This window comes from Rhodoferax sp. P1_F3 (genome assembly GCF_056405715.1).
In genome coordinates, this window is record NZ_JBFUBO010000002.1 from 57672 (window position 1) to 172310 (window position 114639).

At 62.5% G+C, this 114639-nt stretch carries 102 protein-coding genes (2 of these 102 running past the window's edge); 39 read left to right on the forward strand and 63 right to left on the reverse strand.

The annotated features are described in order from the left end of the window. Positions 1-157 carry the beginning of a 5-(carboxyamino)imidazole ribonucleotide mutase gene (purE, locus tag AC1DZ5_RS02925; RefSeq protein WP_477885892.1) on the reverse strand. Its footprint begins 347 nt before the window's first position, so the window shows 157 of its 504 coding nt (coding positions 1-157); it begins with the start codon at positions 155-157; the stop codon falls past the left edge of the window. 102 nt (positions 158-259) lie between these two features. Here purE and trxA point away from each other — a divergent pair, with 102 nt between their 5' ends. Then, positions 260-1216, forward strand: a complete 957-nt coding sequence (gene trxA, locus AC1DZ5_RS02930) for a thioredoxin (RefSeq protein WP_477885894.1) — start codon at positions 260-262, stop codon at positions 1214-1216. Between the two features lie 102 nt (positions 1217-1318). After that, the gene (locus tag AC1DZ5_RS02935; RefSeq protein ID WP_477885896.1) at positions 1319-3448 is read left to right on the forward strand and encodes a substrate-binding domain-containing protein; all 2130 of its coding nucleotides are present in this window, start codon (positions 1319-1321) and stop codon (positions 3446-3448) included. Between the two features lie 5 nt (positions 3449-3453). Here the strand turns inward: AC1DZ5_RS02935 and copM are convergent, their stop codons facing one another. The 7 genes from copM to pyk form a co-directional block, all read right to left on the reverse strand. After that, positions 3454-3852 (reverse strand): CopM family metallochaperone, encoded by a 399-nt coding sequence (gene copM, locus AC1DZ5_RS02940; protein WP_477885898.1) that lies wholly within the window; start codon positions 3850-3852, stop codon positions 3454-3456. A gap of 92 nt (positions 3853-3944) precedes the next feature. After that, on the reverse strand, positions 3945-4322 hold the full coding sequence (locus AC1DZ5_RS02945) for a ribbon-helix-helix domain-containing protein (RefSeq protein WP_477885900.1): 378 nt from the start codon (positions 4320-4322) through the stop codon (positions 3945-3947). 54 nt (positions 4323-4376) lie between these two features. Further along, on the reverse strand, positions 4377-4958 hold the full coding sequence (locus tag AC1DZ5_RS02950) for a DJ-1/PfpI family protein (protein WP_477885902.1): 582 nt from the start codon (positions 4956-4958) through the stop codon (positions 4377-4379). A 59-nt stretch (positions 4959-5017) separates the two neighbouring features. Then, a complete protein-coding gene (locus AC1DZ5_RS02955; protein WP_477885904.1) occupies positions 5018-6226 on the reverse strand; it encodes a cytochrome P450 in 1209 nt (402 codons plus the stop codon). Between the two features lie 82 nt (positions 6227-6308). Continuing rightward, entirely contained in the window at positions 6309-7214 is a 906-nt protein-coding gene (locus AC1DZ5_RS02960; protein ID WP_477885906.1) for a phosphoribosylaminoimidazolesuccinocarboxamide synthase, read from the reverse strand. Positions 7215-7295: 81 nt separating this feature from the next. Beyond that, positions 7296-8360 carry a class II fructose-bisphosphate aldolase gene (gene fba / locus AC1DZ5_RS02965; protein ID WP_310343162.1) on the reverse strand — a complete coding sequence of 355 codons (1065 nt, stop codon included), beginning with the start codon at positions 8358-8360 and terminating at the stop codon, positions 7296-7298. Between the two features lie 152 nt (positions 8361-8512). Beyond that, positions 8513-9946, reverse strand: a complete 1434-nt coding sequence (gene pyk / locus AC1DZ5_RS02970) for a pyruvate kinase (protein ID WP_477885909.1) — start codon at positions 9944-9946, stop codon at positions 8513-8515. Between the two features lie 161 nt (positions 9947-10107). Between pyk and AC1DZ5_RS02975 the strand changes: the two genes are divergently transcribed. Beyond that, positions 10108-11076, forward strand: a complete 969-nt coding sequence (locus AC1DZ5_RS02975; RefSeq protein ID WP_477885911.1) for a response regulator — start codon at positions 10108-10110, stop codon at positions 11074-11076. Between the two features lie 43 nt (positions 11077-11119). Here the strand turns inward: AC1DZ5_RS02975 and AC1DZ5_RS02980 are convergent, their stop codons facing one another. From AC1DZ5_RS02980 to def, 5 genes are all read right to left on the reverse strand, one after another. Beyond that, entirely contained in the window at positions 11120-12313 is a 1194-nt protein-coding gene (locus tag AC1DZ5_RS02980; RefSeq protein ID WP_477885913.1) for a phosphoglycerate kinase, read from the reverse strand. A gap of 180 nt (positions 12314-12493) precedes the next feature. After that, the gene (locus AC1DZ5_RS02985) at positions 12494-12862 is read right to left on the reverse strand and encodes an AzlD domain-containing protein (protein ID WP_477885915.1); all 369 of its coding nucleotides are present in this window, start codon (positions 12860-12862) and stop codon (positions 12494-12496) included. After that, the gene (locus AC1DZ5_RS02990) at positions 12859-13611 is read right to left on the reverse strand and encodes an AzlC family ABC transporter permease (RefSeq protein ID WP_477885917.1); all 753 of its coding nucleotides are present in this window, start codon (positions 13609-13611) and stop codon (positions 12859-12861) included. Before AC1DZ5_RS02990 ends, AC1DZ5_RS02985 begins: the two co-directional genes overlap by 4 nt. Further along, complete coding sequence (fmt, locus tag AC1DZ5_RS02995; RefSeq protein WP_477887028.1) at positions 13611-14600, reverse strand: methionyl-tRNA formyltransferase; 990 nt, start codon at positions 14598-14600, stop codon at positions 13611-13613. The genes AC1DZ5_RS02990 and fmt overlap by 1 nt, the downstream gene beginning before the upstream one ends. A 33-nt stretch (positions 14601-14633) precedes the next feature. Then, positions 14634-15143, reverse strand: coding sequence for a peptide deformylase (gene def, locus AC1DZ5_RS03000; protein ID WP_477885920.1), 510 nt, complete (start codon positions 15141-15143; stop codon positions 14634-14636). Between the two features lie 141 nt (positions 15144-15284). Here def and AC1DZ5_RS03005 point away from each other — a divergent pair, with 141 nt between their 5' ends. The 3 genes from AC1DZ5_RS03005 to AC1DZ5_RS03015 all read left to right on the forward strand — a co-directional run bounded on the left by AC1DZ5_RS03005 (position 15285) and on the right by AC1DZ5_RS03015 (position 18277). After that, positions 15285-16496 carry a LysM peptidoglycan-binding domain-containing protein gene (locus AC1DZ5_RS03005; RefSeq protein WP_477885922.1) on the forward strand — a complete coding sequence of 404 codons (1212 nt, stop codon included), beginning with the start codon at positions 15285-15287 and terminating at the stop codon, positions 16494-16496. A 30-nt stretch (positions 16497-16526) separates the two neighbouring features. Further along, the gene (gene dprA / locus AC1DZ5_RS03010; protein ID WP_477885924.1) at positions 16527-17684 is read left to right on the forward strand and encodes a DNA-processing protein DprA; all 1158 of its coding nucleotides are present in this window, start codon (positions 16527-16529) and stop codon (positions 17682-17684) included. A gap of 95 nt (positions 17685-17779) precedes the next feature. Next, entirely contained in the window at positions 17780-18277 is a 498-nt protein-coding gene (locus tag AC1DZ5_RS03015; protein WP_310343181.1) for a Smg family protein, read from the forward strand. Positions 18278-18307: 30 nt separating this feature from the next. Here the strand turns inward: AC1DZ5_RS03015 and AC1DZ5_RS03020 are convergent, their stop codons facing one another. From AC1DZ5_RS03020 to AC1DZ5_RS03040, 5 genes are all read right to left on the reverse strand, one after another. Beyond that, positions 18308-20938 carry a DUF1631 family protein gene (locus AC1DZ5_RS03020; RefSeq protein ID WP_477885926.1) on the reverse strand — a complete coding sequence of 877 codons (2631 nt, stop codon included), beginning with the start codon at positions 20936-20938 and terminating at the stop codon, positions 18308-18310. 12 nt (positions 20939-20950) lie between these two features. Continuing rightward, positions 20951-21904, reverse strand: coding sequence for a protein translocase subunit SecF (gene secF / locus AC1DZ5_RS03025; RefSeq protein ID WP_477885928.1), 954 nt, complete (start codon positions 21902-21904; stop codon positions 20951-20953). A gap of 12 nt (positions 21905-21916) precedes the next feature. Next, positions 21917-23797 (reverse strand): protein translocase subunit SecD, encoded by a 1881-nt coding sequence (gene secD, locus AC1DZ5_RS03030; RefSeq protein ID WP_477885930.1) that lies wholly within the window; start codon positions 23795-23797, stop codon positions 21917-21919. A gap of 24 nt (positions 23798-23821) precedes the next feature. Next, positions 23822-24151: a preprotein translocase subunit YajC gene (gene yajC / locus AC1DZ5_RS03035; RefSeq protein WP_310343189.1), complete on the reverse strand. Its 330-nt coding sequence runs from the start codon at positions 24149-24151 to the stop codon at positions 23822-23824. Positions 24152-24291: 140 nt separating this feature from the next. Next, positions 24292-27927: an indolepyruvate ferredoxin oxidoreductase family protein gene (locus AC1DZ5_RS03040; protein WP_477885933.1), complete on the reverse strand. Its 3636-nt coding sequence runs from the start codon at positions 27925-27927 to the stop codon at positions 24292-24294. Between the two features lie 117 nt (positions 27928-28044). Between AC1DZ5_RS03040 and AC1DZ5_RS03045 the strand changes: the two genes are divergently transcribed. Both AC1DZ5_RS03045 and AC1DZ5_RS03050 read left to right on the forward strand, forming a co-directional pair. Beyond that, on the forward strand, positions 28045-28557 hold the full coding sequence (locus AC1DZ5_RS03045; RefSeq protein ID WP_477885935.1) for an Lrp/AsnC family transcriptional regulator: 513 nt from the start codon (positions 28045-28047) through the stop codon (positions 28555-28557). Beyond that, the gene (locus AC1DZ5_RS03050) at positions 28554-29186 is read left to right on the forward strand and encodes a hypothetical protein (RefSeq protein WP_477885937.1); all 633 of its coding nucleotides are present in this window, start codon (positions 28554-28556) and stop codon (positions 29184-29186) included. The genes AC1DZ5_RS03045 and AC1DZ5_RS03050 overlap by 4 nt, the downstream gene beginning before the upstream one ends. A 385-nt stretch (positions 29187-29571) precedes the next feature. On the opposite strand, the gene AC1DZ5_RS03055 is transcribed toward AC1DZ5_RS03050, so the two are convergent. From AC1DZ5_RS03055 to AC1DZ5_RS03090, 8 genes are all read right to left on the reverse strand, one after another. Next, complete coding sequence (locus AC1DZ5_RS03055) at positions 29572-30990, reverse strand: FGGY-family carbohydrate kinase (protein ID WP_477885939.1); 1419 nt, start codon at positions 30988-30990, stop codon at positions 29572-29574. An 11-nt stretch (positions 30991-31001) separates the two neighbouring features. After that, entirely contained in the window at positions 31002-31334 is a 333-nt protein-coding gene (rhaM, locus tag AC1DZ5_RS03060; RefSeq protein ID WP_477885941.1) for an L-rhamnose mutarotase, read from the reverse strand. Further along, complete coding sequence (locus AC1DZ5_RS03065) at positions 31331-32293, reverse strand: ABC transporter permease (RefSeq protein WP_477885943.1); 963 nt, start codon at positions 32291-32293, stop codon at positions 31331-31333. Before AC1DZ5_RS03065 ends, rhaM begins: the two co-directional genes overlap by 4 nt. Then, on the reverse strand, positions 32290-33297 hold the full coding sequence (locus tag AC1DZ5_RS03070; protein ID WP_477885945.1) for an ABC transporter permease: 1008 nt from the start codon (positions 33295-33297) through the stop codon (positions 32290-32292). Before AC1DZ5_RS03070 ends, AC1DZ5_RS03065 begins: the two co-directional genes overlap by 4 nt. Continuing rightward, positions 33294-34838, reverse strand: a complete 1545-nt coding sequence (locus AC1DZ5_RS03075; RefSeq protein WP_477885947.1) for a sugar ABC transporter ATP-binding protein — start codon at positions 34836-34838, stop codon at positions 33294-33296. The genes AC1DZ5_RS03070 and AC1DZ5_RS03075 overlap by 4 nt, the downstream gene beginning before the upstream one ends. 105 nt (positions 34839-34943) lie before the next feature. Beyond that, positions 34944-35936 (reverse strand): rhamnose ABC transporter substrate-binding protein, encoded by a 993-nt coding sequence (rhaS, locus tag AC1DZ5_RS03080; protein WP_477885949.1) that lies wholly within the window; start codon positions 35934-35936, stop codon positions 34944-34946. Positions 35937-36067: 131 nt separating this feature from the next. Continuing rightward, positions 36068-37357 (reverse strand): L-rhamnose catabolism isomerase, encoded by a 1290-nt coding sequence (gene rhaI / locus AC1DZ5_RS03085; protein WP_477885951.1) that lies wholly within the window; start codon positions 37355-37357, stop codon positions 36068-36070. Positions 37358-37385: 28 nt separating this feature from the next. Continuing rightward, positions 37386-39491 (reverse strand): bifunctional rhamnulose-1-phosphate aldolase/short-chain dehydrogenase, encoded by a 2106-nt coding sequence (locus tag AC1DZ5_RS03090; protein ID WP_477885953.1) that lies wholly within the window; start codon positions 39489-39491, stop codon positions 37386-37388. Positions 39492-39679: 188 nt separating this feature from the next. Between AC1DZ5_RS03090 and AC1DZ5_RS03095 the strand changes: the two genes are divergently transcribed. Beyond that, positions 39680-40708: a LysR family transcriptional regulator gene (locus AC1DZ5_RS03095; protein ID WP_477885955.1), complete on the forward strand. Its 1029-nt coding sequence runs from the start codon at positions 39680-39682 to the stop codon at positions 40706-40708. Between the two features lie 57 nt (positions 40709-40765). Here the strand turns inward: AC1DZ5_RS03095 and AC1DZ5_RS03100 are convergent, their stop codons facing one another. Both AC1DZ5_RS03100 and mltA read right to left on the reverse strand, forming a co-directional pair. Next, on the reverse strand, positions 40766-41719 hold the full coding sequence (locus AC1DZ5_RS03100; protein ID WP_477885957.1) for a chemotaxis protein: 954 nt from the start codon (positions 41717-41719) through the stop codon (positions 40766-40768). 59 nt (positions 41720-41778) lie between these two features. Then, on the reverse strand, positions 41779-42978 hold the full coding sequence (gene mltA, locus AC1DZ5_RS03105) for a murein transglycosylase A (RefSeq protein ID WP_477885959.1): 1200 nt from the start codon (positions 42976-42978) through the stop codon (positions 41779-41781). On the opposite strand from mltA, the gene AC1DZ5_RS03110 reads away from it, so the two are divergent. After that, on the forward strand, positions 42911-43066 hold the full coding sequence (locus AC1DZ5_RS03110) for a hypothetical protein (RefSeq protein ID WP_477885961.1): 156 nt from the start codon (positions 42911-42913) through the stop codon (positions 43064-43066). The two genes, mltA and AC1DZ5_RS03110, sit on opposite strands and share 68 nt — an antisense overlap. Positions 43067-43123: 57 nt before the next feature. Here the strand turns inward: AC1DZ5_RS03110 and AC1DZ5_RS03115 are convergent, their stop codons facing one another. Both AC1DZ5_RS03115 and AC1DZ5_RS03120 read right to left on the reverse strand, forming a co-directional pair. Then, positions 43124-43939 (reverse strand): carbon-nitrogen hydrolase family protein, encoded by an 816-nt coding sequence (locus tag AC1DZ5_RS03115; RefSeq protein ID WP_477885963.1) that lies wholly within the window; start codon positions 43937-43939, stop codon positions 43124-43126. Between the two features lie 35 nt (positions 43940-43974). Beyond that, complete coding sequence (locus AC1DZ5_RS03120; RefSeq protein WP_477885965.1) at positions 43975-47985, reverse strand: YhdP family protein; 4011 nt, start codon at positions 47983-47985, stop codon at positions 43975-43977. Positions 47986-48059: 74 nt separating this feature from the next. Here AC1DZ5_RS03120 and glnE point away from each other — a divergent pair, with 74 nt between their 5' ends. Further along, positions 48060-50774, forward strand: coding sequence for a bifunctional [glutamate--ammonia ligase]-adenylyl-L-tyrosine phosphorylase/[glutamate--ammonia-ligase] adenylyltransferase (gene glnE / locus AC1DZ5_RS03125; protein ID WP_477885967.1), 2715 nt, complete (start codon positions 48060-48062; stop codon positions 50772-50774). Positions 50775-50824: 50 nt separating this feature from the next. Here glnE and AC1DZ5_RS03130 read toward each other — a convergent pair whose 3' ends face one another. Further along, entirely contained in the window at positions 50825-52411 is a 1587-nt protein-coding gene (locus AC1DZ5_RS03130) for a phospholipase D-like domain-containing protein (RefSeq protein WP_477885969.1), read from the reverse strand. Positions 52412-52601: 190 nt separating this feature from the next. Here AC1DZ5_RS03130 and AC1DZ5_RS03135 point away from each other — a divergent pair, with 190 nt between their 5' ends. The 4 genes from AC1DZ5_RS03135 (at position 52602) to AC1DZ5_RS03150 (ending at position 56103) form a co-directional block, all read left to right on the forward strand. After that, positions 52602-53450: a DMT family transporter gene (locus AC1DZ5_RS03135; protein ID WP_477885971.1), complete on the forward strand. Its 849-nt coding sequence runs from the start codon at positions 52602-52604 to the stop codon at positions 53448-53450. Between the two features lie 628 nt (positions 53451-54078). Beyond that, a complete protein-coding gene (locus tag AC1DZ5_RS03140; RefSeq protein ID WP_477885972.1) occupies positions 54079-54681 on the forward strand; it encodes a hypothetical protein in 603 nt (200 codons plus the stop codon). Between the two features lie 144 nt (positions 54682-54825). Next, positions 54826-55119, forward strand: coding sequence for a hypothetical protein (locus AC1DZ5_RS03145; RefSeq protein ID WP_477885973.1), 294 nt, complete (start codon positions 54826-54828; stop codon positions 55117-55119). A 234-nt stretch (positions 55120-55353) separates the two neighbouring features. Next, positions 55354-56103 carry a hypothetical protein gene (locus AC1DZ5_RS03150; RefSeq protein WP_477885974.1) on the forward strand — a complete coding sequence of 250 codons (750 nt, stop codon included), beginning with the start codon at positions 55354-55356 and terminating at the stop codon, positions 56101-56103. Between the two features lie 26 nt (positions 56104-56129). Here the strand turns inward: AC1DZ5_RS03150 and AC1DZ5_RS03155 are convergent, their stop codons facing one another. Beyond that, complete coding sequence (locus tag AC1DZ5_RS03155) at positions 56130-56624, reverse strand: adenylyltransferase/cytidyltransferase family protein (RefSeq protein ID WP_310343243.1); 495 nt, start codon at positions 56622-56624, stop codon at positions 56130-56132. A gap of 82 nt (positions 56625-56706) precedes the next feature. Here AC1DZ5_RS03155 and AC1DZ5_RS03160 point away from each other — a divergent pair, with 82 nt between their 5' ends. Further along, positions 56707-57936: an HD-GYP domain-containing protein gene (locus tag AC1DZ5_RS03160; RefSeq protein WP_477885975.1), complete on the forward strand. Its 1230-nt coding sequence runs from the start codon at positions 56707-56709 to the stop codon at positions 57934-57936. Here AC1DZ5_RS03160 and AC1DZ5_RS03165 read toward each other — a convergent pair. After that, a complete protein-coding gene (locus AC1DZ5_RS03165) occupies positions 57919-58788 on the reverse strand; it encodes a ferritin family protein (RefSeq protein WP_477885976.1) in 870 nt (289 codons plus the stop codon). The genes AC1DZ5_RS03160 and AC1DZ5_RS03165 overlap by 18 nt on opposite strands. Positions 58789-58946: 158 nt before the next feature. Here AC1DZ5_RS03165 and AC1DZ5_RS03170 point away from each other — a divergent pair, with 158 nt between their 5' ends. The 8 genes from AC1DZ5_RS03170 (at position 58947) to AC1DZ5_RS03205 (ending at position 66016) form a co-directional block, all read left to right on the forward strand. After that, a complete protein-coding gene (locus tag AC1DZ5_RS03170) occupies positions 58947-60239 on the forward strand; it encodes an NAD(P)/FAD-dependent oxidoreductase (RefSeq protein ID WP_477885977.1) in 1293 nt (430 codons plus the stop codon). A 3-nt stretch (positions 60240-60242) separates the two neighbouring features. Next, a complete protein-coding gene (locus tag AC1DZ5_RS03175) occupies positions 60243-61034 on the forward strand; it encodes a DUF1365 domain-containing protein (protein ID WP_477885978.1) in 792 nt (263 codons plus the stop codon). Between the two features lie 36 nt (positions 61035-61070). Continuing rightward, on the forward strand, positions 61071-62306 hold the full coding sequence (locus AC1DZ5_RS03180) for a class I SAM-dependent methyltransferase (RefSeq protein ID WP_477885980.1): 1236 nt from the start codon (positions 61071-61073) through the stop codon (positions 62304-62306). Between the two features lie 14 nt (positions 62307-62320). After that, positions 62321-62890, forward strand: coding sequence for a chalcone isomerase family protein (locus AC1DZ5_RS03185; protein ID WP_477885982.1), 570 nt, complete (start codon positions 62321-62323; stop codon positions 62888-62890). Continuing rightward, a complete protein-coding gene (locus tag AC1DZ5_RS03190; RefSeq protein ID WP_477885984.1) occupies positions 62887-64179 on the forward strand; it encodes an MFS transporter in 1293 nt (430 codons plus the stop codon). Before AC1DZ5_RS03185 ends, AC1DZ5_RS03190 begins: the two co-directional genes overlap by 4 nt. Next, entirely contained in the window at positions 64176-64715 is a 540-nt protein-coding gene (locus AC1DZ5_RS03195; RefSeq protein ID WP_477885986.1) for a DUF3833 domain-containing protein, read from the forward strand. Before AC1DZ5_RS03190 ends, AC1DZ5_RS03195 begins: the two co-directional genes overlap by 4 nt. Before the next feature lie 75 nt (positions 64716-64790). Continuing rightward, positions 64791-65570, forward strand: coding sequence for an SDR family NAD(P)-dependent oxidoreductase (locus AC1DZ5_RS03200; protein ID WP_477885988.1), 780 nt, complete (start codon positions 64791-64793; stop codon positions 65568-65570). Then, positions 65567-66016 carry a nuclear transport factor 2 family protein gene (locus AC1DZ5_RS03205; protein WP_477885990.1) on the forward strand — a complete coding sequence of 150 codons (450 nt, stop codon included), beginning with the start codon at positions 65567-65569 and terminating at the stop codon, positions 66014-66016. The genes AC1DZ5_RS03200 and AC1DZ5_RS03205 overlap by 4 nt, the downstream gene beginning before the upstream one ends. Before the next feature lie 6 nt (positions 66017-66022). Here AC1DZ5_RS03205 and AC1DZ5_RS03210 read toward each other — a convergent pair whose 3' ends face one another. Both AC1DZ5_RS03210 and AC1DZ5_RS03215 read right to left on the reverse strand, forming a co-directional pair. Further along, positions 66023-66259, reverse strand: a complete 237-nt coding sequence (locus AC1DZ5_RS03210; protein ID WP_477885992.1) for a hypothetical protein — start codon at positions 66257-66259, stop codon at positions 66023-66025. Positions 66260-66366: 107 nt separating this feature from the next. Further along, entirely contained in the window at positions 66367-66981 is a 615-nt protein-coding gene (locus AC1DZ5_RS03215) for a glutathione S-transferase N-terminal domain-containing protein (RefSeq protein ID WP_477885993.1), read from the reverse strand. Between the two features lie 96 nt (positions 66982-67077). On the opposite strand from AC1DZ5_RS03215, the gene purB reads away from it, so the two are divergent. Both purB and AC1DZ5_RS03225 read left to right on the forward strand, forming a co-directional pair. Beyond that, positions 67078-68457 (forward strand): adenylosuccinate lyase, encoded by a 1380-nt coding sequence (purB, locus tag AC1DZ5_RS03220; RefSeq protein ID WP_477885995.1) that lies wholly within the window; start codon positions 67078-67080, stop codon positions 68455-68457. Further along, on the forward strand, positions 68457-69017 hold the full coding sequence (locus AC1DZ5_RS03225) for a YaeQ family protein (protein WP_477885997.1): 561 nt from the start codon (positions 68457-68459) through the stop codon (positions 69015-69017). Before purB ends, AC1DZ5_RS03225 begins: the two co-directional genes overlap by 1 nt. A gap of 77 nt (positions 69018-69094) precedes the next feature. Here the strand turns inward: AC1DZ5_RS03225 and AC1DZ5_RS03230 are convergent, their stop codons facing one another. Further along, positions 69095-69532, reverse strand: a complete 438-nt coding sequence (locus AC1DZ5_RS03230; protein WP_477885999.1) for a DUF3717 domain-containing protein — start codon at positions 69530-69532, stop codon at positions 69095-69097. Between the two features lie 319 nt (positions 69533-69851). On the opposite strand from AC1DZ5_RS03230, the gene AC1DZ5_RS03235 reads away from it, so the two are divergent. Both AC1DZ5_RS03235 and AC1DZ5_RS03240 read left to right on the forward strand, forming a co-directional pair. Beyond that, positions 69852-70562: a TerC family protein gene (locus tag AC1DZ5_RS03235; RefSeq protein WP_477886001.1), complete on the forward strand. Its 711-nt coding sequence runs from the start codon at positions 69852-69854 to the stop codon at positions 70560-70562. A 29-nt stretch (positions 70563-70591) separates the two neighbouring features. Further along, positions 70592-70942, forward strand: a complete 351-nt coding sequence (locus tag AC1DZ5_RS03240) for a phage holin family protein (RefSeq protein WP_477886003.1) — start codon at positions 70592-70594, stop codon at positions 70940-70942. Here AC1DZ5_RS03240 and AC1DZ5_RS03245 read toward each other — a convergent pair. The 13 genes from AC1DZ5_RS03245 to sucC form a co-directional block, all read right to left on the reverse strand. After that, the gene (locus AC1DZ5_RS03245; RefSeq protein WP_477887030.1) at positions 70913-72391 is read right to left on the reverse strand and encodes a M48 family metalloprotease; all 1479 of its coding nucleotides are present in this window, start codon (positions 72389-72391) and stop codon (positions 70913-70915) included. The two genes, AC1DZ5_RS03240 and AC1DZ5_RS03245, sit on opposite strands and share 30 nt — an antisense overlap. 68 nt (positions 72392-72459) lie before the next feature. Continuing rightward, on the reverse strand, positions 72460-73233 hold the full coding sequence (tfpZ, locus tag AC1DZ5_RS03250) for a TfpX/TfpZ family type IV pilin accessory protein (protein WP_477886005.1): 774 nt from the start codon (positions 73231-73233) through the stop codon (positions 72460-72462). A gap of 211 nt (positions 73234-73444) precedes the next feature. Then, positions 73445-75046 carry a PglL family O-oligosaccharyltransferase gene (locus AC1DZ5_RS03255; protein WP_477886007.1) on the reverse strand — a complete coding sequence of 534 codons (1602 nt, stop codon included), beginning with the start codon at positions 75044-75046 and terminating at the stop codon, positions 73445-73447. Positions 75047-75249: 203 nt separating this feature from the next. Next, positions 75250-75777 carry a pilin gene (locus AC1DZ5_RS03260; protein ID WP_477886009.1) on the reverse strand — a complete coding sequence of 176 codons (528 nt, stop codon included), beginning with the start codon at positions 75775-75777 and terminating at the stop codon, positions 75250-75252. A 144-nt stretch (positions 75778-75921) separates the two neighbouring features. Further along, positions 75922-78342 carry an ATPase, T2SS/T4P/T4SS family gene (locus tag AC1DZ5_RS03265; RefSeq protein ID WP_477886011.1) on the reverse strand — a complete coding sequence of 807 codons (2421 nt, stop codon included), beginning with the start codon at positions 78340-78342 and terminating at the stop codon, positions 75922-75924. Then, positions 78339-79130 carry a 3',5'-cyclic-nucleotide phosphodiesterase gene (locus tag AC1DZ5_RS03270; protein ID WP_477886013.1) on the reverse strand — a complete coding sequence of 264 codons (792 nt, stop codon included), beginning with the start codon at positions 79128-79130 and terminating at the stop codon, positions 78339-78341. The genes AC1DZ5_RS03265 and AC1DZ5_RS03270 overlap by 4 nt, the downstream gene beginning before the upstream one ends. 10 nt (positions 79131-79140) lie before the next feature. Further along, positions 79141-81390 (reverse strand): CHASE2 domain-containing protein, encoded by a 2250-nt coding sequence (locus AC1DZ5_RS03275; RefSeq protein ID WP_477886015.1) that lies wholly within the window; start codon positions 81388-81390, stop codon positions 79141-79143. A gap of 52 nt (positions 81391-81442) precedes the next feature. Continuing rightward, positions 81443-82108 (reverse strand): FHA domain-containing protein, encoded by a 666-nt coding sequence (locus AC1DZ5_RS03280; RefSeq protein WP_477886017.1) that lies wholly within the window; start codon positions 82106-82108, stop codon positions 81443-81445. A 46-nt stretch (positions 82109-82154) separates the two neighbouring features. Next, positions 82155-82940: a Stp1/IreP family PP2C-type Ser/Thr phosphatase gene (locus AC1DZ5_RS03285; protein WP_310343311.1), complete on the reverse strand. Its 786-nt coding sequence runs from the start codon at positions 82938-82940 to the stop codon at positions 82155-82157. A 7-nt stretch (positions 82941-82947) separates the two neighbouring features. Next, positions 82948-85641, reverse strand: coding sequence for a CHASE2 domain-containing serine/threonine-protein kinase (locus AC1DZ5_RS03290; RefSeq protein ID WP_477886019.1), 2694 nt, complete (start codon positions 85639-85641; stop codon positions 82948-82950). Between the two features lie 182 nt (positions 85642-85823). Further along, positions 85824-86507 carry a TerC family protein gene (locus AC1DZ5_RS03295; RefSeq protein WP_477886021.1) on the reverse strand — a complete coding sequence of 228 codons (684 nt, stop codon included), beginning with the start codon at positions 86505-86507 and terminating at the stop codon, positions 85824-85826. Between the two features lie 104 nt (positions 86508-86611). Next, on the reverse strand, positions 86612-87505 hold the full coding sequence (gene sucD / locus AC1DZ5_RS03300) for a succinate--CoA ligase subunit alpha (protein ID WP_094481373.1): 894 nt from the start codon (positions 87503-87505) through the stop codon (positions 86612-86614). A 9-nt stretch (positions 87506-87514) separates the two neighbouring features. Next, entirely contained in the window at positions 87515-88681 is a 1167-nt protein-coding gene (gene sucC, locus AC1DZ5_RS03305; protein ID WP_310343323.1) for an ADP-forming succinate--CoA ligase subunit beta, read from the reverse strand. A gap of 186 nt (positions 88682-88867) precedes the next feature. On the opposite strand from sucC, the gene argC reads away from it, so the two are divergent. Further along, positions 88868-89803, forward strand: a complete 936-nt coding sequence (argC, locus tag AC1DZ5_RS03310) for an N-acetyl-gamma-glutamyl-phosphate reductase (RefSeq protein ID WP_477886024.1) — start codon at positions 88868-88870, stop codon at positions 89801-89803. A gap of 4 nt (positions 89804-89807) precedes the next feature. Here the strand turns inward: argC and recX are convergent, their stop codons facing one another. Together recX and recA are read right to left on the reverse strand one after the other, a co-directional pair. After that, entirely contained in the window at positions 89808-90266 is a 459-nt protein-coding gene (recX, locus tag AC1DZ5_RS03315) for a recombination regulator RecX (protein WP_477886026.1), read from the reverse strand. 38 nt (positions 90267-90304) lie between these two features. After that, complete coding sequence (recA, locus tag AC1DZ5_RS03320; protein ID WP_477886028.1) at positions 90305-91414, reverse strand: recombinase RecA; 1110 nt, start codon at positions 91412-91414, stop codon at positions 90305-90307. Positions 91415-91557: 143 nt separating this feature from the next. Between recA and AC1DZ5_RS03325 the strand changes: the two genes are divergently transcribed. From AC1DZ5_RS03325 to AC1DZ5_RS03335, 3 genes are all read left to right on the forward strand, one after another. Further along, on the forward strand, positions 91558-92040 hold the full coding sequence (locus tag AC1DZ5_RS03325; protein ID WP_477886030.1) for a MarR family winged helix-turn-helix transcriptional regulator: 483 nt from the start codon (positions 91558-91560) through the stop codon (positions 92038-92040). Positions 92041-92137: 97 nt separating this feature from the next. After that, positions 92138-92812, forward strand: coding sequence for a response regulator (locus AC1DZ5_RS03330; protein WP_094481361.1), 675 nt, complete (start codon positions 92138-92140; stop codon positions 92810-92812). Between the two features lie 15 nt (positions 92813-92827). Beyond that, positions 92828-94273, forward strand: a complete 1446-nt coding sequence (locus tag AC1DZ5_RS03335) for a sensor histidine kinase N-terminal domain-containing protein (RefSeq protein WP_477886033.1) — start codon at positions 92828-92830, stop codon at positions 94271-94273. A gap of 19 nt (positions 94274-94292) precedes the next feature. On the opposite strand, the gene AC1DZ5_RS03340 is transcribed toward AC1DZ5_RS03335, so the two are convergent. From AC1DZ5_RS03340 to AC1DZ5_RS03350, 3 genes are read right to left on the reverse strand one after another with little or no spacing between them, the layout of a single operon-like run. Beyond that, a complete protein-coding gene (locus AC1DZ5_RS03340; protein ID WP_477886035.1) occupies positions 94293-94955 on the reverse strand; it encodes an SPOR domain-containing protein in 663 nt (220 codons plus the stop codon). Between the two features lie 9 nt (positions 94956-94964). Then, entirely contained in the window at positions 94965-95741 is a 777-nt protein-coding gene (locus AC1DZ5_RS03345) for a biotin--[acetyl-CoA-carboxylase] ligase (protein ID WP_477886037.1), read from the reverse strand. Continuing rightward, positions 95738-96214: an SET domain-containing protein gene (locus tag AC1DZ5_RS03350; RefSeq protein WP_477886039.1), complete on the reverse strand. Its 477-nt coding sequence runs from the start codon at positions 96212-96214 to the stop codon at positions 95738-95740. The genes AC1DZ5_RS03345 and AC1DZ5_RS03350 overlap by 4 nt, the downstream gene beginning before the upstream one ends. Before the next feature lie 117 nt (positions 96215-96331). Here AC1DZ5_RS03350 and AC1DZ5_RS03355 point away from each other — a divergent pair, with 117 nt between their 5' ends. The 4 genes from AC1DZ5_RS03355 (at position 96332) to AC1DZ5_RS03370 (ending at position 102508) form a co-directional block, all read left to right on the forward strand. Beyond that, positions 96332-99295, forward strand: a complete 2964-nt coding sequence (locus AC1DZ5_RS03355; protein ID WP_477886041.1) for a DNA topoisomerase III — start codon at positions 96332-96334, stop codon at positions 99293-99295. 88 nt (positions 99296-99383) lie between these two features. Then, the gene (locus AC1DZ5_RS03360) at positions 99384-100817 is read left to right on the forward strand and encodes a metal-dependent hydrolase (RefSeq protein WP_477886043.1); all 1434 of its coding nucleotides are present in this window, start codon (positions 99384-99386) and stop codon (positions 100815-100817) included. A gap of 339 nt (positions 100818-101156) precedes the next feature. Further along, entirely contained in the window at positions 101157-101528 is a 372-nt protein-coding gene (locus AC1DZ5_RS03365) for a fatty acid desaturase (RefSeq protein WP_477886045.1), read from the forward strand. Between the two features lie 29 nt (positions 101529-101557). Beyond that, positions 101558-102508, forward strand: coding sequence for a cation diffusion facilitator family transporter (locus AC1DZ5_RS03370; protein ID WP_477886047.1), 951 nt, complete (start codon positions 101558-101560; stop codon positions 102506-102508). Between the two features lie 6 nt (positions 102509-102514). Here AC1DZ5_RS03370 and AC1DZ5_RS03375 read toward each other — a convergent pair whose 3' ends face one another. The 8 genes from AC1DZ5_RS03375 to AC1DZ5_RS03410 all read right to left on the reverse strand — a co-directional run bounded on the left by AC1DZ5_RS03375 (position 102515) and on the right by AC1DZ5_RS03410 (position 110215). Beyond that, the gene (locus AC1DZ5_RS03375) at positions 102515-103126 is read right to left on the reverse strand and encodes a TIGR00645 family protein (RefSeq protein WP_477886049.1); all 612 of its coding nucleotides are present in this window, start codon (positions 103124-103126) and stop codon (positions 102515-102517) included. Between the two features lie 57 nt (positions 103127-103183). Then, entirely contained in the window at positions 103184-103978 is a 795-nt protein-coding gene (locus tag AC1DZ5_RS03380) for a D-hexose-6-phosphate mutarotase (RefSeq protein WP_477886051.1), read from the reverse strand. A gap of 10 nt (positions 103979-103988) precedes the next feature. Further along, complete coding sequence (locus tag AC1DZ5_RS03385) at positions 103989-105011, reverse strand: SIS domain-containing protein (RefSeq protein ID WP_477886053.1); 1023 nt, start codon at positions 105009-105011, stop codon at positions 103989-103991. Positions 105012-105021: 10 nt separating this feature from the next. Beyond that, positions 105022-105924 carry a glucosamine kinase nucleotide-binding domain-containing protein gene (locus tag AC1DZ5_RS03390; protein ID WP_477886054.1) on the reverse strand — a complete coding sequence of 301 codons (903 nt, stop codon included), beginning with the start codon at positions 105922-105924 and terminating at the stop codon, positions 105022-105024. Then, a complete protein-coding gene (locus AC1DZ5_RS03395; RefSeq protein ID WP_477886056.1) occupies positions 105921-107063 on the reverse strand; it encodes an ABC transporter ATP-binding protein in 1143 nt (380 codons plus the stop codon). The genes AC1DZ5_RS03390 and AC1DZ5_RS03395 overlap by 4 nt, the downstream gene beginning before the upstream one ends. Before the next feature lie 12 nt (positions 107064-107075). Continuing rightward, the gene (locus AC1DZ5_RS03400; RefSeq protein WP_477886058.1) at positions 107076-107942 is read right to left on the reverse strand and encodes a carbohydrate ABC transporter permease; all 867 of its coding nucleotides are present in this window, start codon (positions 107940-107942) and stop codon (positions 107076-107078) included. 8 nt (positions 107943-107950) lie between these two features. Next, positions 107951-108865, reverse strand: coding sequence for a carbohydrate ABC transporter permease (locus AC1DZ5_RS03405; protein WP_477886060.1), 915 nt, complete (start codon positions 108863-108865; stop codon positions 107951-107953). 102 nt (positions 108866-108967) lie between these two features. Next, positions 108968-110215: an ABC transporter substrate-binding protein gene (locus AC1DZ5_RS03410; RefSeq protein ID WP_477886062.1), complete on the reverse strand. Its 1248-nt coding sequence runs from the start codon at positions 110213-110215 to the stop codon at positions 108968-108970. Positions 110216-110488: 273 nt separating this feature from the next. On the opposite strand from AC1DZ5_RS03410, the gene AC1DZ5_RS03415 reads away from it, so the two are divergent. The 3 genes from AC1DZ5_RS03415 to AC1DZ5_RS03425 are packed head-to-tail and all read left to right on the forward strand — an operon-like array spanning position 110489 to position 113950. After that, a complete protein-coding gene (locus AC1DZ5_RS03415) occupies positions 110489-111754 on the forward strand; it encodes an ABC transporter substrate-binding protein (RefSeq protein ID WP_477886064.1) in 1266 nt (421 codons plus the stop codon). Between the two features lie 11 nt (positions 111755-111765). Beyond that, positions 111766-112485: a response regulator gene (locus AC1DZ5_RS03420; protein ID WP_477886066.1), complete on the forward strand. Its 720-nt coding sequence runs from the start codon at positions 111766-111768 to the stop codon at positions 112483-112485. Continuing rightward, positions 112472-113950, forward strand: coding sequence for an ATP-binding protein (locus AC1DZ5_RS03425; protein WP_477886068.1), 1479 nt, complete (start codon positions 112472-112474; stop codon positions 113948-113950). Before AC1DZ5_RS03420 ends, AC1DZ5_RS03425 begins: the two co-directional genes overlap by 14 nt. Positions 113951-113953: 3 nt before the next feature. On the opposite strand, the gene AC1DZ5_RS03430 is transcribed toward AC1DZ5_RS03425, so the two are convergent. Beyond that, positions 113954-114639 carry the 3' portion of an AraC family transcriptional regulator gene (locus AC1DZ5_RS03430; protein ID WP_477886070.1) on the reverse strand. 184 nt of this gene lie beyond the right edge of the window, so the window shows 686 of its 870 coding nt (coding positions 185-870); the start codon falls outside the window, past its right edge; its stop codon occupies positions 113954-113956.

The window sequence follows — 114639 nt, forward strand, 5'->3', positions numbered from 1 at the left end:
ATTCGGCATAGACAAACATGTCATCGGGCATGCGGTGGGCGGAAACCACCCGGGCTTCAAAGCCAATGCCAAACTGCTGGAGAATATCGACTGCGTGCTGCATGGTGTCCCAATCCGAGCTGGAACCCATGACGACGCCGATTTGAATGGTTTTCATAGTGCTGAAATGCGCTTTGCAGAGCGCCAGGTGGACTGGCGGCGCAGGGTTTGCGCACTTGGCCAGAATTGAATTTTACTTTTTCACCCCGAGCTACCCCAAATGATCAACGTCACCATCGAAAACTTTGACGCCGAAGTCGTCGCCGCCTCGCACCAGGTCCCGGTCTTGGTCGACTTCTGGGCGCCCTGGTGCGGCCCCTGCAAGGTCATTGGCCCGCTGCTCGAAAAGGTCGAAGAAGAGTACGCCGGCCGCTTCAAGCTGGTGAAGATTGATTCCGACCAGGAGCAGCAACTGGCCCAGGCCTTTGGCATCCGCAGCATCCCCACCTGCGTGCTGATGATCAACGGCAAACCAGCCGATGGCTTCATGGGCGCAATTCCCGAGAGCAAGATCAAGGAGTTTCTGGACAAACATGTGCCGACTGAGGCAGTGCTGGAAGCCGAGGCCGACGCCGAAGACGCCCAGGCCCTGGCGGCCGCTGGCGACCCGCAGGCCGCGCTGAACAAGCTGCTGGAAGCACTGACCATCAACCCCGGCAATGACGACGCACGCTACGACTACGTGCGCCTGCTGATCGAAAACGACCTGCTGGAAGACGCCGAGGCCGCGCTGGCGCCCAAGCTCACCGAGATTCCGCGCCAGCTGCGCTTCGAGGCGCTGGGCCAGTTTCTGGACGCCATCAAATTCGTGGTGACCGACGACCGTGGCCTGTGGACGCCGGACCAGTTCGACGCCCTCATTGCCACCAACAAGCGCGACTTCGACGCCCGCCTGGCCAAGGCCCGTGTACTGATGGTGGGCGGTGACTGGACTGGCGCCATGGACGAGCTACTGGAAATCATCATGCGCGACAAGGCCTGGGGCGACGCCGTGCCACGCAAGACCTTTGTGGCGATTCTGGAACTGCTGACCCCAGCCAAACCCAAGGCCAACCCCGCTGACGCAGGCAAAACGGCCGGTGGCATTGAGGTGGTGGGCAAGGTAGTGGCCGAGACCGATCCACAGGCCCAGCTGGTGGCCACCTACCGCCGCAAACTCAGTATGGCGTTGAACTGAGTTTCAGGCCCCCCCCGGGGGCGCCCTGTTGCGGAAGGGGCAGATTTGCAGTACGGTGCATCAGGCATTTCGCACACCACAGCGTCCCCCTGCTCCCCTTCGATGCAACATCCTGTCCGTATTGGCTTTGTGCACCTCAATGCCCTGTGCTGGACGTATTTCCATTACCACCTGCAGATCTGCAGCAAGCCGCTGGGCGTTGAACTGCTGAACCGGCCTGTTCGCTCTCTGCAGGGTCAGATAGCAGAAATCCGACAGCTGCTGCAGGAGGGCATCCAGGTCCTCATCGTGCGACCCGTTGCCACCGAGCAACCTGACCTGATTGCGGTTTTGCAGGAGGCACGCAAGCAGGGTATGCATGTGATTGCCGTGGACGGTTCCCCGGGCGGGGAAGACCCTTTTTTAACCATCAGCGCCGACAACTTTGCGGGCCAGTTCGCGATGGCGGACTATGTCTGCCAACATCTGGAAGGCCGCGGCAAGGTTGCCTACCTGCAGGGCGACCAGCGCATGGAGGCGGGGCGGTTGCGCACCCGGGGTTTTTTGCGCGCGCTGGAAAAGTACCCGGATATCCAGCTGGTTTTTGATGGCGCACTGGACTGGAGTTCGGAAACCGATTTGCGTACCCAGGCTGTGGCCCTGACCCGTGAAGCCCTGACTGCCCACCCCGACCTCGTTGCGATCGTGAGCACCAGTGACGAGGCTTCACTGGGCGTCAACGAGGTACTGACCCAGGCAGGGCTGGTCCACAAGGTGCTGGTCACGGGCTTCGACGCCATGCCCGAAGGGCTGATGGCCATCGCCCAAGGCCGCATGCATGCCTCGGTTCACCAGCCGCTGGGCCGCATGGCCGAGACTGCCATCCAGGCGGCGCTGCAGATGGTCCAAGGCATTAGACCGCAGAACCACCAGGTGGTGCTGGACACGGAAATCATCCTGCCCGAAAACTTGGGCGCTGCCGCGCTGCGCGCACTCAGCATCTTTCCCAGCATCACCCAGGATCTGGTCACCCGCAACCAGGAGCAAAAGCAAAGCAACGCATTTTTGGAGACACTGGTGGACAACATCCCCACCATGCTCTACGTGAAGGAGGCAAAAGACTACCGGTACATCCGTGTGAACAAGGCCCGCGAGGCGTGGCTGGGCGTCCCACGCGACCAACACCTGGCCAAAACGGTGTTTGACCTGTTTGGCGAAGAAGACGCCAAACGGTATTGGCTGGAAGACCATACGGTAATGGAATCCGGCATTCCACTGGAGATACCGGTCGAAAGAACCGAGGTGCCTGGCTTCGGGATCCGGTACCTGCACACCCGGAAAATTCCGATTTACGATGAGCAGCACCAGCCCGCCTACATTCTCTGCGTAGCCGATGACATTACGGAACGCACCCGTGCAGAGGCCATGCTGGAACAACACACCACCGATCTGGAGCGTGCCAACCAGGCCTTGCTGGAGAACCAGCGCATGCTGGTGAATTCGGAAAAGATGGCCGCACTGGGCGCGCTAGTGGCAGGTGTGGCGCATGAGCTCAATACCCCCATCGGCAATGCCATGCTGGCCGCCACGACCCTGAAAGACCAGTGCCTTGCCTTCGCAGAACAAGTCAGCAAGGGCATCACGCGCACGGACCTGCAGCACTTTCTCGATGCCATTGGCAACGGCTCGGACCTAGTGGAGCGCAACCTGGTGCGCACAGCACATTTGATTTCGAGCTTCAAGCAGGTGGCAATCGACCAGTCGAGCTCTCAACCGCGCAATTTTTTGCTGGCGTCGGTGGTGGAGGAAACGCTGTTGCTGCTCTCCCCCACCCTGAAGAAGACCGCGGTGACGCTGGAACGCGCCATCCCCGATGACATTGAAATGCACAGCCACCCTGGGGCGCTGGAGCAGGTGCTCATGAACCTGATCAACAACGCGGTGATCCATGGGCTGGACGGACGGGTGCAGGGGCACATCCGCATTCAAGCCCACATGCAGTCACCGGGTTGGATTCGGCTGGCGGTGGAAGATGACGGCGTGGGCATCGCACCCGAGAACATCCAACGCGTGTTCGATCCATTTTTTTCTACCCGCTTTGGCCGGGGTGGATCGGGCCTGGGCCTGAGCATCACCCACAGCCTGGTCGAACACACCCTGGGTGGGAAAATCGAAGTCCGCAGCCAGGTGGGCCAAGGGGCCCACTTCGACATTACCCTGCCGCTGCGTGCGCCCGCCGTTCCTCTGGAGTAGCAGGACTACTTGGCAGCCTCTTTTGCCTTCAGCCACGCGGTCATCATCGCAATCTCCTGCTTTTGCGCGCGAATGATGTTGCGGGCCAGTTGCTTCACCTTGGGGTCTTTGCCGTACTTCAACACCACCTCGGCCATGTCGATGGCACCCTGGTGGTGAGGAATCATTCCAGCCAAAAAGTCGCGGTCTGCGTCACCCGTCAGGGCCACCGACATGTCCTTGTGCATCTTGGTATTGGCCGCTTCATAGGCTACGCTGGAAGGCGACGTGTCGCCACTGGCTGCCATGGTGTGGCCGGCGTGCGGGTCTGCAGCCTGTGCCCACGCACCCGGTGCCAGCAGAGCGGAAGACAGAGTCACGGTCAAAGCGGCCACGGTGCGGCCTAGGTAAATATGTAGTGTCATGGATTCCTCAATCCCTGCAAAGCGCAGGTGTTGGATAGACCGCATTGGGCGGTCAAGGTTCCTGCCTGCGTTTGCGCTGGGTCAAGAATCCGTCAGGCGGCGTGGCGGTGCGGTGCCCCGCTGGCAGCGGGATAGCGCTCGGTGGCCAGCACGCGCTCGGCGTTCAAGCTGCGGATGGGAATGTCCACATCCTGTGGGATGCCGCCGCTGAGCTGCAGCGCCATGTAACGGCCGCAACACACGCGCAAGAAGGACGCGAAGTTGTCCACCTCGCCACGCTCCTGCACCAGTTCGTCATAAAGCTTGGTACAGAGCTGCGGCACGCTCATGCTGTCTCGCCTGGCAATTTCGTCCAAGACCCGCCAAAACAGGTTTTCCAGTTTGATGCTGGTGGCCACGCCGTGCAACCGTACCGAACGGGCGCGGCTCTCATAAAGCGTGGGGTCGGCGCTAATGAACACTTGGCACATGGACTGTCTCCTGCAGTGGGCTGTCCCGCATGGTGCGGGCCAGCCCCCAGGCCGTCAATGGGAAATACGCGTGCCCAGCAGCGCCAGAAACTGCGCAATCCAGGCCGGGTGCGCGGGCCAGGCGGGTGCCGACACCAGGTTGCCATCGGTGTACGCGGCGTCGATGGCAATGTCCGCATAGGTGCCGCCCGCGCGCTCCACCTCCACGCGGCAAGCCGGGTAGGCCGAGCAGGTGCGACCCTGTAGCACACCGGCACCTGCCAGCAGTTGGGCGGCGTGGCACACCGCGGCCACAGGTTTGTTGGTGTCGAAAAAATGCTTCACGGCAGCCACCACCGCAGGGTAGGTGCGCAGGTATTCGGGGCCACGGCCACCGGGAATCACCAGCGCGTCGTAGGCCTCGGGCTTCACGTCGGCAAAACTGGCGTTCAGCGTGAAGTTGTGCCCAGGCTTCTCGCTGTAGGTCTGCGCGCCCTCAAAGTCGTGGATGGCGGTTTTGATGGTGTCGCCCGCCTTTTTGTCGGGGCATACCGCATGCACCGTGTGGCCCACGGCTAGCAGCGCCTGGAACGGCACCATGGTTTCGTAGTCTTCGCAGTAGTCACCGCAAATCATGAGAATTTTTTTGCCCGCCATGTCAGTCTCCTCATTGTGTTGAGGAGGCCATTGTTGGCAGCGCCGCGCGGTGGTGGGTGTTAGCCGGTTACTACATGCAAATGGTTCAGACCGCGGTAGGCTGGGTTGTGCGCCCACTGCGGCAGGGCGTCGGCCAGGCGCAAGCCGGGCAGGCGCTGCAGCAGTTGGCGAAAGGCGATTTCGGCCTCCATGCGGGTGAGCATTGCGCCTATGCACACATGGGGGCCCGAGCCAAACGACACCGAGCCGCCATCGCGCCCGACAATGTCCAGCCGGTCTGGCTGTGGGTGGCGCGTCGGGTCGCGGTTGGCCGCACCGATGAGCGGCACTACCAGATCGCCGCGGCGCAGAGTGTGGCCGTGCAACACCAGCGTGGTGGTGACCCGGCGGCCCGTGTACTGCACCGGGCTATCAAAGCGCAGCAGCTCGCGCACCGCACTAGGCAGCAATGCAGGCTCTTGCTGCAGTCGCTGCCATTGGTCCGGGTGGCTTAGCAGGGCCTGCAGGCCATTGCCCAGCAGGTTACGCGTGGTCTCGTGGCCGGCGAACAGCAGCATCGCGCACTGGGCCAGCAGTTCTGCATGGTTATGAATCTCGCCGGCCGCTTCAGCCTGCAACAGGCGGCTGACCAGGTCGTCCCCGGGCTGCGCGCGGCGCCGGGCCAGCAGGCCGTCGAAATAACGACCCATGGCCAATAGGCTGGCCTGGGCGCGACGCGCTTGGGCATGGGTGGGCAGTGGAGCGCCAATGAAGCTGGCCAGGTCGTCGGACCAGGCCGCGAAGTCGGCGTTGGCCGCATCTTCAATGCCCATCATGTGGCCAATGACGCGGGTGGGCAGAGGCCGGGCCAGGGCCTGCATCACGTCGAAGGACAGTGCGTCCTGCACCACGTCCAACAGCTCGGTCACCGTCTCTTCGATGAAGGGCGCCAGGGCCTGCAGCACGGCGGGTTTAAAGCCCGCGTTCAGCACCTTGCGGATGCGGCCGTGGTCCGGCGCGTCCAGAAACAGCATGGCCCGCGCAAACAGCTGCTGAAAGCCGGCCAGCTCGCCAGATGCCTGCTCGCGGTCCGTCACCCAGCCGCCGGTGCGCTGGGCCGAGAAGCGTGGGTCGCGCAGCACCTGCTCCACATCCGCATGGCGGGTGAGCAACCAAGCACCACCAAAAAATTCGGTGCTCCAGTGGATCGGGCCTGCTTCGCGCAAGGCCTGGTAGGCCGGGTAGGGGTTGGCCAGAAAGGCGGCATCCACCCAAGGAGGCATTGGCATCACAGGAGCGATCGGTGCCAGCCAGGTGCGGGATGCTGGGTAACCCACAGCGAACGACGCATACGACCTGGAGGGCTGTGGCTCAGGCCGTCAGGCGCGTCAGCGCCTCCTGGTACTTGGCCGCCGTCTTGGCAATCACTTCATTCGGCACGCGAGGAGCCGGAGGCGTCTTGCTCCAGGGCTTGCCGTCCACCAGGACCTGCTCCAGCCAGTCGCGCACAAACTGCTTGTCGTAACTGGGCGGGTTGGTGCCTTCCTGGTAGCTCTCTTGCGGCCAGAAGCGGCTGGAATCGGGCGTCAGCACCTCGTCCATCAGCGTCAGCGTGCCGTCCTTGTCCAGGCCGAACTCGAACTTGGTATCGGCAATGATGATGCCCTTGGTCAGCGCAATCTCTGCCGCAGCCTTGTAAATCTGGATACTGAGGTCGCGGATCTGCGTGGCCAGGTCCAGGCCGATCATTTCCACGGTCTTCTCGAAAGTGATGTTCTCGTCATGGTCACCCACTGCGGCCTTGGCAGCGGGGGTGTAAATGGGTTCGGGCAGTTTGCTGGCGTTCTTCAGCCCAGCAGGCAGCTTGACGCCACACACCGCGCCGTTCTCCTGGTACTCCTTCCAACCACTGCCGGCCAGGTAGCCGCGCACCACAGCCTCAACCGGCAGGGGCTTGAGGCGCTTGACCAGCATGGAGCGGCCGGTGACCTGCGCCACTTCGGAGGGAAGCACCACGCTTTCGGGGGCGTCGCCAGTCAGGTGGTTGGGGCAGATGTTGGCGCCATTGGGGCCCAGCTTGTCGAACCAGAACAGCGCCATCTGCGTGAGCAGCGCGCCCTTGCCGGGAATCGGCTCGCCCATGATCACGTCAAACGCGGAGAGGCGGTCGCTGGCCACCATGAGGATGCGGTCGTCGCCCACGGCGTAGTTGTCACGCACCTTGCCACGGGCAAGCAGGGGAAGGGACAGGGCAGAGGTGTGCAAGGCAGAGGTCATGGCATCCAACAAGTAAAAGGGCTCTGCCCCCACGCGGGAAGGCAGAGCCCTCGATTATCGCAATTTGCAGGAACGGCCGGGTTATTGGACGACTTGCGCCAACTCGCCACGCGCATATTGCCCGGCCACGACCTGCAGGCTGTGGCCCTTGATGCTGGCGGCCTGGCCTTCGCAGCCGAACTCCATGTAGCGTTGTTTGCACAGCTGCTTGGCGGCTTCGCGGGCGGGTTTGAGCCATTCGCGGGCGTCAAATTTCTCAGGGTTCTCCACCAAAAACTTGCGCACCGCGGCCGTCATGGCCATGCGGATATCGGTGTCGATATTGACCTTGCGCACGCCGAACGGAATGGCACGCTGCACCTCTTCCACCGGCACACCCCAGGTCTGGGGCATCTTGCCGCCGTACTGGTTGATAGCGGCCAGCAGGTCTTGGGGTACGGCGCTGGAGCCGTGCATCACCAAATGGGTATTGGGGATGCGACGGTGGATTTCCTTGATGCGTTCAATCGCCAGGATGTCGCCCGTGGGCTGGCGCGTGAACTTGTAGGCGCCGTGGCTGGTACCAATGGCAATGGCCAAGGCGTCCAGTTGGGTACGCTTCACAAAATCGGCAGCTTCTTCGGGATCGGTCAGCAATTGCTCGCGAGTCATGGTGGCGTCGGTGCCGTGGCCATCTTCCTTGTCGCCCTTCATGGTTTCCAGCGATCCCAGGCAGCCCAACTCACCTTCGACGGTGACACCCAGCTTGTGGGCCATGTCGACCACCTTGCGGGTCACTTCCACGTTGTACTCGTAACTGGCAATGGTTTTGCCATCGGCTTCCAGTGACCCGTCCATCATCACGGAGCTGAAGCCAAGGTCAATGGCGCCCTGGCACACGGCGGGGCTTTGACCATGGTCCTGGTGCATGACCACGGGAATCGTCGGGTAGCTTTCCACCGCGGCCTGGATCAGGTGTCGGAGGAAATGCTCGCCTGCGTATTTGCGGGCGCCAGCGCTGGCCTGCATGATCACGGGAGCGCCGGTTTCCTTGGCGGCCTCCATGATGGCCTGGACTTGCTCCAGGTTGTTGACGTTGAACGCCGGAATCGCGTAGTTGTGCGTTGCCGCGTGGTCGAGAAGCTCGCGCATCGAAACGAGTGCCATGGATGTCCCCAGGAAGTTAAAAACTCGCAGCGGCAGATTTGGTAACCGCTTGGTAACTTGTACCGTTGTCGGATTCTAACTCCCGAGGGTTAACCCGGATTTGGACGCAAAAAAGGGGCCTGCAGGCCCCTTGGGTGTCACGTTGAACAGGCTTAGTTCACTGCGCAGATTTTCAGCATATTGGTACCGCCGGGTGCGCCCATGGGTTCGCCGCAGGTGATGGCGTAGATCTCGCCCTTTTGCACAATGCCACGGGTCTTCAAGTGCTTTTCAGCTTCCAGCAGCGCGGTGTCGCGGTCGGCGCTGGAACCCATCAGGAGCGGGCGCACATTGCGGTACAGCGTCATCTTGCGCTGGGTGGTGACCTTGGGGGTCAGCGCATAGATGGGTACATGGATCAGGTGGCGACTCATCCACAGCGCGGTGCTGCCGCTGTCGGTCATGGCCACGATGGCCTTGGCACCTAGGTGGTGGGCCGTGAACAGTGCGCCCATGGCGATGGACTGGTCAATGCGGGTGAAGGTCTTGCCGGTGAAATCGGCATCCAGCTTGACGTGCTCGCTGCCTTCGGCGGCCAGACAAATCTTGGCCATTTCGATCACCGTTTCCAGCGGGTACTTGCCGGCGGCGGTTTCGGCCGACAGCATCACGGCGTCAGTGCCGTCGAGCACGGCGTTGGCCACGTCGCTCACCTCGGCACGCGTGGGCACGGGGTTGGTGATCATGGATTCCATCATCTGCGTGGCGGTGATCACGACCTTGTCGTGCTCGCGGGCCAGCTTGATCATGTGCTTTTGCAGCGCAGGTACGGCGGCGTTACCAACCTCCACCGCCAAGTCGCCGCGGGCCACCATGATGCCGTCCGAAGCCAGCAAGATTTCCAGCAGGCGGGGGATGGCTTCGGCGCGTTCGATCTTGGCGATCAGGCCGGGCTTGTGGTTGTATTCGGCCGCCGCCACGTTGCACAGCTGGCGTGCCATTTCCATGTCGGTGGCGTTCTTGGGGAAGCTCACGGCCACGTAGTCGGCCTGGAAGCTCATCGCGGTGCGGATGTCCTCCATGTCCTTGCCAGTCAGCGCGGGAGCGGTCAGTCCGCCGCCTTGCTTATTGATGCCCTTGTTGTTGGACAATTCGCCACCCAGCTTGACGGTGGTGTGCACCTGCTCGCCCTTCACCGCGTCCACGGTGATCACGATCAGGCCGTCGTTCAACAGCAGCACATCGCCAGCACTCACTTCAGAGGGCAGTGCCTTGTAGTCCAGGCCCACAGCGTTGATGTCGCCGAGCTCCACGCGTGCCGCGTCCAGAATGAATTTTTGACCAGGCTCCAGGAACACCTTGCCTTCAGCGAACTTGCCCACGCGAATCTTGGGACCCTGCAGATCGGCCATGATGGCCACTTCGCGGCCGGCGCGTTGCGCGGCTTCGCGCACCAGGCGGGCGCGATCGATGTGGTCTTGCGCCTTGCCGTGGCTGAAGTTCAGTCGCACCACGTTGACGCCGGCACGGATCATTTGCTCCAGCAATGCGGGGTCGCTGGAGGCGGGTCCGAGGGTGGCAACGATTTTGGTGGCGCGACTGGGCATGAAACTGTCTCCTAGAGTGAGTTACCTATTTTCACATGCTTGTTTGTACCTTGGTTACATGGCAGGCACAAGAAAAGACGAGCGGGGGTTAGCCCGGAGGGCACAAAACCACCGCCCGTGGTTGAATAACTCCCCCACCCGCCGCTTGCCTGCCATTTCCCATGAACGCCCCCGCCACCCACGCCGCTGCGCTGCTGGACAGCACGCACGGCAAGCCCAAGCTGTTGGTGGTGGACGACCAGCCCATCCACATCCAGATGCTGGTGCAGGCGTTTGCCGAGGACTACCAGGTGTTCATGGCCACCTCGGGCGAGCAGGCGCTGGCCGTGTGCCAAAGCAACCCGCCCGACCTAGTGCTGCTGGACGTGCTGATGCCGGGCATGGACGGCTTTGCCGTGTGCCGCCAGCTGAAAGCCCAAGAGGCCACCTCCCACATCCCCATCATCTTTGTCACCGCGCGGCCCGATGCCGGCCAGGAGACCCATGGCCTGGGCCTGGGGGCGGTGGACTTCATCTCCAAACCCGTGAACCCCGCCGTGGTGCGCGCCCGCGTGCACACGCACTTGACGCTGAAGTTCCAGTCCGACCTGCTCAAAAAACTGGTGCTGCTGGATGGCCTCTCGGGCGTGTTCAACCGCCGCTACTTTGACCAGCAGCTGGCCACCGAGTGGGCGCGTGCGGCACGCAGCGGCCTGTCGCTGTCGTTGGTGCTGCTGGATGTGGACCACTTTGGCGCCTACAACGAACGCCACGGACACCAGGCCGGCGACGATTGCCTGCGCCTGATTGCGGTGACGCTCAAGGCCGTCTTGCGCCGTCCGGCCGATGTGGTGGCGCGCTTCGGAGGTGAGGAGTTTGCCTGCCTGCTGCCCGACACGTCACACGAGGACGCCTTGGCCTTGGCGCAGGAGATGGAGCGCCGGGTGCGCCAGCTGGCTCTGCCACGCGGGGGGGCGCATGGCAGCGATGTGGTGTCGGTCAGCGTGGGCCTGGGCACGCGGGTGAGTCCGCACAGCGGCCATGCCAGCGACCTGCTGGCCCTGGCGAGTGCGCAACTGCAACAGGCCAAACAAGGCGGGCGTGGTCAAGTGCGCTATGCCAGCCTGGATACAGCGCCAATGCCGCTCTAGCCAGCGTGGAAGCTGTGCGAGCAGCTTCCAATTTCATAGCAAATTAGGCCGCTGCGCGCTTGGTCAGGATCTCGAATGCGGGCAGAGTCTTGCCTTCCAGCACTTCGAGGAAGGCGCCGCCGCCGGTGCTGATGTAACCCACTTGTTTCTCGATGCCGTACTTGGCAATCGCGGCCAGCGTGTCGCCACCGCCGGCGATGGAGAAGGCGCTGGACTCGGCAATAGCGTGCGCGATCACCTTGGTGCCGTTCTCAAACGCGGCAAATTCAAACACACCCACCGGGCCGTTCCAGACGATGGTGCCGGCCTTCTTCAACTGGTCGGCCAAGGCCTGCGCGGTTTGCGGGCCAATATCCAGGATCAGGTCGTCGTCCGCCACATCGGTGGCGGCCTTGATGGTAGCCACGGCATCGGCAGAGAAGGTCTTGGCGGTGACCACATCGGTGGGGATGGGCACGGCAGCGCCGCGCGCCTTCATGGCCTCGATGACGGCCTTGGCCTGGTCCAGCAAATCGGGTTCGGCCAGGCTCTTGCCAATCTTCAGGCCGGCGGCCAGCATGAAGGTGTTGGCAATGCCGCCACCCACAATCAACTGGTCCACGTTCTCGGCCAGGCTCTTCAGAATGGTCAGCTTGGTCGACACCTTGGAGCCAGCCACGATGGCCACCAGCGGGCGCTTGGGAGCCAGCAAGGCCTTGCTGATGGCGTCCATCTCGGCGGCCAACAGCGGGCCGGCGCAGGCGATGGGGGCGAACTGGGCGATGCCGTAGGTGGAGGCTTCAGCGCGGTGGGCCGTGCCAAAGGCGTCGTGCACAAAGATGTCGCACAGCGCGGCCATTTTCTTGGCCAGGTCTTCGTTATTCTTCTTTTCGCCCTTGTTGACGCGGCAGTTTTCCAGCATCACCAGTTGGCCAGGTTTGACGTCCACGCCGTCGGTCCAGTTGGCCAGAACAGGGATATCGCGACCCATGAGCTCACCCATGCGTTTGGCCACGGGTGCCAACGAATCTTCGGGTTTGAATTCGCCTTCCGTGGGGCGGCCCAGGTGGCTGGTCACCATGACGGCCGCACCGGCGTCCAGCGCCATCTGGATGCAGGGCACGCTTGCGCGTACGCGCGTGTCTTCGGTGATGTTGCCCGCGTCGTCCTGCGGCACGTTCAGGTCGGCACGGATGAACACGCGCTTGCCAGCGACTTTGCCTTGGGCAATCAGGTCAGAAAAACGGATCACTTGCATGGGGGAAACCTCAGGTAGTAGAAAGCGCGCGCGGGGTGCGGCAACACCCGGCATTGTAGAAGTGCGCTGGACTGGACTCGCACGTAACGGCAACGGAACTCGCCGCCGGGCCGCCCCAAGGCGGGTTAGCCCCTCGGGGGGCAGCGACCCGCGCAGCGGCGGAGCGTGGGGGCACTATATCTACCAGCCTAAGCCGATGTGCAGGGGTAGGTAGACTGCCATTCCCGAACCAATAGTGCCCAAGACTGCCTGCCCGGCACCGCGACGCCAGACAAAGAAGGCCAGGCCTGCGGCCACGGCGTAAAGCCGTGCATCCTGCAGCGTGTGGATAGGCACGCCCTTGGTCATCACGATCTCAGGCACGATCACCGCGGACAACGCCGCAATCGGTGCGTACTGCAGACCGCGCTGGGCCCAGGCGGGCAGAGACCAGTCCTTGTCGGTGATGAAGAAAAAGGAGCGCGCAATGACGGTGACGCAGGCCAGCCCCAAGGTGGTCAGCAAGGTCCAGCCATCCGTGGTGCCGACAAAGAAACTGTCCAGGCTCATGCAGGGTCCTTGGGCGCGTGGTGGGGCGGATGCGAGGTGTCGGGGCGCTTGTCCAGCAACAGGCAAACCGTTACCGCAACGGCAATCGCCACCAGAATGTTGAGTTTGAGCGGCAATGCAAACGCCGCCACACCCGCAGCACCGGCCACGCCTGCCGACACCCAGCGTAGGCGGCTGGTGGCCAGCGAGGCCATCATGCCCACCAGCGCCAAAATGCCTGCAAAACCCAAGCCCCATGACGTCGGCACAAAGTTGGCCAGCACCACACCTAGCACGCTGCTGGCGGTCCAACTGAACCAGTTGATACCGCCGTTACCTGCCAGGTACGCCATTTGCGCGGCGCGGCCAGCGTCATCCGTCGCGGGGTGTTGGAACTGTTTGACGAACAGAACATAAGTCAGGTCAGCCGACAGGTAACCGGTAACCAAGCGCTGCCAGCGCGGCAGGTGCATGAGGTAGGGCCGCATGTGCGCGCTGAACACCACAAAGCGCAGGTTCACGCAAAAACCCGTCACCAGAATCACCCACATCGGCGCCCCAGCCATCAGCAGCGGCACTGCCGCCAGCTGCGAGCTGCCAGCGAATACGGTGAGCGCCATGAGCAACGCCTCGACGGTGCTCATGCCGGACTTGACCATGGCCACGCCGGTCATCAGGCCCCAGGCGGCAATGCCAGGTGACACGCCCAGCATGTCCTGAAAGCCACGCCGGAACTCCGGGTGGGTGTAGTTGCTGCGCAGGAAAAACATCAGGAGGCCTCAGGCGCAGTAGGCAGCTCAAACCGCTGGCCGACCTGCAGCGGGCAGCCGCGCAGAAACTCGGCCGCGGGCAGGCGCTTGCCACCGGGACGTTGCAACTCCGTCAATATCGCTATGGAATTCATAGCTGCCACCGCAATACCTTCGGGGGCTAGGGCCACTATTTGCCCTGAATCTGCAGCGGAATGACCTTCACCCACATGCGCCCCCCAAACCTTGATGGTTTCGCCATGGAGCACCGTGCTGGCACCCGGAAACGGGTTGAAGGCGCGCACGCGGCGGACTATGGCGGCAGCGTCCAGGCGCCAGTCAATCGGCGCCTCGTGCTTTTCGATCTTGTGGGCGTAGGTCACGCCTGCTTCGGGTTGCTTCACCGGCTGCAGGGCGCCTTGGGCGGCCAGGTCCAGCGCCTGCACCACCATGGCAGCACCTAGATCGGCCACCTTATCGTGCAGCGTGGCCGTGGTGTCGACGTCTGCAATTGGCAGGCTTTGTTTGAGCAGCATGTCTCCCGTGTCCAGCCCCACGTCCATCTGCATGATGGTGACGCCGGTTTCGGCATCACCCACCTCGATGGCACGATGGATGGGCGCGGCACCGCGCCAGCGTGGCAGCAAGGAGCCATGGATATTCAGGCAACCGTATTTGCCACCGCCAGCCATATCGTCGAGTACCCACTGGGGCAGGATCAAACCATAGGCGGCCACCACCATCACATCGGCCCGCGCGTCGGCAATCGCCTGGCGTGCGGCTGCGGCGTCTTCGGGGTACTTGCCGTCCAGGCGCAGGCTGCGCGGCTGGGCGACAGGAATGGCGTGTTCGAGCGCGAACTGTTTGACCGCAGAGGCCTGCAGCTTCATGCCACGCCCGGCCGGGCGGTCCGGCTGGCTTAGTACCAGGGCGATGGTGTGGCCGGCGGCGTGCAAGCGCTCCAACGCCACCCGGGCAAACTCCGGCGTACCGGCAAAGATGACGCGCAGGGGCCGCGCGGCCCGGCCAACGGTCTGGGTCACTTAGCGCGATTCCTCGCGCTGGGCCTTGATCATCTTGGTCTTGATGCGGTTGCGCTTGAGCGGCGAGAGGTATTCCACGAACACCTTGCCCAGCAAATGGTCCATCTCGTGCTGCACGCACACGGCCAGCAGGCCCTCGGCCTCGATCACGCGGCTGTCGCCCTTTTCGTCCAGCGCCTTCACATGCACGGCGTCAAAGCGGGTTACGCCGTCATAAATGCCGGGCACCGACAGGCAGCCTTCTTCATTCAGGTGGGTGGTCGGGCTGGTCCAGACCAATTCGGGGTTGATCAGCACCATGGGCTGGTCGCGCTCTTCCGACACGTCAATGACGATCAGGCGCTCGTGCACATCGATCTGCGTTGCCGCCAAGCCAATGCCTTTGGCGTCGTACATGGTCTCCAGCATGTTCGTGGCCAACTGTTGGATGCGGACGTCCACCACCGGGATGGACTTGGCCACGGTGTGGAGTTTGGGGTCGGGGTAACAAAGAATCGGAAGTAAAGCCATAGGAAGATCTTCAAAGATGTGGCTATTTTCGCCACTTTTGGGTTCCCTCGCAGCACCAAAGGGCTAAAAACGTTGCCGAATCAAGGGCTTGAGCGCAAAATCGCGCGTAAATTATCAAGTTCCTTCACAGATTCGCACCTTATGACGACACACCTCAAGGCGAAATCCAGCGTGGCCATCGCCGCCCTGGCTGCACTGGCCACTTTGGCAGGCAACGCGACCTGGGCGCAGAACTTCCCGATCTCTGCTGCCCAGAAGCAAACCGCCAACGAAGTGGCCCAAAAAGGTGTGCCGCTGAGCGAACTGGCCGCCAACGCCCCCGACCGTTACACCGTCAAGAGTGGCGACACCCTGTGGGCCATCTCCAGCCTCTACCTCAAGAGCCCTTGGCGCTGGCCCGAGCTGTGGGGCATGAACCTCAACGACATCAAGAACCCGCACCGCATCTACCCCGGCCAGGTGCTGGTGCTGGAGCGCAAAGACGGCATGGCCACGCTGCGCGTGGCCGGCTCAGGTGAGGAGGCCCCCACCGACACCGTGCGCGTGAGCCCCCGTACCCGCTTTGAATCGCTGGCCGACCAGGCCCTGCCCACCCTCAAGTCCCGCATCATCGAAGCCTTCCTGGCCGAGCCCATCGTGGTCGACGAAGCCGGCCTGAAGGCCGCGCCGCGCATCGTCTCCGCCCAGGAAGGGCGCGTGCTGCTGACCCGCGGTGACCGTGCCTATGCCCGCGGCTCCAACGGCGGCCCGCTGATGGATGATCTAAGCAAAGAGCAACAACAGTTCCGCGTGTTCCGCGACGCTACCCCTCTCAAGGACCCGGCCACCGCCGAGATCCTGGGCTACGAAGCCCAGTACGTGGGCAAAGCCACCCTAGTACGCGGTGAGACCACCACCGAAGTCGAGGGCGAAGAAGGCAAGACGGTCAGCGCTATCGTGCCCGCCACCATCGATATCGTCGCGGCCAAGGAAGAAATCCGCGTCGGCGACCGCATGCTGCCCGAGCCTCCACGCGAGCTGACCACCTACGTTCCCCGCGCCCCCGACACCCAGACCACGGGCCGCATCGTGTCGGTCTACGGCAATGCCGTGGCCAATGCCGGCCAGAGCCAGGTGGTAGCCATCAACCGCGGCAAACGCGATGGTATGGAACCCGGTCACGTGCTGGCCATCCTGAAGGACGGTGCCCGCGTGGTCGACAAATCGGATCCCGCCCACCCGCTGATGAAACTGCCTGACGAGCGCAACGGCCTGCTCATGGTGTTCCGCACCTACGACCGCCTGTCCTACGCGCTGATCCTGGAGATCACCGACAGCGTGCGCGTGGGTGACCGTCTGGTCAACCCCAAGTAAGCAAGACACCCGCACCAGGCGACTCGCGCCGTGGAGCCCGTCGAACTCAGCGCTTGGCTGCGCCTGCAGCTCAGCCCCGGTGTTGGCAATGGCACGGCACGCAAGCTGCTGGCGGCCTTTGGTCTGCCGCAGCAGGTGTTTGCCCAATCCCCTGCCACACTCGAAGCCTGCGTGAGCGCCCGCCAAGCTGCTGGTTTGCTGCAAGTGCCAACCGAATTGGCAGAGCAGCTGCAAACGACCGTGGCCTGGCTAGCCGCGCAACCCGAGCAACGCCGGGTGCTGACTCTTGGCGATGCAGACTACCCCCAAGCACTGCTGGACATGGAAGACCCACCCCTGCTGCTCTATGCCATGGGCGCTGCAGGGCAATGGCAAGGCTTGGCCCAGTGCGCCGCCACTGGCATAGCCGTGGTGGGCAGCCGCAACCCCACGCCGCAAGGTAGGGCCAATGCTCGGCAGTTCTCACAAGCCTTGGCGGAAGCCGGCCTGACTGTGGTGTCGGGCCTGGCACTTGGGGTGGATGGTGCCGCCCACGAGGGCGCGCTGGACGGCGCAGCCGACGGCCAGCTGGCCACCATCGCGGTGGTGGGCACCGGCCTAGACCGGGTTTACCCCAAAGACCATTTCGACCTGGCGCACCGCATTGCCCAGCGCGGACTACTGCTCAGCGAATACCCGCTGGGCACGCCGCCCCTGTCCGCCAACTTCCCACGGCGCAACCGTATCATTGCCGGGCTCGCACGCGGCACGCTGGTGGTGGAGGCCGCACTCAAGTCCGGCTCGCTTATCACCGCACGCCTGGCGGTGGAGCAGGGAAAAGACGTGTTCGCCATCCCGGGCTCCATCCACGCCACCCAGGCGCGCGGCTGCCATGCGCTCATCAAGCAGGGCGCCAAGCTGGTGGAGTGCGCCCAGGATATTCTTGAAGAACTGCAACTTCCCGGCGGCCTGTCAGGCGCTATTAATTCAGGAGCTGCTCGCGCAGATTCCACGGAGGCTACTCCCCTGAATGGTGCTGAAGACTCCCTCTTGGAAGCCATGGGCTATGACCCCAGCGGGCTGGACGCCCTTCAGGCCCGTACCGGCCTAGGCACAGCCAGTCTGCAAGCCCTGCTGATGGGCCTGGAGCTGCAGGGCCAGGTGGCACGCCTGCCGGGCGGGCTGTTCCAGCGCATGGGCCAGGCCTAGGCCGCCAAGCCCCGCCCAAGCCTTCAATCGAGAGAAAAGAGGGGCAGTTTCACCCGCTGACGCGAAGCTGTTTTTTCTGCGCTATATTGGCTTCCATGTTTGAAGTGCTTGTCTTCGTTTACGAAAACTACTATGCCGATGAGGGCTACCCCGAGCCGGCGCATCTCCAGCGCAAACTCAGCGCGGTGGGCTTTGAGGCCGACGAAATTGAGGAGGCCATGGCCTGGCTCAATGGCCTGAGCACCGCGTCGCGCGGGGCTCGACCGGTGCCAGAGGCTCTGCCTACCGTACCTGCGGATCCTTGGGTGCGCCTGCCGCTGGCCTCCAGCGTGCGCATCTACCCGCAGTACGAGCAAAACCACCTGGGCCCGCAATGCCTGGGCTTCATCAGTTTTCTGGAATCCAACGGCGTACTGCCCGCCCACATGCGCGAGGTCGTCATCGACCGCGCCATGGCCGCACCCGGCAGCCCGGTGGCCCTGGACGACCTGAAAACGATTATCTTGATGGTGTTCTGGAGCTTCGGATTGGAACCCGACGCTTTGGTGCTCGACGAGTTGTGTGACAACCCCAGCGACCGCGTCGCACACTGACGGCATCTGAGCGCCCCCGCAGGGCGGCGCTCAGGCCAGCAGGCGTTCCGGGTTGGCTTCCAGCTTGGCCAGCGCGTCGCGCGTGGCACGCACGGTTAGCGCTTCTTCTTCCTGTGGCAACAGCAAGCCGGCCTGCAGGTAAGCAGCCAACCGCCCACCTTGAATCAGGAAGCTCTTGCCCGAGGTGGCCGCAAACAGGTTCAGGTGCTTGCGGTCGCTGCGCCAGGCGAATTGCACCTGGGTAATCTGGTTGTTGTGGTCCAGTGTGAACCAGGAACCCAATTGCAGCTCCTGCGCCCAGGCCAGCATGGCGGCCGTGGGTTTGGAGCCACCATTGGCAACCACCTCCAGCGCCGAAGCGTCAATGCCCAGCATCATCTCGATACTTTCGGCATCCAATGGCAAATCGCCCATGCCGTCCTCAGATACGAAGTCCTCCAGATTGCCCAGGCGCTGCGCCATGGCGTCGATCTTGGCCTGCGGAATGGCCTGGGTCTTGGACATGAAGGCGTCGGCCAGCGTGTCACTGATGCGTTTCACATGGCCTTCCTGCTCGCTGGGCGCCATGGCCAGCAGCGTCATGCCAGAGCGCAGGCGCAGCAGCAAATTGGGCAGGTCCTGAATCACCTTGGCACGGTCGGCGCGGTTGGGCTTGGCACTGGCGGCCCAGATCAGGTCAGTCGCTGATTTTTTCAGCACCAAGGTGTCGGCGTGTTGCGGGCCCTTGCGCACGGCAGCTACGGCCAGCACCTCAGCCCAGACCTTGAACAGGAAATCGCGGATCTCGTCGCGCACGGGCATGTCTTTCAACATGTTGCGCATCTCGATGGTGTACTGGATCGCCAGGGTCTCTTTTTGCTCAACCTGCTGCGCCACGCTCACCACCTTTTGGGTCGGGCCCTTTTCGGTGAGGAACTTGGAGAGGAATTTCTGGAACTCCTCGAACACGATCTGGTAGACCTTTTTGCCCGTCTCGGGGTACTGCTCGATGACCTGCACGATGCGCTTGATCTCGTTCTCCATGGCCTTGCCTTGCACGCCGGCAGCGTCAAAGCCCATGACCACGGAACCCATGCGGTCGATCAGCTGGCGCGCCGGGTGATCGGCTGTGCCAAAGAAGTCGGGGTCTTCCAGCGCCACGCGCAGCACCGGCATTTGCAGGCGCGCAAACCAGACCCGAATGCCGGGGGGAATGCGCTCCTCGGCCAGAATGGCCTGGAACATCAGTGCCACGATTTCGATCGTGGCTTTTTCGCCCTTGGTTTCCGCTTTTTTCTTGAGCTCGGCAGACTTTTCGCGCAGGTCACCGGCCACCCGAACCACACCGGCCGGGCTGTAGTCTTCATACAGCGTGCCACCCACGGCGTAGCCCATGCCCCCGCCACCCTCCATGCGCGGCGCCATGGCCGCAGCCAATGCGGGCGAAGGCGTGTGATGGGCCGTGCCCACAAAATCGCCACCACCATGGCTGACAAACAACCGGCGGATCTGGCCAATCATGCCCTGCGCTCGGCTGCGGGCGCGGGCGATGGGTGTGTTGGTGGTCAGCATGCGGGTTTCTTCCGACGCGCCGTAGGCCTGGCCCGGCATGCTGTTGGAGCCTGACGATTGGCGCCAGAAGGGCGTGGGCGTAGAAGGTGTCACGCCTTGCGGGCCAGTCGCTGCAGCCTGTGCCGGCCCAGCAGGCGCAGCATTGCCGCCACCGCCCCAGCCGAGGCGCCCGCCAAAAAAGCCACCACCGGAACGCGGTGCACCGCCTCCAGCAGTTCCGGGACCAGAGGCATCGGCACGCGCATTGCCGCCCTGCATTCCGCCACCACCGCCCATCGAGCCACCATCCAGACCTGCGTGGCCCGTAGGTGCATAGGCTTGCTGGTACCCGCCACCCTGGGGACCGCCGCCATAGCCACCCACATCGCCATAGCCGCTCGGCCCCATCTCTCCTGGTTGGGGTTGCTGCGGCTGGGCGCCAGGTGCGGGGGGGCGAGGACGGTTGGCGCCCATTTGGCGCACCGGCGCCTTGACGCGGTCTTTCAGCTCAATGGTGGGCATCACGCCCTTGCTGATCAATACGTCGTTGGCATTCTTGTAGGCAATCACGAGCCGCTCGATTAGCAGCTTCTGGACCACATCGTTCACCATGGGCCAGGACTCGCCGGGCATGCCAGACTGCGCCCATTGCTCCACCATCAGCAGCACCAGCACCTCGGGGCGCAGCAGGTCGTTGCCTTCCAGGTCTTCAGTGCCTTCGAGGTACTTGATGCGCACCCGCAGGTCATCGAGCTGGGGCAGCACTTTTTCATTCACGGCCAGCACCAGGCGAGACGCCAGAATCTTGTTCTCCACCACGTCGGTGCCCACCAACTCCAGGCCTGCACTTTCCAGCGAGGCCGCTTTCTTCTGCTTGGCGGGCTCCAGACACTCGCGCCATGCCTTCATGGTCGCGTCCAGCCACAGGGGGCGACAGCGCTTGTAGGCCATCCAGGTGTCACGGCGGGTCTGCGCATCGCGGGCATTCGCCAGCTCGTCCATCAGCGTCGTCAAACGCTCCTGCACCGCACCGCTGATTTCCAACGCAGCTTTGCCGGCTTCCGCCAAAAATCGCTCGCGCACCGCGCGGGCGAGTTGCAATCGGGGGGAAAGAGCAGGTCCGGTCGCCATGGGTTGTACCGCTTAAACCGTTGCGCCCGCGTTGGGGTCGTTGGGGTCGGTTTCCTTCTTGGGGCCACCCTTGACCAAGTCTTCGCGCTGGATGCCCAGCCACATGGCAATGGCCGCGGCCACGAAGACCGAGGAGTAAATACCAAACAAGATACCGATGGTCAGCGCCAGCGCAAAGTAATGCAGTGTGGCACCGCCAAACAACAGCATGGACAGCACCATCATCTGGGTCGCACCGTGGGTGATGATGGTGCGGCTGATGGTGGACGTGATGGCGTTGTCGATGATCTCTTCGGTGTTCATCTTGCGATAACGGCGGAAGTTCTCGCGGATCCGGTCAAAGATCACCACCGATTCGTTCACAGAATACCCCAGCACCGCCAGCACCGCCGCGAGCACGGGCAATGAGAACTCCCACTGGAAGAAGGCGAAAAAGCCCAGAATGATGACCACATCGTGCAAGTTGGCGATGATGGCGGCTACGGCAAACTTCCACTCGAAGCGCACCGCGAGATAGATCATGATGCCGGCCACTACGAAGGCCAGGGCCTTGAGGCCATCGGCCGCCAGCTCATCCCCCACCTGGGGGCCGACAAACTCGGTGCGGCGTAGCGTAGCGGATGGATCACTGGCCTTGAGCGCTTCTAACACCTTGTCGCTTTGCTGGCTGGAGGTGCTGCCCTTTTGCACGGGCATGCGGATCAGCACGTCCTGGGCCGTGCCAAAGTTCTGCACCTGCACATCGTTGATGCCGAGCTTGCCCACCGCGCTGCGGATGGCGTTGAGGTCGGCAGGCTGGGAGTAGCTCACCTCCATCAAGGTGCCGCCGGTGAACTCGACCGACAGGTGCAGATGGCGGGTAAAGAGGAAGAACACCGCGGCCACGAAGGTGACCAGCGAGACCAGATTGAATACCAAGGCATTCCGCATGAACGGAATGTCGCGGCGAATTTTGAAGAATTCCATGCCCGTTTCCCTTTATTTGGTCGTCACCTGATTGCCGGAATCAGGCCGCCACACTGTGCCAATGGACACAGTCTTGAGCTTCTTTTGCCTACCGTACCACAAATTGACCACGCCCCGAGAGAAGAAGACCCCGGAGAACATGCTGGTCAAAATGCCCAGGCAGTGCACCACCGCAAAGCCGCGCACCGGGCCGGAACCGAAGGCCAGCAAGGCCAAGCCAGCGATCAGGGTGGTGACGTTGGAGTCGATGATGGTGGCCCAGGCGCGGTCATAGCCGGCGTGGATAGCAGCCTGCGGCGAGGCGCCGTTGCGCAGTTCTTCGCGCACGCGCTCGTTGATCAGCACGTTGGCGTCAATCGCCATCCCCAACACCAGTGCCATGGCGGCCATGCCGGGCAAGGTCAACGTGGCTTGCAACATGGACAGCACTGCCACCAGCAGCAGCAGGTTGAACGCCAGCGCGATACTGGAGATCACGCCAAAGAGCATGTAGTAGACACACATGAAGACCGTCACGGCCAGGAAGCCCCAGGTCACGCTGTGGAAACCCTTGGCAATATTTTCGGCGCCCAAGCTGGGGCCGATGGTGCGCTCTTCGATGATTTCCATGGGCGCGGCCAGGGAGCCGGCGCGCAGCAACAAGGCCGTATCGGCCGCCTCGGTGGTGGTCATGCGGCCGGAGATTTGCACGCGGCCACCGCCGATTTCAGAGCGAATGACAGGCGCAGTCACCACTTCGCCCTTGCCTTTTTCAAACAGAAGAATGGCCATGCGCTTGCCGATGTTCTCGCGGGTCACATCGCGGAAGATGCGCGAACCCTTGGCGTCCAGCGACAGGTTGACCGTGGGCTCCTGCGTCTGGCTGTCAAAGCCGGGCTGGGCATCGGTCAGGTTTTCACCCGTCAGGATGACCTGCTTCTTGACCACCACGCCCTGGCCATTGCGCTCCAGGTAGCGCTCGGAGCCAAACGGCACCGGACCCGCGCCGGACTCGGCAGCGCGCGCCTCCGTGCCTTCGTCCACCATGCGGATTTCCAGTGTGGCGGTGCGACCCAATATGTCCTTGGCCTTGGCCGTGTCTTGCACACCGGGCAACTGCACCACGATGCGGTCCAACCCTTGCTGCTGGATCACGGGTTCGGCGACGCCGAGTTCGTTGATCCGATTGTGCAGCGTGGTGATGTTTTGTTTCAGTGCCTGGGTCTGCACGTTGCGTGCAGCCACGGGCTTGATGGAGGCCACCATCTTCACATCGGTCCCGTCAGCGGTTTCCACGGTGTCGAGGTCGGCAAACTGGTCCTGGATGATGCGCTTGGCCGCTTCGGCCGTGGCCGCATCACGGAAACGGATTTCGATGGTCTGCCCGTTGCGGGCGATGCCGCTGTGGCGCACATTCTTCTCGCGCAGCGTAGTGCGGATGTCACCAGCCATCGATTCGGCCTTTTTGGTCAGCGCGGCCTGCATGTCCACCTGCAGCATGAAGTGCACGCCACCGCGCAAATCCAACCCCAGGTACATGGGCGATGCGCGCAGAGAGGTCAACCAGGCGGGCGAACGCGACAGCAGGTTCAGCGCCACCACATAAGCGGGGTCGGCCGCATCGGGATTCAACGCCTTTTGCAACGCGTCCTTGGCCTTGAGCTGGGCATCGGTGTCGGCAAAACGGGCCTTGATGGAGGTGCCATCCAGGCTCAGCGCATCGGGGACCAAACCAGCCGTTTTCAAAACCTCTTCGACCTTGGCCAGGGCCACCGTGTCGAGCTTGAGGCTGGCCTTGGCCACCGAGACCTGCACGGCGGGGGATTCACCAAACACATTCGGCAGGGCGTACAAGCCACCCACCACGAGCGCGATCAGGATGATCGCGTACTTCCACACCGGGTAACGGTTCATGATCGCGCGTCGCTTTGAGAGAAGTTACTTGATAGAACCCTTGGGCAACACTTGCACAACGGCGCTGCGCTGCACTTGCACTTCCACGCCATTGGCCACTTCCAGGCCGACGTAGCTGTCACCCATCTTGCTGACCTTGCCGAGCACGCCACCGGCGGTCACGACTTCGTCGCCCTTGGCCAGCGCGTCGATCATGGCGCGGTGGTCTTTTTGCTTCTTCATCTGGGGGCGGATCATCACGAAATACAGCACCACAAACATCAGCACCAGAGGCAGCATGCTCATCAGGGTGGATTGCATGTCACCGCCAGCAGCGGCAGGGGCGGTTTGGGCAAAAGCAGAAGAAATAAACACAGGCAAACTCCACAAAAATGGACCACATACAAAAGCGCCTTCGCCTCAGGGGCAGCCGCGCACGGCCATGCCGACCCAAGGCGGGCAACCGGTCATTGTAAGCGGGGGAAAAGGCCCGCCCGGGCCGGGCGGGCAAGGCCCTAGGCGGCCTGGGTTTGCTTGACAGCGGGCGTCTGGCGGTACTTTTCCAGCAACAGGCCCCACTGCTGGCGCGCAGCGAGCAGGTGGCGCGCCTTGACGTGGCCAAAACCGCGGATCTGCTCCGGCACGCGGGCAAAGGCGGCGGCGGCATCGCGGTTGCCAGCGCCCAGCGTGGGCAGCAGCGCCTCAATGGCCTGGCGATATTCGCCCACCAGCGCACGCTCCTGGCGGCGCTCATGGGTGTAGCCGAACACGTCCAACGCCGTGCCACGCAGCACCTTCAGCGGCGCCAGCAGCCCAAAGGCCACGCGCATCCAGCTGCCAAAGCGCGCTTTCTGCAGCTCGCCCAGGTCGTTCTTGCGGGCCAGCAGGGGCGGCGCCAGGTGGTAGGCCAGCTTGAAGTCGCCCTCAAACATGCCTTCCACCTTGGCGCGGAAGGCCGTGTCGGTGTGCAGGCGGGCCACCTCGTACTCGTCCTTGTAGGCCATGAGTTTGAACAGGTAACGGGCTACGGCTTCGGCCAGCGGCTGTTTGTCGCCGCTCACCGCCGACGCCTCTGCGGCGCGGACCTTGGCCACAAAGTCGGCGTAGCTCTGGGCGTAGGCCGCGTTCTGGTAGCCGGTCAAAAATTCCACGCGCTTGTGCACCAAAGCATCCAGCGACTGGTGCTGGCGCGGCGTGAAGGCAATCACCTGGCCGGGGTTGATGGCGCGCTGCACCGCAGGCCAGTCCACTGCGGCACGGCGGCCCCACTCGAAGGCGGCCTTGTTGTTGGCCACGGCCACGGCGTTGAGCTCGATGGCGCGCATCAGCGAAGCCAGCCCCAGCGGGATCCAGCCTTTTTGCCAGGCGTAGCCCAGCATCATGGGGTTGGTGTAAATGCTGTCGCCCAGCAAATGGGTGGCGGCCGCGTCGGCGTCAAACACACCCACATTGCCCTCGCCCACGGTCTTGGCGATGTCGGCCACGCACTGCTCGCCGGGGTTGGTCCAGTTGGCGTTCTTCACAAACGCGGCCGTAGGTGCGCTGTTGGAATTGAGCGCCACATGGGTGCGGCCGGGGCGCATGCGCACCAGCGTTTCCTTGCCCGCCACCACGATGGGGTCGCAGCCCAGCACCAGGTCGGCCGAGGCCGTGCCCACGCGGGTGGTGCGGATGGCGTCCTGGCTCGCGCCTATGAGCACATGGCTCCAGGTGGCGCCGCCCTTTTGCGCCAGTCCGCCCGCGTCCTGCGTGACGATGCCCTTGCCTTCCAGGTGGGCGGCCACGCCCAGCAACTGGCCGATGGTGATGACGCCGGTGCCGCCGACGCCGGCAACGATGGTGCCCCAGACGCCGCCGGTGGCCGTGGCCAAATCAGGAATCAATGGCTCGGGTAGGGCCGGCCAGGAGGCGCCCTGGGACTCGCCCGCTTTGGGCTTGGCGGCTTTTTTGAGCGAACCACCCTCCACCGTGACAAAGCTGGGGCAAAAGCCCTTGACGCAGGAAAAGTCCTTGTTGCAGGTGCTTTGGTTGATCTGGCGCTTGCGACCAAACTCAGTCTCCAGCGGCTCCACGCTCATGCAGTTGCTTTGCACACCGCAGTCGCCACAACCTTCGCACACCAACTCGTTGATGACCACGCGCTTGGCGGGGTCCACCAGTGTGCCGCGCTTGCGGCGGCGGCGTTTTTCGGTGGCGCAGGTCTGGTCGTAAATGATGACCGTGGTGCCCGGGATCTCGCGGAACTCGCGCTGAATGCGGTCCAGTTCGTCGCGGTGCTCAATCGCAATGCCTTCGGGCAGGCCCTGTATGTCGTCGTACTTCTCGGGCTCGTCCGTCACCACTACTATTTTGATAGCACCTTCCGCACGCATGCTCTGGGCTATCTGCACGACGGAATGTCCTTCGGGCCGCTCGCCCACCTGCTGGCCACCGGTCATGGCCACGGCATCGTTGTAGAGGATCTTGTAGGTGATGTTGACACCCGCGGCAATGCTCTGGCGCACGGCCAGCAGGCCGCTGTGGAAGTAGGTGCCATCGCCCAGGTTGGCGAAGATGTGCTTCTCGTTCGTGAACGGCTGCTGGCCCACCCAGGGCACGCCCTCGCCGCCCATCTGCGTGAAGCCGTCGGTGCTGCGGTCCATCCAGATGGTCATGAAGTGGCAACCGATACCGGCCATGGCGCGCGAGCCTTCGGGCACACGGGTAGAGGTGTTGTGCGGGCAGCCCGAACAGAACCAGGGCTGGCGGTCCGCGCCCTTGGTGCCCGACAGCTCGATCACGTGCATGGCGCGTTCCTTGGCTTCCAGGATCGCCATTTGCGCGTCGATGCGCGCGCTGGTATCCGCGTCCAGGCCCAGCTTTTTGATGCGCTGGGCAATGGCGCGCGCGATCAAGGCAGGGTTGAGATCGGCATTGGCACGCAGCAGCGTGTTGGCCATGGGATTGGGCATGGACCATTCGCCACCGGCGCCATAGTGGTCGGGCGTCTCCACCTCGTTGAACTTACCCAGCACCGTGGGGCGCACATCGGCGCGCCAGTTGTACAGCTCTTCCTTGAGTTGGTATTCAATGACCTGGCGCTTCTCTTCCACCACCAGAATCTCTTGCAGCCCCGTGGCGAATTCGCGGGTGAGCTGCGCCTCCAGTGGCCAGACCACGCCCACCTTGTGCAGGCGGATGCCGATGCGTTGGCAGGTCGCGTCGTCCAGCCCCAGGTCCAGCAGGGCCTGGCGCGTGTCGTTGAAGGCCTTGCCGCTGGCGATGATGCCGAAGCGGTCGTTCTTGCCTTCGATGACGTTGTAGTTCAGGCGGTTGGCGCGGATGTAGGCCAGCGCCGCGTACCACTTGTAGTCCATGAGCCGGGCTTCCTGCTCCAGCGCGTGGTCGGGCCAGCGGATGTGCAGGCCGCCGGGGGGAATCTCGAAGTCGGCCGGCACGCGGGTGATCACCCGGTCCGGGTCGATCATCACGGTGGAGCTGGACTCCACAATTTCCTGAATCGTCTTCATGCCCGCCCACACGCCCGAAAAACGGCTCATGGCAAAGGCATGCAGACCCAGGTCCAGGATCTCCTGCACATTGGCCGGAAAGAACACAGGCGTGCCGCAGGCCTTGAAGATGTGGTCGCTCTGGTGCGCGGCGGTGCTGCTCTTGGAGATGTGGTCATCACCGGCCACCGCAATCACGCCGCCCCAGGGGGTGGTGCCGGCCATATTGGCGTGTTTGAACACGTCGGAGCAGCGGTCCACGCCCGGGCCCTTGCCGTACCAGATGCCGAACACGCCGTCGTACTTGTTGCTGCCGGGCGGGGCAAAGCCCAGCTGCTGCGTGCCCCACAGCGCTGTGGCAGCCAATTCTTCGTTGACGCCGGGCTGGAAGTGAATATGGTGGGCCTGGAGGTACTTCTCGGCCTTGACCAACGACTGGTCGTAGGTGCCCAGCGGCGAGCCGCGGTAGCCGCTGATGAAGCCGGCCGTGTTCTTGCCCAGGCGCTGGTCGCGCACGCGCTGCAGCATGGGTAGTTTGACCAGGGCTTGCACCCCGCTCATGAAGGCGCGGCCGTAGTCCAGCGCGTATTTGTCGTCCAGGGTGACCGTGTCCAGCGCCTTGCGGATGTGCTCAGGCAGGTCGCGGTTGAGGGGTGCATTCATGGTGCTTGTCTCCGTTATAGCTGCGGCAAAGTGTATGCCTGCAAGGCGGATATGTCTTTGCGTTCTTTGCCCTCATATGGGCCTACAAAGAACGATTCTTTCTCCATAATGCTATTTATGGAAACACTTGACCGATTTGACCTCGCCATCCTGAACGAACTGCAAAACGATGGCCGCCTGAGCAACGCCGAACTGGCCAACCGCGTGGGCCTGAGTGCGGCGCCCTGCTGGCGCCGCGTGAAGGCGCTGGAGGACAGCGGCTTTATCACCGGTTACCGCGCCGAGATCAACCGCCACAAGATGGGCCTGGGCGTGCTGGCCTTTGTGCGGCTGGACGCCAACCGCAACAGCGGCGACGTGCTGCATGGGCTGGAAGAGGCGATCCGCCAGATTCCCGAGGTCATCAGCTGCCACTACATCAGCGGCACCGGCACCTTCGAGTTGCAGGTGGTGAGCCGCGACCTCAACACCTTCAGCCAGTTCGCGCGCGAGGTGCTGATCAACCTGCCCAATGTGAAAGATGTGCACACCAGCTTCTCGCTGGGCGAGGTGAAAGCCAGCAGCGCGCTGCCGCTGGGCCATCTGCAGCCCCAGCCCACCACCGCCACCCCACCCCGGAGCCGCCCATGAACCGCCGCCACGCCTTGGTTTTTGCATCATTTTGGCCTCTAGCCCACGTCGAATATGCGCTAGCAGCTCCTGATTTAATAGCAAATCCGTCCGCCTTGCCCATGCGCAACCTGCTGATCGAGGTGCGCCAGGTGCAGTCCGACGACAGCCAGCGCGCGGGCGTGGAGCTGGGCAACCGTGGTGGCGTGCAGATGAACCAGTCGCGCAACAGCGGCACAGCCACGCAGCAGGCGCTGGTGCTCAACGGCCGGCCGGTGCGCCTGGGCCTGCAGACCACCACGCCCATCCGCCTGCTGCAGGGCTTTGTGCGCAATGGCCGCGTGGTGACCACGGCGGGCACGGTGCTGCTCGAAGCCGGCACGGGCTTCAGCGCCACACCGCGCTGGGACGGCGGCACGCTGGTGGAGCTGGAACTGGCGGCGCAGCAGGCACTGCGGTCCGGCTCAGCCCTGCCCGGGGCCACTGCGACCACGGCCACCAGCAGTGTGTTGGCGTTGCCACTGGATGAGTGGACGACGGTGGGGGAATCGGAGCAGAGTTCGCAGTCCAGCAACGGTGGGCTGACGGGGGGGCAGCAGCAGAGTGGGGTGGTGCGGACGGAGGTGCAGGTGCGGGTTTCTTTGCGTTAGGTCTTTTTTTAACACCCACTCCCCCAGCCCCTCGCCCCGTCGGCGAGGGGAGCTTTTAACAGCCATATCTTGTTGTGTCGCGCCGGCTACTTGGCTACTGGCAGGGCTTTAGGTGTGTTCTTTCAGGCCACGGCCTGCGCCTGCGTTGGGGGGTGGCCTCGGAGATGTGGGTTAGTCAACGCTGGCGGCTGCGCACGCCAGTGGCTCCGAGCCAACTTGTGTGAGGTTGCCGCAACCGCCTGCGCTGGCCGTGGCTTACCCATCCAGTGGCAACCGGCCCCTGTAAGGCCGTATTCGGCGCGAAGCAACCAAATACGGCTGTTAAAGCTCCCCTCGCCGACGGGGCGAGGGGCTGGGGGAGTGGGTGTTAAAAAAACAAAGCCACTTAAACCGACAACGCAGCCAGCCACCGCGCATGGTAAGCCTGCAAGCCCGACACCTGCGCCGCCGCCACCGGCGCCAACGCCGAAGCTGCCGACTCACCCCAACGCGACAACAGCCAAGCCCCCCGAGCCGTCCCCTCCATCACATCATGGCTCGCCAGACACCGCGCCTGCGGTAACAAGGCTTGCAACAACGCCAAGTACAAAGCGTTCTGGGCCAGTGGCCCTTCCAGCACCACCGTGCGCGGCAAGTCCACGCCGTCCCACAGCCGATCCACCAGCCACGCCGTGGTCTGCGCGCAGTACAGCGCGGCCAGTGCAGCGCGCTGGCCAGGCGGCAATGCCTCCAAAAGAGGCTGGCCCTCACGCACGATCTGTCCCTGACGCCCCATGAACGGACCGCCGTGCTCGGCAAACGACGGCGTAGCCAAGGTGCCTGAATCCACCAGCGCCTGCACATCGGCCAGCGTGCCCGCATCGGGCACGGCGCCGTCCAGCAGCGCGGCAAATTCGCGTCCGCCCATGAAGCGGGCCGTGGGCGTGGCGCGGCCCAGCACGTCCACATTGGCCAGCATGTCGCGCTCGGCCTGCAGGCTGGCGGTGGGCGCGCCGGGCGCCATGAGCACGGTCCAGGTGCCGGACGACACCACGGTCAGTGCCGAGGCATGGTCCGCCGACGCATCCAGGTAGCGCGCCAGGCAGGCATTGCTGTCGTGCACGCCCACATGCACCTGGCAGTGCGCGGGCAGGCCCCAGGCCTTTGCAATATCAGGGCTCACGGTGCCCAACACCTCCCAGGCAGAGCGCAACGGCGCAAACAAGGCAGCCCAGCCCTTGGCCTGCGCGAGTGCCGAGAAACCACCATCTTGCGGGCGCCACAGGTGCGTATGGCAGCCCAGGGACGAGACCTCACTGGCCCTTTCACCGCACAGGCGCCAAGCCCAGTATTGCGCATAGGGCAGCAGGCAGCGCGTGCGCCGCCAGGCCTCGGGGTGCAGGTTCTGCACATAGCAAAGCTGGCGCGCGGCGTTCAAGCCCGCGGGCAGGTCGGGCGACAGGGTCTGCGCAAAGCCATCGGCCGCCGCGTCAAACGCCTGGGCCAGCAGCGGATGCTGCGCCAGGCCGTCGAATTCGTAGTCCACGGGCGCCCAAGCCAGGCCCTCATCACCCAAGGCCACCAGTGCGGCACCGTGGGTAGAGGCAATGGCGCGGCGGCAGCGTGCCGTGTGGGTGGACGCGCGCAGGGTCTGCGCCATCCAGTCTTCCAGCCCTTGCACATCCAGCGCGGGGTAGCCCAGAGGCGACGGCACGCTGGCGTTGTCGCGCCCATGGCGTTCCACCACCGCGCCCTGTGCGTCCACCATCAGCAGCTTGGCGTGGCTCTTGCCGATGTCGATCACCAGCGTCAGTTCGTCATTCACAGCCACTGCCCTCACTCCATGTGGAACAGGCAGGGCAACGGCTCGGCCACCGGGGAACCATCGGGGTTGGCGCGCATGATGTCGGCCATGTAGGCCCACCAGCGCTGCATCACCGGGTGGCTGGGTAGGCTGTCCATGGTGTGGCCTGCGGTGCGGCGCAGCACGGCAAACAGCACATGGTGCTCTTCATCGAGGTAGATGCTGTAGTCGCTCACGCCCGCATCCTTCAGCAAGGCGCTGAGTTCGGGCCAGATCTCGTCGTGGCGCTTTTTGTACTCGGCCACGCAGCCGGGGTTCAGGAACATGCGAAACGCATATTTCTCCGTAGGTGCCATGGCGTTCATGCGTGCGCTCCCTTGCGCTTCAGCAAACGCGGCAAGACCATGGAGACAATCAGCAAGACGCCAATGACCATGCTCATCACAATGCCGGTCACATTGGCCATGCCCATGGCGAAGGTAAACAGGCCCAGCAACAGCACGGCCAGCATGGTGCCCACGATGCTGCCGCGCCCGCCTTCAATGGCCACACCGCCCAGGATCACCATGGTGATGGCGTCCAGCTCCCAGCCCATCGCAATATTGGGGCGCGTGCTGCCAATGCGGCCGGTCAGCATGATGGCTGCCAGCGCCGCCATGAGGCCGGCAAACACAAACAACGCCATGCGATACCGGTCCGCCTCAATGCCTGAAAAGCGCGCTGCCACGGGGTTGGCACCGATGGCGTACAGGCGGCGGCCCAGCACCGTGCGGTGCAGCGTCACGCCCACCACAATGGCGCCGGCCAGCAACACGGCAAACTCAATCGGAATGATGAGCCAGCGCACGCCGATCACTTCGCCCACGTAGCTGTTGCCCAATGTGGAGAACACCTCGGGGTAGCCCGAGATGGCCTGGTCGCCCAGTGCCACCATGGCCAGACCGCGGTACAGCGACAGCGTGCCGATGGTCACCACGATGGAGGGCAGCTTGTAGCGCGTGACCAGCACGCCGTTCACGGCGCCGGCCACACCGCCGGTCACAAAGGCTGCCAGTGTCATGCCCAGCGGGCCGGCGCCGGCCTTCATGGCATAGCCCATGGCCAGTGAGCTTAAAGCGAGGATGGCGGCAATCGACAGGTCAATCTCACCGGTGATGATGAGCAGGGCCAGCGCCAACGCGAGGATGCCTTTTTCGCTGAAGTTGAAGGTGCTGTCGGCCAGCGCATCGGGCGTCATGAAGCCCGGCTGCGCAATGCCAAACACCACCAGCAGCACAACCAGCAGGGCCAGCAGCACGCGTTCCCATGTGTTCCAGGCCTTCATGCTGCGGCTCCTTGGGCTGTCGTGCTTGTCATCGCTTTGTGTTCCAGAATCTGGCGCCCTGCGCGCCGCTCGGCGCGGGCATTCACCGTCACCGAAATCAAAATCACGGCACCGGCAATCGCCTGCTGCCAGAAGGGTGAGACCTGGATCACCGGCAGCGCGCCGTTGACCACGCCGATGAACAGCACACCGAGTGCCGCACCCAGCACCGAGCCCACGCCGCCGCCAATGCTCACCCCGCCAATCACGCAGGCCGCCACCACGGTCAGCTCATAGCCTGCGGCCAGCTCGGTGTACGCAATGGAGTAGCGCCCCACCCACAGCAACCCGGCCAGGCCGGCCAGCATGCCCGACAGCGTATAGACCATCATGAGGCGCTTGTTGGCCGAGATGCCCACATAGGCCGCCGCATGCGGGTTGCCCCCCAGCGCATAAATCTCGCGGCCTTCGCGGCGCAGCTTCAAAAACACGGCCGTCAGCGCCAGCACCACCAGCGCAAACCACACCAGCGCGGGCAAGCCCAGCCACACTTCGCGCGGCAAGCCTTTGATCACTGCGTGGATGTCCTGGTCGGACACCCAGGCGCCCTTGCTGGCCACAAAGATCGCGCCGCGGTAGGCGGACAAGGTACCTAGCGTCACCACAATCGGTGGCAGTTCAAAGCGGGTGATGAGCCAGCCGTTCACGGCACCCAGCAGGGCGCCCACGCCCAAGGCAATGACCAGCAGCGCTGGCACCGAAGCGCCAGGCCAAGCCTTGCCGATGAGTGCGCAGACCATGCCGGTCAGCGCCAGATTGGAGGCCACTGACAGGTCAATGCCGCGCGTCAACAGCACCAACATCTGGCCCATGACGAGGATGGCCAGGATGGCCGAGTCGTTGGCAATGTCCATGCCATTGCGCCAGGTCAGGAAAACCGGCGCGCGGGCGCCCACGGCCAGCGCAATGGCCACGATGATGGCCAAGAGCAGCCATTCACGCCGAATCGATTTCAGAGATGTCATGCTGCAAGCGCCTCCTGCGCTGTTGCGGGTTCGGCCACACGAGGCACCGGCACAGCGGTCAGGCCCGAGGCCGCGGCCACGATCTGTTCTGCGTGCGCGTTGACACGGTCAAATTCCGCCACCTGCACGCCACGGCGCATGACGATGGTGCGGTGCGCGAGGTGCATCACTTCGGGCAATTCGCTGGACACGAGGATCACGGCCAGGCCCTGCTCCACCATCTCGGCAATCAGCTGGTACACGGCCTGCTTGGCGCCCACGTCGATGCCCTTGGTGGGCTCGTCCAGAATCACGATGCGCGGGTCCAGCCCCAGCCACTTGGCGATCACCACCTTTTGCTGGTTGCCGCCGGACAGGCCGGACAACAGCGTGTCGGGTGAATGGGTCTTGATGCGCAGGCGCTCGATCATGCGCTGGCACAGGGCCGACTCGCGCACCTTGGACAGCCACACGCCACGCGCAAAACGAGACAGGCCGGCCAGGCTGATGTTGTGCTCCACCGAAAAGCCCAGAATGCCGCCCTGGCGCTGGCGCTCTTCGGGCACATAGGCAATGCCGGCCGCAATCGCGTCGCCGGGACGGCGCGCATGCAGCGTTTGGCCGCACACCACAAACTCACCACGCGCCGCGGGGTTCAGGCCCATGATGGCCAGCATGGCCTCGCTACGGCCCGAGCCCACTAGGCCGTAGAAACCCAGAATCTCGCCACGGCGCAGCTCGAAGGCCACGTTGTTGAATTCGGTGGGGTGCGACAGGTTCTTCACCGTCATCACCACCTCGCCCGGAACAGAAGCAATGTGCGGGTAGATCTGGTCGATGGCGCGACCGGCCATGAGCTTGACCAGCTCCTGCTCGGTTGCATCGGCGATGGCACCACTGCCCACGGCGGCACCATCGCGCAGCACCACGTAGCGGTCCGCCACCGCAAAAATTTCGTCAAATTTGTGGGTGATGAAGATCACCCCCACGCCCTGGTCGCGCAGCTGGCGCACGATGCCGTAGAAGTCGCGGATCTCGGCCTGCGACAGCGCGGCGGTCGGTTCGTCCAGAATGACCACCAGCGCCTTTTGCGACAGCGCGCGCGCAATTTCCACCAGGTGCCGCTCGGCCAGGCTCAGATCCTTCACCAGCGTGGTGGCCTTGAAGCGCGCGCCGATCTGGTCCAGCACCGCTTGGGCCTGTGTATTCATCGCAGACCAGTCGATGAAGGGACCGCGCATCAGGTGGCGCCCCACGTAAATGTTTTCGGCCACGCTGAGTTCTTCGAACATCACCGTTTCCTGGTGCACGGCCAGGATGCCTGCGGCCTGTGAGGCCTGTGCGTTGGCAAAACTTTGCACCACGCCGTTCAGCGTGATCACACCTTCGTCCACCGGCACCACACCGGTGAGCATCTTGACCAGCGTGGACTTGCCCGCGCCGTTCTCGCCCACCAGGGCCAGCACTTCTCCGGCCCGCAAATCCAGGTCCACCCCGCGCAGCGCATGGGTTGCGCCGTAGCGCTTGTGGATGGTCCGCAGACTCAGCAATACATCAGACATGATGAGAATCCAACATTCCAAAAAAAGGGGGCTACCCCAACCAGGCAGGGTTGCCCCGTCGACCTCAGTGGCCTGCGCCGAGGGGCGCAGGCACACGCCGCATCATCAGAAGAATTTTGCGAACTTCTCGACGTTGGAGGCATCGTACGTGAAAGGCTCGGACATGGCGGCTTCGCCCTTGTCGTCTAGCGTCACGGTACCCACACGGCCCAGAGACACCTTGTCGCCCGCCTTGCCAGTGACCTTGCCAGAGATGAACTGGCTGGCCGCATAGATGGAGGAGTAGCCCAGGTCGATGGGGTTCCAGATGGCGAAGGACTTGACGGCACCGCTCTTCACGTGGCCAGCCATTTCAGAGGGCAGGCCCAGACCGGTCACGAAAATTTTGCCGACCATCTTTTCATCCTGCACTGCTTTAGCCGCAGCCGCCACACCCACAGTGGTGGGGGCAATGATGGCCTTCAGGTTGGGGTAGCTCTTGAACAGGCCTTGGGCTTCGCGGTAGCTCTTGTCGGTCTGGTCATCACCGTAGACCACGCTGACCAGTTTCAGGCCCTTGTAGGCGGGCTGAGCCAGCACCTTCTTGGCCTCTTCGATCCAGATGTTCTGGTTGGTGGCTTGGGCAGTCGCGGACAGCACGGCCACTTCGCCGGTAGCGCCGATGGCGTCGGCCGTCATCTTCACCAGCTTCTCGCCGATCAGCGGGTTGCTGGAGGGGTTCAGGTGCATCATGCGGCCATCTTTGCGCACACCGGAGTCAAACGAGATGACCTTGATGCCGCGGTCCATGGCGCGCTTGAGAACGGGGGCCAGGGCGTCGGGGTCGTTGGCGGAGATCACGATGGCGGAAACCTTTTGCGCAATCAGCGAGTTCACGATTTCGATCTGGCCTTCGGCAGTCGCCTTGGCGGGGCCGGTGTAAATGATCTCGATGTTCTTGAGTTCCTTGGCGGCTTCTTGCGCGCCTTGGTTGGCGGCGTCAAAGAAGCCGTTGCCCAGACTCTTCACCACCAGGGCGATCTTGTCGGCCGCAAACGCGGGGCTGACCAGGGCCGCGCTCAAGGCAATGGTCAGCAGGGTTTTGAGTTGTTTCTTCATGCGTGTCTCCTGGAATTGTTAGTAGAAAAATTTGACCCGAAGGCCGGTCTCGATACCGACTGCACACACCAGGGGCTGGTGGTGTGAACCGGGTTCGATGGGGGTAGCGCACATGCCCATTGCAAGTGCACTTAAACGATGCCGCTGCTGGGGCCGCTGGCGGGGCGAATCGTCGCCATCTGCTTGCGGTAACCACTGGCGCGGTAGGCCTGGACCGGGTCGGCGGCGCCGCCCGCATCGATGCGAATCTTTTGCAGCAAGGGCGTCACATCGGTGTGGAAGGCCTGCTTCAGCGTCTGGGCGGCCATCAACACGTCGTTGCTGTCCTGGTAAGCGGTCAGTGCTTTGCGGTCCACCAGCAGCGCCTGGGCATAGCAGCGCTGCACGGTCACGGCGCTGGTCATCAGGCTCTCGATGGGGTCGGTCACGTTGTGCGACTGGTCCAGCATGTAGGCGGGGTCAAACTCGGCGGCACCGGTTTGCGCCGCGTCCACCAGTTCGTTGAACACCAGGAACAGCTGGAAGGGGTTGATAGAACCGCTGTCCAGGTCGTCGTCGCCGTACTTGCTGTCGTTGAAGTGAAAACCGGCCAGTTTTTGGGCATGCACCAGGCGCGCCACAATCATCTCGATGTTGGTGTTGGGCGCGTGGTGGCCCAGGTCCACCAGGCAGCGCGCCTTGGGACCCAGGGTTTGCGCGGCCAACAGGCTGGAACCCCAGTCTTGAATGACGGTGGCGTAGAAGGCAGGTTCGAACATCTTGTGCTCAAGGAACATGCGCCAGTCGGCCGGCAGGGCGTCGTAGATCTGGCGGTTGCTGTCCAGGTAGCGCTCAAACTGGCGGCGGAAGTGGCTTTGGCCAGGGAAGTTGGCACCATCACCAATCCACACGGTCAGCGCCTTGCTGCCGATCTGCTTGCCAATCTCGATGCACTCCAGGTTGTGCGCCACGGCCTGCGCACGCACGCCGGCGTCAGCATGGGTCAGGCTGCCGAACTTGTACGACAGCGGCTGGTCTTTTTGGTCCGAGAAGGTGTTGGAGTTGACAGCGTCAAAACCCACGCCGTTGGCGCTGGCGTGTTCGCGCAGCTCCTTGTAGTCATTCACCTTGTCCCAGGGGAAGTGGGGCGACACGGTGGGCGTGCAGCGCACCAGCTGCTGGATGACGCCGCAGTCCTGGATTTTGTCGAACACATGGCGCGGCTCGCCCAGGCCGGGGAAGCGCGCAAAGCGGGTTCCACCGGTGCCCACACCCCAGCTAGGCACAGCCACGGCGAACTTCGCCACCTCGGCCTTGAGGACCGCAATGTCCACGCCGCGGCGGGCCAGTTGTTCACCCAGGGTTTCATAGTCCAGGTTCACGCGCGCTGCGGCCTGGGCGTTGTGGTCGGCGATCAGCCCGGTGTTGATCTGTTGTGTCATGGTGTGTCTCGAGTGCGTTCTTGTTGTCTTAGCGTGGGAAAGCGGCCAGGTTGCCTGCGTCCACGTTGAGGATGTTGCCGGTGGATTTGGCTGCGAGTTCACTGGCCAAAAAGTAAGTGGCCTCGGCAATGTCTTCGGGGAAGACGCTGCGCTTGAGCATGGAGCGGTCGCGGTAGAAGGCTTCGAGTTCTTCCTCGCTCACCTTGTTGGCCGCGGCGCGTTCCTGGCTCCAGGTGCCGGTCCAGATTTTGCTGCCACGGATCACGGCGTCGGGGTTCACCACATTGCAGCGGATGCCCAGCGGTGCGCCTTCCAGCGCAAAACTGCGCGAGAGTTGGATTTCTGCCGCCTTGGCGGCGCAGTAGGCCACGGCTTGGTTGCTGGCCACCATGCCGTTCTTGCTGGCGATGAAAACCATGGAGCCACCGACGGCCTGCGCCTTCATGAGGCGGAAGGCTTCACGGCCCACCAGGAAATAGCCCGTGGCCAGAATGCTCTGGTTGCGATTCCACAGCGCGAGGGTGGTGTCTTCCAGCGGCGCAGCAGAGGCAATGCCTGCGTTGGACACCAGAATGTCCACGCCGCCGTATTCAATGGCGGTGCGGGCATAGGCCGCAATCACCGACTCCTCGCTGGTGACGTCGCAGACCACACCGCGCACCACGTCTTTGCCAAATTTTTTGGCCAGTTCAGCCACCGTGGTTTCCAGCGCGGCAGCATCAATGTCCAGCAGCACGGCGCACACGCCCTCTTGCAGCTGGCGCTCCACAATCGCGCGGCCAATGCCACCGGCACCACCGGTGACCAGGGTCACCTTGCCCACCAGGGGTTTGGCCTTGGGCATGCGCTGCAGCTTGGCTTCTTCGAGCAGCCAGTACTCGATGTCAAACGCTTCTTGCTCCGGCAGGCCCACGTAGGTGTCGATGGCGTTGGCATCGCGCATCACATTGATGGCGTTCACATAAAACTCACCTGCGATACGGGCCGTGGCCTTGTCCTTGGCAATCGCCACCATACCGATGCGCGGCAGCAGGATGATGACCGGATTGGGGTCGCGCAGCGCCGGGCTGTTGGCGCGCTTGCAGCGCTCGTAGTAGGCGGTGTAGTCGGCACGGTAGTCGGCCAACTTGGTGGCAATCGCCTTGGCCAAATCGGCGCCTTCCAACTGGTAGACCGATTCGTCCAAGATCAGCGGCTTGATCTTGGTGCGCAAAAAGTGGTCGGGGCAAGAGGTGCCCAGTGCCGCCAGGCTCTGCAGCTGCTGGCTGTTCACAAACTCCATCACCACGGCCTGGCGATCCACATGCAACAGCTTGTGGCCACTTTGCGAGGCCTGGCCACGCAGCACGGGCAGCACGCGGGCCAGGATAGCGTCCTGGTCAGTGGCTTCCAGCGACACCACCTTGGCGCCACCAAAGGGCACGGCCTTGCGGGCCTGCGCTTGCGCTGCGAGCCAGGTTTGCGCTTGCTCGATCACGGCCACGGTGTTCTCGTAGCAAGTGCGGGAATCGTCACCCCAGGTGAACAGGCCATGGCCACCGAGCACCAGGCCCTTGAGACCGGGGTGGGCTGCCACATAGCGTTGCAACTGCAGGCCCAGCTCGTAGCCGGGACGGCGCCAGGGCAACCAGCCGATGGTGCCGCCAAAGGCGTCCTTGGTGATGGTCTCGCTGTTGGCCATGGCGGCGATAGCGATGACCGAATCGGGGTGCATATGGTCCACATGCGCAAACGGCAGGTAGGCATGCAGCGGCGTGTCGATGCTGGCAGCGCGCGGGTTCAGGTTGAAGGTGCAGTGCGGCAGGTAGCCCACCATCTCGTCTTCAAAGTCAGAGCCGCGGTAGATGCCTTGCAGTGCGTTCAGCTTGTCCATGTACAGCGTGGAGAAGCCGTCCAGCTTCATGGAACCCACATCGCCACCCGAACCCTTGACCCACAGCACCGAAACGTCTTTGCCGGTCAGCGGGTCTTTCTGGGTGATCTTGGCGGAGGTGTTGCCACCACCGTAGTTGGTGATGCGCAGGTCAGAGCCCAGCAAGTTGGAGCGGTACAGCAGCAGATTGGCGGCGTCCAGCTTGGCGGCGTGGTCCTGGTTCCAGACAGGAAATGGGACGGGTTGGGAGCGAGTGGTCATGTGCAGTGCAGTTGCTAAGAATTGATGTGACTGTAGACAGCCTGAGCTATAGGCACAACGCAGACTTTTTTATGAAATTCATCAGAAAATCTGATAGATCACTAGAATGCGATCTGGCCCCTGCACACGCTCCCCGTTGCCCCGTTGGCACAGGGCGGCTACCCGTTGAATCCCTAGGGAAAACACCGATGAAAACCCGACGTCCCACCTCCGCGCCGGCACCCAAAGCCCTAGGGAAATCCCGCACAAGTCCAACCCCCGCATCCGAGCCGCAGGGCAGCAAACGCGACCACCGGCTCAAGAACCTGACGTTGCGCCAGTTGCGCCTGTTCGAGGCCGTGGCCACACAGCTGAGTTACTCGCGCGCGGCCGAGCAGATGAGCGTGACCCAGCCCGCCGTGTCCATGCAGGTGCAGCAGCTGGAAGCCGAGCTGGGCCTGCGGCTGCTGGTGAAGGTCGGCAAAAAAGTAAGCCTGAGCCAAGCTGGCGAAGAGATGCTGCGCCAGGCGCGGCGCATCCTGAACCAGGTGACCATGGCCGAGGAAGCCATCGGCGCCTTCCACGACACCGAGGGCGGCCATGGTGGCCTGCTGCACCTGGGCGTGGTGTCATCGGCGCACTACTTTGCGCCAGCGCTGCTCATGGCCTTTGCCGAACACTGGCCCGGTGTGAAATTCAAGCTCACGGTAGACCGGCGCGAGACCATTCTGGCCATGCTGCAGGACCACCAGCTCGATGTGGCCATTGCGGGCTACCCGCCGTCCGAGGCCGATGTGGAGGCCGAAACCTTTGCGCAAAACCCGCACTGCGTGGTGGCCGCGGCTAACCACCCGCTGGCCAAGAAACGTCGCATTCACTGGGATGCGCTGCGCGACGAGCCCTTCATCTTTCGCGAACCCGGCTCAGCCACACGGCAGTTTTTTGACCACCTGCTGCAAGCCCAGTCGCTGCCTGTGCGCGTGACCATGGAGCTGTCGGGTAACGAGACCATCAAGCAGGCGGTGATGGCGGGTATGGGCATCAGCTTCTTGTCGGCCCACACTTTCCAGGTGGAGATCGAGGCGGGCAAGCTCGCCGTGCTGCACATGGAAGACATGCCCAAGATGCTGGACTGGTGCCTGCTGCACCGGCGCGACTCAGCCCTTAGTGGCGTCAACGGCGCCTTCCGCGAATTTGTACTGGAACACGGTTCGCGGCTGGTGCAATGTCGCATGTAACAAGGGGCCCATAAGGCCCCCACGCTCCGCCGCTACGCGAGTCGCCGCCGCACAGCACTAGCGGTCCAGCACGCTGCGAATCGTCGCGGCCAGTTCTTCTTCCACAAACTTGGCGATGTAGGCATCGGCCCCCACGCTCTTCACATGGCTCTCGTTGGTGGAGCCCGTAAGAGACGAGTGGATGATGACCGGCACCTTGCTGAAGCGGCCGTCCTGCTTGATGTTGCGCGTCAGCGTGAAGCCGTCCATCTCGGGCATTTCCAGGTCGGTCAGCACCAGCGCCACCTTGTCTTTGATGGACTTGCCTTCGGCCGTCGCAGTGTCATGGATGGACTGCAGGCGTTCCCAGGCTTCCTTGCCGGTCTTGGTCATGATGTAGGGCACGTCCATGCCCTTCAGGCCCTTCTCGATCATCATGCGGGCCACGGCGGAATCGTCAGCCGCCAAGATGATCTGGCCGGGCTCCAGGCGAATCTTGGCAACGGTTTTTGCATCGTCGGACTTAACCTCCTGGGGCATCACGTCGCGCAGGATTTGTTCCACGTCCAGCACCTGGGCCAGGCGGGTGTTTTCGGCGGCACCGTCCAGGCGTGCAATGCTGGTCACCAGCCCGCCGCCCGAGTTCTCGGCCGAGAGCACATGCTTCCATTCCAGGCGCACGATTTCGTTGACTTCTTCCACCGCAAACGCCTGGGTGGTACGGGCGAATTCGGTTACCAGCAAGATGCCCAGGCCCTTGGTGGGCTTGCAGCCCACCACCATAGGCAGGTTGATCACGGTAATCATCTGGCCGCGGATATTGGCCACGCCCATCACTTCGGGGGGCGAATTCACCATGGCGGTGATCTCGGGCATCACCAGGATCTCGCGCACCTTGAAAACATTGATGCCAAACAGCTCGCGGCGGTCGGCGCTGTTGGCGGCCTCCCCCAAGCGAAACAGCAGCAGTTCAAACATGCTGTTGGCAGCCAGGTTGGTTCGCTCGTCAATCTCGCGCATCTCTTTGCTCATGGGGTCCGTCCTGTTGAAGGCTTCAAGGTTGATGTATTGCCATGGTAACGCCATCCAGCCTATTTAGGCCAGAGCACCCACATCTGCAGCGGCTGGCGCAAACGGCCGGCCAGGTCGCCGGCCTCGGCGCCCCAGCCAGCGAAATAGTCGGCCCGCACGGCACCGGCAATGGCGCTGCCCGTGTCCTGCGCCAGCACCAGTTTTTGCAGGCTGGTTTGCGGCCCGGGCGAGGCCAGCCAGACCGGCGTGCCATAGGGAATGCTGCCGGGGTCTACCGCGATGGAACGGCCCGGCGTCAACGCCACGCCCTGGGCACCGCGGGGGCCAAAACCGGACTCCAGATCGGACAAGGTCTCTTCCTTGAAAAACACCACGCGCGGGTTGCTCCACAGCAGCTCCTGCTGGCGCCCCGGGTTTTGCGCCAACCAGGCCTTGATGCCAGGCCAGGACGCGTCCTTGACCAGCCCCTGGTCCAGCAGCCAGCGGCCCACGCTACGGTAGGGTTGGTCGTTGGTCCCCGCATAGGCCAGGCGCACCCAGCGCTGGCTGCCATCGGCCTGACCGACGCGAACGCGGCCCGAGCCCTGGATTTGCAGCACCAGCGCATCCACCGGGTCGGCCAGGTAAGCCAGGGCACGGCCTTTGAGCGCGGCCTGCGCCTCGGGCAGGGTGTCGATTTCCTGCCGTGTGAACCAGGGCTTGCGCTGGGCCAGCGTGGTGGGCGGCTGGTACAGCGGCACGGTAAAGGCAGCGGTGGGTACGCGGCTGGCCTCGATGACAGGCTCAAAGTAACTGGTCAGCAAGCCCGTGGCCTCGCCCTGCAAGGTCTCCACGCGGTAAGGCTGCAGGCGCTGCTGCATCCAGGCGCGCTGTTCGTCGGCGCTGCCAATGCTCAGGCGTCGCACCTCGGAACACAGGGCCGCCAGCGGCGCCTGCGGCTTCTCGCAGCTCTTGATCCAGGCGTTCCAGGCCTCGAACAGGTTGTCCTGGCCCCAGCCCGGCAGATCAGCCCACGACACGGGCACCCAGCGCGCACGCGGCTGGGCTAGGGTGCCAGGCACCACGGCAGCCGCTGGTGGCGCCACACTGCGCGGTGTCTCTACGGGGGCGGGCTCCTGCAGGGGCACACTGCCGCAGGCGGCCAGCATTCCTACAATGGCGGCCATTGCGCACCACGCCAGGACACGAACCATGACATTGCTACTGCTGGAAGCCCTGGGAGCCGGGCTGATTTTTGTTGCCATCATTTGGTGGACCATGTTCTCGGGCCGCCAAGGCGGTGAACTACCTGGCACCCACCCAGAAGAGAAGCCCACTGACGCGCCACCGCAGGACAAGGCTCAATAAGGCCTCTAGCCCCCGCAGAATATGCGCGAGCAGCTCCTGTTTTCATAGCAAACTGCATCACAACACGCGGTGCTGCAGCGACGGCAGTTGCGCCCGGCACTGCTGCAGGTGCGCATAGTCCAGTTCGGCGACCACCACGCCCGGCCCTTGCGCCTGCTCGGCCAGCACCTTGCCCCAGGGGTCGACCAGCAGCGTCTGCCCCCAGGTGCGCCGCCCGCTGGGGTGTACCCCCCCCTGGGCCGCAGCGGCCACGAATGACAGGTTCTCAATCGCGCGGGCGCGCAGCAGCACCTCCCAGTGCGCCTGGCCCGTGGTGTGGGTGAAGGCGCTGGGCGCAAGGATCAAATCTACGCCTTGCCGGGCATAGGCGCGGTACAGCTCGGGAAAGCGCATGTCGTAGCACACGCTCATGCCCACCTGCCAGGTCTGGCCGTCACGCGCCGACAGCGCAAACACCGTGGGCGTGTTGCCGCGCTCCAGCACGCGCGATTCGTCGTAACTCTCCACGCCGTTGTCGTAGCGGAACAGGTGAATCTTGTCATAGCGCGCCACACACTGGCCCTGCGGGTTGTAGGCCAGCGAACTGTTGAACACCCGGTCCGGCAGGTCTGCACGCAGCGGAAGCGTGCCGGCCACGATCCAGAGGCCCAGCGAGCGCGCGGTCCGCGCCAGAAAATCCTGCATGGGCCCGCTGCCAAAGCTCTCCTGGATGGCCAGCTTGTCCGTATCGCGCTGGCCGATCAGGCAAAAGTACTCGGGCAGCACGGCCAGCTCGGCACCGGCCTGCGCGGCCTGGGCCAGCAGCACGCCCGCGTGGTCCAGGTTGTCCGCCAGCACGCCGGTGGACACCATCTGAATGGCAGCAACTTTCATCTCTCACCTCCTGCTATCAACACAACACATACACCCTAACGGCGCTCCACCTTGGTCACACGCGGCTCCAGCCAGGTCCCATCCACCATGAACTCCTGGGTCGCCGCGTTGACCAGCGGCCCGCGCAAAATCAGCTGGGCCAAAAAGGTGCTCAGCCCCACCACGGGGTTGATGATGCTGGCGATCACCGAGGCGCTGCCTGCATTGATCTCGGGCACCACCACCACGCGCAGGTTTTGTGTTTCCTTGGCAATGTCGGCCTGGCCGTCCATCAGCACGGCGGCGTTCACGCCCTTCATCTGCAAATTGGTGGTGCGCGCAATGCCCTGCTCGATGGCGATGTCGCCGCGGAAGAAATCAAACGCAAAGCCTTCGCTGAACACATCACGGAAGTCCAACGTCAGCCGGCGCGGCAGCGACTGCAGGCTCAGCACGCCCAGCAGCTTGGCAATGCCGGGGTCGGCCTTGAGGAACTGGCCAGTCTCTACATTGACATTGAAGTTGCCCGCCATGCTGGGGTAGTCCAGATTGATGGGCGAGCCCAGCCAGGCTACCTGGCCCTCGATCTTGCCCTTGCCGCGGCGCACTACGCCGGTCATGCCGAAACGGTTCAAGAGCTCGCCCGCATCGTTGATGTCGAGCTTGAAATTCAGCACGGTGCGACGGCGTTCGCGCGCACTGCGGGCCGTGCCGGGACTGTTCATATTCGCCCAGTTGCCGCTGGCGGTCAGGGTGGCCTCGGGGGTCTGGATGTTGAAGCGGTTCAGCCGCCATTCGCGCGCACCCGCGGTGCCCAGGTTCACCGCTTCAATGTCCACATGCCCCAGCTTTTTGCCCCGCAGGTCGAAGTCCTCCACTTCGATGTCCAGCGCCGGGATGGTGGTGGGCTGATCGTCGAGCAGGCTTTCCACATCCTGCGCCGTGCTCTGGCCCACCGCCAGGCGCGCCAGGCGCGCGTACAGGCGCCCGGCGTTGCTGCCGGTGGGTTGGCGGTACTCCAGGTAGCCGCTGAGCTCGGTGGCATCCACGTTGGCGCGCCACACCAGGCCGTCGCGCCCACCCCCCMCCACCACGTTGTTGAGCTTGCGGCCCGACAGCCGCAGTTCCCGCGCCCGCACCGCCATCACCGTAGGCATGTAGCCCATGAAGGCCGACGCCCCAGGCGCCGCCGGTCCGCTGGCCGGGCTCTCGCCGGTGGAGCGGGACAGCACCTCGTTCCAGGCGTCCAGGTCCACACCGGACACGTTCAGGTTGGCCACCACGCCCTCGTCGGGCAGGGGCGCAGATTCGTCTGCCGCCAGCCCCACCGCAATGGCGCCGCGCAGCACGCGTGCATCGGCACCCGAAATGTCACGCTGGTAAATCACCGAGGCCAGGGTGCCCACGGTGAGCTGCAGCTGGTCTTGCAGGCGCACCGGCGCGCCCGCGACTTGTGGGGTGCGCAGCAAGGCAGTCTCCAGGCGCACCGGCAGGGTGGTTTCCGCCGTCTTGGCAAACGGTACCGGCAGGCTCAGGGCCATGCCGGTCAGCGGACTGCTGATCTGCAGCTCGGGCACGCCACTGCGCAGGCCCAGCACCGCGGTGTACGAGGTAGACCCACTGGCGTAGCCCGCCAGGCGCGTAGCCATGCCCAGCTCCTTGGCCTGGCGCAAGCCCTCGGCCGTGGCCGTGCCCTGCATGCGCAGTACCGGTGCAGCGGCCACGCGCGCGGAGCCCGGCACGAGAGGCGCACTGTGCATGTTCAGGCCACCCTCAATGCGCACATCGCCGCCCAGCGCACGGGCCTGGGTGCCGGTGACGGAGAAGCCCGATTCGGTAAAGGCCAGCGTGCCGCGCGCGCGCGTCAGGCGTGGGGTGTCGGCAGTGATTTGCAGATCGTTGCCGGCCAGCGTCACCTGGCCCTGCACCGTGGTGCGGTTCACATCGGTGAGTGGAACGCCCAGCTTGAGCCGGTAGTCTGCGTTGCCCGTGGCCGAGGCTTTGGCCAGTGCCCCGCCCAGCATGCCGCCCAGCGGCGAGCTGTGCACAATGCCCAACACCTCCGCCACGGGGCCCGTGGCCTCGGCATTCACCGCTAGCGTGGCACCCTGGAACAGGTGGCTGATGGTGGCGTCGGCCTTGGTGATGCGCAGGCCTGCGCTGCTGGCAAAGCCGCCCTTGGCGCCATTGACCTGCAGGGTCTCGTGGTCAATCACCAGTTCGCCCGACAGCTGCGACAACACGGGCCAAGGCAGGCTGTCCTTAGGCAGCAAAAACGCGGGCGCAAACGCAAAACTCGCGTTTTGCACATTGCCGGAAATGCGAAAGTCGCCCTGCTTGGCATCGGTGAAGGGGAACTTGGCCAGATCGCCCTTGACCTTGAACTTCACCCCATTGGCCACACCGCCGACGATGGCGGTTTGCAGATAGGTGCGCACGTCTTTTTCGATGACGTTGGGCAGGTAGCGGTACAGCCGCGTACCCACCACCTGGCTGGCCGTGCCCTGCAGGTCCAGTACGCCGGGGTAGCGGCTGTGCGCCTTGGCGTTGGCCGGGCCGGGGTCAGCGGTCTGCCATTTCACCTGCACGTCGACTTGGCCATCGGCGTTGCTGAAACGCAGGTTGGGAATGCTCACCTTCAAGTCGTCGCCCTTGCGCGTCCACTCCACCGCGGCGCTGAGTTCATCCACGGCAACCAGGGGTTCGTCCATCACCCCCAACAGGTCCAACACGCCCTGTTTCATGGCGACGCTGGCTTTGCCGCCCAGCTGGTTCAGGTCGAAGTCCAGGTCGGCACCGCGGAACCCCTGGGTCTGCACGCCGTTCAGCGTGCCGGCGTTGAGCGCCAGGCGCACCACCCGCCCCTTCGCCGCATAGACGCTGGGCTGCTCCGGTGGGCCCTGCCAGGTGGCCTGCAAGCTTTCCACCAAGCCCTGCGGGCTGTAGTAGCCCATCTGCGCGCGCAAGGCTTCGTCCAGCGGCAGGCGTTTGGCAATCTCGCCCATGGCTGCCAAGTCCAACCGGTCGGCCGAAAACTCTCCACGCGCCGGGGTCTTGGCAGCGGCTGCAAACAGGGCCAGCCGCACATTGCCACCGGGCCAGTGCAACCCGTCCTGGGTGTCAAAGGCCAGGGACTCGGTGAACACCTCAAAACCGCCGTCCAGGCGCCGCGCACCCAGGCGGCCGGCCACGCGGGTCAAATTCAGCGGGCCCAACTTGGGGTCCACCGTGGCTTCAACGTCGCGCAGCAGCACGTCGGCCGTGGCCCCGAGAACGTCGCCACGCGCCACATCGGCCCACACACGCAGACTGCCCACGCCCTTGGCCACGTCCACGCCCACATCGGCATAAGGGCGCAGGTGCGACACATCGGTCTGCGGGAGGTTGGCATACAGCTGCCCGGTCCAGGCGCGCCAGTCGCCCGCATCGGTCGAGAGTAGAGGCTGCTTGAATACGCCCATCACGCTGAGCCGCTCGCCCCATTGCGCGGGCGGGTCGGCATCCAGGCGCAGAGAATGGGTGTGCAGGCGGTTGCGCAGCACCACATCGACATTGGTGAGTGCCAGCGGCGGGGCGCCGCGCAGTTCGTCGGTCCAGCGCACAGTGCCATGGCGCAGCGCCACCTCGGTCTGCGAGAACACCCAGTCGGCCGCGGTCGTGTCGTGGGTGTCGCTGGCGGGCAGCGGCAGCCCGGCAATCCAGACCTGGCCGTCGGCGGCGCGGCGGATGTCCAGCACGGCGCCGTCCACATACAGCTGCTCAAATCCGAGGTTCAGCAGCGAGTGGGGCGACAGGGCCGCGATGACGGAGGGAAGCTTGAGTGCCTCGCGCCCTTGCGGGTCCAACAGGCGCACATCGGTCAGCGCAACCGAGGGAATCAGGCCATTGGATTTGGTGTCGATAGCACCAATGCGCACCGTAACCCCCAGCACCGTGGAGGCCCGTTGCTCCAGCCACGGGCGGAGTTCGCCAATTCGCGGCACAATCAGAAAATGCAATCCCCCCCACACCACGGCCATCGCTATCCATGCTGAGGCCAGCAAGCGAAGCGCCCATTTCGCGCTCACTGCAAGCGCTTTGAGCCAAGGCGAAGGGACAGGTGTCAAATCATTCATCGTGCATCGGGACTATGTCAGGAATTATGACCCGCATTGAGTCTTCCTCTTGGGCGGAGGGCTCCCGCTTTGGCCAGCGCATTCGGCGCCGTTACGAGGCACAACTCTCCTTGCTTCCCCCCCGGATACCTGACCGTGCTGCACTGCAGGCGCTGTACCAGGCCCTGCGCGCACAACAACCCGATGCCGCCACCGCGCTGCGCATCACGCGCCAGCTGGTGCTGGAACGCCTGGTAGCGCTCGATTGCGACGGCCAGGCCGACCTGACCAGCGTGACCCGGTTGATGACCGAACTGGCCGAGTGGGCCCTGGAAGTGGCTTACCACGAGAGCTTTGCCACGCTGCAGACCATCCACGGCGCCCCCCTGACCCCGCAAGGCGAGTTGTGCCAGCTGTGCATCATCGGCATGGGCAAGCTGGGCGCGCGCGAACTCAATGTCTCCAGCGACATCGACCTGATCTACATCTACGACCAGGACGGCGACACCACTGGTAACGCCGAGGGCCGGGGTCGCATCTCGAACCAGGAATTTTTTGCCAAGATGGTCAAAGCCATCTATGCGATGGTGGGAGACACCACCGAACACGGCTTTGTGTTCCGCGTGGACCTGGCGCTGCGCCCCAATGGCAACTCGGGCCCGCCCGCCGTGTCGCTGGGCGCGCTGGAGGAGTACTTCCACGTGCAGGGCCGCGAGTGGGAACGCTTTGCCTGGCTCAAAAGCCGCGTGGTGGCCCCACAGCAGGCCATCAGCTCCAGCTGTGCGCAGCAGCTGCGCGGCGTGGTCGTGCCCTTTGTGTTCCGCCGCTACCTGGACTACAACGTGTTCGACTCCCTGCGCGGTCTGCACCGCCAGATCCGCGACCACGCCTCCAAGCGCAGCGCGGGCCGCCCCGAGCGCAGCAACGACGTGAAGCTGTCGCGCGGCGGTATTCGTGAAATTGAATTCACCGTGCAACTGCTGCAGGTGGTGCGCGGCGGCCAGTACCCCGAGCTGCGCACCCGCCCCACCGTGAGCGCGCTGCAGCGCCTGGTGGTGGCCGGGCTGATGCCGCAGGCCACGGCCGACGGCCTGGCGCAGGCCTATGTGTTTTTGCGCCTGGTGGAGCACCGCATCCAGTACCTGGACGACCAGCAAACCCATGTGCTGCCCACCGACGAGACCGACCTGCGCTGGATTGCCAACACCCTGGGCCTGCATGACGGCTGTGCCCTGCTGCAAACGCTGGACCTGCACCGCGAGCTGGTGGCGCAGGAATTTGACGCTCTGCTGGGCGGCGCCCCCTCGGAATGCCGCGGCAGCTGCAGCAGCAAGGGCGTAGCCGCCACACCCAGTGATCTGGACACCGTGCTGGAGCAGCTGCAAGGGCTTTTCAAGGAGCGTGTGGCCTCCTGGCGCGAGCACCCACGCGTACTGGTCCTGAAAGAAGAATCACGTGCGCGCCTAGGCCGGCTGTTGCTGCGCACCGGCCAGTGGCTGGCCGAAGGCCGCGTGGCCGAAGACGCCGCGGTGCGCCTGGTGGACTGGATGGAGCCGCTGCTGCGCCGCGAGAGCTATCTAGCCATGCTGCTGGAGCGCCCCAAGGTGCACGAGCGCCTGCTGCGCATGCTGGGCGCCGCGCGCTGGCCCGCACGCTACCTGCTCAAACACCCGGGCGTGATTGACGAGCTGGCCAGCAACGCCATCCTGGAAGAGCGCTTTGACGCGGCGTCCTTCGAGCAGGACCTGGAGCGCCGCATGGCCTCGCTGCAGGGCAGCGCCGAGGACGACGACGAAGCCCTGCTGAACCTGCTGCGCCGTGCCCACCATGCCGAGGTGTTCCGCACACTGGCGCGCGATGTGGAGGGCGTGCTGACGGTGGAGCAGGTGGCCGACGACCTGAGCGCGCTGGCCGAAAGCGTGCTGCGCATCACCACGCGCTGGTGCTGGGAAAGGCTGAAGAACCGCCACCGCCCCGACCACCAGTTTTCCATCATTGCCTACGGCAAGCTGGGGGGCAAGGAGCTGGGCTATGGCTCAGACCTGGACATCGTATTTGTCTACGACGATGCCGATGAGCGCGCTGGCGAGGTCTATGCAGCCTTGGTGCGCAAGCTCATCAACTGGCTGACGGTGAAGACCGGCGAGGGCGACCTGTACGAGATTGACACCGCGCTGCGGCCCAACGGCAACTCTGGCCTGCTGGTGACCAGCTTTGACGCCTACGCCAACTACCAGCAGCAGCGCGGCAGCAACACCGCCTGGACCTGGGAACACCAGGCCATGACCCGCGCCCGTTGTGTGCTGGGCACTTCAGCGCTGCAGGCCCGCTTTGACGGCGTGCGTGCCGCTGTGATTGGCGCCGTGCGCGAAGAGGCGGGGCTGCGCCAGGAGATTGGCAGCATGCGCGAGAAGGTGCGTGGCGCCCACCCCGTGAAGGGCACGCAGTTTGACGTGAAGCACAGCCCCGGCGGCATGGTGGACATCGAGTTTGCGGTGCAGTTTCTGGTGCTGTCACAGGGTTGCAACCACCCGGAGCTGCTGGACAACGTGGGCAACATCGCCCTGCTGCTGCGCGCCCAGGCCTGTGGCCTGCTGCCGGCGCCAGTGGGTGATAACGCGGCCCAGGCCTACCGGGTGCTGCGCCAGATCCAGCACAAGGCTCGGTTGAACGAAGAGCCTACCCAGGTGGACGAAGCGGCGGCGCAGCAAGAGCGTGCCGCCGGCCTGGCACTGTGGGCGGCGGCGTTCGGCAGCTTATAAGCCTTTAAGGTCTCTAGCCCCCGCAAACAGTGCGCGAGCAGCTCCTGTTTTCATAGCATCTCATCGGGCGCAAAGGGAGCGATCAGCGTGGTGAGGAATCGTAGGCCCAGGCTGGCGTCGGGCTCCACCGATGCATCGGGGAACGCCGCACCCGGCGGGGCACGCCACCACAGTTGCTGGTCACGCAGTTCCACGCGGTAGGCATCGCGGGCCAGCGTAGGCTCCACCAGGCGCGTGGCTTCCGCAGAAATCGCGCGGTTGCGGATGGCGATGGCCACCTCGCTGTTTTGCAACTGCGAGCGCAGGTCCAGGTTCATGGAGCCCACCACCAGCAGCGCGTCGTCCATCACCACCAGCTTGGAATGCAGGCTGGCGCGTGACCCGGCATTGCCGCTGCCCAGCGCCGATGCGCCAAAACTGCGGAAGGTGCCCCGCTGCTCCGCCCGCATTTCGTACAGCTCTATGCCCAGCCCCAGCAGCGCCCGGCGGTAACGTGCATAACCCACGTGGGCGGCCGGCGCATCGTTAGAGGCCAGCGAATTGGTCAGCACCCGTATCTGCACATCGCGTCGGCGCAGGTCGGCAAAGGCCTTGAGCATGCGCTCGCCGGGCACAAAGTAGGGCGACACGATGAGCAGCGTGCGCCGCGCCTGCGCCATGAGCTGCAGCAGCCCGTCGACCGTGGTGTCCTGTGCGGCCTCGGTGACGTCAGCATCGGCCGCAATTTTGGAAGGCTTGTCCACGAGCAGCGCCGACGGTGCCCAGGTCCATGTCAACAAACGCAGGTCGGTGGTGCCGGGCAGAGTCTCGGCCACCGCGGGCGCTGGCATAGGCTTGAGGGCATCAATCTCCCGCACCGTCATCAGCGACTCCACCGGGTAGGCCAGCGGGTTGTTCCAATACTGGTCAAAACTGCGGGAGAGCTCACGCACGATGCGGCCCGCGGCCAGCACGTCCAGGTCCACAAAGTTGCTGTCCTGGCCCTGGCCAAAGTAGGTTTCTCCCAGGTTGCGCCCGCCGGTGATGGCCACGGCGTTGTCGGCCACCAGCATCTTGTTGTGCATGCGCCGCTGCATGCGCGCCGTGTCCTTGAGGTTGCTGAGCACCCGCCCCACCATGGAGCCGCGCCCGCCCGGCAGTGGATTGAACAGGCGCAACTCAATGTTCGGCTCAAACGCGAGCCTGAGCACCTGCGCGTTCTTGCCCGAGGTGTTGAAGTCGTCCAGCAGGAGGCGGATGCGCACGCCGCGCGCCGCGGCGTCGCGCAGCGCATCAAACATGCGCTCGGTGGTTTCGTCGGCAAAGATGGCGTAGTACTGCAGGTCCAACGTCTTTTGCGCAGCCTGAATCAGCGCCATGCGGCTGCTGAAGGCCAGTTCCGCATCGCCCACCAGCGCAAAGCCCGAGTCGTTGCGCGTACCCGCCTGTTGGGCCCGCGCCGCCACCGCCGCGCCCAGCCGCGTCTCGGCCGGGTTGGCCAGGGCGGAGGAAACCGGCCGGTCCACCGCGCTGGGCAGCGACGCACACCCGGTGAGCACCGCGCACAGCAGCCCCCCGGCCAGCCAACGCCAAACACCGGCCCCCACCCCGCGCTGGCGCTCTGCGGCCAAGGAAGGGGGAAGGCGCAGGGACGGCATGGTGCAGACCACTCTAGCGGAAAGCTTGGCAAACAGCGTGCGACGCCGCACCATCTAGCCACTTGTGATAAAAATGGGCCTCTAGCCCCCGCCGATGTTGCGCGAGCAGCTATATTTTTTGTAGCGACCTACCAGCACACCCGGCTGGCTGCCGCGAAGCCCTTCACCCTTTTCTTGTTGTCTGAATCCCATGCGTGCTTTTCTGTGGATGACCGGTGCCCTGGTGTCGTTTTGCCTGATGGCCATTGGCGGGCGCGAGCTGGCCGGTGGCATCAACACCTTCCAGATCCTGCTGTCGCGCAGCGTGATCGGGCTGGTGGTGGTCAGCGCCCTCATCTGGCGCACGGGCAAGCCCGAGCTGTTTCGTACCCAGCGGCTGAAGCTGCAGGTGGGGCGCAACCTGTTCCACTTTGTCGGCCAGTACGGCTGGTTTCTGGGCATTGGCCTGTTGCCGCTGGCGCAGGTGTTTGCGCTGGAATTCACCACGCCGCTGTGGACGCTGCTGATCGCGGCACTGTTCCTCAAGGAGAGACTGACCGCGCGCAAGGCCGTTGCGATTGCACTGGGCTCCATCGGCGTGGTGCTGATCCTGAACCCCGGCGGCGACATCGTGAACCCGGCGGCGCTGTATGTGCTGGGCGCAGCGGTCTGCTATGCCTTGTCCTATGTCGCGACCAAGGCGCTGTCCACCACTGAAGCCCCGCTCACCATCCTGTTTTACATGTGCCTGGTGCAGCTACCGCTGGGCCTGGTGTTGAGCGCCAGCCATTTTGTGCAGCCCACGCCGCTGCAGTGGGTGTGGCTGACGCTGATTGGCCTGAGCGCGCTCAGCGCCCACTTCTGCCTGACCCACGCGATGAAGACCACCGAGGTGAGTGTGGTGGTGACACTGGACTTTCTGCGGCTGCCGCTGATTGGCGTGGTGGGCATGGCGCTGTATGGTGAGGGCTTCAAGCCCATGCTGCTGGTGGGGGCCGCACTGATGCTGGTGGGCAACCTCGTCAACGTCTACAAGCCGCGCGCTAAGGCGGCGGGTTAAGGTACATCAGCTCGCGCGGGTGCGCTGGCGTTGTGTTTCACCCTACCTGGTAGGGGGCCGGTTTGCGGCGGAAGCGGTCGTTCTTTAGTCCGAGCCAGTAGCATAGGTCTGCTTCAATTGAGTTCCACAAATGCCCAAGATTCATTCGATCACTGCCGCCCCTGTCAACTTCGGAGTAACACTCCCCTCAGATGTTGACGTTGACACGGTCAATTTTTCCTCGGATGGGTTGGTAATAACTCTAAGCTCTGAAAAGGAGCGGAAATGCTGGGAATTGAGCTTCATCGATGTCATGGGTCACCGGGTCCTTGACGAAGGGGACCTTTTGGAGTTTTGGCCAGAATGCTCACGACCTCGTGGTTCAATCTTTCAAATCCAGGCCGGAGGTTGGCTGGCGCAAGAGTCCAATCGGGAGGGATTCTTACTTCGCCATTTGCAGCCCGGCATTTGTGAGTATTTCGTTAATGGTTCCGGTGCCTGCGTATGCGTGCTCTCACAATCTGCCCCTGAAATCAAGGCCTGTACTCAGGGCTAAGGTCGAATTCGAAGGACTGCTTTCAGTCTGCAGGCGTCGTGGTGTCGGGTCGATAGACTGCAAAATCGATAAATTTTTCGTTAGGTTGCATCAATGCACGAGATCGCAGATTTCATCGACAAGTACACCGAATCTGATCGGGAGCGGGTTGCCTTCGCTTGGAACGGCGAGCACGCGGCGGAGTTCGAGGATGCCAATCAAGAGTTCCGGTGGAAGGTAGTGCATGCGTGCTTGGCCGCACCAGAGAGGGCACCGCCGCTCTTGCTTGAGCACCTTTTCCTGGCAGATGCGGAGTGGTCACGCGAAGCGTGGGGTTCTCCGCATCACTTCGCAGAGCTTGGCGGCGCGCTCCTTGTGCGCGGCGAAGATGCCGCACTGGGTTCGTTCGCGAAAGGTTTCGTTGCTTCGTTCGACACCTTTGGTTCCTGCCACGAGCTCCGCCTTCCGGCTGAACTACTAGCTCGCCTAACCCGCCACACGCAGCAAGCACTGATAGGAATGAACGACGAAGAGCAACGAAAGCCACTCGAAGCCACTGTCGAGTTGTTCACAAAACTGCAAGCCGGAAGTGCCGCACATGGCTGGGCGAGGGTTGAACCGGGTACGCAAGTCGCAAACGTTCATGTCGTGTGGCCGCGCTGGTATCACACGGCCTGGATAAAGATTGCCTCGCTATGGAGGTCCAATGCAACCTAACCACTGCTTTAGATCTCTGCAAATGTCCGCAACCAGTCTGTTGGCGCCTGCGCTTTGTGGCAGATGCGGTCGTCTCGCTTCGGTGCTCGGTTTAATACGATTCCAACAGCTATTCGATACATTCCTCCTTAAAGGTTAGCCGCTATGAAGTTCCTCACGCCTTGGCACGAGAACAAAGACGATGAACTGATCGCCGAACTGGATAGGGAAGTGCCAAAGGGTCATGTTCTGCACGGCCTGCCGGTCAGCGTACTGGGTCGCAGGGACGACAAGGACGAGGTGCTCTTTGCGCTGCAAGATGGAACCGGGCGCCTCGCCACTGTGCATTTGACATTTCAGGTCGAGACAGATGTCCGCTGGCCTAGTTTCGCAATATTTGCAAGCGAAGCTGAGTGGATTGAAAAAATGCAGGCTGATCATGTCGAGTACGAGGCTTAACATTTCGGCCCATCGGATCGCCTGCGGTGTCCGCTGGCCCCTAGGTAACGACTGCTTTCAGTCTGACACGGCCGTTCCCCAGAGCGGCATCAGCCGCCCGATCTAAGCTAGTGACGCGCAACTTAGCCCTAATGGGCAACCATAACCATGCCAACGGGCGGGCCACTTCCCAGCACCCCCACATAGGAATAGACTGGTTCGGTCGCGTCACGCAGCTTTGCGGACGCATACGCCATGAACATCAACGACTTTGTCAAAGCCCATGCAGCCACCCAGTACCTGGGGGCCAGCGCCAGCACGCAGGCCACGGGTGGCTTGAGTTTGGTGGCGCAGGCGGGGCTTAAAAAGGCGGACCAGCGCATCCAGGCGCAGGTGGATACGACCACTGCGCAACTCTCCACGTTTGGCAAACTGCAGTCCGCCGTGTCAGGCACGCAGATAGCCGCGCGTGGGTTGGGTGTTTTGGGCAGTACCAGCACGGCAGCGGCGCAGAAGTCTGCTGCCAGTGATTTCACCAGCGCTTTCAACACGGCCCTGGCCAGCGCCAAGACAAGCGCCGCACAGCCCGGCGATGCCGCGGCGGCGCAAAGTGCCAGCCGTACCGGCGGCAACCTGCTGCGTGCGTTGGGCGCGGACTCGGCCACGGTGGATGCTCTCAAGAAGGTGGGCTTCAGCCTGAATGCGGGTGGCAGCCTGGTGCTGGACACCAAACAGCTGGACGCCGCACAAAAGGCAGACCCGACCGCTGTGCGCGCTACCTTGAACAAACTGGGCCAGCAGGTCTTCAGCGCGGCGACGCAGGAGTTGGCTGGCAATGGCAATGTGGGCTTGTCTTTGTCCACGCTGAACCAGCGCCCCGGCATTCTCAAAAGCCAACAAGCCACCTTGAGCGCGCTCGGGCAAGGCGCCAGCCCCACGCAGAGCAACACGGGCTTTGGCAGTTGGACGAACTGGGGCGTGTCGGCCTACCAGCAAAGCAGCTAGGTGCGGCCGGTTTTCACGGCGTTGTCTCAGCCCGCCCGAATGCGCTGCACCAGCTTGGTGGTCGAGTAGCCCTGCACAAACGGCAGCGCCAGTGCACGGCCGCCCCACGACTCCATCAGCGCCGTCTCAGGCAGCTTGGCCATGTCGTAGTCGCCGCCCTTGACCAGGATGTCGGGGCGGATCTGGGCAATGATTTCTACCGGCGTGTCCTCGCCGAACCAGGTCACCAGGCTCACCGCCTCCTGGCTGGCCATCACGATGGCGCGGTCGGCCTCGGCGTTCAGCGGGCGGTCGTCGCCCTTGCCCAGGCGTTTGACGGACGCATCGGTGTTCAGCGCCACGATCAGGCTGCCGCCCAGCGCGCGGGCCTGGGCTAGGTACATCACATGGCCGCGGTGCAGCACGTCGAACACGCCGTTGGTGAACACCCAGGGCCGGGGCAAATGCGCCAGCGCGGCCGCCAAAGCGTCCGACGGTACGATTTTTTGAAGAAAAGCGGGGGACTGGTCGATAGATTCCATGACGAAGATGCTAGCAGCACGCCGTTTTGCCGAATCGCCGGCCGGGCCACGCGTGCGCGCATTGCATAATTCGCCGACTTCTATGCACCTCGTTCCTGTCAACGTCGAATCCATCCGCATCGGCCAGCCGCTGCCGTTCCCCTTGATGGACAAGAACGGCGTTTTGCTGGCCAAAAAGGCCTTTGTGGTGGCCACGCGCCAGGACCTGGACGAAATCTCCCAGCGCGGCGGCGGCCTGTACATCGACGTGGCCGACTCCGAAGCCCACCACCGTGCCTATGTGGAACGCCTGCACGGCCTGGTGCGCGAGGACAAAACCCTGGGCCAGATCGCCGGCACACAGATCACCAACGACACCACGGCCGCCGAACGCGCCGCAGCGGATGACCGCATGGACTGGCTGGACCTGCAGGAGGTGGCCAACTCGCTGCTGCGCGAGACCCAGCCCGCCATGTTCCGCGAGCGCATGGTGCGCCTGCTGCGCCAGCTGCAGCGCAATATGCAGCGCAACGCCGACGGCACCCTGTTTGCACTGATCTACCTCTCCGCCACCGACACGCGCATGTACAGCGCCACGCACGCCATGCTGGTCAGCGTGATGTGCAATCTGGCCGCCAAAGAGGTACTGAACTGGCCTGAGGCCGACCAGATTCTGGTGGCCCAAGCCGCGCTGACCATGAACATCGGCATGACCGACCTGCAAGACCGCCTCGCCATTCAGCTGGAGCCGCCCACGGCCACGCAGCGCGCGGCGATCGATACCCACGCCGAGCGCTCGGCCCAGATGCTGCAGGCCATGGGCGTGGGCGACCACGACTGGCTGGCCGCCGTGCGCGATCACCACCGGCAGGCACCAGGCCGCCTGGCCGACCGCACCCGGCCCCAGCGCCTGGCGCGGCTGATCCAGCGCGCCGACATGTTCGCCGCCCGCCTGGCGCCGCGCGCCGCACGCGTGCCGCTGGCACCGGCCGCAGCCATGCAGGCCTGCTACTTTGATGAGGTGAAGGCGATTGATGAGGCCGGTGCGGCCCTGATCAAGGCCGTGGGGATTTACCAGCCCGGCTCGTACGTGCGGCTGGCGACGAATGAGATTGCGGTGGTGATCAAGCGCGGTGCCAACACCACTACGCCGCGCGTCGCCGTGCTGGTGAACCGCAGCGGCATTCCGACGGTGGAGCCCACCATCCGCGATTCCAGCCTCAAGGAATACCGCATTGTGGCCAGCGTAGCGCACCGCGATGTGAAGGTACAGATCAACCTGGAGCGGCTGCTGCCGCTCACCGCCGTCCCGTCCTCAGACCGGCCGTGGTGAGGCCACGGCCTCAATAGTGGCGCCGAGCTCGCGCGCCAGCTCTTTACGGTACTTGTTGAGCTCTTGCACGGTGGTGAAGCTGCGCTCCATGAGCAGGCTCAGGTTGTGCAGGATGCGCTCGACCACCTTGGTTTCCCACACGGCGTCGAAGTTGATTTGCTTGTCCAGCCAGTGCTCCAGCCACTCGGGGTTGGGCAGGCGGCTTTGGATGGTGTCGCGCGGGAACAGCGCCTTGTTCACATGCAGATTGGTGGGGTGCAGGGCCTGGGCCGTGCGGCGGGCCGATGCCATCAGCACGCCCACTTTGGCAAACGCGCTCTTGGCCTCCACACCGAAATTAGTGATAGCGCGCTTCATGTAGCGCAGGTAGGCACCGCCATGGCGGGCTTCGTCCTGGCTGAGCTTGGTGTAAATCGCCTTGATAACGGGCTCGGTATGCCATTCGCTGGCACGGCGGTACCAGTGGTTCAGGCGAATCTCGCCGCAGAAGTGCAGCATCAGCGTTTCCAGCACGGGCGCAGGGTCGAACTCGAAGCGCACCGCGTGCAGCTCTTCTTCGGTGGGCGCCATGTCGGGGCGGAAGCGGCGCAGGTATTCCATCAGCACCAGCGAGTGCTTCTGCTCTTCAAAGAACCAGATCGACATGAAGGCGGAAAAGTCGCTGTCGCCACGGTTGTCACGCAAGAACATCTCGGTGGCCGGCAAGGCGGCCCACTCGGTGATGGCATTCATCTTGATGGTGGCGGCCTGCTCGTCAGAGAGCTGGCCGGCGTCGAACGCATCCCAGGGGATGTCCTTGTCCATGTCCCAACGGACCGATTCCAGCTGTTTGAAGAGTTCAGGGTAGAGCATGGCAACCTTTCAATGCGTTTGAATTTTAGTCGGGCCGTGTGTCAACACCTTGACACAGCTATGGCTTTTTCGTGACAAACCAAGGCCTTGGCCTCGATTGCGACCAGTCAATTCGATAAATTACTATACAGTCACAAAATTACTTTATAGTTCAAGTCATGAAAATCGCCATCGTTGGTTCCGGCATCTCCGGTCTCGCCGTCGCCCACACGCTGCGCGGGCAGGCAGACCTCACACTGTTCGAAGCCGGCAGCTACTTTGGCGGCCATACGCACACGGTGGATGTGACCCTACCTGGCCCCCAGGGCCCGGTCACGCACGGTGTGGACACCGGCTTTCTGGTGTTCAACGAGCGAACCTACCCTAACCTCATCGCCCTGTTGGCCGAACTGGGCGTGGACACCGCAAAGTCCGACATGTCGTTCTCGGTGCAAGTGCCCGGTGCCAAGGCCGGTGGCCTGTTGGAGTGGAGCGGCTCCACGCTCAGCACCGTGTTTGCCCAGCGCGGCAACCTGGTCAACCCGCGCTTCTTGCGCATGTTGCGCGATGTGCTGCGCTTTAACCGTCTGGCAACGCACATTGCGGAGCGCAATGCCGAGGCCGAGCTGATGCAGCCACTGAGCGCGTTTCTGGACCAGCACCAGCTCAGCGCCGAGTTCCGCGACTGGTACTTCCTGCCCATGCTGGGTTGCATTTGGAGTTGCCCGACGGACCAGATGCTGCAGTTCCCCGTGGCCACCATGATCCGCTTTTGCAACAACCACGGCCTGATCCAGGTGAGCAACCGGCCCCAGTGGTGGACGGTGACCGGCGGTGCCAAACACTATGTACAAAAGATCGTGGCGCAGGTGGCCGACAAACGCCTGAACACTCCAGTGCAACGGATCGCGCGGACCGCTGATGGCGTGCTGATCACGAGCAAGGGCCAGACCGAACATTTTGACAAGGTGGTGCTGGCCAGCCACTCCGACCAGTCGCTGGCGCTCCTGGCCGATGCCACCGCGCAAGAACGCGCCACGCTGGGCGCCATCCGCTACCAGGCCAACCGGGCCGTGCTGCACACCGACACCACGGTGTTGCCGCGCGCACGCCGCGCCTGGGCTGCCTGGAACTACGAACGCAGTGTCGACGGTGCGCAGGACGCCACCCGGGTCTGCCTGCACTACCTGCTGAACATGCTGCAACCCCTGCCGTTTGCACAAAGTGTGGTGGTGTCGCTGAACCCGGTGCGCGAAATCGCGCCCGAGCATGTACATGGCAGCTTTGACTACGCCCACCCGGTGTTTGACCTGGCCGCCATCCGCGCGCAAGGCGAGGTGGGCGCGCTACAAGGCCAGCAGCACACCTACTTCTGCGGCGCCTGGACCGGCTATGGCTTTCACGAAGACGGCCTGAAGTCTGGCCTGAAGGTGGCCAAGCGCCTGCAGGCCGTGCTGGCGGACGGAGCCTGATCCATGGCCCAAGCTGCGCGCGTGCCCCCGACGCCCCACACAGCGCTGCTGGGTTTTGGGCAGGTGCGCCACACGCGGCTGCGGCCCGTGCACCATGCCTTTGCCTACGGCACCTACTTCCTCATGCTGCCGCTGCGCAGCCTGCAGGCGCAGGGCCCCGGCGCGCTGGCACGCAACCGTTGGGCACCGCTGAGCTTTTATGACCGCGACCATGGCGATGGCCGTGGCCCCGAGCAAGGCGGCGCATTGGCCTGGCTGGATGCGCTGTTGCACGCCGAGGGCATTCTGGATGCCGATGGCGAGGCCTGGCTGCACTGCTACCCGCGCGTGCTGGGCTTTACCTTCAAACCCGTGAGCTTCTGGTACTGCCACCGCGTGGACGGCAGCCTGCGCGCCATCGTGGTGGAAGTGAACAACACCTTTGGCGAGCGCCACTGCTACCTGCTGGACCAACCAAGTTACGGCGCAGAGCTGCGCGCGGACAAGGTGTTCCACGTCTCGCCCTTCTGTCCGGTGGAGGGTGGTTACCGCTTCCGCTTTTTGCTGACCGCTGACCTGCAGCGCACCGTGGCGCGCATCGACTATGACGACGCACAAGGTCCGCTCATCGAAACCAGCGTGAGCGGAACACTGGTGCCACTGACTGCCCAGAGCGTGCGCCGCGCGCTGTGGACCTACCCGGCCATGACGCTGGGCGTGGTGGCGCGCATCCACTGGCAGGCGCTGAAGCTGTGGCTCAAAAGAGTCCCATTCTTTCACAAGCCCGTGCCGCCCACGACCTTGACCACCCGCTAAACCTTTGTCCCTTTGCATGACCGTGTGAGACACCCCATGAACACCAACAGCATCACCTCCACCGCGCCTTCGTTCACGCTGCCTCGCGGCACCCCGGCGGCGGCGCGCACTGTGCTCAAGCTGCTGCAGCACCTGCGCCACGGCAGCCTGACGGTGCAACTGCCCGATGGCAGCATGCAACGTTTTGGCGGCGAGGCACTACCCCACGCCAGCCTGCAGATGCACAACTGGAATGTCTGCAGCGCAGCACTCAAGTCAGGTGATATTGGCTTTGCTGAAAGCTTTATCGCGGGCGACTGGAGCACGCCAAACCTGACCGAACTGCTGCGCGTGCTGGTGAAGAACCGGGCCGAAGTAGAGGGCGTGATCTACGGCACCTGGGCCGGGCGCCTGCTGTACCGCATCAAACACCTGCTGAACCGCAACACCAAGGCCAACAGCCAGAAGAACATCCACGCCCACTACGACCTGGGCAACGCCTTTTACACGCTGTGGCTGGACGAGAGCATGAACTACTCGTCCGCCATCTTTGCGGGCAACACCAACCAGCCCATGGCCGAGGCGCAACAAGCCAAGGTGCGGCGCGCGCTCTCCATGGCTGGCGTGCAGGCGGGTGACCGCGTGCTGGAAATTGGCTGCGGCTGGGGTGCGCTGGCCGAGATGGCGACCACCGAATTCAACGCGTCCATCACCGGTGTGACCCTGAGCACCGAGCAACTGGCGTTTGCGCGTGAGCGCATGCAGCGCTTTGGCGTGCAGGACCGGGCCGACCTGCGGCTGCAGGACTACCGCGATATTGCCGATGCGCCGTTTGACGCGATCTGCTCCATCGAGATGGTGGAGGCCGTGGGCCGCGAGTACTGGCCCACCTACTTTGCCAGCGTGGCCCAGCTGCTTAAGCCCGGTGGCCGCGCCTGCGTGCAGAGCATCGTCATCGACGACGCGCTGTTTGACCGCTACATCACCTCCACCGATTTCATCCAGCAGTACATCTTCCCCGGCGGCTGCCTGCCCTGCCCGCGCGAGTTTCGTGCGCAGGCACGTGCTGCAGGGCTGGAGGTAGTGGACGAATACGCCTTTGGCCCCGACTACGCCGAGACCCTGCGCCGCTGGCGCGATGCCTTTCTGGCCGAGCGCGAACGTGTGTTGGCTGCCGGCTTCGACCAACGCTTCATGCTGATCTGGGAGTTCTACCTGGCCTACTGCGAAGCCGCCTTCGATGAACGCAACATCGACGTGGTGCAGTACACGCTGCAAAAGCGCGCGGCCTGAAGCCATCCCCCGCCATGCGCCACACCCTGCCCACCCGCCGAACCTTGCTGCGCTGGGGCGGGAGCGTGGGGGCGCTGCGCCTGGCCGGTGTGGCCAGTGCACAGGCAGCGATGCCCCCGGAAGTACAAGCCCAGCTGCCGCAGGCCAAGGCCGCCGGCGCTACGCGCATGCGTTTTTTTGGCCTCTCCATTTACGACGCGCAGCTGTGGGTGGCGCCGGGCTTTGACACCGCGCAGTACGCCGCCCACCCCATCGCACTGGAGCTGCGCTACCTGCGCTCGCTCAAAGGCCAAGCCATCGCCGAACGCTCGCTGCAAGAGATGCGCCGAGGCGGCACCTTGGACGCTGCCACCGAACAGCGCTGGCTGCAGGCCATGGGGGAGGCCTTTCCTGATGTGAAAGAGGGTGACCGCCTCACCGGCCTGCACACGCCGGGCGCGGGCACCCGCTTCTTCTTCAACGGCACACTGCGCGCCACAGTTGCCGACCCGGCGTTTGGCCCGCAGTTCTTTGGCATCTGGCTCGCACCCTGGACCAGCGAGCCACGCCTGCGCGGAGAGTTGTTGGCAGGGTTGGCACCATGACACGCAACACCGTGGCCACCCCGCCGTTCGACTGGCATGCCGGCTGGCGCTATGGCCTCATGGGCCTGCCGCTGGCCTTTGTGGCGCTACCGCTGTACGTCACGCTGCCCAACCACTACGCCACCGCCTTTGGCGTGCCGCTGGCCACACTGGGTGCCGTGCTGCTGGCCGCGCGCCTGTTCGACGCGCTGATCGACCCGCTGCTGGGCCGCTGGAGCGACCGGCTGTTTGCCCAGTCGCTGCGCGCCGTACTGGTCTGGGCCGCGCTGGCCTGCGCAGTGCTGGGCGCAGGTTTTGCGCTGCTGTTCTTCCCACCCGTCACAGGCCTCGGTGCCCTGGTGCTGTGGGCCACGGCCTGCCTGGTGGTCACCTACGCGGCCTATAGCGCACTCAGCATCCTGCACCAGTCGTGGGGGGCGCGGCTGGGTGGTGACGAAGTGCAGCGCAGCCGCGTGGTGGCCTGGCGCGAAGGCCTGGGCCTGCTGGGTGTCGTTTTGGCATCGATTGCGCCTCTAGCCCTCGGATTATCTGCGACAGCAGCTCTGTTTTTGATAGCACTGGGGACGGGTTGGGCCGCTTGGCGTGTGGCACGCCAGCCCCCCGTGGGTGCCGCCAGCGCAGCCGAAGCAGGCTTCTCCGCCGGCCAGCCAGCATCGGTCTGGCTGCCGTTCACGCGACCGGCGTTCCGTGCGCTGCTGGCGGTGTTTGTAGTCAACGGCATTGCCAGCGCCGTGCCCGCCACGCTCATCCTGTTTTTTGTGCAGGACCGGCTGCAGGCCCCGGCGAGCCAGCAGCCGCTGTTCCTGGGCAGCTACTTTGTCTGCGCGGCCCTGGCGCTACCGTTGTGGCTGCGCGTGGTGCCGCGCCTGGGCCTGGCGCGCACCTGGCGCCTGGGCATGCTGCTGTCCATGGCGGTGTTTGTGTTTGCCACCCAACTGGGTGCGGGCGACACCACGGCGTTTCTGGTGGTGTGCGCGCTCTCGGGCGTGGCACTGGGCACCGACCTAGCGCTGCCCGGTGCACTGCTCGCCGGCACCATTGCCGCTGCGGGGGACCGCGGCCGCACCGAGGGCGCCTACTTTGGCTGGTGGAACTTTGCCACCAAGCTCAACCTGGCGCTGGCCGCGGGTGTGGCCCTGCCGCTGCTGGGCCTGTGGGGCTACACGCCCGGCACGCGCGACCCTGCCGCGCTGCAGGCGCTCACCACCGCCTACTGCCTGCTGCCCTGCGCTCTAAAAGCCGTGGCCGCCGTGCTGCTGTCCACCCTCATCATTCGGAAGACCCCATGAAACGACGCCTGCTCCTGAACGCCGCCACGGCAGCCAGTGCGCTTGCGCTGGGCGGCTGCAGCACCCCACACATTGACAACTACTCCAACGAAAAACCGGTGCTGGACCTACAGCAGTACTTCAACGGCGTGCTGGATGCCTACGGCGTGTTCACCGACCGCTCGGGCGCGGTGGTCAAGCGCTTCACCGTGGTGATGCGCTGCAGCTGGCAAGGCGATGAGGGGGTGCTGGACGAGGACTTCAGCTACTCCGATGGCACGAAGCAAAAGCGCATCTGGCTTCTGAAAAAGCTGCCCGATGGCCGCTACACGGGCACCGCCGACGACGTGGTGGGCACGGCCCAGGGCCAGGCACGTGGCAACGCGTTTTACTGGACCTACACCCTAAGCCTGCCGGTGGATGGCTCTGTCTACGACGTCCAATTTGACGACTGGATGTACCTGATGACCGACGCCGTGATGCTCAACAAGGCCACCATGACCAAGTTCGGCGTGCGGCTGGGTGAGGTGACGCTGTCGTTCACCAAACGTCCATAGTTGCAAGCCAAATCGGCATCTAGCCCCCATATCCATTGCACGAGCAGCTATCAAAACAAGAGCAAAGGTTGTCCCATGCCCCTCTTTCAACCCCTGAATCCCCCGCTGCGCGACTGGCATGGCAAGACGGTTTGGATCGTCGGCGCCTCCAGTGGCATCGGGCTGGCCACTGCGGCCGCCCTGCATGCCCAAGGCGCGCAGGTGGTGGTGTCGGCGCGCAAGGCTGCGGCGCTGGAGGCCTTTGTGGCGGCGCACCCCGGCAGCACGGCGCTGCCGCTGGACGCGACCGATGCTGCTGCGGTGCATGCCGCCGCCGACCAACTGCTGGCGCGCGGCCCGCTGGACTGCGTGCTGTACTGCGCCGGCCACTACGCCGCCATGCGCGCCACGGCGCTGGACCTGGCCGACCTGCAGCGCCACACCGCGGTGAACTACACCGGCGCCCTGCATGTGCTGAGCGCCGTGCTGCCCGCTCTGCTGGCGCTTGGTGCGGGCCACATCGCGCTGGTGGGCAGCGTGGCAGGCTACCGCGGCCTGCCCAACAGCCTGGCCTATGGCCCGACCAAGGCCGCCCTCATCAACCTGGCCGAGACCTTGTACCTGGACCTGCATGGCAAGGGCATCGGCGTATCGCTGATCAACCCCGGCTTTGTGCAAACCCCACTGACCGCGCAGAACGACTTTGACATGCCCGCGCTGCTGACCCCGGCGCAAGCGGCCCAAGCCATATTGGCGGGCTGGGCGCGGGGCCGCTTCGAGATCCACTTCCCCAAACGGTTCACCCTGTGGCTCAAAGCCCTGCGGGTGCTACCGTACCGGGCCTACTTTTACCTGGTAAACCACGCCACCCTATGAACGCATCCCCCGTACCCTGCGACGAGGCCGTCACCCGCGTGGTGGCCTTGTTTGAAACCCTGACACCTGCTTCGGTGGCGACCCTGCCCGCGTTTTACGCAGCCGGTGCGCGCTTCAAGGACCCGTTCAATGATGTGACGGGCCTGGATGCCATCACGCATATCTTTGCCCACATGTTCGAGTCGCTGGAGGCGCCCCGCTTTGTGGTCCGCGAACGCATCGTGCAGGGACAGCAGTGTTTTCTGGCGTGGGAGTTCCGCTTTCGCTTCCGGCTCTTTCGGCAGGGGGAGGAGCAGGTGATTCTGGGCAGCTCACACTTGGTGTTTGACACTACCGGCTTGGTGACGCTGCACCGCGATTACTGGGACGCGGCAGAGGAGCTGTACGAGAAATTGCCCGTGGTGGGCGGTGTGATGCGCTGGCTCAAGAAAAGAGCCAACAGCTAGACGGGATCAGCGCCCGGTGGCGTTGGCCTGGTTACCGAACTTGCTGCCCTGGAAATCTTGGTGAAAGTCCACGGGCCTGCGTGGTTCCCACCAGGCGCGCAAGCTGGCAAACACATTGCGACAGCCGGTGCACTTGTACTCACCGGTGGGCTTCAGGGCCCCGTTGGCAGCGCGGTCGATGACCGGCTGGTAGCTGGTGGCACCGCATTCGCGGCACTTGTAAATGGTTTTGTAAGTCGCCATGGTGGGCAGACTGTAAGCACTGGCGCGGGTTTTGACCAGTGTTTTTGTGCAATACCTTGTAAAAACAAGGCTGGCAGCCGCTTTTGGGCCGCCAGACCGCACCAAACCTAGGCTGGAACCGTGTCGGCGAAGCTCGGGCGTTGCGCTAGCTTCTCGGCCAGCTTGGCCAAGTTGGGGTACTCGGTGCGCCAGTCGATCTGGGGGAAACGGAAGTCCAGGTAACCCAGCGCACAGCCCACGGCAATGTCGGCCAGGGTGAGGTGGATGCCAGCGCAAAAGGGCTTCTCGCCCAAGCCGCGGGCCATGGCTTTAACCACGTCGTTGACCTTAACCATCTGGCGGTCTATCCAAGCCTGGCTGCGCTGGGCCTTGCTGCGGCCGGCCCAGGTGGCTTCCAGGCGCGCCAGGATGGCGGCGTCCATCAGGCCATCGGCCAGGGCTTCCCAGGTTTTGATTTCGGCACGCTCGCGGCCCACGGACGGGATCAGCTTGCCCACGGGCGAGAGGGTGTCCAGGTATTCGACGATGACGCGGGAGTCAAACAAGGCTTCTGCGCCTTCCATGATCAGGCAAGGCACCTTGCCCAGCGGGTTCGACTCGGCGATGGTGGTGTCTGCCGCCCACACGTCCTCGGGGATGAAGGCGTAATCGAGCTTCTTCTCTGCCATCACGACGCGGACTTTGCGAACATAGGGGCTGGAAGTGGATCCGAGTAATTTCATGGGGTCTTGGCAGTTGCTTGAGGGTTGATTCTATCCAGCAGGGTTTGCCCGAACGGCCCCTGGGGCCGGGCGTGGCGCACAACCTACAATTCGGGGATGACTTTCTCCGCCATTTCCGCCCTCTCCCCGCTCGACGGCCGTTACGCCCCCAAGCTCGCCGCCCTGCGCCCCCTCACCAGCGAACTGGGCTATATGCACCGCCGCGTACAGGTGGAGGTGGCGTGGTTCATCGCCCTGAGCGACGCGGGCTTTGCCGAGTTCAAGCCATTGACCCCCGGAGCCCGTACTTACTTGCTGGGCCTGGTCAAAAACTTCTCGGAAGCCGACGGCGAAGCCATTAAGACTATTGAAAAGACCACCAACCATGATGTAAAGGCGGTGGAGTACTGGATCAAGTCCAAGTTCGAAGCGCGCCCTGAGCTGGAGAAGGCCGGCGAGTTTGTGCACTTTGCCTGCACCAGCGAAGACATCAACAACACCAGCCACGGCCTGCAGCTGCGCTCGGCCCGCGACGTGGTGGTACTGCCAGCGCTGGACAAGATCGTGCTCAAGCTGCGCGACATGGCCCACGCGTACGCCGACGTGCCCATGCTGAGCCGCACCCACGGCCAGACCGCCAGCCCCACCACGGTGGGCAAGGAGATGGCCAACGTGGTGGTGCGCCTGCAGGCCGCCTGCGACCGCATTGCCGCCGTTAAGATTCTGGCCAAGATGAATGGCGCGGTGGGCAACTACAACGCCCACCTTTCCGCCTGGCCCGACTTCGATTGGGAAGCCTTCAGCCGCAAGGTCATTGAAACCCACGAGCCACTGGGCCTGGGTCTGACCTTCCAGCCCTACAGCATCCAGATCGAGCCGCACGACTACATGGCCGAGCTGTTTGACGCCGTGGCGCGCACCAACACCATCCTGATCGACCTGAGCCGCGACATCTGGGGCTATGTGAGCCTGGGCTACTTCAAACAGCGCCTGAAAGATGGCGAAGTGGGCTCCAGCACCATGCCGCACAAGGTCAACCCCATCGACTTTGAAAACGCCGAAGGCAACCTGGGCCTAGCGAACGCCATGCTGCGCCACCTGAGCGAGAAGCTGCCCATCAGCCGCTGGCAGCGCGACCTGACCGACTCCACCGTGCTGCGCAACATGGGCGTGGCCCTGGGTTACGCCGTGCTGGCCTACAGCTCGCTGATGACTGGGCTGAACAAGCTGGAAATCAACGAAGCCGCGATTGCCGAGGACCTAGACGCGTCGTGGGAAGTGCTGGCCGAGCCCATCCAGACCGTGATGCGCCGCTTTGGCCTGCCCCAGCCGTACGAACAACTCAAGAAGTTCACCCGCGGCGAAGCCATGACCAAAGAGCTGATGCAGGGCTTTATCACCGGGCTGGCGATTCCGGAAGAAGAAAAGGCTCGCCTGCTGGCGATGACACCGGGCAGCTACACCGGCAAGGCCTCGGAGCTCGCAAAGCGCGTCTGATGGCACTCAAATCCACCATCTACAAGGCCAACCTGCAGATTGCAGACATCGAGAACAGCTACTACGCCGACCACGCGCTGACGCTGGCGCGCCACCCCAGCGAGACCGATGAACGCATGATGGTGCGCCTGGCCGCAATGGCGTTCAACGCCTACAAGCTGCAAAACGTGTGCAACGGCGACGGCACGCTGGCCTTTGGCGCGGGCCTGTCGGATGTGGAAGACCCGGACGTGTCGCTGACCGACTTCACGGGCCACAAGCGCCTGTGGATCGAAGTGGGCCAGCCCGAAGACAAACCTATCAGCAAAGCCTGCAACAAGGCCGACGCGGTGCTGCTCTACCCCTTTGCCCACTCTGCCGACATCTGGTGGAAGGGCATGGAGAGCAAGCTCAGCCGGCTGGACAGGCTGCAGGTGTGGCGCATTCCTTCCGTCACCTCGCAAGCGCTGGCCAAGTTGGCGCAACGCAGCATGCAGCTGCAGGCGACGGTGCAGGAAGGGGTGCTGATGCTGGGTGACGGCGTGAACACCGTGGACATCGAGCCGATTCGCTGGAAGTGACCAAAGGCTGCTTTGTGGGCGGCGTCACTTTGAGCCAAACAGGCCCCTAGCCCCCGTCAATACTGCGCCAATAGCTACTATTTTGGTAGCGCTTCTGCGTCAAGCATCGGGCCTTCGGCCGCACGCTCCGAGTATTTGTTAAACCGCCAGGAGGTGGCGTCCAGCGTGATGCGTCGCCAGGTGGCGCGCTTGGCGGCCGGACCCATCTCGGGCCAAAGCTGCACCTCTTCAAAGGTGCGGCCGCAACCCTTGCACAAGTCGTCTCCCTGGCTGGTAGAGCAGATGGCGATGCAAGGCGTATCGGGTGTGCTCTCGTACCAAGTCAGCCAGGCGGCCAGCGCCTTGGGTGGCATGGTGGCTTCGTCCGCTTCGGTCTCGTGGTAGTACACCAGCAGGGCATACACCTCGGCCAGCGCCCGCGTAGGAGCGGGCAAGGCGACTCCGTCGGGCGAGGGTTCGCGGGCCCGCCAGTAGTTGATGGCCGACTCGATGTCGGTGATGTGGATGCCTGCCATAGATTCCCGTAGAAGGGGGCGCATCATATACCGGCGGGCCCAAAACCCCCACTTTTCGCAGGCCCTTCCTGCACCTCCGTACACTGCGGGCACGAAGGGGAGTAGCTCCCATCCGCTGCCATCCAGCGGTTTTCAGCAAGTCGTCAATACGAAGCGTTTGCTTCCGGCTTGTTGGGCAAGGCACCATACCTTGCTGAGCAAGACCTTCGATTGGAGCCCACCGCGGGCTTGATCGAAGTGTGCTTGTGGTGCCCCCCACCCCATTCCCCCTAGATCCAGAACGCGGTGTGCGAAACATCGATTTCAACCTGGATCTGTCATGGAATTTCTCTCTGCCTCCTGGTGGTCAGCGCTGCTGGCCATCGTGCTCATCGACCTGGTACTGGCCGGCGACAACGCCATCGTCATTGCGCTGGCGGCGCGCAACCTGCCCGATCATCTCAAGCGCAAAGCCATTGTTTGGGGGACCGTGGGCGCCATCGTGGTGCGATCGGTCATGACGGTGGGTGTGGTGTGGCTGCTGAAGATTCCCGGCCTGATGTTGGTGGGTGGACTAGGGCTGCTGTGGATTGCCTACCAGCTGCTGGCCGACCAGGGCGGCAACGAACACGACGGCCCGATGGCCAGCACCTTTTGGGGTGCAATGAAAACCATTGTGGTGGCCGACGCCCTGATGGGCATCGACAACGTGCTGGGCGTGGCCGGTGCGGCCCATGGCGCGTTTGACCTGGTCATCATCGGCCTGCTGATCAGCGTACCCATTGTGGTGTTCGGCAGTACCGTGGTGCTGCGCTTGGTAGAGCGCTTCCCCCTCATCATCCAGCTGGGCTCTGCCGTGCTGGCATTTACAGCCGCCAAGATGGTCGTGAGCGAAGCGCTGTTGCGCTCGGTGTTTGGCGATGCATCGGGCATCGACGGCACCCAGACCGCTGCACGCTGGGCGGTCTACATCGTGGCTGTGGTCGGCGTGTTGGCCGCAGGCTGGTGGAGCCAAAAGCGGGCCCAGGCCGCCGTGCCGCTCAACGACTAAACAGGGCTTGCCGGTGCTATGCTGGCAGCATGAAATTACTCATCAAATGGCTTCTGAGCGCAACCGCCTTACTGGCGGTCGCCCATCTGTACAGCGGCGTAGAAGTGAAGAGCTTCACTTCGGCCCTGATTGCAGCCTTCGTGATTGGCTTGCTGAACACCGTAGTGCGCCCACTGCTGGTGGTGCTGACGCTGCCGTTCACCGTGCTGACGCTGGGCCTGTTCCTGTTTGTCATCAACGCACTGATGTTCTGGTCCGCCGCGGGCGTGCTTGACGGCTTTCATGTGCAGGGCTTCACCGCAGCGCTGATCGGCTCGCTGATCTACACCCTCTTGGGCCTGATCATCGAATCAGCGCTCGAGCGCTTGTTCTCGAAGTAACTGCTCCACCTGGCGCGTGCGGGTGTCCACGATGGACGCCTCGAAATGGTCAGCACCTTGCTTGCCGCTGCGCTCCATGTCCTGTGCGGCCTTCAAGCGCGCAAACGCAGCCGGATAGTCAAGCTGGGCGATATTGACCTCGGCCTCGGCCCGGATGGCTGCCAGGGTCTTGCCCTGGGCTGCTGACGCGCTGGCCAAGGTCTGCCAGGCCAACGCATCCAGCGGGTTGTCGGCCAGCCAGGTTTGCAATAGCTGGCCTGCCTGGGCCGCCCGACCGGCCTGCAATTGCGCTTGGGCGGTCAATAACAACTCGGCACGGCTGCCAGCCTGCACTTGGTCTCCGAGGGCAGCCTGCGCTTTGGCGCCATCGCCTTTGGCCAAGGCCAGCTCTGCCGCCAGCAAACGGACTTGGCGCGCAGCCTGCGGATCGCCCTTTGCAGCGCTGATCAAGCGGCCGAGTGAGGCGTCTGCCAGCGCAAAGTCGCGCAGCTTGGTGGCCGCCAAGGTAGCGCCATACAGCGTGGCGGCCTGCTGCATCGGGCTTTGCCGCGCCAAACGCGTCGGCTCGGCTTCCGAATACCAGTTGCGCAGCGCATCGACCGCCGAATTGGACAGCACGCGTGCACGCGCAGCGATCAACGCATGCTCCCATTGCGGCACCGGCGCGGCTGCCCCGTTGGCGGGTACGCGCGCCTGCATGTCGGCCATGCGCTCGGTGGTCAGCGGGTGGCTGCGCAGATAGGGAAAGCCACCCGAATCGTTGAGGCGGCTGGACTGCTGCAGTTTTTCAAACATGCTAACAAAGCCCTGCGGCGCAAAGCCGGCCTGCGAGGCCACCCCGAAGCCGACGCGGTCCGCCTCGCGCTCCATGTCGCGCGAAAAGTTGAGTTGGGTCTGGATCGCCGCAGCCTGGCCGCCCACGATCACAGCATTCGCCGCCCCGGGGTTTTTGCTGGCCGCCAACGCACCCAAAATCATGGCGCCGATCAACCATGGCGTTTGCTCACTCTGACGCGAGATCAAGCGCGCAATGTGCCGCTGCGTCACGTGGCTAAGTTCGTGCGCCAGCACCGCCGCCAACTCATCCCGGCTGGTGACCACACCCACCAGACCCAAATGCAGGCCCAGGTAGGCCCCCGGCAGGGCAAAGGCGTTGACGGTTCGGTCCCGCCCCAACAAAATCGTCCAGGCGTACTGTTCGTCCAGTTCTGGGGGCAATTCGCCCCGGGCACGCGCCGCCGCGAGGAGCGGCTGCCAGATACCCTGGACGTACTCCATGATGACGGGGTCGTCGATATAGTCCGGGTCCCGGTATAGCTCGCGCGCAATGCGATTGCCCAAGCGGCGTTCGGCGCTGGGGGTGATGGAGGCGCCGTCGCCAAGGTTCGGCAGGGTGCCTCCAATAGCGGGTGTTGTAGATTGCGGCAGAGCAATCAAGGGCGCCAGCATTGCTATGCAAACAATAGCTATCTGCGCGTATTTCACGGGGGCTAGCGGCACTTTTCTTTCGTGAATGGCTAAAAAGAATCCAAGGGCATAGTTGTCAGCACTTGCGCAGTCACTGGATCCAAGAATACCGTCCAAAATGACTTGCGCCCCACCAAGGGAAGGTAGACCACGTTTTCTGGGGTGCGATTCACTTCTTTTAGCACTCGGGCGATCTCTGCGGCCTGGGGGGCAAACCGGATGAGCAACTGGGTAGCGGGCTTGGCCGCTTGCAGAACATCGGCAGTCGCTTGTTCATATGGGCGCCAGAGATCGGGACGGGAGGCCAGGGACACGCCTTGCAGGGCCGCCATGGTCGCGTCCATTTTTTCCTTGTCGTCTTTGAACGGGCGCAGGGCCAGCAGAGTGGGGCCAGTGATAGGCAGCGCCTTGATACCTTCTGGAGTCTGCGACAGCAACGTTTCATCCACTTCAATGGCATGCGCTACACGAAATCGATCGATTTCGAAAACCATATGCACTGGTCGTGCGACAAACACGGTCCACAAACCATAGCCCAAAGCGCCTAATTGGATCAATACCACGAGGGACAAATCTCGCCGCAGTTCTCTCAAAGGCTTTGCGCGATTGAATATGGCCAAGGTGATCAGTGGCCCCAAGATGACATCCACAGAGATCACCAGTAAAAACAATTCACGCCCATCTGAAATTTCCCCATAGGGGTGGGGATACCAAAGGCCAAACACCAAGAACGCTGCGAAAAGTGCGATACCCAAGCTGAAAGAAAAATGAATACCACTGGCCTTAAGCCGATCTTTCCAAAAAGATTGAGAAGTAAATTTCATATCTGTACGGCATATGCCTTGATTTAACACCGCATGAGAACTGCGATTTTTGCGGAATCGATTAGCAACTTTAACCGAATCAACGCAAGCAAGGAGTGTCTGTGAAACCCCTTGAAATCCTGCGTGTCTTGCTTGGCATTCATGTTCCTTCTTGACATGGTATGCCTCACACAAAATTGCTGTCAGACTCGCACGCTGCTAGGCCACTCAACTAATCCACCACTCCTATTGGGGGTAAGGCCACTCCTTCCAACTGCGGGTATTTTTCATTGGCCCAGCTATCCCACACAGTCACTATCGCAGCGTATATTTTTGGTCCGTGCATTGCACGCATCACTGCCAGCTGTCTTTGTGCCTCCGTAACATTTCCATTCAATGCGAGCGAAAGGGCGTAGCGATTTTGAATCGCAGGCCAGGGAAAACGTTGGGCAGCCATTTTCAATAGCGCCAACGAATCAGCGGTCATTCCCGGAGCGGGCACCGTACGCGTCGCCGCGTTCATCGCGTCAAGTTGATCCAAAATTAATATGTGTGGACGCAAGTAATTGGCCGGTGTTTGACCGATCTTCAAGGCCTCAAAGCGTGCCACACGAAAGTCCTCTTCTGCGAGGACATAGTCGCGCACTACGATCAGCCCGATCAGAGTCCACCCAAAAAATACCGTGGTTGCCAGCCCATGGGATAGCCGGAATTCAATCGCATTCGAGCGCCGAGCGTCGAGAACACCTATCGCCAAACAAGCAGGGAATAGAAAGTATGTATATGCGAAGGGGAACTCCAGCATCGAATGCAGTGCGAATGGTATAAGCAGCGAGGCAGCGTACCAATCGGCAGCGTTGCGAACATGCTTCATACGCTGCACACACCAGTATGTTGCCAACCCAACCCACACTACCGTCAACGGCACCCCAAATCCAATTGCCAATTCAAGAATTACGTTGTGTGCATAGGTGAAAGCTTCGCTGCTTGAATACCGGTCCAACACGGCATTGAGCGCTACCGAGACCCCATGAAAGCCCCAACCCAACAGGGGGCGCTCTGTGATGGCGGCAAGTAATTGCGGCCAAACCACGAGCCGTGTTCCCGCCTGTGCATTGACGAGCCTTGTATTCAAGCTACTTTCAAACCACCCACCCTCCTGAAATCCAACCAGAAAGCTAGGCCAAAGAAGAAAGAGTGCAGCCCCAAACACGGCGAAGCCAATGGATACCATCCAACGATTTTTTGCGTTCCCGAGGTGCTGTGCTTCGACCAACCAAGCTGCAATTGCAAACACGCCGATCAGAGCGGTTCGAGACTCGGTCATGGCCAGCCCGATCAATAAAATCGTGCAAAACAGGAATGCCAAATACTTTGATATTTTTTGGGAGATATACAGGTACACGGTACTCGCAACAGCCCACAGAATCAACGTGCCAAGGTGGTTGGGCTGAGCCAAATTCGCACCTGATCTCCCCCAGCTTGGCATAGGGTTCACAAAGGTGTATTGCCCTTCAGGGTGTAATGATTGGAGTGCGGCCACAATTGCACTGCAAATACCGGCGAACACCACGCCATACGCCAACGCCTGCAATTCAAAGGAATTCGTTCCCAGTCGGCGGCCGGCCAACATCGCAACAATCATCCCAACAAGGTAGAGAGCGAAGATTGCTGCGTCACCGGTAAACTGCGTGAGTTTTGTGACCGCTTGAAACGCAATCAGGACCAATGCCAGCAGCAATGAAATTTCCGGGCCAGACAATACCAATGCATTGCGGTCAGAGCGCTCTAGCAGAATCGCCACAAACAACGCAGCTACGGCTGCAAATGCCACAAGCTCACTATGAAATGAAACCCACGGTGAAAAGTGACTGGATTGCAGCCATGATGCGCACAAAAGCGCCACCCAAATTATGTGAAGTTTTGTATTTCTAAGCACGATGGCAAGTCTCTAACAATACCCAAGTGGGGAAAAACTCCTTTGGGCATAAAAAAAGCGCCCAAAGGGCGCTTTTTTAGGCTGAAGCATTGCTGCTATCAAGATGCGCGGCATGAACCGGGCAAGAACTTCGGTGCCACTCCGGTAGCACCGCTACCAGGCCCGCACAACCAAGCATTGATTGCATTGCCTGCTACGGGCGGTACGCAGGTAGCAAACGTAGAAGCACCCGTGGCACATGGTGCAAGCCTAATGGTTCCGCCTGCAACGTAGGAGCCGCCGCTCGCCATATTATTAATTGATTGCGATGTTACCGTGATCACAGCGTCGCCTGTAACGGGAACCGCAGCAACCGCCGAAGTGGTAATTTGCCTAACGTACTTGGATGTGGAAACGGAACTCTCACAACCGAAGCCGTCGGCCGCAGTGGGAAGAGAAGTTCCCGTTTGGAAAACCTCAGTAATCGAAGTACGGCAGCTAGATGCCGCCAAAATCACTTCGGACATTTTTGCACGCACGGTGTAATCCTGGTATGCGGGCAAAGCCACAGCAGCCAAAATACCGATGATCGCAACCACAATCATCAATTCAATTAGGGTAAAACCCCTTTGCATAGAACGCTTCATACAAACCTCCAAAAAGTGTAAGAGCGCTAATCCAGCAGACTTCGTGCCAGCCCCAAAATTGAAAAATGTGGCCAGGAAGTGTCTTTTATGTGCTCAATATAAGCGGCTCAGCACACACGGGGCACGGACTGCGTGACATTTTTGTCACTTAATACAAACCTGCCGCACCATCTTCAAATCCGTCAGCCCCATCATGATCTTCTCCATGCCGTCCATCTTGAGGGTGCGCATGCCCCCCTCCACCGCGGCAGAGAACAATTCGGCCACACGCGAGCGCTCTTGAATGAGCTTTTTCACCGCGTCATCGGCCACCATGAGCTCATGCAGGCCAATACGCCCCTTGTACCCCGTCTTGTTGCACTTATCGCAGCCGACGGCTTTGTAGAGCTTGAGTTGTCCGCTGTCCCCGTAGGTCTGCATCCACTTATCGACCATTTTTTTGCTCTCACCGGCATAGTCCTGCTTCCAACTCTGCGTGTGGCGTAACTCTTCGGCGTATTCAGCGGCAAAAAGACGCATCTCTTCGGCATCGGGCACATAGGCGACCTTGCAATCGCACAATTTTTTGGCCAAGCGCTGCGCCAAGATACCGAGTAGCGCATCGGCAAAGTTGAACGGGTCCATGCCCATGTCCAACAAACGTGTAATGGACTCAGGTGCAGAGTTAGTGTGCAGGGTGGAGAACACCATGTGCCCGGTCAGCGAAGCCTCCACGCCCATGGATACAGTTTCCTTGTCGCGCGACTCACCCACCATGATGATGTCTGGATCCGCGCGCAAAAAGGCTCGCATCACCAACGCGAAGTCAATTCCCGCTTTTTTATTGATCTGAACCTGCCGCAACCCCTTTTGGGTGATTTCCACTGGGTCCTCGGCAGTCCAGATTTTCGTGTCTGGTGTGTTCAGAAACTTCAGGATGGAATGCAGCGTAGTGGTTTTACCCGAGCCCGTGGGTCCACACACATAGAACAAGCCGTACGGCTTGCTGACTGTGGCTTCCAGTCGCGCCTTGTTATGCGGAGTAAGGCCCAATTTCTCCAAAGGAATTGGCTCACCCGCAGCCAGAATCCGCATGACCACGTCTTCCACACCGCCCGCGGAGGGAATGGTTGCCACGCGCAACTCAATGTCCAATGGCCCGTACTTCTTGAACTTGATCTTGCCATCCTGCGGCTTGCGCCGCTCGGAGATATCAAGGTCACACATGATTTTCAGACGGGTCACCATGGCCTGCCTGAAATGTGCGGGCACTTCCACATAGGGCACCAGGCTTCCGTCAATCCGAAAACGGATGCCGGTCTTGAACTTACCCGGCATGGGCTCGATGTGGATATCCGACACCTTTTGGTTGTAGGCGTCGATGATGACCTTGTTCACGAACTTCACCAGTTCGTTGTCCGCAGCTGCGGACTCCAGGGACTCGTCATTGCTCCCATCCTCTATGGGGCCGCCGTCCATGTCGGCAAGCAACTGGTCAATCGTGCTGCTGTCAGCCGCGGCACCAAACAACTGCGCCAAGGTTTCACGAAACTCGACCAGCGTTGTCACCCGGTAGGCAAACTTGGTAACGCGTGGAAACACCTGCGGCACGACCCGAGAACCTTTGACCGCCTCCGGATCCACACACATGATGACCAAGCCATCTGGAGACTCCTCCAGTGGCATCCATTCCTGCTCTTCGATGAACTCACGCTTGAGAGCCCCCTGCAGCATCTCCGACCGAATGCGCCCGGGATTGAAAGGCTCATAGGGAACGCCAAAGAATTTGGCAAGCGCCCCCCCCAGTTGCGCCGATTTGATGCTGTAGTCAGCCATCAACCGTTGCTCCACCGACTGACCTTCATTGCGGGCATCTTGCACGCACTGGGCGAGCTCTTGCTCGGTCAGTATGCCGTCGGAAATCAGCCCATCGTATTTGGTGGTCTTCCGCTGTATGCCGCCTTCCGGACCTTTGACACGCTGGCGAATGGCCGTAGCTAGCGTTTTGCACAACTCAGTAACACCATCTACCTCAAGCTCACCAAAGGGCTCGTCACTTTTGTTGTTGATGACTTGCAAAACCCCGTGCAGGGTTCCGCCGTCCATGATGGGCGCCACCAACATTTGTTTCGTACGATACCCAGAGCGTTTGTCGACCTCTTTCAAGAACGTCAACGAAGGATGGATCCGTTTAAGCGCATCCTCGTCATAAACGTCAGGCAGATTCAGCGCAGTTCGACTAAATGCGGCGTAGCCTGCCAGGCTCTGCGGGGAGATGGGCAGCTTCAAATCCCGGCTGCTGTTCAAGCCCGTTTTGATTTTGGAAATAATCGCCGTCTGATCTTCCGTCACCGCGTACAAGGTCAATCGATCGGCGTTGAGCAGCTTGCAAATTTCCTGACTGGTTTCCAGCATGATTTGCTCAAGCTGCTCGGTATCGTGAATGCGTGCTGTGACCTGGTGCAGTTGCCGGTAAAAAAGCGCCTCAAAGGTCATGCCTCTTTTTTTGGAAGGCAGCTTCTGCGACTCAAAAAAAGCCTGCTCGGACGATCGCTCGGCTCCACTGGGCTGAATAACCACGCTCATATCTCAAACTCCTGCCCCGCACGCAGCCAGCGAATGTCATGCGTCACATCTGGGCCGAAAGGCAGGGTCTGGTCGAATCGCTGTATCTCGGCCATGATCAACTCAGTCTCAGCTGGCTTGGTGTGGGTGATGTAAATGGGGAAACTTTTGCCCTTGCGAATGCAGTCCAGCTCCTTCGCCAGTGCACTCGGCGACAAATGCAGACTCTTGCGGGCTAATTCTTTTTCGCGGTTGCTGAACGCCGTTTCAATGACCAACATGGCTACATCCAATTGGTTGATGCGCGTCCACAGGGCCGGGTTTCGCTCTGTGTCCCCAGTAAAGACCCAATGCCCTGCCCCAGCAGAGACTGCGAACCCCACCGCTGGCACCGTATGCACTGCTGGCAATACCTCGATGCGACTCCCCGCCAACTCCAAAACTTGGCCCACTTGTATTTCCACAAACCGTACAAACGGAGCCTGCACTGTAGGAATCCGTGAAAAATCGGGCCAAATCACATCGTTAAAGATATGCGCTTTAAGGGCAGCGATCGTGCCTGGCAGTGCGTAGATGGCAATCGGCGATTGCCGTTGCGACGCCACGGCATCGACCATTAGTGGCAAGGCTGCAATGTGATCCAGGTGCGAATGGGTCAAGAACACGTGGTCAACTTGCCCCATTTCCTCTAGCGTCAGATCACCCACACCGGTCCCTGCGTCCACCAAAATTTGGCGGCCCACAAGGAATGAGGTGGTCCGGCACTCTTGGGCGATGGCACCCGAGCAGCCAAGTACGCGTACTTTCACAAACGAGGCCCTATTTGGTTTCGAAGTTGGTGGCGCCGTCCCATTCTGGATCGAATGGGAGCAACCGCATAGAGGCTACCCGCTCAGAGTACAACTGGTAAAGGTATTTTTTGGCATTCATGCGCATCAAATTGATAAGCAGCACATCTGCCTGATCCCAATTTTGCGCCCTATAGGCCTTTAGGAATTGCGCCCAAGTCTTGACCTCGTCCACCACCTCGGCACTCACTCGCGCAAGCGGCGCCAAAGGCCAGAAGATCGCCACTGCTTGCTCCTTACCCTTCACCCGAACCCGGTCCAACTCCTGCCACGCGAAATCTGGCGCCAATTTGCGTGTGGCTTCGCTTACCACGATATCCACACCGTACGCCTTAGACAAACCCTCCAGCCGAGACCCCAGATTGACCGCATCACCAATCACGGTGTAGCTGCGACGAATGTTAGACCCCATGTCTCCGACACACATGGTGCCGGTGTTCAAGCCAATCCCAATCCCGATCTCCGGCAGGCCCTTGGCTCGATGTTCCAGGTTGATTTCCCGAATGGCATTGGCCATTTCCATGGAGGACTTGACGGCCAAATGGGCGTGCTCAGCGGTCTCCACCGGAGCGCCCCAAAACGCCATGACGCAATCGCCCATGTATTTGTCGATCGTTCCGCGGTTCGCGCGAATCAAACTCGTCAGCCGACTGAACACCCCCGTGAGCAACTCTTGCAGTTGTGTTGGCTCCATCCGCTCCGACATTTTGGTGAAACCGCGCATATCGCAGAACATTACCGTCAGCTCACGGTTTGTCGCCTTCATGCTATAGCTGTCAGGGTCTTTCACCATTTCATCCACCAGCTCGGGTGGAACATAGGTACCAAACAGATTGGCCAACTCACGCTTGGAACGGCTCTCTACAAAGTAGCCGTAGCTCATATTGAGACCAAAAGCAGTGATGGCCATGGTCAACGCAGAAGCCAACGGCAGCACCAAGCCGTACGATAGGTAAAGCCATAAGTTGGTGAGCACCAGCACGCTCACCACAGCCACGCTCAACAGCACCGCACGTGGTGCCGACAACAACGGAAGGCCTATGGACAACAGCAAACCCGCCAAAGTGAGAATGACAACCTCATAGCCCACCGCATAGTCCGGCTTCACCAATACGCTGCCATCCAACAGTGCAGAAATAATGTTGGCATGGGTCTCCACCCCAGGGTAAGTCTCTCCCACTGGGGTGACACGCAAATCCAGCAGACCCGGAGCGGTGGTCCCCAGCAAAATGATTTTGTCCTTCAGGCTGTGCAGCGGTAGTTTTTTGGACAACACATCGGATGCGGACACATACCGGAACGACCCGCCTTGCACACCACCCCGCCCCCGATACGGCACCAGCGTAGCCACACGCTCATCGACCGGAATGGCCAGCGCTTTTTCCCCCTGCTTGAGCAATACACGGTCCATACCCTGATAGCTGCGAGCCAGGAATTTCTCGTTGGAAAACCCGGGGGCCACTTTGGGCATGCCCGCAACGGCGCGAAACATCGCCAAAGAGATGGACTCGTAATACTGCCCCTTGTATTCAGCCAACAAGGGCAAGGACCGAACGACCCCATCCCCGTCGGTAATTGAATTGAAAAAACCTGCCAGTGGCGCTGCCTTGGCCAATTGGTCAATATTGGAGCCAAATCCATTCCAAGACGTAGCCTTGATGGGGCGCCCCTGCAATACATCTGGAGTCAATACAGGGGCCGGCAAAGTTCCGTTGGAGCGACCTTCACCATCGCTCGTCAGGTAATACCCCATAACCACCGGGCGGTTGGCAATGGCGCGCGCAAAAGCTGCATCGAAATCGAGTTCAGGTTGTAGCTGCCGCAAACGGTCGGCAAACCCAGCCTGGTCGCGAAACTCGTTGCGCGCCAACTCATTGAGCCGGGTCAGACCGGAGCTCTCATCCGCCTCTGCAAAGACCACGTCAAAACCAATGAGCGCGATCTGCTGCTCATCAAACAACGTGGTGATCAATTGAGCCAGCTTGTTTCTACCCCAAGGCCAGCGCCCTACCTCTGCCAGGCTTTTTTCGTCAATATTGACGATGACAATCCGGTCATCCTGCGTATTGGGCATAGTGGCCCGCAGACGAGCGTCATAAATGATGTCATCCAGACGCTGCAAAACACCAATGCGCACCGCGCCCACAGCATGCAGTAGCGCCAAGATCACAGGGATCAGGGTCACCGCGATGCGGGGCCAATGCCTAGTTAGCGACTGCATTTCAAACCAGGCTGAATTCCAATCTGCATGTGGTCAGGCCGGATTGGCCCGCTCAGGTTTGGACGAATTGCATTTGTGTACCCGCCAACTCCACCAAATCGCCATTCTTCAGCGAAATGGGATCGGAGCCGATCGGGGAGCCATTTAGAGTAGGGTTGCCGGCACCCTCTACATGGTGCACAACATAGCCATGCTGTCGCCGTGTGATCGCAGCCACGGCAACACCGGGCTTGCCGATGGTGGTCACGACCTTGGTCAAAGGTACTTCGCGCCCGGAAGCGGCGCCCGAAAGCACTTTGATCGCAGCGTGGAATGCCCCGATGCCGGTGGAGTCGCCTGCTGAAGTGGGGTATCCGGAAGCAGGTGCCGCTTGGGGTGCCACCGCAGGGCGCGCGCGCACCACCATGGTTTTGTCAAAGTTGTCGGCAACACCATCACCCACGAACTTGATTTTGTACTTCCCAATCTCGATACCATCACCGTTGTGCAACTGCTGCTTTTTCACAGCCTTGCCGTTGATGTAAGTGCCGTTGGTGCTGTTCAAGTCTTCCAGGAAAACTTCGCTACCAGTCATTTGGAGCACGGCGTGCTCACCACTCACTGCCAAATTGTCAATCACGATGTCGTTGTAAGGACGGCGCCCCAACGTCGTGCGCTCTTTGGTGAGCTGAACTTCCTTGATCACGACCTCATCGATCGAAACGATCATTTTCGGCATGATCGACTCCTTTTCCTGTAATTGGTTTTTGGAAAATGTAACAACTCTACTTCCCTAGCAGCCGAGCGATCAAACCACGCTTTTCTGCTGCTTCACTTGCAGAGACTATCAGCACGGAAATATTGTCCCGCCCACCATTGTCGTTGGCAGCATCGATCAACAAGCCCGCCTTTTGATCCAGACCGGAATCGCCAACGACAATTCTAGCGATTAGTTCATCGTCAACCATGTCGGACAAGCCGTCCGAGCACATCAAATACAGGTCGCCGGGCTCAACCACGTGCTCGTTGACGTCCAACATTACAACCTCTTCCACCCCAAGAGCCCGCGTCACCAAGTTTTTGATGGACGAGGTCGCCGCCTGCTCCTGGGTAATCAAGCCAGCATCAATTTGCTCTTGCAGGAGGGAATGGTCTTTGGTGATTTGGGTCAATTGCCCGCCACGCAGCCGGTAGCAACGGGAGTCACCGATGTGGCCGAGCAACAAGCGATCGTCGCGAAAAACCCCCACCACCAGGGTGGTTCCCATGCCCGAGTACGCAGCATTGGAATTGGCAGAATTGAAAATCGCCAGGTTAGCGTTGTCCACGCAAATTTCCATGGCACGGCGCACCTCCTTGGCCTGCGCTGTAGCACCGGCCTCCAGCAGCCAGCGGCTCAATTCTGATTTGATGAATGCAGTGGCCATACCGCTGGCGATCTCACCTGCGTTATATCCGCCCATGCCATCCGCCAGAACCGCGACCCGGGCAGACTCTTCGAAAGCGACAGAGTCTTCGTTGTTATCGCGAGCGCGACCAGGGTCCGTTTGCGCACAAAAGTGGTACATCATTGTTGTTTTAGATCTGAATATCCGTGTCAGCACCCGAGGCTGTTGGCCCGGGCGCTCCCGTCGCGGGCTGCGCAACCGTTTGATCGAAATTGCTTTGAGCCTTTGGGTTGGCAACCACAAACGCTTGCGTTTTTTCTTCCGCCCCTGCCGCCACAGCGACTGCAGGACGCGCTATTTCTGCTCTAGAGGAGTCCAGACCTCCAATTGCTTCACGCAAATCGGCCGCAAATTGGTCGCCGTCTTGGTAGCGCAACTCAGGACGCTTGCTCAGAGACAGGGCCACCACATTCGCCAGAGACACGGGCAAGTCTGGCCGCACAACACGTATGTCTGGCGCCTCTTCGTTGGCAATTTTGAACATCAGCTCAGCCATGGAGTCACCCCGGAAGGGCAACACACCCGTCAGCATTTGAAACAGCATGACGCCCAGCGAATACAAGTCGGATCGGCCATCCACTTTTTTGCCGGCCAACTGCTCGGGGGACATGAAACTGGGCGTGCCCAGCACCAACCCCGTTTTGGTCTTGCTGGAGTCGGTAATACGCGCAATGCCGAAGTCGGTGACCTTGACCGTATCCGTTTCGCGTTCATACATGATGTTGGCGGGCTTGATATCACGGTGCACCACCGACTGCTTGTGCGCATATGCCAGCGCCTCGGCGACTCGAGCCACCAAACTCAACACCAGCGGCACGGGCAACAAATTGTCACCCTTGCAAAACTCAACCAAGTCGCGCCCTTTGAGAAACTCCATGGCGATGTACGCCAGATCATGTTCTTCACCTGCATCGAAGATGGTCACGATGTTTTGATGTTGCAGGCGGCCAGCGGTCTCTGCCTCCCGGAAGAAACGCTCGCGGGCGTCCGTCAGTTCTTCGCCGGCAAACTCTTGGCTCAACGCCATAGTTTTGATGGCCACAACCCGACCGATCTTGGGATCCTTGCCCAAATACACCACGCCCATCGCACCCTTGCCAAGCTCTTTTTCCACCTGGTAACGACCCAGCATGGGCTTCTCGACAGCGCCACCATCCAACAGCATGGTGCCACCAGGATGGCCACCGCCTCCACCCAATATCACGGTTTCCGAGAGGTTTTTGGCGCGACTCAACTTGGTCTGAATGTCCTTGTAGTTCTTGTCGAACGCGGCCATGTGCTCGTAGACAGCCTCCGCTTTGTTGAACTGACGTTTGCGCTCAAAGTCCAGCGCCAAACTGTACAAATTGCCCATCACCGCCTCCGCCAAAGGCACTCGACGGAAACGGTCAAAAGCCATGTCCAACTGCCCCTGACCTTGCAGAGCCAGACCCATCATGCGATTGGTCTCTGCGGACTCTTCATCGGCCTTGACCTTGCCTGCTTCGGTGACCAGGAAACGCTTGGTAGTTAATGCCAAATGACCCAAGACCAACACAGTGGCAGGAAACACCAGCTTCAACCAAATGGCGGCAGCCGACAGCAGACCAAACTCCACGACCAACAAGGCGACAAACAAGCCCAAGGTCACCGCTGCGGCCGTGGCGGCCGACAAACGCGGCAAGCCTGCTATGACATAGACCACCACAACCAGGAAGGCCAGCAGGCTGATCCACACGCCCCAACTAGGCTGCACGATAAAGTGCTCATTCAAGATGCTCGACGTAATGTGGGCGATGGTCTCCGCCGGCGACAAGGCTGCGTTGCCAGGCACCGGAAATTGAACGCCCACGCCCGCAGCTGTGGCACCAATGATGACGATCTTGTCGGCATACTTGCTCGCAGGGATTTTCCCTGTCAGCACATCGTAGAAAGAATCCACTGCGAAGGCTAGCTTGCCATCCCGCCCCTTGTAAAACTGCGGCAACATCAATGCCGCTTCATCGGTTTTGACCTTCAGTTTGCCAATTTGGACCGAATCGCCGGGGTTGAGTTTCACGTCAGCGGGGGAGAGGTTCAAGCTCTTGAAGGCGGCCAACAGCGCCATGGAGGGCACGGCCTTGCCGTAGTAGTTCACCAGCAAGGGCTCTAAACGAACCGCACCATCCACGTCCGGAAACTGGTTCAAGTGCCCAATACCCGCGGCGGCATTGCCCACGCTTTCAATAGGCTGCTGCCCACGTACGGCGGGGATGGAAAACCCATTGGCATCATCCAGGGCACTTTTCAGCGCGTAAGGGGGAAGCGGGTTATCGGGTCGGCCTTGGGGTTCGCCCAGGGTGAACACTGACGGGATCAGCACGTTCCCAGCATTCTGCAGGCTGGTTGCCAATTTGGCATCAGTATCCAGCGCGGTTTCGGCCTCTGCGATCAGCTTCACTACCGATTCATTGGCTGCCGCCCCATCGGTAGGCGCGTCCAATGCGGCCTTCATCTTGCGGATGAAAACGAGACCCGGATCCACCTGGGGTTCAAAAAAGAACGCAGTGTGTACGATGGTCTTGGCTTTCGCCGCAGCCAGCGTGTCGATCAGCTTGGCATGGATGTCTCTGGGCCAGGGCCAGCGACCCAGGTTGGCGATGCTCTGGTCATCAATGGCAATGACCGCGATGCGGTCTGAGGGCTGCCGCGAGGTGCTGGTACTTGCGAAATCGTAAAAACGGCGTTCCAAAGTCCCAATGAAATCGGTGGACAGGTGCAGTACCACGGCCGCCACCACGATTGCCAATCCGGCAAGCCAGTCGGCGCGCCAGAATGATTGCGTCTTTGAAGAAGATTTCGCCAATTGCTACCTCCAACACATGCCTTATCGGCGCCCATTGATCTGCCCACACCCCCACCCGCCTCACAAGAGGAGGAGTCAAGGTAGGGACGTTAGCAGACGATCCCCGAGCCGACAAGGGACTTCTTCACCGGACTTCCCGCTTTTGCGACAAGTGGGAGTCCTCGGCGACAGGCGGGACTCGCTTAGACCGCAGAACGTGCCTTGCGCTTCTCCAGCGCCATGCCCAAACCCAGCACCAAACCGGCGCCCATAACCGCCGCGGCATAGTGCACCCAGCCATGGGTGACCATCCAACCGCTGAACGCACCGTCGCTGGCAATGGTTTCGCCACCTACCCAGCCAATCAGTGCGGCGCCCAGGGTGACGATCACCGGAAAACGCTCCATCAAGCGAATCATCAACGTGCTGCCGAAGATAACCAGTGGAATGCTGATAGCCAGCCCCAGGATCAGCAATAGCATGCTGCCCTTGGCGGCAGCCGCCACCGCGATGACGTTGTCCAGACTCATAACCAGATCAGCGATCAGAATCGTGCGCACCGCGGCCAGCATGCTTCCGGTGTTCTTGCCATGGCCTTCTTCGCCGTCATCGTCACTCATCAGCTGCACACCGATCCATAGCAACAAGATGCCACCGATGACCTGCAAAAAGGAGATCTCCAGCAACTTGGCAGCCACAACTGTCAGCGCGATCCGCAGCACTACGGCCGCACCGGAGCCGAAAAGCACCGCTTTTCTTTGCTGTTCAGGCGGCAGGGAGCGCGCCGCGAGGGCGATCACCACGGCGTTGTCACCGGACAAAATGATGTTGATCCAGACGATCTTGATCAGACCAATCCAGAAGTCAGCGCTCTGAAGAATTTCCATAATTGCACTCCACACTACAAACGAAAAAGTGCCCAGACACGAGGTGTGGGCACTTTGCTCTGAGAGGAAACCCCCTCGCTTCGGCTATCGAACCAACGCTGGAATTACAGCATGGCCTTGAGCAGCTTCGCCATTTCGGACGGATTGCGTGTCACTTTGAAGCCGCACTCTTCCATCACCGCCAACTTGGCATCGGCCGTATCGGCGCCACCAGAAATCAAGGCACCAGCGTGGCCCATGCGCTTTCCGGGAGGAGCCGTCACACCAGCGATGAAGCCGACGATGGGCTTCTTCATGTTCAGCTTGCACCAGCGGGCGGCTTCGGCTTCGTCCGGTCCGCCGATTTCACCAATCATGATGACAGCGTCGGTATCGGGATCGTCGTTGAACGCCTTCATGACATCGATGTGCTTCAAACCGTTGATGGGGTCGCCACCAATACCAACCGCGCTGGACTGGCCCAGACCGATTTCGGTCAGTTGTGCCACGGCTTCGTACGTCAGCGTGCCGGAGCGGCTAACCACACCGATACGACCCTTGCGGTGGATGTGGCCGGGCATGATGCCGATCTTGATTTCGTCAGGGGTGATCAAGCCAGGGCAATTGGGGCCCAGCAGCAGGGTTTTCTTGCCGCCGGCGGCTTCCTTGGCCTTCATCTTGTTGCGCACTTCCAGCATGTCGCGCACGGGAATGCCTTCGGTAATGCAGATCGCCAAGTCCAAATCGGCTTCCACAGCTTCCCAGATGGCGGCAGCGGCGCCAGCAGGTGGCACGTAAATCACCGACACGGTAGCACCGGTATCGCTGGCCGCTTCCTTGACGGAGGCGTAGATTGGGATATTGAAGATGGACTCGCCAGCCTTCTTCGGGTTCACACCAGCTACGAAACAGTTCTTGCCGTTCGCGTATTCCTGGCACTTCTCAGTGTGGAACTGACCGGTCTTGCCGGTAATACCCTGGGTGATGACTTTGGTGTCTTTGTTGATAAAGATCGACATGGTGTTTCCTTAGCGGGCTTTGACGGCTGCAACAACTTTTTCGGCCGCTTCGGCCATGCTGTCGGCGCTGATGATGGGCAGGCCGGACTCGGCCAGCATCTTTTTGCCCAGATCTTCGTTGGTGCCCTTCATGCGCACCACCAGCGGCACGGACAGGTTCACGGCCTTGCAGGCAGTGATCACGCCGGTGGCGATGGTGTCGCACTTCATGATGCCGCCGAAGATGTTGACCATGATGGCCTCGACCTTGGGGTTCTTCAACATGATCTTGAAGGCTTCGGTCACCTTCTCGGGGGTGGCACCGCCGCCCACGTCCAAAAAGTTTGCAGGCTCAGCGCCGTACAGCTTGATGGTGTCCATGGTAGCCATGGCCAGGCCAGCGCCGTTCACCAGGCAGCCAATGTTGCCATCCAAGCTGATGTAAGCCAGGTCGAACTTGGAAGCTTCCACTTCGGCCGCGTCTTCTTCGTCCAGATCGCGGTAAGCCACGATTTCGGGGTGGCGGAACAGCGCGTTAGGGTCAAAGTTGAACTTGGCGTCCAGAGCCATCAAATTGCCCTTGGAGTCGCAGTTCAGCGGGTTGATTTCCACCAAGGACGCATCGGTGTCCATGTAGCACTTGTAAATCTTGGCGAAGATGTCCACAGCCTGGTCGATGGAAGCGCCGGTCAGGCCAATGGCTGCGGCCACTTTTTTGCTCTGCTCGGTGGTGATGCCGGTCAGAGGATCGATCATTTCGGTCACGATCTTTTCAGGTGTGGAATGGGCCACTTCCTCGATGTCCATGCCACCTTCGCTCGACGCGATCAGGGCCACCTTCTGGGTCGCGCGGTCGGTCACCAGCGACACATACAGTTCATTCTTGATGTCAGCACCGTCTTCGATATAGAGGCGGCGGACTTTTTGGCCCTCAGGACCCGTTTGGTGTGTCTTTAGCTGCATGCCCAGGATTTCACTGGCCAGGCGTTTGACGTCGTCGATGGACTTGGCCACCTTCACGCCACCACCCTTGCCACGGCCACCGGCGTGGATCTGTGCCTTGACAACCCAGACGGGGCCACCAAGCTTCTGGGCGGCTTCCACCGCTTCTTGCACTGTGAAAGCGGGGATGCCGCGGGGCACCGGCACACCGAACTGGCGCAAGATTTCCTTGCCTTGGTACTCGTGAATCTTCATGACGTCTCTCTCTGGACTGGACAATTTTCACCATGCCGCAACATGAAATTGCGAGTGCATGGCACTGGACACATCAGCCTCCGACTGTATCATGGTGCGATGCACAATCCTTGTGCGAGGCTTACGGCTACTGTATACAGCCCAGCTTCTTGCTTCTGCAAATGCACTGATTTTCGACCTCTGACCATGAAAAAAATCTTTATCGATGGCGAAGCCGGCACCACCGGGCTGCAAATCCGGGAACGTCTGCAGACCATGCCGCAAATTGAATTGCTCAGCATTGATCCTGCCTTGCGCAAGGACCCGCAGGCCAAACGCGCCCTGGTCGCGCAAGCCGATCTGGTCGTGTTGTGTCTGCACGATGACGCTGCCTTCGAAACCGTGGCCATGGTCGATGGCCTGGAAAAGGAAACCGGACGCCCCGGTCCGCGCATCATCGACGCCTCCACCGCCCACCGCACTGCGGCCGGCTGGGTCTATGGTTTTCCCGAGTTGGCCGCTGGCCAACGCGACGCCGTGGTGAACGCCCGCCGCGTGAGCAACCCCGGCTGCTACGCCACCGGTGCCATTGCGCTGATCCGTCCGTTGGTGGATGCCGGTTTGCTGCCCCCTGACTTTCCCGTCTGCCTGCCTTCGGTGAGCGGCTATTCGGGCGGTGGACGCACCATGATTGAAGCTTATGAGCAAGGCAACGCCCCTCCGTACGAGCTGTACGCCCTGGGCCTGAAGCACAAGCACATCCCCGAAATCATGAAATTCACGGGCCTCACACGGCGTCCGCTGTTCGTGCCTTCGGTGGGCAACTTCAAGCAAGGCATGCTGGTGCAACTGCCGCTGCACCTGGACACCCTGCCCGGACAGCCCACCGCGCAAGACCTTCACAACGCGCTGGCCAAGCACTACGCCGGCAGCACATGGGTAACCGTAGAACCGGTCACACCCGACCTCAAGCTGGATGCAGTCGCGCTGGTCGACACCAACAAGCTGGAACTCCGCGTGTTTGCGAATGACGCTGCCAAAGACGGCTTTGCCCATGCGGTGCTGGTGGCCCGTCTGGACAACCTGGGCAAGGGTGCCAGCGGGGCAGCCGTGCAAAACCTGGAACTGATGCTCGGTCTGTAGAGCTTTACTCGTCGTCAGCGCCTGACACCACCTTGTGGATGGTGTCGCCGCCAAAACCGCGGCTGGCCAGAAACCGCATTTGTTTGCCGCGTTCGGCCGCATCTGCAGGCTGGCGGCCAAACTTTTTGCGCCAGATTTCCTTAGCTCGCTCCAGTTCGCTGGCACGCAGGGCGTTCACCGCCTCGGCCACGGCCTCCGGCTCCAGGCCCTTGGACTGCAGCTCCTGCTTGATGCGCGAAGCGCCTAGCTTGCCCGCCCGCCGGTGCACCACCGACTCCAGCACCCGCGCTTCGTTGATAAAGCCCTTGGCCTGCAAGGCGTCCAGCACCTTGGCCAGGGCGCCGGGTTCTTCTTCGTATTGCGCCAGCTTGCGCTCCAGCTCGACCCGGGAATGCTCCCGGGAGCTGAGCAGACGCAAAGCCCGGCCGGTCAGGGACAGCGCTGGCTTTGCTCCTGTATTCATAGCTGCTTGCACAATATCCACGGGGGCTAGAGACTGATTTACTCTATTTTCTCAGCTTTATCGGCCTTGTCCGCCTTTTTGGCCTTGGCCTTGACCTCAGACTCGGCCACGGGCAGCAAAGGGATGCCCAGGGATTCGCGCACCTTGTTTTCGATCTCCACCGACAACACGGGGTTCTCGCGCAGGAACTCGCGGGCGTTGTCACGGCCTTGGCCGATCTTCTCGCCCTGGTAGGCATACCAGGCGCCGGACTTTTCCAGAATACCGGCGGTCACACCCATGTCGATGATCTCGCCGTGGCGGCTGATGCCTTCGCCAAACAGGATGTCGAACTCGGCCGTCTTGAACGGAGGGCTGACCTTGTTCTTCACCACCTTCACTTTGGTCTCGTTGCCGATGGCGTCGTCACCCTTCTTGATGGTGCCGGTGCGACGGATGTCCAGACGTACGGATGCGTAGAACTTCAGCGCGTTGCCGCCGGTGGTGGTTTCGGGACTGCCGAACATCACGCCGATCTTCATGCGGATCTGGTTGATGAAGATGACCATGCAATTGGTCTTCTTGATGTGGGCGGTGAGCTTGCGCAGGGCCTGGCTCATCAAACGGGCTTGCAAACCGGGCAATGAATCGCCCATTTCGCCTTCCAGCTCGGCCTTGGGCGTCAAAGCCGCCACCGAGTCGACGACGATCAGGTCCACTGCGCCGGAACGCACCAAACTGTCCACAATTTCCAGAGCCTGTTCGCCAGTGTCGGGCTGGCTGATCAGCAGGTCTTGCAGGTTGACGCCCAGCTTTTGCGCATATTGGATGTCCAGCGCGTGCTCGGCGTCCACAAAGGCGCACTGGCCGCCTTGCTTTTGCATCTCGGCAATCACTTGCAAGGTCAACGTGGTTTTGCCGGAGGATTCCGGGCCGTAGATTTCGACCACGCGACCACGCGGCAGGCCGCCTACGCCCAGCGCAATGTCCAGTCCCAACGAGCCGGTGGACACGACCTGGATGTCCTCGATCACCTCGCCTTCGCCCAAACGCATGATGGTGCCCTTGCCGAATTGCTTTTCGATCTGGGCCAGGGCCACCTGCAAGGCCTTGGCTTTTTCAGCGTTGGCGCCATTCGTGTTGTTCGGGTTCTTGACGGGTGCGTCCATGAGAAATCTCCTTGAAAATCAATGGGTTGGTGCAGCACAGCCATCTGGTTTTAACAACAGGCTGGATGCTTGAACAGTAGTTTAAGCGCGCTTGTTGTATGGCGTAAATACATTTTTTAGTCAGTTTGCATTACCATTTGCTGGTGCCTGATTTCACCCCAGCCCGCAACGACACGTGGCGCCAGAACCACTTGGGCCATTGGCTGCGCCTGGCGCTGGAGCGCTTTGACGCCCGCGTGCTGGAACTCATGGCCGACCACCCCGGCGTCCCTCTGGGCCTGTCCAACCTGGCCGAGCGCGGGCAGGTGGGCGCGGCCCACATCCACATCACGCGGCACCTGGCAGTGGAGGGCTCGCGCCTGACCGACCTGGCCCAGCGCGCCGGCATAACCAAGCAAGCCATGGGCACCCTGGTGAACCAATGCGAGGCCTGGGGCATGGTGACGCGCGAAGACGACCCCGCCGACGCGCGTGCGCGCCGCGTGCAGTTCACCGCCACCGGCTTGGCCTGGCTAGGCGCCTACCAAGAGGCCGTGGCCCAGGCCGAAGACGAACTGCGCCAGGCCGTCAGCCCCGAGGTGGCTACCGTGGTGACGCTGGGCCTGGAGGCCTACAGCGGGCAATGACGTACGACTATGTTCTGCGTCAGGCTGTGGGCAGGGTGCCCGCCTAGAATGGCAAAAACATTGCAGTAACGCGCGGCCCAACGCGAGGAGACACCCCATGCGAATACTCATCGCCGAAGACGACCAGGTACTGGCCGATGGCCTGCTGCGCGCCCTGCGCAGCGCGGGCGCCGCGGTTGACCACGTGGCCAGCGGCACCGAAGCCGATGCTGCGCTGATGACCAACACCGAGTTCGACCTGCTGATCCTGGACCTGGGCCTGCCCAAGATGCACGGGCTGGAGGTTCTGAAGAAACTCCGCGCCCGCGGCTCCTCGCTGCCCGTGCTCATCCTCACCGCAGCGGACAGCGTGGACGAGCGCGTCAAAGGCCTGGACTACGGCGCCGACGATTACATGGCCAAACCCTTCAGCCTGCAGGAGCTGGAAGCCCGCGTACGCGCCCTGGTGCGCCGCGGCATGGGCGCCACCTCGGCCAGCATCAAGCACGGCCCGCTGACCTACGACCAGGCCGGCCGCGTCGCCACTATCGACGGCAAGATGGTGGAGCTGTCGGCCCGCGAGCTGGGCCTGCTGGAAGTCTTGCTGCAGCGTGCCGGCCGCCTGGTCAGCAAAGACCAACTGGTGGAGCGCCTGTGCGAATGGGGCGAAGAGGTGAGTAACAACGCCATCGAGGTCTACATCCACCGCCTGCGTAAGAAGATCGAAAAAGGCCCGATCCGCATTGCCACGGTGCGCGGCCTGGGCTACTGCCTCGAGAAGATTGCCCCGTAGCGGACGCCACGTCCCTTGAAAATCTTTCAGCGCGAGCAACGCAGCCTGTTCGGGGAGATCCTGGACTGGATGCTCACGCCGCTGTTGCTGCTGTGGCCCGTCAGCCTGGTGCTGACCTGGTTGGTGGCCCAGGGCATTGCGGGCAAGCCCTTTGACCGCGCGCTGGAATACAACGTGGGCGCGCTGGCCCAGCTCATCACCGTCAACAAAAATCACGCCCAGTTTGTGCTGCCGCTGCCCGCGCGCGAACTGCTGCGTGCCGACGATGCGGACACTGTGTACTACCAGGTGCTGGGGGCCAATGGCGAATTCCTCAGTGGCGAGAAAGACCTGCCCCTGCCGCCCGACGACGAGCGGCTGCCGCCCGGCGAAGTGCGCATGCGCGATGCCGAGTTCAAGGGCCTGGACCTCAAGGTCGCCTACATGTGGGTCAAGCTGGACCTGGCCGAGGGCCGGCCCGCACTGGTGCAGGTGGCCGAGACTATGGAGAAGCGCTCGGTGCTGGCCACCGAAATCGTCAAAGGCGTGATGCTGCCGCAGTTCGTCATCTTGCCGCTGGCCGTGCTGCTGGTCTGGCTGGCGCTGGTGCAGGCCATCAAGCCGCTCAACAGCCTGGAAGAGCGCATCCGCGCGCGCAGCCCCGACGACTTGAGCCCACTGGACGTGGAGGCCGTGCCGCTGGAGGTGGTGCCCCTGGTGTCCTCGGTGAACGACTTGCTGATGCGGCTCAAGGATTCGATCTCTACGCAAAAACGCTTTCTGGCCGACGCTGCGCACCAGCTCAAGACCCCGCTGGCGGGGCTGCGCATGCAGGCCGACCTGGCCCAGCGCGAAGGCGCGAATGCCGAAGACCTGAAGCAATCGCTGCGGCAGATCGGCCGCTCCAGCATCCGCGCCACCCACACCGTGAACCAGCTGCTGGCCCTGGCGCGCGCCGAGAGCAGCGGCGCCGTGCTCAGCCACCAGCCCTGCGACCTGGCACGCCTGACCATGGACGTGGTGCGCGACTGCGTGCCGCGCGCGATGGACAAACACATCGACCTGGGTTTTGAAGGCGTGCAGCCCGGCACCGAGGGCGCCACACTTCAAGGTAACCCCACGCTGCTCAAGGAGATGGTGCGCAACCTGGTGGACAACGCCATCAACTACACGCCGTCCACCGCCGAAAAGCCCGGTGTGATCACGGCCCGTGTGCTAGTGGATCCGTTCAGCAAGGCGCTGGTGCTGCAGGTGGAAGACTCAGGTCCCGGCATTCCGGCCGCCGAGCGCGAGCTGGTGTTCCAGCCCTTTTACCGGGCGCTGGGCAACGAGGCCGATGGCTCAGGCCTGGGCCTGCCCATCGTGCTGGAGATTGCGCGCCAGCACCATGCCACGATTTCGCTGGAGGACGCCAAGCCCGGCGCCGCCATGCCGGGTGCCAGCTTCACGCTGCGCTTCCAGCACACCCTGCACGCGACCTAAAACCGCTTCACCTGCCGGTTCAGCTGCAGGTCTTGAGTGACTTGCCGGCCAAAGCCGGTTTGACCTCACCCAGCTTGGCCCGGATAGATTCCGACACCGCGGGCAGCTTGAGCAGAGACACCGTGGCCTCCTCACGCTCCTGCACCACCTTGGCGGTACGAATGCCCTTGGGCGCTAGCTTGGCCAGCTCTGCCATCGCTTCGGCCTGCGTGTCAAAGCCCCCCAGCGACAGACCGATCTCGAGCGTGGGGTTGTTCACGGCTTCGGTCTTGATGTCCATGCCCGCCAGCTCGGTGCGCTTTTTAGCCAGCAGCTCGGGGGTGGCGTACTTGCCCATGTAGATGATCCAGCGGGCGGCTTCCTTGCCGGGCTCCAGCTGCCAGCTGCCGGCGGGCAGGCTGGCGGCCTCCAGCGCCGTGCGCAGGGCACTGGCCTGGGCCTCGTCAAAGGGGCCAGCCTGCAGGCATTCCTTGGGCGCCAGATCGGCCTGCACCTGGGCCTCGACACGCTTGAGCTCGCCTGTGCTCAGCAACTGGATGGCTTCGGGCTTGATTTGCTGGGACAGGCGCTGTGGCTCGTTGGGCGGCACCGGCGCAAAGCCGTAGGCACGCAACAGGCCATTGCTCCAGGCGAAAAACAGGCCATTGGCCAGCAGCAACATCAAAACAAGCAAGCGCAGCATAGGGTCAGGTCAGAAAGGGGCAGCGGGCGCGGGTCGCACACTGACCTCCGCGCTACTAATTTTGATCAATCCATTCTCAGTATGCACCAGCAGGGCGCCGCTGGCGTCCACCCCGCGGGCGATGCCGGTGGCGCCATCACTGCACACCACAGCCTGGCCATAGAGCAGGTCACGCGCATGGTAAGCGGCGCGCAGCGGACCAAATCCCTCGCCAGCAAAGTGCTGCACCGCCTGCGCCAGGGGTGGCACCACGCGGCCCAATACCTCGGGCGCATCCACACCGGGCAGCAGCTCGTGCAGGGCCGCAGGTGGGGTGCGCAGGTCAGCCGCGTCGCGCGGGGCGATGTTGATGCCGATGCCAATCACCGCGTAGCGCATCTCGCCCACGCTGGCAGTCTCGATCAGGATGCCGGCCAGCTTACGCTGCTCCAGCCACACATCGTTGGGCCACTTCAGGCGCAGGTCCGGGTGCAGGCTGTGGACCACCGACAGACCCACGGCCAGCGACAGGCCCGACCAGTCCGTCGGTGCCAAGGGCACGCCCAGCGAAAAGGTCAGCGTGCCGCCCAGCCCCTGGGTGTCACTCTTCCAGTCACGGCCCAGGCGGCCGCGGCCAGCCGTCTGGCGCTCGGCCACCAGCAGGATGGGGTCCAGCTGGCCCGCGCGGGCGCGGCGCATGAGTTCGGTGTTGGTGGAGTCAATCTCGGGCAGGATCTCGACCGAGAAGGTCGGCCACAGCGGGCTGACGGCCTCCCAGATCGCCTCAGCCCGCCAGAGCAAGGTCACTTCTTCCCGCGCTTGGGGGCCAAGAGGGTGCCCCGGCAGGTCTTGGCGCCGCACCAGCAGGGATACTCTGCCTTGAGCTTCTTGGTATAGGGCTCGTCGATGATCAGGCCGTAGTCGTAGTTCAGCTCTTCGCCAGCTTTGATATTGCGCAGCGCCTTGATGAACACGCGGCCGTTTTCCTCGTCGGCATCGCAATTGCCGTCGCAGGAATGGTTGATCCAGCGTGAGGAGTTGCCGCCAAACAGCGCGTCGATCACGTTGCCGTCTTCCAGCGAGAAGTAGAACGTGTGGTTGGGGTCCTTGGGGTCATGCGGGTGGCGGCGCTGGGCCTCCTTCCAGCTGATGATCTGGCCCACGTACTCGATGATGGTTTCACCCTCGGCAATGTCCTGCACCGCGAACACCCCCTTGCCATGCACCCCGGAGCGACGGGTCTGGATACGCCGGTTGCCAGCGGGGGCCGAGGAATTCACTGGGTTTTTTGCCACGGATCGAAAATTTGGTATGGTGAATCGTATGGGCGCGCATGTGTGCGTGCCTGCGTGTGCAAGTGCGCGCCTGCGCGCACGCGAGAACTGGATTGTAGTCAGATGAAAAACGACGTTTTCTATAAAACTTTGGTTATTGCCGAAAAGCCGTCGGTCGCCCAAGACATCGTGCGGGCGCTCACGCCCACGGCGGGCAAGTTCGAGAAACACGACGAATACTTCGAGAGCGACACCTACGTCGTCTCCAGCGCCGTGGGCCACTTGGTAGAGATCCAGGCCCCTGAGGAATTTGACGTGAAACGCGGCAAGTGGAGCTTCGCCCACCTGCCCGTGATTCCGCCGCACTTTGACCTCAAGCCCGTGGACAAAACCAAGACGCGCCTGAACGCCGTGGTCAAGCTGGCCAAGCGCAAGGACGTGGACAAACTGGTGAACGCCTGTGACGCGGGCCGCGAGGGAGAACTGATCTTTCGCCTGATCGAGCAATACGCCGGGGGCGCCAAGCCACTGGGCAAGCCGGTCAGCCGGCTGTGGCTGCAGTCGATGACGCCGCAAGCCATCCGCGACGGCTTTGACCACCTGCGCACCAATGCGCAAATGCAACCGCTGGCGGACGCCGCCCGCTGCCGCTCCGAGGCCGACTGGCTGGTGGGCATCAACGGCACACGCGCCATGACCGCCTTCAACAGCCGCGACGGTGGCTTCTTCCTGACCACCGTGGGCCGCGTGCAAACGCCTACGCTGTCGGTGGTGGTGGAACGCGAAGAGCTGATTCGCAAGTTTGTGAGCCGCGACTACTGGGAAGTGCACGCGTCCTTCCACGCCGAGGCAGGTGACTACGCCGCCAAGTGGTTCAACCCCGCGCACAAAAAAGACGCCGACGACGCCGAGAAAAAGGCTGACCGCGTTTGGAGCCAGCGTGAAGCGCAGACCATTGCCGACGCCGTGCGCGGCCAGCAAGCCACGGTCACCGAAGAAAGCAAGCCCACCACACAAGCGTCGCCGCTGCTGTTTGATTTGACGTCTTTGCAACGCGAGGCCAACGGCAAGTTTGGCTTCTCGGCCAAGACCACACTGTCCATCGCCCAAAGCCTGTACGAGCGTCACAAGGCCCTGACCTACCCGCGTACCGATTCGCGCAACCTGCCCGAAGACTATGTGGCCGTGGTCAAAGACACCATGGGCATGCTGGCCGACAGCGGCATGAAGCACCTGGCGCCCTTTGCAGCCCAGGCCGTCAAGGGCGGCTATGTGAAGCCCACCAAGCGCGTGTTCGACAACGCCAAGGTGTCGGATCACTTTGCCATCATCCCCACGCTGCAGGCGCCCAGTGGCCTGAGCGAGGCCGAGCAGAAGATTTATGACCTGGTGGTGCGCCGCTTCATGGCCATCTTCTTCCCCAGTGCCGAATACCAAGTCACCACGCGCATCACCACGGCCGTGGGCCATTCCTTCAAGACCGAAGGCAAAGTGTTGGTCAAACCGGGCTGGCTAGCCATCTATGGCAAGGAAGCCGCCGCCGAAGTGGAAGACGCCAAGGAAGGCGACAAAGGCCAGAACCTGGTGCCCGTGGCGCCCGGCGAAAAGGTCAAGGGCGACCCCGTGGACCCCAAGGGTCTGAAAACCAAGCCCCCCGCACGCTACTCTGAAGCCACCTTGCTGGGCGCCATGGAAAACGCGGGCAAGACCGTGGACGACGACGAGCTGCGCGAGGCTATGGGCGAAAAAGGCCTGGGCACACCTGCCACCCGCTCCAGCATCATCGAAGGATTGATTGCCGAGAAGTACATGCTGCGCGAAGGCCGCGAGCTGATCCCCACCGCCAAGGCTTTCCAGCTCATGACGCTACTGCGCGGCCTGGGGGTGGAGGAACTCTCCAAGGCCGAGTTGACTGGCGAGTGGGAATACAAGCTGGCGCAGATGGAGCAGGGCAAACTGCGCCGCGAGACCTTCATGGCCGAGATTGCCGCCATGACCGAACGCATGGTCAAGAAGGCCAAGGAATACGACCGCGACACCATCCCCGGCGACTACGCCACACTGGAGGCACCATGCCCCAACTGCGGTGGCATCGTCAAGGAAAACTACCGCCGCTACACCTGTACCGGCAAGACCGGCACCGAAGAGGGCTGCGGCTTCTCGTTTGGCAAGTCACCCGCCGGGCGCACCTTTGAGCCTGCCGAAGTTGAGCAATTCCTGCGCGACAAACACATTGGTCCGCTGGACGGTTTCCGCTCCAAGGCCGGTTGGCCCTTCACGGCCGAGATGGTCATCAAGTTCGATGACGAGACCAAGAACTACAAGCTGGAGTTTGACTTTGGCGACGACAAGGCCGGCGAAGAGAGTGGTGAGTTGATCGACTTCAACGGCCAGCAATCGCTGGGCGTGTGCCCCAAGTGCGGCGGCAATGTGTTCGAGCATGGCAAGAACTATGTGTGCGACAAGTCGGTGCCCACCATGGCCCAGCCCACACCCACGTGTGATTTCAAGAGCGGCCAGATCATCCTGCAGCAGCCCATTGAGCGCGAGCAGATGCAAAAGCTGCTGGCCACCGGCAAGACCGACCTGCTGGACAAGTTTGTTTCCATGCGCACGCGTCGCGCCTTCAAGGCCATGCTGGCGTGGGACGCTGAAGCCGGCAAGGTGAACTTCGAATTTGCACCCAGCAAGTTCCCGCCGCGCAAGCCCGCCTACAAGGCAGCGGCTAAAACCACATCTGCTACAAAAACAGGAGCTACTCGCGCAGCATCCACGGGGACTGTAGCCAAAAAAGCACCTGCAAAGAAAGCTGCAACGGCCAAAACCGCCAAGCCCAAGGCCCCCCGCAAGACCACGGCCGCCAGCGGCAAGCTGCCCAGCGCCGAACTCGCCGCAGTGATTGGCGCCGAACCCGTGGCGCGCACCGAAGTCATCAAGAAGCTGTGGGACTACATCAAGGCCAACGGCCTGCAGGACGCCACCAACAAGCGCGCCATCAACGCCGATGCCAAGCTGCTCAAAGTATTTGGCAAGGAACAGGTGACCATGTTTGAACTGGCTGGCATTGCGGGCAAACACCTGAGTTAGCGGGGGTGTCACAGGCACGTCATCGTGCGAAATTAAGCTTTAACCGCCGTCGCCATGACGGCGTTTTTTATTGCTTTCTGGAATCCGCATGACGATCGCCGCCGAATGGAACGATACCGATCGTTTCTGGAACGAAACACCTTTTCGTTCGTATTTGTTCAACGCATTTTCTCTACTGCTGCCTTCGGGTGAACAATTCATCATCGAGACCGTAGAGGCCGCGGCGCAGTCCGCCTTCTGCAACGCAGCCCTCCAAAATGAGGCCATGCGCTTTGTGCGCGAAGAAAAGGCACATCAGCGCGCCCACCACGTCTACAACCAACGACTTGCGGCCCAAGGCTACGACGTAAGCACCTTGGAAGAGCGCATTGCACAGGCGCTGCAAAAATTTCAACGCACACTCTCCCCTGCGGAGTGCCTGTGCCTGACTGCTGCATTTGAATACCTGACAACCCTGGTGTCCCGGCAGGCGCTGCAAAAGACCACGTGGCTGAGCCGCGAGCAGTCCGTGCAAAGCAGCATGTGGCAATGGCACTGCGCGGAGGAAATAGCGCACCACCATGTGGCGCTGGACCTGCTGGCGGCCCGACGCGTAGGCTATTGGATGCGTGTGGGCTTGTACCTGGTGGCATCGCTCGTGCTGTTGTCTGACATAGCGCGACATATGGCCAGCTTTTACCGCAGCGACCGCCAAGCCGGCCGCGTCAAACGCGGTGCGTTTTGGACCTCTGCCGCTGCGTTCGTGCTGACCAACGGTGTGGGCTTGTTGCAGTTGGGTGGGGGGTGGCTTCGGTATTTCCTGGCCTTGCCCACACCTCGCACCGCCAAGGCTGCGCCACCCCTGAACGTGCGCTTTCTGCGCCCCCAGGACATTGCGCAACTCATGGCCCTGGAGCGCAAAAAGTGGGACCAAGAACAAGCAGCCAGCGAGAATGACATTTACCAACGCATGGCAGCACACCCCCAGCTGTGCATAGGCGCTTTCTCTACCGACACCGGAGAAGCACTGGCATCGCTGTTCATGAAACCCATTACCTTTGAACAACTGCTCGAGGCCCGCACCTGGGCCGACTGTGCCAAGCCCCAAGGCGCTGCAGCGGCGCATCCATCCCAAGCCTTGTTTGGCATCAGCCTGAGCAGTACGGATTCGACTGCAGTGGAGGCTTTGTTTGAGTTCTTCTGGCCCTTTGCACTCAAAGGGGGATGGCGCCACATCTATTTGGGCTCGCCCGTTCCGGGCTTGGCCAGGTGGCAACAGGCCAACCCGGAGCAGCCTGCGCACACCTATGTGTTCGCCACCCGTCATGGTCAGCCACGTGACCCGCAGTTGCGCTACTACTGGGGCAAGGGGTTCAAACACATCATGGCCTGCAAACCCAACTACTTCCCCCATGAAGCATCGTTGGACTACGGTGCCGTCATTCGGGGGCGCATTCCACTGTCGACCCTGGCACCTCTGTGGAAGCGATTGCCATTGCCTTGGCTGCAGGGCTTCAGGCGCCTGTTGTTCCTAGTGCTGTGAGCCGCGCCACGACAGCAGCCCCCGCACCGCATGGCAAGATTGGCCCAGCTACGCCTTTCTGATAGCCGTTGCTGTCAATGTGGCTCTCATATTTCATGTTTCGCACACCGGTTGGCGAATTCCCCTGGTAGTCATTCAAGCCTTTCTTTGGATGGGATGCCAGGAGGCCAAGCACCTATGCGTACACCGCACGTTCCTGACCCCTCGCTGGGCCAATGACTTGGTGGGGTTTCTTTGTGCTGCATTGTCCGGGGTCAATTTCTTTGCCTACCGGCATTTTCATTTTGCACCCCGCCCAGCTACCGCACATCACATCACCTGGGGTTGCTGGGACTCATCTTGTTCATCATTGGCATGGCAGTTTTGGCGTCATGCTTTCCCACGGAGTTTCTCTGGGCATTTTTCATCCCCATGGTGCTGGCGAGTTGGGTGGACTTTTTGTTAACCCAGGCTGAACACTATGGTGTTGCCGTCACCGACCCAACTATCCGCCGAAATTCCGACCACATTACCTACAACGTGGTGCTTCCCTGGCTCTTGTCGTGGATGACCTTGCATCGATCTTTGCATCGCGTGCATCACCGTCATCCAGGACTGCGCTGGTTCCATGCCCGCCACTATTTGCATGAAGAAACAACTCCGTCCATGTCGTATGGGGCATTTGCACGGCAGTGGCTTTCCAATGGCCCCCGTCTTTGGCCAAAAGCATGAACAGGTCTTGATGTACTAACATCCCGGCCATGAACTTCGCCGACCACGATGATGAATCCGAGCACGCGACGCACACCCCTGCCCAGCGCGCAGTCGCGGCTAGCCGCAGCACATGGGTGAGTGTGGTGGTCAACCTGGCGCTGGCCACCACCCAGGTGGCGGTTGGCCTGTGGTCCCACTCTTCTGCCCTGATTGCCGATGGCATCCACTCGCTGTCGGATTTGGTGTCGGACTTCGTGGTGCTGCTGGCTACGCGCGCGAGCCGTAAGGACGCGGACGAAGACCACCCCTACGGCCACCAGCGTTTTGAGACCGCAGCCTCGCTGGCGCTGGGCGGAATACTGCTGGCAGTGGGGATCGGCATGGCGTGGAGCGCACTGCAAAAACTCGAATCGCCCGATACCATTGCCACCGTGCACCGCACTGCATTGTGGGTGGCACTAGCCGCCATCGTGGTCAAGGAACTGCTGTTTCGCTACATGCTGCGCGTGGCCAAGGCAGTGAAATCCAGCATGCTGGTAGCCAATGCGTGGCATGCACGGTCCGACGCAGCTTCGTCGCTGGTGGTCTCCATCGGGCTGGTGGGCAATATGCTGGGCTACCCACTTCTAGACCCGATTGCGGCGTTGATTGTGGGCTTCATGGTGGGCAAGATGGGTTGGGGCTTCGGCTGGAGCGCGCTGCACGACCTGGTGGACCACGCCGTAGACCGCGCCGAGGTACAGGCCATCCACCAGACGTTGCTCAGCACCCCTGGCGTGCTCGGTGTCCACGACATTCGCACCCGCAAGATGGGAGACATGGTGGTCGCCGACGCCCATATCGAAGTGGATGCACGGCTCACCGTGGAAGCGGGTCATAACATCGCCGTGGCCGCACGCGCCCAGGTGCTCAAACGCCACCGTGTGCTTAACCTCATGACCCACGTGGACCCGGCGCAGCGGCCAGACCGGGACCACGACGTACCACCGCAGTCCTAGCGCACGCTAACGCGCACCAACCTGGCTATCTTGGCTGCTGGTAAGCAGTTTGTCGGTATAGGCGATGGCCAATGCACTCATTAAAAAAACCACGTGGATGATGGTCTGCCACATCAGCACCTTCACGTCGTAGTTGGCGGCGTTGATAAAGGTTTTGAGTAGGTGGATGGAGCTGATTCCGATGATGGCCGTGGCCAGCTTCACCTTGAGCACCGAGGCATTCACATGGCTCAGCCACTCGGGCTGGTCGGGGTGGCCATCCAGATCCATACGGCTCACAAAGGTCTCGTAGCCCCCTACGATCACCATGATCAGCAGGTTGGAGATCATCACCACGTCAATCAACGCCAGCACCACCAACATGATGATGGTCTCGTTGAGCGCCGGCACCGCGATGTCGGACTTGTAGCCAATGCTGGTTACCAGCGCCTGCAGCGCGGTCTGGCTGCCAAACGCGGCCTCCAGCAAATGCACCAGCTCCACCCAGAAGTGGAAGACATACACGCCCTGCGCCGCAATCAGCCCCAGGTACAGCGGCAGCTGCAGCCAGCGGCTGGCGAAAATGAAATTGGGGATGGGGCGCAGTGCGGTGGCTTTTTTAGGCGTGGAGGCAGTCATGGCGTGCAGGGGGTGGAAGTGAAAGGCGCGCGCATTGTAAAAAATGCGCCTAAGCCCCTACAAACCACTCAGCAGCGTCTGCGCCCCCTGCCAGCGTGCACCGGGCGCCAGCACCACGGGTTGCATTACCGCAGCGGCTTCCACGCAGGCAAACTGGGTATGGCCCTGCGGGGGCAAATCGGCCAGGCCCGCATCAGGCCCCGGGTTCCACACCACCACATCGCCAAAGCCCGCATGGTCCAGCCGCAACGTGCCCAGCGGACTGTGTAGCGCGAACGGGCCGGGCACGGCTTCGAAGATCTGGTCAATGGGCTCGCGCAACGACAGCGTGGCGCCCTGCGGCAACACACCCGTCAACGTGGCCCGCGACACATCGCCCACCGCCAGGTAGGTGTGCAGGGCCGCATGGAACGGGAAAGTCGAGGTACCGGTGTTCTCCACAGCCAACGCCATGCGCAGGCCATTCGGCAGCAGACTCACCGTTAGCGTGCAGACACAGGCATGCGGCCACTGCGGGTCATCGCCCACTGCGTTGTGCAGTTGCAGAGACACGCTCGGCTCTGGCGCGGACGCGTCCCAGGGCTGCAATGTCCAGCCACGCATGCGCGCAAAGCCATGGCGCATCAACGGACCACGCGCCGCAAACTGCGGAAAGATCACCGGCACGCCACCACGCACCGCCTGTGGCCCCTTGAGCGGCGAAGCCGGGCTGCAATACAGCCGCTCCACACCGCCGGCGTCCACCCAGGAAATGACCTGGGCACCGCGCAGCAGCACGGTCACCACATCACCCGCCGGGCCTTGCAGGCGCGCGGCGGGGGCTTCGTCGATCAGCAGGGTCTGGCAGTTCATGCCCCGCAGTTTATCGGGTGGTCGTGACCTTGGAGAGGTGGCGGGGCTGGTCTGGGTCGGCGCCGCGCGCACGCGCTACGGCCTCCACCAGCAGGTAGAAACTCTGGATGGCGGTGATCGGGTCCAGGTCTTCTTGCGGTGCGGTGCTAAGCGTCAGGTCGCGGCCCGGCACATCGGCGGGTGCGGCCAGCAGCACCTGGGCGCCCCGGCCGCGCATCTCGGTGGCCAGGTCAATGAGGCTTTGCTGCGCGGGGCCACGCAGCGCAAACACCAGCATGGGGTAGTTCTCGTCCACCAGCGCCATGGGGCCATGCTTGACCTCAGCACCACTGAAGGCCTCGGCCTGGATGGCACAGGTCTCCTTGAACTTGAGTGCCGCCTCCTGCGCAATCGCCAGGCCCGGGCCACGGCCAATCACCATCAGCCTGCTGGCCGTGCGCAGTGGTTCTATGGCGCTGGACCAATCCTGCTTGCACGCTTCGTCCAAAGCAGCGGGCAGGGTCTGCAAGCCCAGCAGCAGGTCGACATGTTCGCCCCAGTGTGCGGCCAGCCGTGCGCCGGCCACCAGGCCGCAGATAAAGCTCTTGGTCGCGGCCACGCTTTTCTCGGGACCAGCGTGCAGCGGCAGTGCCCAGTCCACAGCCGCGGCCAGTGGCGAGGTGGTGTCGTTCACCAGCGCCACCGTGGTGGCGCCCGCGGCTTTAAACATCTGCATCGGCTCGATGAGGTCCGGACTGCGGCCCGACTGCGAGATCGACACCGCCAGCAGGCGCTGCTTGGCCAGGGGTGCCTTGTAAAGCGTCAGCAAGGACATGGGCAATGAGGTGACCAATTGCCCGGTGCGCGACATCACCAAGTAAGCAAAGTAGGCGGCTGCGTGGTCCGAGCTGCCACGCGCAATCGTTACCGCGCCAAGCGGCGGTAAGGCACGCAGGGCGGCGCCCAGTGCGGCGTAGCGGTCTTCGTCCGCAGCCAGTTGCAGCGCCACCTGGCGCGCCGAAGCCAGGGCCTCTTCCAACATCAAAGTACTCACAATCCATCCTTTATTGAAAACACAGGGCCAGCGCGCCATCCATGGCGTCGCCCTGGGCTGGCACCACACGCTGCGCAATGGCAGGCGAGATCTGGGGCAGCAGACGCTGGGCAATGCTGCCGGCCACGGCCAGTGGCAGCGTGTGTGCGGGGTCCAGCGCGGTGGCCAGGGACTCCAGGCTCTGCGCGGCACGCGCGAGCAGCTGGGCCGCTTCGGCATCGTGTTCCGCATGGGCAAATACCTTGGGCGCCAGGCTGGCGTATTCAAACTGCCGGGCCGCACCACACCAGGCCAACAAAGTCGCGGGCGTGCTGCCCAGGGCCTCATAGATATCGCGAGTCAGTGGCGTGTGGACATGACGCCCATCGACGGCGCGCTGCGTGAGGTTCACAGCCTGCAGCCCCAGGTCGGCACCGCTGCCTTCGTCACCACACGGAAAGCCCCAGCCACCCGCAGTCGTGCGTTCACCATTGGCTTGCAGCGCCAGTCCAATCGCGCCCGTGCCCATGATGACCAGCGCACCGGGCGCGCCGCGGTGGGCACCCAGCAAGGCGGTCACCGCATCCGACTCCAGCACCAGGCGCGTGTAGCCGGGGTTGGCGGCCAGGCACTCGGCATTCCAGTCTGCGTTGTTCGCACCGGCCAGGCCCAGGCCCAGCGCGCAGTTGGCGGGCTCAGGTTGGGGCCAGTCCGCCTGCAAGCACCCCTGCACCGCAAATGCAATGGCTTCCGCAATATGCCGCCAGGCCTGGGGCGTGCCCTGCATCAATCCTGATGCACCGGCCTTGCCTTCACCCACCACCACGCCACTGCGGTGCACCACACGCGCCCGCGTGCTAGTGCCTCCACCGTCCACGCCAATGGCGTAGTGGATGTCCGCAGGCAGAGAGGTGAAATTCCAGACAGCACTCATCGGGCGTGGGCCGAGCGCATATTGCCCGGGTTCAGGCGCGTGCAGGCCGAACCGTCGGCACGGAAGACATACAACGCCGAGGGCGCCGCACGCACGATGACCGAGTCCCCCAGGTGCACCTCGGCATTGCCGTCGCCACGCACGATCAGCTCCTGGCCATCGTCCATCTTCAGGTACAGCAGGTTGGATTCGCCCAGGTGCTCCACCAGCGTGATCTCGGCATCCAGCGCCGTGTCATCCGCACCTGGCGCCACACCGGTGGGCAGCACTTCGCAGTGCTCGGGGCGCAGGCCCACTTCCACCGTCTCACCCACCTGCAACTGCGAGGCATCCACCGTGGCCAGCACCTTGCTGCCATTGCCCAGTTGCAGACGTGCGCCAACATCAGACACCTCGATCACGCGCGCGGGCAACAGGTTGATAGTGGGCGAGCCGATAAAGGTCGCCACAAAGCGATTGGCGGGCTGCTGGTACAGCGTGAGCGGTGTGCCCGCCTGCTGCACATGGCCCTCGTTCAGCACCACAATCTTGTCGCCCAGCGTCATGGCCTCCACCTGGTCGTGCGTCACGTAGACCATGGTGGCGTCCAGGTCACGGTGCAGGCGCGCCAACTCGATGCGGGTCTTGGCACGCAGTGCGGCGTCCAGGTTGGAGAGCGGCTCGTCAAACAAAAACAGCCGCGGCTCACGCACGATGGCGCGGCCAATCGCCACGCGCTGGCGCTGCCCGCCCGACAACTCGCGCGGCAGGCGGTCCAGCAGGTGGTCGATGTGCAGCACCTTGGCGGCGTCGCGCACTTTTTTGTCGATGTCGGCCTTGGTGGCACCGTGGATCTTCAGGCCGAAGGACATGTTGTGGTACACGTCCATATGCGGGTACAGCGCATAGCTCTGGAACACCATGGCAATGCCGCGCTCGGCCGGCGGTAGGTGGTTCACCACATCGTCGCCAATGCGCAGCTCACCGCTGCTGATGTCCTCCAGGCCGCACAGCACACGCAGCAGCGTGGACTTGCCACAACCGCTGGGGCCGACCAGCACCACCAGCTCCCCGTGTTCGATATCGAGGCTGATGTTGTGCAGCACCGGTTCGTTGCTGCCATAGGATTTGGAAATGTTTTTAAGGGAAACGCGTGCCATGGTGTGTGTGCTTTATTTGACGGCGCCCGCGGTGATGCCGCGAATCAGTTGACGGGAGAACAGGGCGTACAGCGTGACCACCGGCACGATGGCCAGGGACAGCGAGGCCAGCACGGCATTCCAGTCGGTGGCGTACTGCCCCACAAACTGCTGGATGCCAAGCGTGATGGTTTGGGTCTTGTCCGACGGTGCAAGGATCAGCGGGAACCACAGGTCGTTCCAGATCGGCACCATGGTGAACACCGCCACCGTGGCAATGGCCGGGCGGATCAGCGGCACCACCACCTGGAAGAAGATGCGGAACTCGTCAATGCCGTCGCAGCGCGCCGCGTCCTTCAGCTCACTGGGCACCTGGCCCATGAACTCGGAGAGGATCATGATCGCCAGCGGCAGGCCCTGCGCCACATAGACCAGCACCAGCGCGGTCAACGTGTTCACCAGGTTCAGCTCCACCATCAGCTGCAGGATGGACACCGTGCCCAGTCGGATCGGCACCATGATGCCGAAGGCAAAGAAGAACTTGAGCCAGCGGTTACCCTTGAATCGGTACTCCGACAGGCCCCAGGCCGCCATGGCCCCGAACAGCAAAATGAAGAACAGCGAGGCAATCGTGACGATGAAGCTATTGCCGAAGTACATCAACACATCCGAGCGGCCCAGCACCTTGGTGTAGCCGATCAGCGAGAAGGTCTCAGGCGTGGGCCAAGCCAGCGGATCGTTGAAGATGGCGTCGCGGCTCTTGAACGAGTTCATGAACACCAGCAAGATGGGCAAGAGCGCCAGCAGCAGGTAGGCGATCAGCGTGAGGTGCACAAACACGCGGCTGGGCGCCACGGGCAGGGCTTTGACGCCTTTGGAGGGGGAAGAAGAGCGGGCCATGCGCAGCCTCACAAAGCAAAGCGCTGCAGCCGACGCTGCACCACCAAAAAGTACAGGGCTACGCCCACCAGAATCACCAGGAACATGATGGTGGCCACGGCCGCGCCCATGGTGGCGCTGGCCACTTGCGACTGGTAGCCGAAGAAGGTGCGGTAGAACAGCGTGCCCAGCAGGTCGGTGCTGTAGTTGGGCCCGGCCAGCGCGCCTTTGACCGTGTAGATCAGGTCAAACGCATTGAAGTTGGCCACAAAGGTCAGGATGGTCACCAGCCCCAGCGTGGGCAGGATGAGCGGCAGGCGAATCTGCCAAAAGATGCGCCAGGGCGACGCACCCTCCACCACGGCGGCTTCGATGATGTCTTCGGGAATCGCAATCAGCGCGGCGTAGATCAGCATCATGGGCACGCCGATGAACTGCCACACCGACATCAACGACACCGTGATTAGCGCGCTGCCCTCCAGCCCTAGCCAGGGCGCAAACCAATCGCCCAGGCCCACCAGCGTCAGCAGGCGCTCAGACACGCCCCACAGTGGCGACAGGATCAGCTGCCACACGAAGCCAATGATCACCACCGACAACAACGTGGGCAGAAAAAAGATGGTGCGGTAGGTGGCCGCAAAACGCACATTGCGCAGCGACAGCAGCGCGGCCAGCAGCAGGCCCACGGGGTTTTGCACCGCCATGTGGATGCCAAAGAACTTGAGGTTGTTCCACATCGCATTCCAGAAACTCGCCGACCACTGCGGGTCCGAGAGGATGGTGATGTAGTTGGCCAAACCGGAGAAGGTACGCACGCCCGTGTCGTCGGCGCTGTACAGGCCCAGGCGCAGCGTGTCGATCAGCGGCAGCGCACTGAAGGTGGCGTAGATCAGCAGCGCTGGTGCCAGAAACACCAGCACCCGCCAGGAGAAACCTAATTTCATGGGAGACCTTGTTGGTCAGAGACAGAAGCAGGGGGGGGGAAGAAAACTGCGGCACCAAGGTGCGGACCACTGGCCCGCACCTTGATTACTCAAACCCAGGCATTACTTGCCTGGCGTGTACCACTTGGCAAAGCCGGTCTGGATTTGCGCAGCAGCGTCTTTGGGCGCCATCTTCCCGTTCATGACCTGGGAGCTCACGTTCCACAGTTCGTTTTCCATGCTCGGTGTGCCGCGGCTCATGATCTGGGCGTTCAGGCGGATCGTGCTCTTGCACTGGTTGCGCCAGCTGATCATTTCCTTGGCTACGGGGTTCTTCACATCAATCGCGTGGTTGGACAGCGAGAAGAAGCCAGTCACCTTGTTGGTGTACAGGTCGGCAAACTCCTTGCTGGCCAGCCAGTTCAGGAATACTTGGGCATCTGCCTTGTTCTTGCTCTTGCTGTTGATGCCCATGGCGATGTCGGTGTGGTCCGAGATGTAGCAAGGGTCACCGGCTTTTTGCACGGGTGGCTTGAAGGCGCCGAATTCCACCTTGCTGTTGCCTTCAAAGTAGGAGATGTCCCACGAACCGGCGGGGTAGATCGCAGCGCGGCCGGTGCCGAACAGGTTTTGCGAATCGCCATAGGTTTGTGCCTGGTAGCCCTTGGGCAGGTAGTTGGCCCACTTGGCCATCACGTCCCAGGTGCTCACGAACTCGGGATCGGTGAACTTCTTCTTGCCGGCGATGATGGCCTTGCGACCCTCTTCACCCTTCCAGTGGTTCGGGCCAATGCCGGTGAACACGATCTGGTTGGTTTCCCACTGGTCGGCAGTCCCCATGGCAATGGGCGCCACTTTGCCTTGCGCCTTGATCTTGTCCAGTGCAGAGAAGAAGTCGGCTTCGGTCACAGGCACAGCCAAGCCCAGCTCAGAGAACACCTTCTTGTTGTAGAAGAAGCCGTGGATCACCGAGGCCATGGGCACGCAGTAGGTGTCCTTGCCATCATCGGTCTGCCAAGCCACCTGGGCGGACTCGGGGAAACTCTTCAATGCAGGGTTGCCATTGAGCTTGTCGAGGTGGCCCTTCTTGAACAGGTCTAGCGACACATCAAACGGGCGGCAGGTCACCAGGTCACCTGCGGTGCCAGCGGTCAGGCGGGCGTTCAGTGCGGAGTTGTACTCGGGTGGCGACGTGGGGCTGAACTTCACGGTGATGCCGGGGTTGGCTTTGTAGAAGGCGGGCAACAGCACGTCTTCCCACAGGCCTTTGTCGTCAACGCGCCAGCTCTCGATGGTGAGGGTGCCTGCACTGGCCAAACTGCTGCAAACCAGCGCTGCCGCAGCGGCGGCAAGGCGAAGGGTATGGGACATGGGGTCGGTTCTCCTGGACTTTGGTGAATGAAAACTGCCGTCACTGCCCTGTGGCAAGCGCGATCAGTGGCCCGGAGGTTATGCTGTGACCCCTGTAATATCAAACCGCCAAGCCAGGGCGGCCTTACAGAGTTAAGTCGTTGATTTCATTCAGAATTTTCGCCATGTATTGCTGCTTTGCCTTACGCTTTATTACGCACCAGCAGCCCTCACGGGCCAGGTCTGGCGGGCTGTACGGCGGCGCGCATACATAACATTACAAATCGACAGGAAATGAAAGCTTTCGCCTGGGTCGTATGGGGTCTGTCGCTGTGGCTGGGGGCCGCGCTGCCCACCCACGCGCAAAGCCCCAGCGTGCCGCTGGACGTGCTGCACTGGTGGACCTCGGCCAGCGAACGCCGCGCGGCCGACCAGCTCAGCGCCCACCTGGCTGCGGCTGGCGTGCAGTGGAAGGACGCAGCCATCCCCGGCGGCGGCGGCATGGCGGCCGTCAAGGTGCTCAAGAGCCGCGTGCTGCTGGGCGACCCGCCCGATGTGGCCCAGCTCATCGGCACCACGCTGACCGACTGGGCCGACATTGGCCTGGTCATGCCCCTCAACGCCGTGGCGCAGCGCCAGCGCTGGTCGCAGGTGCTGTTCCCCACCGTGCTGGACCTGATCACCTACAAGGGCGATGTGATTGCCGCCCCCTTGGGCATCCAGCGCATCAACACCCTGCTCTACAACCGCAAGGTGTTCAACAAGCTGGGCCTCACGCCGCCGCGCACCTGGGCAGAGTTTGAAATCATTGCGCGCAAGCTGCAGGCCCAGGGCGTACGCCCGCTGGCCTGGAGCGACGAGCCCTGGCAAATGGCCACCGTGTTTGAAACCCTGCTGCTGGGCGACGCCGGCCCCGCGCTGTACCGCGAGCTCATCGTGCAGCGCAAGAGCAGCGCCTGGATGGACCCGCGCGTGGAGCGCGCCCTGCAACGCCTGCGCTGGCTGCGCACGCTGGCCAGCGACGCGCCCGTGGAACGCGCCTGGACCGAAAGCGCGCGCGAACTGCTGGCCGACAACGCCGGCATGATGATCATGGGCGACTGGGCCAAGGGCGAACTCATGGCCTGGGGCGCCAGCCCCGCCAAAGACTTTGGCTGCGTGGTGGTGCCCGGCACCGAGGGCATGCACCTCTACAGCATCGACACGCTGGCCATGCTCATCAGCGCCCGCCCACGCGAAGCCGCGCAAGAAAAAATGGCCGAGGTGGTCACCGGCATTCCCGCGCAAATGGCCTACAACCGCTTCAAGGGTGCCGTGCCCGTACGCCGCGACATTGACGTGACCCAGCTGGACGGCTGCGCGCGTGATTCGTGGGAAACCTTTGCCGCCCCACGCAGCGCGCGTGTGCCCAGCCTGGCGCACCGCATGGCGGCCGACGAAGCCATCAAGGATGCCGTGGCGCAAACCCTGTGGCGCTACCTGACCGACCCGCGCATGGAACCGCAAGAGGCCCAGCGCCGCCTGGCCGCCGTCATCCGCGCGCCCAGCGCCGAACGCTGAAGACCCATGCCATGAACCGCACCCTGCTGGTCGTTGACGACGACCAAAAAACCCGCAATCTGCTCAAGACCTACTTGGAGAAGCACCAGTACGAGGTGCGCGTGGCACACGACGGTGCCAGCTTCATGGCCGAGTTCGAGCGCTTCAAGGACGAGCTGAGCCTGGTCATTCTGGACGTGATGCTGCCCGACACCGATGGCTTCACGCTGTGCCGCAGTGTGCGCAGCCAGTCGCCCGTGCCCATCATCATGCTGACCGCCAGTGCGGATGACACTGACCGCATCGTCGGCCTGGAGCTGGGCGCCGACGACTACATCGCCAAGCCCTACAACCCGCGCGAGCTGCTGGCCCGCATCAAGGCCATCCACCGCCGCATGCAGCTGGGCGCGCCCGGCGCGCCGGTGCGCACGCTGCGCTTTGCCGGCTTCAGCATGGACGTGGTGGAGCGCGTGCTGACCGACCCGCAGGGCGCGCCCGTGGTGCTGACCAGCATGGACTTCAACCTGCTGCGCTTCTTTGCCGAACACGCCGGCGAAACACTGGACCGCAGCCGCCTGATGGAGCAGACGCGCGGCCGCGACCTCGGCCCGCTGGACCGCTCGCTGGACGTACAGATCAGCCGCCTGCGCCAGCGCCTGCATGACGACGGCAAACAGCCCGTTCTCATCAAGACCGTGCGCGGCAGCGGCTATGTGTTCTCGGCCGACGTGACCCAGCATGGCGACAGCTGACCGACGCCGCTGGACGCGCCGCTACCTGCCCGACAGCCTGCTGGGCCGCATCGTGGTGGTCATGGCGCTAGGCGTGGTGAGTGCCCAGCTGGTGGGCACGCTGCTGTGGGCGCGCCAGCTGCGCGAAAGTGCACGCACCGAGGCGCTGGGCGCTGGCAGGCACCTGGCCCTCAATGCGGCCGGAGCCATCCGCTTCTTCCGCGACCTGCCGCCGCAGTTTCGCCCCATCCTGATCGAGCAGCTGCGCACCATGGGCGGCACACGCTTCTTTGTGAACGTGAACAAGACGCGTGTGCCCATCACCCCACTTAAAAACAACGCGCTGGTAGATGCGGTGGTCGATGTGGTGCGCGACGACCTGGTGCGTAACCTGCACGCCACGCAAGCGCCCGACGTGGCCTTTGCCTGGCCCGACAGCCTGCAGGTGTCGGACGACGGTCGCATGGTCAGCGACCTGCCCGAATCGTGGGTAGAGGCCACGCTGCTGCTGCGCCCCCGGCCCGCGCCGGTGCTGGTCATTCAGGCAGAGTTTGAACCCGGGCGCTGGCTGTACCTGGCCGCGCCCATGCCCGACCCGTACTTTCTGGACAACGCCAATCCGCTGACCACCGACCGCATTGCGCTGCAGCTGGTCACGCTGGCCACCGTGCTGGTGCTCAGCGTGCTGCTGGTGCGCGGGCTCATTCGCCCGCTGAACAAGATTGCCTCCGCCGCCAACGCCTTTGGCAGCGACACCGCGCCCGAGAGCGTGCCCGAGACTGGCACGGCCGAGCTACGCCGCACCGCGCGCGCCTTCAATGAAATGCAGGCCCGCATCCAAGGCTACCTGGTGGACCGCGAGCGCCTGTTCCTGGGCATCTCGCACGGGCTGAAAACGCCCATCATGCGGCTCAAGCTGCGCACCGAGCTGCTGGACGACGAAACCTTGCGCGCCGAATTCCATGAGGATTTGGACGACCTGGACGTGATGGTGAAAGCCGCGCTGCAAAGCGTGAAGGACACCGACATCCACGAGAACCTGACCCCCGTGCGGCTGGACACGCTGCTGGCGCGCCTGGCGCAACGACCCATCCACCCCGACGCATCGATCGAATGCACGGCCGAGGCCATCAGCGTGCTGGGCAAGCCACTCGCTTTGGAGCGCGCCTTCAGCAACCTGCTGGACAACGCCGTGCTGTATGGCGAACGCGTGCAGGTGCGCCTCAGCCGCCAGGGCACGCGCGCGCTGGTGGAGGTGCGTGATTTTGGGCCCGGCATTGCACAGGCCAGCATGTCGGCCGCATTTGAGCCCCACGTGCGCCTTTCCCACGGCCAGCAGCAAAACCGCACCGGCACCGGCCTGGGCCTGGGCATTGCGCGCAACATCATCCAGGCGCATGGCGGCGAGATACGCCTGCACAACCACGCCGAGGGCGGCCTAGTGGTGACCGTGTTGCTGGCGGCAATTGCGCAGGAAGACGCTTAGGCCTTACGGGGCGTCCTGCGCATCCTGCAGCGGCAGATAGATGTCGGTCAGCAAATCGGCCGGCGCCGTGTCACGCGGGTTGTTCAGGTATTCCTCAAACACCGGCAGATCCAGCGCGGCATGGCCCGACTGCACCAGCCATTGCCCATATAGCCACTGGTAGGCCGCACCCATGGTGGCGTAGGGCCCGCGGTGGCGCAGCACGGCGCAGGTGCAACCGCCCAGTGTCTGCGTCTGCAGAGGCGCGCTGGCACTGGCACCCGCGGGCAAAGACAAGCCCGCCCAGGACCGCAGCTGCGCCTCGGGCACTGCCGCAGGGTCATCGTCGTACGCCGCCAGCCAGCGCGTGTCTTCGCGCAACAGACCTTGCGCGGCCATGTGCGTGAAGGTGGTTTCAAACGCTTTGCCAATGCGCATATAGCCACCGCGGTGCGGCAGGCCAGCCAGCGGCACCGCCGGCACAAAGCGAATGTCCACTGCGTAACCCGCCGCTGCAGCCTGCGCCAGCCCCTGGCGAAACACCACATGACCGCCCTGCGCGCGGTACTGCGTGGGCCCCGTGCCATAGGCCGTGCCAAAGGCGCGCGTGAACGACTGCACATTGGGGTAGCCGCACTTGCGCGCCACCTCCGCCACCGGCAACTGTGTGTTGGCCAGGTAGCCCGAGGCGCGGTGCAGCCGCAGCCGGC

Coding starts and splice junctions, on each gene's coding strand:
- trxA (WP_477885894.1), top strand. CDS start 260: ATGATCAACGTCACCATCGAAAACTTTGACGCCGAAGTCGTCGCCGCC.
- AC1DZ5_RS02935 (WP_477885896.1), top strand. CDS start 1,319: ATGCAACATCCTGTCCGTATTGGCTTTGTGCACCTCAATGCCCTGTGC.
- copM (WP_477885898.1), bottom strand. CDS start 3,852: ATGACACTACATATTTACCTAGGCCGCACCGTGGCCGCTTTGACCGTG.
- AC1DZ5_RS02945 (WP_477885900.1), bottom strand. CDS start 4,322: ATGTGCCAAGTGTTCATTAGCGCCGACCCCACGCTTTATGAGAGCCGC.
- AC1DZ5_RS02950 (WP_477885902.1), bottom strand. CDS start 4,958: ATGGCGGGCAAAAAAATTCTCATGATTTGCGGTGACTACTGCGAAGAC.
- AC1DZ5_RS02955 (WP_477885904.1), bottom strand. CDS start 6,226: ATGCCAATGCCTCCTTGGGTGGATGCCGCCTTTCTGGCCAACCCCTAC.
- AC1DZ5_RS02960 (WP_477885906.1), bottom strand. CDS start 7,214: ATGACCTCTGCCTTGCACACCTCTGCCCTGTCCCTTCCCCTGCTTGCC.
- fba (WP_310343162.1), bottom strand. CDS start 8,360: ATGGCACTCGTTTCGATGCGCGAGCTTCTCGACCACGCGGCAACGCAC.
- pyk (WP_477885909.1), bottom strand. CDS start 9,946: ATGCCCAGTCGCGCCACCAAAATCGTTGCCACCCTCGGACCCGCCTCC.
- AC1DZ5_RS02975 (WP_477885911.1), top strand. CDS start 10,108: ATGAACGCCCCCGCCACCCACGCCGCTGCGCTGCTGGACAGCACGCAC.
- AC1DZ5_RS02980 (WP_477885913.1), bottom strand. CDS start 12,313: ATGCAAGTGATCCGTTTTTCTGACCTGATTGCCCAAGGCAAAGTCGCT.
- AC1DZ5_RS02985 (WP_477885915.1), bottom strand. CDS start 12,862: ATGAGCCTGGACAGTTTCTTTGTCGGCACCACGGATGGCTGGACCTTG.
- AC1DZ5_RS02990 (WP_477885917.1), bottom strand. CDS start 13,611: ATGTTTTTCCTGCGCAGCAACTACACCCACCCGGAGTTCCGGCGTGGC.
- def (WP_477885920.1), bottom strand. CDS start 15,143: ATGGCTTTACTTCCGATTCTTTGTTACCCCGACCCCAAACTCCACACC.
- AC1DZ5_RS03005 (WP_477885922.1), top strand. CDS start 15,285: ATGACGACACACCTCAAGGCGAAATCCAGCGTGGCCATCGCCGCCCTG.
- AC1DZ5_RS03015 (WP_310343181.1), top strand. CDS start 17,780: ATGTTTGAAGTGCTTGTCTTCGTTTACGAAAACTACTATGCCGATGAG.
- AC1DZ5_RS03020 (WP_477885926.1), bottom strand. CDS start 20,938: ATGGCGACCGGACCTGCTCTTTCCCCCCGATTGCAACTCGCCCGCGCG.
- secF (WP_477885928.1), bottom strand. CDS start 21,904: ATGGAATTCTTCAAAATTCGCCGCGACATTCCGTTCATGCGGAATGCC.
- secD (WP_477885930.1), bottom strand. CDS start 23,797: ATGAACCGTTACCCGGTGTGGAAGTACGCGATCATCCTGATCGCGCTC.
- AC1DZ5_RS03040 (WP_477885933.1), bottom strand. CDS start 27,927: ATGAATGCACCCCTCAACCGCGACCTGCCTGAGCACATCCGCAAGGCG.
- AC1DZ5_RS03045 (WP_477885935.1), top strand. CDS start 28,045: ATGGAAACACTTGACCGATTTGACCTCGCCATCCTGAACGAACTGCAA.
- AC1DZ5_RS03050 (WP_477885937.1), top strand. CDS start 28,554: ATGAACCGCCGCCACGCCTTGGTTTTTGCATCATTTTGGCCTCTAGCC.
- rhaM (WP_477885941.1), bottom strand. CDS start 31,334: ATGAACGCCATGGCACCTACGGAGAAATATGCGTTTCGCATGTTCCTG.
- AC1DZ5_RS03065 (WP_477885943.1), bottom strand. CDS start 32,293: ATGAAGGCCTGGAACACATGGGAACGCGTGCTGCTGGCCCTGCTGGTT.
- AC1DZ5_RS03070 (WP_477885945.1), bottom strand. CDS start 33,297: ATGACATCTCTGAAATCGATTCGGCGTGAATGGCTGCTCTTGGCCATC.
- AC1DZ5_RS03075 (WP_477885947.1), bottom strand. CDS start 34,838: ATGTCTGATGTATTGCTGAGTCTGCGGACCATCCACAAGCGCTACGGC.
- rhaS (WP_477885949.1), bottom strand. CDS start 35,936: ATGAAGAAACAACTCAAAACCCTGCTGACCATTGCCTTGAGCGCGGCC.
- rhaI (WP_477885951.1), bottom strand. CDS start 37,357: ATGACACAACAGATCAACACCGGGCTGATCGCCGACCACAACGCCCAG.
- AC1DZ5_RS03090 (WP_477885953.1), bottom strand. CDS start 39,491: ATGACCACTCGCTCCCAACCCGTCCCATTTCCTGTCTGGAACCAGGAC.
- AC1DZ5_RS03095 (WP_477885955.1), top strand. CDS start 39,680: ATGAAAACCCGACGTCCCACCTCCGCGCCGGCACCCAAAGCCCTAGGG.
- AC1DZ5_RS03100 (WP_477885957.1), bottom strand. CDS start 41,719: ATGAGCAAAGAGATGCGCGAGATTGACGAGCGAACCAACCTGGCTGCC.
- AC1DZ5_RS03110 (WP_477885961.1), top strand. CDS start 42,911: ATGACATTGCTACTGCTGGAAGCCCTGGGAGCCGGGCTGATTTTTGTT.
- mltA (WP_477885959.1), bottom strand. CDS start 42,978: ATGGTCCACCAAATGATGGCAACAAAAATCAGCCCGGCTCCCAGGGCT.
- AC1DZ5_RS03115 (WP_477885963.1), bottom strand. CDS start 43,939: ATGAAAGTTGCTGCCATTCAGATGGTGTCCACCGGCGTGCTGGCGGAC.
- glnE (WP_477885967.1), top strand. CDS start 48,060: ATGACCCGCATTGAGTCTTCCTCTTGGGCGGAGGGCTCCCGCTTTGGC.
- AC1DZ5_RS03130 (WP_477885969.1), bottom strand. CDS start 52,411: ATGCCGTCCCTGCGCCTTCCCCCTTCCTTGGCCGCAGAGCGCCAGCGC.
- AC1DZ5_RS03135 (WP_477885971.1), top strand. CDS start 52,602: ATGCGTGCTTTTCTGTGGATGACCGGTGCCCTGGTGTCGTTTTGCCTG.
- AC1DZ5_RS03140 (WP_477885972.1), top strand. CDS start 54,079: ATGCACGAGATCGCAGATTTCATCGACAAGTACACCGAATCTGATCGG.
- AC1DZ5_RS03145 (WP_477885973.1), top strand. CDS start 54,826: ATGAAGTTCCTCACGCCTTGGCACGAGAACAAAGACGATGAACTGATC.
- AC1DZ5_RS03150 (WP_477885974.1), top strand. CDS start 55,354: ATGAACATCAACGACTTTGTCAAAGCCCATGCAGCCACCCAGTACCTG.
- AC1DZ5_RS03155 (WP_310343243.1), bottom strand. CDS start 56,624: ATGGAATCTATCGACCAGTCCCCCGCTTTTCTTCAAAAAATCGTACCG.
- AC1DZ5_RS03160 (WP_477885975.1), top strand. CDS start 56,707: ATGCACCTCGTTCCTGTCAACGTCGAATCCATCCGCATCGGCCAGCCG.
- AC1DZ5_RS03165 (WP_477885976.1), bottom strand. CDS start 58,788: ATGCTCTACCCTGAACTCTTCAAACAGCTGGAATCGGTCCGTTGGGAC.
- AC1DZ5_RS03170 (WP_477885977.1), top strand. CDS start 58,947: ATGAAAATCGCCATCGTTGGTTCCGGCATCTCCGGTCTCGCCGTCGCC.
- AC1DZ5_RS03175 (WP_477885978.1), top strand. CDS start 60,243: ATGGCCCAAGCTGCGCGCGTGCCCCCGACGCCCCACACAGCGCTGCTG.
- AC1DZ5_RS03180 (WP_477885980.1), top strand. CDS start 61,071: ATGAACACCAACAGCATCACCTCCACCGCGCCTTCGTTCACGCTGCCT.
- AC1DZ5_RS03185 (WP_477885982.1), top strand. CDS start 62,321: ATGCGCCACACCCTGCCCACCCGCCGAACCTTGCTGCGCTGGGGCGGG.
- AC1DZ5_RS03190 (WP_477885984.1), top strand. CDS start 62,887: ATGACACGCAACACCGTGGCCACCCCGCCGTTCGACTGGCATGCCGGC.
- AC1DZ5_RS03195 (WP_477885986.1), top strand. CDS start 64,176: ATGAAACGACGCCTGCTCCTGAACGCCGCCACGGCAGCCAGTGCGCTT.
- AC1DZ5_RS03200 (WP_477885988.1), top strand. CDS start 64,791: ATGCCCCTCTTTCAACCCCTGAATCCCCCGCTGCGCGACTGGCATGGC.
- AC1DZ5_RS03205 (WP_477885990.1), top strand. CDS start 65,567: ATGAACGCATCCCCCGTACCCTGCGACGAGGCCGTCACCCGCGTGGTG.
- AC1DZ5_RS03210 (WP_477885992.1), bottom strand. CDS start 66,259: ATGGCGACTTACAAAACCATTTACAAGTGCCGCGAATGCGGTGCCACC.
- AC1DZ5_RS03215 (WP_477885993.1), bottom strand. CDS start 66,981: ATGAAATTACTCGGATCCACTTCCAGCCCCTATGTTCGCAAAGTCCGC.
- purB (WP_477885995.1), top strand. CDS start 67,078: ATGACTTTCTCCGCCATTTCCGCCCTCTCCCCGCTCGACGGCCGTTAC.
- AC1DZ5_RS03225 (WP_477885997.1), top strand. CDS start 68,457: ATGGCACTCAAATCCACCATCTACAAGGCCAACCTGCAGATTGCAGAC.
- AC1DZ5_RS03230 (WP_477885999.1), bottom strand. CDS start 69,532: ATGGCAGGCATCCACATCACCGACATCGAGTCGGCCATCAACTACTGG.
- AC1DZ5_RS03235 (WP_477886001.1), top strand. CDS start 69,852: ATGGAATTTCTCTCTGCCTCCTGGTGGTCAGCGCTGCTGGCCATCGTG.
- AC1DZ5_RS03240 (WP_477886003.1), top strand. CDS start 70,592: ATGAAATTACTCATCAAATGGCTTCTGAGCGCAACCGCCTTACTGGCG.
- AC1DZ5_RS03245 (WP_477887030.1), bottom strand. CDS start 72,391: ATGCTGGCGCCCTTGATTGCTCTGCCGCAATCTACAACACCCGCTATT.
- tfpZ (WP_477886005.1), bottom strand. CDS start 73,233: ATGAAATTTACTTCTCAATCTTTTTGGAAAGATCGGCTTAAGGCCAGT.
- AC1DZ5_RS03260 (WP_477886009.1), bottom strand. CDS start 75,777: ATGAAGCGTTCTATGCAAAGGGGTTTTACCCTAATTGAATTGATGATT.
- AC1DZ5_RS03265 (WP_477886011.1), bottom strand. CDS start 78,342: ATGAGCGTGGTTATTCAGCCCAGTGGAGCCGAGCGATCGTCCGAGCAG.
- AC1DZ5_RS03275 (WP_477886015.1), bottom strand. CDS start 81,390: ATGCAGTCGCTAACTAGGCATTGGCCCCGCATCGCGGTGACCCTGATC.
- AC1DZ5_RS03280 (WP_477886017.1), bottom strand. CDS start 82,108: ATGCCGAAAATGATCGTTTCGATCGATGAGGTCGTGATCAAGGAAGTT.
- AC1DZ5_RS03285 (WP_310343311.1), bottom strand. CDS start 82,940: ATGATGTACCACTTTTGTGCGCAAACGGACCCTGGTCGCGCTCGCGAT.
- AC1DZ5_RS03295 (WP_477886021.1), bottom strand. CDS start 86,507: ATGGAAATTCTTCAGAGCGCTGACTTCTGGATTGGTCTGATCAAGATC.
- sucD (WP_094481373.1), bottom strand. CDS start 87,505: ATGTCGATCTTTATCAACAAAGACACCAAAGTCATCACCCAGGGTATT.
- sucC (WP_310343323.1), bottom strand. CDS start 88,681: ATGAAGATTCACGAGTACCAAGGCAAGGAAATCTTGCGCCAGTTCGGT.
- argC (WP_477886024.1), top strand. CDS start 88,868: ATGAAAAAAATCTTTATCGATGGCGAAGCCGGCACCACCGGGCTGCAA.
- recX (WP_477886026.1), bottom strand. CDS start 90,266: ATGAATACAGGAGCAAAGCCAGCGCTGTCCCTGACCGGCCGGGCTTTG.
- recA (WP_477886028.1), bottom strand. CDS start 91,414: ATGGACGCACCCGTCAAGAACCCGAACAACACGAATGGCGCCAACGCT.
- AC1DZ5_RS03330 (WP_094481361.1), top strand. CDS start 92,138: ATGCGAATACTCATCGCCGAAGACGACCAGGTACTGGCCGATGGCCTG.
- AC1DZ5_RS03340 (WP_477886035.1), bottom strand. CDS start 94,955: ATGCTGCGCTTGCTTGTTTTGATGTTGCTGCTGGCCAATGGCCTGTTT.
- AC1DZ5_RS03355 (WP_477886041.1), top strand. CDS start 96,332: ATGAAAAACGACGTTTTCTATAAAACTTTGGTTATTGCCGAAAAGCCG.
- AC1DZ5_RS03360 (WP_477886043.1), top strand. CDS start 99,384: ATGACGATCGCCGCCGAATGGAACGATACCGATCGTTTCTGGAACGAA.
- AC1DZ5_RS03370 (WP_477886047.1), top strand. CDS start 101,558: ATGAACTTCGCCGACCACGATGATGAATCCGAGCACGCGACGCACACC.
- AC1DZ5_RS03375 (WP_477886049.1), bottom strand. CDS start 103,126: ATGACTGCCTCCACGCCTAAAAAAGCCACCGCACTGCGCCCCATCCCC.
- AC1DZ5_RS03380 (WP_477886051.1), bottom strand. CDS start 103,978: ATGAACTGCCAGACCCTGCTGATCGACGAAGCCCCCGCCGCGCGCCTG.
- AC1DZ5_RS03390 (WP_477886054.1), bottom strand. CDS start 105,924: ATGAGTGCTGTCTGGAATTTCACCTCTCTGCCTGCGGACATCCACTAC.
- AC1DZ5_RS03395 (WP_477886056.1), bottom strand. CDS start 107,063: ATGGCACGCGTTTCCCTTAAAAACATTTCCAAATCCTATGGCAGCAAC.
- AC1DZ5_RS03400 (WP_477886058.1), bottom strand. CDS start 107,942: ATGGCCCGCTCTTCTTCCCCCTCCAAAGGCGTCAAAGCCCTGCCCGTG.
- AC1DZ5_RS03405 (WP_477886060.1), bottom strand. CDS start 108,865: ATGAAATTAGGTTTCTCCTGGCGGGTGCTGGTGTTTCTGGCACCAGCG.
- AC1DZ5_RS03410 (WP_477886062.1), bottom strand. CDS start 110,215: ATGTCCCATACCCTTCGCCTTGCCGCCGCTGCGGCAGCGCTGGTTTGC.
- AC1DZ5_RS03415 (WP_477886064.1), top strand. CDS start 110,489: ATGAAAGCTTTCGCCTGGGTCGTATGGGGTCTGTCGCTGTGGCTGGGG.
- AC1DZ5_RS03420 (WP_477886066.1), top strand. CDS start 111,766: ATGAACCGCACCCTGCTGGTCGTTGACGACGACCAAAAAACCCGCAAT.
- AC1DZ5_RS03425 (WP_477886068.1), top strand. CDS start 112,472: ATGGCGACAGCTGACCGACGCCGCTGGACGCGCCGCTACCTGCCCGAC.